We start from the raw sequence: 115343 nt of genomic DNA, 5'->3' as shown, positions 1-115343 counted from the left end.
CCAAGTATGTACCGGGTGCGTCCCTTTGTTTCATCGCCGATGCGGGCTAATATCAGATAACGGTAATTGTAGTATCCGTGCAGCAGAAAGCTGTTATTGCCATAATTCCAGTTCTCCCTTGGAAGCAGTCCGATATCCTGGGGTTTAATTGTCAGAATCTCACACCCATTTGCACTGTCAAAGGCCTGTATCTTGGGATACCGCTTACGGAAGCCCTCCCACAGCCTGCCCGGGAAGTCAGATTGCTGTTCTTCCTGCTCCAGCCGTTCTAAATCCTGAGGATTTCCCAGTATCAGAGTTTCTTCGCCTGCATCAACCACAGGCACTCTTTCCTCCGCCTGCCCAGCTGCTTCGCTGTTATCACCTGCCTCAGGTCCGGCCGGCCGCATCTGTCTGCCCTGGTTTTGTATCTGGCTTCCGGGACGCTGGTTGGGTAACGGCTGACGGTTTGACATCGGCTGCTGGTTTGGCATCGGCTGCTGGTTTGGTATCGGCTGCTGGTTTGGCATTGGCCGCTGGTTTGGCATTGGCCGATGGTTTGGCATTGGCTGCTGGTTTGGCATTGGCTGCTGGTTTGATGTCGGCCGATGGTTTGGCATTGGCTGCTGGTTTGGCATTGGCTGCTGGTTTGGCATTGGCTGCTGGTTTGATGTCGGCCGCTGACCCGGCATCGGCTGCTGGTTTGGCATCGGCCGCTGGTTTGATATCGGCTGCTGATTTGGCATTGGCTGTTGGTTTGATATCGGCTGCTGGTTTTGTATCGCCTGCTGACCCGGCACTGGCTGCCGATTTGTAACTGGATGTTGGCCCAGCGAACTCTGCCCCGGCGTTTGTTGACGTGACGGCATAGTCTGGTTGCTTGGCATCAGCTGGCGGAGCATCCTTGACTGTTGATTCGACATTGGCTGCTGACACGGTACTTGCTGCTGACCTGGAATTGGCTGCTGTCCTGGCATTGGCTGCTGTCCTGGCATTGGCTGCTGATTCAACGGACACTGGTCCATCATCTGTTCCTGGTCCGATTGACCCCCGGAAGAACCCGTACGCACTGTCCCTGCAGGCATATGCCTGCGGGGCATTCCAGGCCTGGTCATAATGTTTGGTCTGGGAACCGTCCTGTTTTCCGGCATATTATCTGGCTGCAGGGGAATACGGGTATCAGGAACCATACCTTCCTGTCTGGGAAGTCCCATGTTCAACGGATCATGAGCGGTTTGAAGCTCACGGGGCACGCTTTCATTTTCCTCATAAAGCTGTTTTCTGATAGATGTAACATTCTTTTCATCCCAGCCGTGCTTAGAATTCGGCTGTTCACCAAAATCCCCATTGCCGCTCCAGGCTCTATGGTCTGTTTCCTGCTCTCTGCCCATGTTTGGCGTAATCATACCATCCATCTGTTCCATATCTCTTTTTGGTGTGATTCCTGCCAGGCCGCTATTTTGAAAACCTGCCTTATGTTCTTCAGCCGCTTTTCCCAATTCTGCCGTTATCTCTGACTCTGCCGTATTCTCTGACTGGCTCTCTAATTGGGAATCCGGGATACCTCCTGATTCCTGCGCTTCCTCTATTTCATTTGACATTTCATCCGGCATCCCATCTGTCAGGGATTCCGGCTCCAACTCCATACTGTCTTTATCATCCGGCAACAGCTCTGGTTCCAGCGCCAAATCGTCCCTGTCATCCTGATTCTCCTGCTTTTGGGACATTTCGACCGTATCTGCCTCTATTGACTCCGGTAAAATCTCTTCCGCTCCGACTACTTTTTCCGCAGCCTGATCCAATGCCTCTGTCATCTGATTGGCCTCATTCTCCGTCTGATATACTTCTTCTGACGTTTGGGCCAATACCTCTGTCTCCTGCACAACCTCCGCACCCTCCGGTGTCTCCGCGTTCTTCATAGCCCCACGACCAGCACTCATCTGACGCGCCTCTGCCGGAGAACTGCTGAGCACAGGGCCGTCTCCGCCTTCTGCTGCCTTTTCACCGGACCGCAGCTCCTGATTCAGTTCTTCCACTTTTCTATGTATCTGCGCTTCTGCATCTCCTACTTTACTGGAGGTCACATCCGCCAGCTCCACTTCCGCTGCATGGGCCACCGCATCCTCCCAGATGGTCGTATATGCCCGCCATGTATCCCCCTGTTCATGAATCGTCAGGCCATAGCACTGGTCCATGCTGCAGCCCGAATCAGCGGCATTTTCCACATTTACCACGGCGCGGAACTCACCGCCTCCGCTGCGGATAAATATACTGCCCAGAAAAATTTCTTTTCCCGGGGCCAGCAGATAAACCCCCAGGTCGCTGCTTCCAACGTAAACCTTTTTTACATTTACGCTGAGCTTGCATTGCCCATTCCGGGATTCCAGCTTGGCAAACCCAATATTCTTTCCTTTTACCTCGCCTTCATAGGCGTAGATATAAGATATCAATCTCCGATAATTGGTCATACTTTCACTCCTCGCACCCATAATCTGCAGCTGCCCTGAACACGGCCTATCTGCTTTTATAAATATTTTATGCATTTACCCCTTGAAAGTATGTTAGGAAAATGTTATCCTATATTTAAAGATTTATAAAAATTTTTTCCAAATTAGTGACCCTCTGGAAATCCGGGGCACCGCAACTACTAATAATGTATGGAAAGGTGGCAATTATTATGAAAATCTACAAAGCAAAAGATTACGATGAATTAAGCCGCAAGGCAGCCAGCATCATCGCCTCCCAGGTCCTGATGAAACCTGAATGTGTCCTTGGCCTGGCAACCGGATCCACCCCAATCGGCACTTACAAGCAGCTGATCGAATGGTACAACAAAGGTGATTTGGATTTCTCCGGTGTAAAGAGCGTGAACCTGGATGAGTACAGAGGACTTACCAGGGATAATGACCAGAGCTACTACTACTTCATGTATAACAATCTCTTTAAGCATATTAACATCAACATGGACTGCACCAATGTACCCGACGGCACCCAGCCTGACAGCGATAAGGAGTGCTCACGCTATGAGGACGTGATTAAGAGCCTGGGCGGCATTGACCTGCAGCTTCTGGGCCTGGGGCATAACGGCCATATCGGCTTTAATGAGCCGGACGAAGAATTTGCCAAGACCACTCACTGTGTGGACCTGACCCAGAGCACCATCGAGGCCAATAAGCGTTTCTTTGCTTCCATTGATGATGTTCCGAAGCAGGCTTATACCATGGGTATCGGAACCATTATGAAGGCTAAAAAAATCCTTCTGGTTGTCAGCGGTTCTGACAAGGCTCAGATTCTCCATGATGTGCTCTGCGGCCCTGTAACTCCTCATGTTCCCGCATCCGTACTTCAGCTGCATAACGATGTAATAGTTGTTGCAGACGAAGCAGCCATGGCTAAATTATAAAATCAGGCCTGCTTCACCTGCATACTTAATAATGATAATTTATCATTGGAAATCTTATACTATAAAAACCATGCCTCCTTCCAGACAAAGAAAGGGGCATGGTTTTTTAACCTGTGGCAAAACAGAGGCGGCTGCCCTTAAGTGGAGTTTCCACTTACAGGACAGCCGCCTCTTTCACTTCTTTATTCAACAGACTCATAGTCCGCATTATAGGTAAGATAGTCGCTATCTCCCTGCTTAATGTCGTCGCCTTCATAATTACCGCCGTTCACTTTAAGCTTAAGCTTGGACAGCTCAAAGTTTTCAGTGAATGTATTGCCAATCTCAGTGAGGAACATCTTGTCGGAACAGCCCTCTGCGCTCTCAGCCTGACTTAAGTCCAGGGTTCCAACCGCGTTCTCATCTTTTCCCTCAATATCAAAGCTGAGGACCTCTGTGCCGTCAGTCAGCACACCATATTCAATCAGCTTGTCCACCAGCAGCTGTGCGTCCAGGCCTTCCGTGTCCAGGGAATCCATATCCTGCACCAGGCTTCCGCCGCCTCCGTGATATATGGAAATCACAGCTACCGGCATAACGTTGGGATCCGGAACTTTATCGCTGGCCCCGCCTGTGCTTGGGGGAACCATATCCTCCTGGGATTTAGCTGCTGCCGCAGCAGTGGTTTCTTTTTTCTGTTTTTCAGTGGTAGGTGTACAGGCTGCCAGGGATACTGCCATCAGGACGGTCATAACACCAATCAACCATTTTTTCATAATTGTAAAGCCTCCTTAAATAATCCTCTTAAAAACTTCTGAACCAGGTGTTGAGCTTTGTCAGCGCCTTTACCAGGGCCTCCAGCTCTTCCTCTGTCAATTCTTTCACTACGCTGTCTATCATCTGTTCATGGAACTTCTTATGATGATAATAAGCCTTAACTCCTTTTTCTGAAAGGGATATGAATACGACCCTGCGGTCCTCACTGCTGCGGTTACGGACTACATAGCCCTTTTTTACCAGGCTGTTCACGGATATAGTTAATGTTCCCACCGTGACCGACAGTTCCCGGGCAATGGATGACATGTTCTTTGGCCTGTCTATGCCGATGGCGTCTATGACATGCATATCGTTATTGGTAATATCACTAAACTCCGAGGTGATAATTGCCTTCTGCTCTATATCATTGACATCGCGGAACAGGCTAACCAAAACTTCATTCAGCGTCTCGTAAGCTCCCACGTTTCTCCCTTTCACTTTCTGCTTCAAAAGCTTCTTACTGATTGTACAGTATTTTAAGTGTTCGCACAACCCCCTAAATCCTTATAAAATTCTTAAAAGGTTGTGATTTTTTTGTTTCATTTACATTTTTATCCAGATTTACTTATTAAATACAAGACGCGAAAATGTTTCTCCCCGTTCCTCAAAATTCCTGAAGATGCCATAGCTGGCAGCGGCCGGCGACAGCACGCAGCTTGTACCGGGTCTCGTTATCTGACGCGCCCGCTTGACACCGTCTTCCAGATGCTCCGCCAGTATAAGCCTGGCCCTGTTCTTAAATTCAGGATAATACTTATGTATCTCCTGGTATATCCTTTTGCCCGTGGCCTCCATCAGGATGATATGGGGCACCTGGCAATCCGACAGATATTCAATCAGTTCCCTGTAGTCGATTCCCCGGTCCATACCGCCTATGAGAACTGTATCCGTATCCTTCAGCGTCTTAAGGGCCTGAATGGTGGTATCGCAAATCGTAGAGATGGAGTCGTCATAATATTTCACTCCCTCCCGCTCCCCAATATACTGAAGCCGGTGGGGAAGGGGTTCGTATGTCTTAAGCCCCCGGGCAAAAACCTGGTCATCCATTCCCAGTATGCTGCACACTCCATACGCCACGCCGATATCAAAATAATTATGCTGTCCCAGAAGCTTGATTTCATCCGTAGGGATACAAAAAGACTTTCCCCGGAAGTGAACCCAGGTTCCGTCCTGCTCCTGAACCACGTCCAGCTCTTTGCCGCTGCCGTCCATACCTGCCCTTATCAATCCGGACGGACAGGTTCCCTCTTCCGGCAGGCACTGTACGTTGCAGATCAGAATGTCATCCGGCCCCTGGTTTTTAAAGATATGATGCTTGGCTTCCACATACTTTTCCATGGTACCGTAATGGTCCAGATGCTCCTCATGGATGTTCACCAGAATTCCTATATGGGGTGAAACCGTCATATATTCCAGCTGATGGCAGGAAAGCTCAAACACAATCCTGGTGTCCGGCTTCACTTCCTCCATGTGGTCCAGGGCCGGTATACCTATATTGCCCACCAGAAGGGCATCCATGCCCGCCTGCTTAAGCAGGTGATACAGAAGGGTCGTGACCGTACTCTTGCCCTTGGTTCCCGTGATTCCGATAATCTGATCCCGGAAACACTGGAAAAACACCTCTGTCTGCGACAATATACTGCACCTGTATTCATTTTCAGGCCGCTCCAGGACAATGCCCGGGCTTTTAAATACAACATCGTAATCATCCATACATTTCTGGTAATCCGGGCCGGTATGCCACACCGTACCGTCTTCAGGCACGGCAGCCGGAGCCTTCAAATCCGCTATGTCCAGAACTTTATATGTTCCCAGCCGCCTGAGGACATTCCAGGTGGACTGTCCTTCTCTGCCATAACCCAGAAGCAGTATGCGTTTCCCCTTAATCCAGGGCTCTATCTTCTCTATCACGTCTGTTCTCCTTGCAAGCCGTCTGTACAGCATTTCCTCACCAGCCCCGCTAATTCATCCGGGACCAGGTTATTCCCGTCATAATAGGATGAGTACTGGTCTCCCCTGGTTCTGTAGGTCTGATACAGGTCTGTGGTTTTATAATAGGATAGAAGACAGGGCAGCGCCTCACCTGCATCCTCCAGCCCTTTGATCGTAAGTACGATGGCTGTATTGATTTCATCACGGCTGCCCACACACTCAAAGGGTTTCTCTTCCTCTATCCCAATCAGCTGGTCCAGGGTTTCCTTCATATCCCAATCGTCCAGCATGTTCCGGCCAAAGATATCCCTGACTTCCTGAGGCTTAAGAAAGGGCGACAGAATCAGGTACACAAACAGACACTTGGGGCAGTGTCCGCACCAGGAATCAGTCTTGCTCCCGGCATTACAGCTTCGGAATATGCCGTGGTACTGCTTCTGCCCCGCAAAAAACCTGGCAATCTGGAATTCACTCAAAGGGCGCAGCATACTGAAGTAGTATGCGCTCCCCTTCAGGTATGTGGTCTGATAATAATGGAAATCTTCCTCAAACTTAAAGCTTTTGGAATACTGGTGGTTGACCGTGCTTCCCTGGACCGTGCTCTCGTTGGCACTGGATTCGTTGGACAGGGCCACCATGGTCAGGCCATGCATCCTGGCTGCTATAATGCCGGAAAAAGCCACCAGCGCAGAAAAAGGCGTATGCCCATTCAGATATCCCTGACGGTTGAGCTCCAGCATGTTGGAATCCAGGGTGCGCTTTGCGCTTATGACATGGGCCGCGTCCAGGCCCGCCACCTCGGTGGTGTGTATGGTGGCCCCTCTGGGATTGATAATATAGGCGCAGACGGGCCTTCCCGCCAGACGCAGAAGCTCCAGCGTCACCGCTGAATCCTTTCCTCCGCCTATGGGGACCAGGACGCCGTTACCCTTCCCATCTGTTTCCACACCACATTCCTCATGCCGCTCTTTATATTGGTCTGTGCAGGGATCTTTAAGCTGGCACGCGCACTGAGTCTCATGCTGGCCAACGCACCGGATATCCATAAAATGATTGGGATCCGCTTCCTTTATACCGTTCACATAGAAAAATTCACCCAATCCGTTAAAATACAGATCCTTCCACCAGTCAATCTGGTCCTGGTTCAGCCATCCGGCTTCCACTGTCACTATAGGCGGGCAGGCTATTTTCCAGTAGCTTACCAGCTCCACCATTCCCAGGGAAAATATCATGTCCTGCATAAGCCTGTCTTCTGACCATCTGCGGCAGTCCCCCTCTGTCTTGGGAAACACCCATACCGGCGCAAACTCAGACAGTCCCAGGGTCTCAAACCGGTATGTGATCTTCAGGCAGCTGTCATTTTCCTCTATCTCATATCCTCTGTAAGCAAACCGGGGATACTGTTCCCGCAGGCTCAGATACTGTTTCATTCCTCATTCCTCTTCTCTTCACAGCATAAACCCGCTGTATGCCAGTGTATGGCCGTAGCGTCCAGCCGTAATGCTCATTCCGGCTGGACGCAGGCATACCCTAAGGCCCTGATGTAATCCTATACAGGGCGCACATACAACGGATTCCCTTTTACTATGGCTATTATAGTCAATAACCCTTGATATTGCAATGTTTTTTTACACGCCAGCAAGCGCCGGACACAGCTTTATCTGACCGCACCCGCCAGCACCACGCTGGCCGCCACTCCCGCCGCCGTGGCAATAAGCCCCCCTGCCAATGTATACCTGGTCCTGGTAATGCCTACGCTGCCAAAATATACGCTCAGGCAGTACAGCACTGTCTCCGTACTGCTCATGAGTACAGACGCAATAAGTCCAAGCGAGGAGTCTGTGCCGTACTCCTTAAATATATCCAGCACCAGCCCTGTGGCGGCTGAGTTGGATACCAGACGCACCAGGACCACAGGCACGATTTGGGGCGGTATGTGCAGAAGAGCCGCGGGCATCTGCAGCAGCTCTCCCAGAAAATCCAGAAATCCGGATGCCCTGAGGACTCCCACCGACACCAGAAGTCCCACCAGGGTCGGCAGGATACCTGCCACTGTCTTCATGCCGTCCTTTGCCCCGTCGATGAAGTCGTCCAGCACCGGACGGCCCGATAAAAGGCCGAATCCCACAATATAAAAAATCATCAGAGGGACCATTGCCTCTGACAGGAAAATCAGGAATTTCATATATCAGTTCCAGGTCCGTTTGTTTATTACATCTTATTCCCCTGATCTTTGTTTCATGACGGGAAATGCCCCTGCGCCTTTTCTCCCCTGTTATCATAAAAACTGCCGTCCAAAGAGCGGAACGGCAGTTCTGATTTTACGGTAGTTCTGATTTTACGGTATATCCATTCTGCAATCCGTCATGAGTCCCTCTTTCTTCCATGAAGGGCAATATACAATCCGGATAACAAAGAGGAAATCACCGCTGCAAGATAATAACTGCGGGGCCCTTCCCCTGTCTTTGGCAGAGGCGCAAGAGGCACATCCTCATCCAAAATCGTTATTTGGGCCGGTTCCTCCGGCCATTGTGCCATGGGTACCTGCAAAGTATATACCATGGCGGTTACATCCAGATCACATTTTACACATTTGCTAAATTTTTACTAAAAGCCCTCTACACCTGTATCATCCTCACCATCCGCATCAGTTCCAGAGCGCTCCTGAAGCTGACAACCTCTCCCTTTGTGATTCTCCCGCGCACACTTCCCTGCAGACTGGAATTCTGTCTGTATTTTATATAGACCACCAGCACTTCCCTGGCCTTTAAGGCATGCTGGAAAGGAATACGGTCTATGCTGTACACCAGATTATCCCTGCTGACCTGGGGATGACGGGCACTGTCCTCCCGGTACTGCCTTTCCATCTCTCTGTTCAGGAACCTGTAATCCGTAGTGGACTGAGGAGCCCCCACCCAGTTGCACATCTCATCCAGCTTCAATACCATGTCTCCGGCCCCATTAAACAATACCGGCTCCCTCAGATAACAGTTGTAGATTTCCCCGCAAGGCTCCCCTTCCCTTGTGCCCTGGATACATACCAACATTGTACTTGCCCTGTCGGATACGATTAGTTCCTCAATTCGTTTTATGGCCTCTTCATCCTGTACTAATGTGCCGCCCATATTCTCAGCTCCTCTTCCCTCTTATGCTCTTTGATTTCCGGATTACAACAGAATCCCCCTTTTGTTGTAAATTTCCGCGCCATCTGTCTCCCCCCACCCATCCGGGCATAATTTTGCGGTTCATTCACACTCAATTGCACACACAAAAACCAGGCCGGTTAGACATGGCTTTAACCAGCCTGGTTTTTGTGGGATAACAGCCGTAAAACTCAGCAGCTTTTCACATTCATATGGCATACGTTCCAAATATGTAGTATAATAATTCTTAACAGAACTCCGGCGTTTACAACAAAAGGGGGATTCTGTTGTATCTGTCTATCAGCAGATTCATTTTCTCCAGTTGTCTCAGGTGATTCTCCCCGCTTTCCATTGTATAAATTCTGGTTGTGTTGACACTGCTGTGTCCAAGTATGTCTGCCAGCCTTACCAAATCCTTTTCCTGGCTGTAATACACCCTTGCAAACAAATGCCTGAGATTATGAGGGAATACCTTGTCCGGATTAACCCCTGCCTTATGGCTGATTTGTTTCATCTCCCTCCATATGTTACTCCGGTCCATGGGCTTTCCGCTGCGTGTGACGAATATCATACCGGATATAATGTTTCTCTTCCTTGCATATGCCTTAAGAAGCCTGCACAATCCGTTGGTCAGGAATACGGTTCTTATCTTTCCCTTGCAGTCCACCTCCGCAACCTGCTTATCCACCGCATTCACTGTAATGAAGCTCAGCTCGGATATACGGATTCCGGTGGAGCATACGGTCTGCAGCAGCAGGCTAAGTCTCTCATTCCCCTCACCGCGGGCAACGTTCACAAGCCGTATATATTCCTCCCGTGAAAGCTCCCTCTGCCCGGAACAGAACATCCTATGCTTTACTTTTATGAGCCGTACCGTGCAGTCCTCCCAGCCAAACCACTTAAAGAAGCCGTTCAGTGCCGCAAGGGCGCTGTTGGCTGTAACCGGTGAAAACTGTTCCCTTAACGTATCTTTCCACACAATCACCAATTCCTTACTCACCGGCTTTCCATCGGCATATTTCCTGAACAGGTTCAAATAATAAAAATATTTCTTAATGGTGCCGCTGCTCATTTCATTCTGATGCATCTCCCCGCAATAGTCCTTTATCATATTGTCTGTGATTATTCTCTTAGCCATGTCCGTTCCTCCTTGGGTTGTCCCGGGTCTGTCCCTTATGGGGTAGGCTTCCCATTCATTGGCGGATTATTCTGCTGTAATGCTTCGGTATAACAGGTAACGCCAAAAAGGCACCCGAAACCAAAACAGTTCCGGATGCCCCTTCATAACCATATCATTCTCATAATTACGCCCTGAAAAGCTGCGTATTCCAGCTTCTACAGGCCAAGGCCCTTGCTCACATTCACTACAAAGTCCTGCACATTGGTCACAATGCTCTTGGCAGACAGGCTTCCCCTGTCACCCAGTTTATTCACGGCGAATTCAGACACATCTACACTGTAAAAATACACCTGGCGTATGGTCCCGTCCGGCATAACACGGAAGGAAGGAGTCATATTGCCCGTTGCAATGGAGTGAAGGGTGGTGGCCATACAGATGACCGTGGTAGCTTTCCTCACACAGTCTCTCATGGCATCCTGGCCCTCATATACATTGGCGTACACCTCCGGCAGCGGGCCGTCGTCACGGATGGAACCCACCAGCACAAAGGGTACATCCTTCTTCACACAGCTGTATATGATGCCGTTATCAATTCCCTCCTTCTCAACAAAGGCCGGAATGGAGCCGTGGAATTTTACCCGGTTGATGGTGTCGATGTGGTTGTAATGACCGTTTGGCTGGCTGTACTGGGTATAGATGTTCTGACCCAAAGCAGTGTTTAAGTAAGCCCCCTCCAGGTCATGGGTGGCCAGCGCATTGCCTGCTAAAAGGGCATCCACATACCCGTTCATCACCAGTTTTGAAAAGGCTTCCCTGGAATCGGAATCAAAAGCACAGGCAGGTCCCATGACCCAAACCACATATCCGTGTTCCCGCTCATGGCGAAGCAGCTCATAAATGTTATCATAATCCTTGGAAAAGGCCGTCTCCCTGGAGCGTCTCTGGCGGAAGGCAAATGCTTCGTCATGGCCTCCCTCTCCCTCGTCAAAGCCGTGGGGATATACAAAAATACCGTCCTCACAGTTCTCGGTCCTCCCCGTAAAGACCAGGTCCCCCTGTTTTAAGTTCCTAAACTCCCTGACATAAATCTTCCCATTCTCGTACACTGCCACGCAGTCCATACGGCTCTCTTCTGCCAGCAGCCACTGGCCCTTAACCTTAAAATACTCCGGAAAAATGGTGGTTGCATGGTAATGCTCCGGCGCCACCTTATCCTTGGGCGCCGGGGCCGTCACAGCGTCCGGTGCATCCGTAAATTGGCTTTGGCTGAAATCCGGCTCCTTATATTTTACCAGTTTAAAAGACATTGCGTTATCCCCCTATACGGTTTGTTTATGGATTTAAGCATATCACGATTACCGCCGCCGCGCAATGACGCCAGACCATGTTTTCCACAGCCTGGCGTTATAATATTGTATATGGTTGTATGTTGCCTAAGGATTCACCACATTCTGCTCCCCTACTCCACAAACAAAGCCGTGGAATAATACCGGTCCCCGCTGTCAGGCAGCAGTGCGACAATGGTCTTTCCCTCATTCTCAGGCCGCCTGGCAACCTCAATCCCAGCATACAGTACAGCCCCCGATGAAATACCGGTAAGAAGTCCCTCTGTCCTGGCCAGCATCTTTGCTGTTGCAAAGGGCGCTTCATTATCCACTGTTATAATTTCATCGTATACGCGGGTATCCAGAACCTTGGGTATGAATCCGGCTCCAATTCCCTGAATCTTATGAGGGCCGGCACTTCCTCCGGAAAGAACCGCCGATGTGGACGGCTCCACGGCTATTACCTTGATGCGGGGATTCTTTTCCTTCAAGTATGTTCCGGTCCCTGTAAGGGTGCCTCCTGTTCCCACGGAAGCCACAAATATATCTACCTGTCCGTCCGTGTCCTGCCAAATTTCCGGACCCGTACTCTCCATATGAGCCCTGGGATTCACCGGATTATCAAACTGACCCGGTATGAAACTGTCCGGAATCTCTTTTGCCAGCTCCTCCGCTTTCTCAATGGCACCGCTCATCCCCTTCTCACCAGGTGTGAGCACAATCTCAGCCCCATATGCCTTCAGTATATTGCGGCGCTCCACGCTCATGGTATCCGGCATGGTCAGTATCATTCTGTAACCCTTGACTGCCGAGACAGCGGCCAGACCAATGCCTGTGTTGCCTGAGGTAGGCTCAATGATAACGGAACCCGGTTTCAGCCGGCCGGTACGTTCCGCGTCCTCAATCATGGCCTTCCCAACTCTGTCCTTTACACTCCCAGCCGGATTAAAGTACTCCAGCTTCACAAGAAGACGCGCTTTCAGCTGTTCCTTCTTCTCGATATTGGTCACCTCTACCAACGGGGTGTTGCCTACCAGTTCAATGGCTCCCTTATAAATCTTAGACATAGCTTCCACCGTTCCCTCACAGGCGTGCAGGGCCTTTCTTATTTATTCATAGTTTGTCACTAGGTTTTCTAGGATTATATGTCCGGGGAGGCATTTTGTCAAGTATTAATTCATCCAAAGATGCAGGGATTCGTAATGGATTCATAATTCTGCAGATTTATAAATTAACCCTTGATGCTTGCTTTTGTGTGTATATAATGTTATATTGTAACAACCAGACGATAGAGGAATATAAGTATCTGTCGCTCATTATCCTATATTTTATAATATCTATATGTATCTGGGTCTTAATGATCCATCTTAGTATTCTGCCCCGTATGTGTCGGGCAATGATTTCCATTCTATCATAAACTACACAATAAATCTGCTAATATATAAAAGGCAAAGGTGCTATTGTCTGGCTTAAGAGAAAACGTTATAATGGGGATAGGTTCTTATATGGCTTGCCGGAACAGGAGGCTGTATGGGTGAAAGAAACCTGCGTGAGCAGGGAGAAACAAATGGATTCGGTCAGTTGGAGAACAAGGTAATGAAAACAGCAGCTCAGTTTTTCGGGGAGGATCTGCTTCCCTATATAGGCGTAAAAGGAAAAATCCTTACAGTTGCGCCTACAGAGCATGTTCATCTGGAGATGCGCAGGCTGGAAGAGGATTTTAATTTCATCATGGAAAAGGGAGCAATACGGCATCTGGAGTTTGAGAGCGACAGCATCACGGAACAGGATTTAAGACGCTTCCGGGAATATGAAGCTTACATAGGAATGATATACAGTGCTCCTGTAATGACAACCGTAATCTGTACTTCCAATACAAAGGTCCAGAAAAAGGAACTGATTAATGGGGACAGTGTCTACAGGATAGAGGTGGTACGGCTAAGGGACAGGAATGCCGATAAGGTCTTTAAAAAACTGAGACAGAAAATCCATAAAGGTAAGAGACTGCGCCGCCGTGACATCTTTCCCCTGCTCCTGACCCCATTGATGTCAGGGGATATGGAAATGAGTGAGCGTATTTATCAGGGCATGGAGTTTCTCCAGTGTGAAGAACTGCAAGTAAGCGCTGATGAGAGAAAAAGGATGCAGTCCGTACTTTATGCACTGGCTGTAAAGTTTTTGAGCAGAAATGAATTAGAGCGAATAAAGGAGAGGATTGGAATGACTGTATTAGGAAAGATGCTTTTGGAGGAAGGGATAGAGAAAGGAATTGAAAAAGGAATTGAGAAGGGTATAGAACAAGGAATGGAGCAAGGTGTAAAACAGGGGCAGGGGCGTGTCAATGCTCTTATTGTAAAGCTGGCAGAAGCCGGAAGGATGGAGGACATCGTACGGGCTGCATCGGACCGTGAGTACCAGGACCGTCTGTTTAGTGAATTCGGATTATAACCTAGAAATACCGGCATATCAGAGAAGGGTGAAACTCTCTGGTATGCCGGTATTTTTATTGTTTAAGGAGATCTGTGCGAGTTTTTGCTGATATTCAAAAATTTCTGATATGTATCCCATTGGTGAGCCTCCATGACAGATGAAGAGAATATAGGATTTCGATCTTTTAAAGCTGCTATCAGACGCTCATGAAAGACAATACTCTCTTTATAATCAAATGTAGCGCAAATTTGAAAAAAGCACTGTTCCAGCCTCTGGTATATAATTTCCGTGGCCCGCACAAACATAAGGTTTCCAGACATCTCACAGATTGTCTTATGGCACTCCAAATCGTGAAAAATAGCCCGATTACGATTATCGTCAGAATAGTATTCATTCATCTTCCTGGAATGAAACATAAGCTGTTCCATCTGTTCGTCCGTGTATCGAAGGCAGGCAAGCTTTGCACATTCAATCTGAATTCCTTTATGGAATTCAAATATTTGAAGGTTGTCCTCAATTTCAAACATGATCGTGGGTATAATATCACTTAAAGTCGCAGATATTCCGCTTTTTTTAATTACAGTACCAGACCCCTGCCTGGATTCAAGCAGCCCAAGAGCCTTTAACCGGGAAATAGCCTGCCTCACAGAGCTCCTGCTGACCTGATAAGTCTTAGCCAGTTCATTTTCTGTGGGTATTTTACTGCCTGCAGCCCATTGGCCATTGGTGATACTTTCTACCATCTTGTTATAAATAGATTCCACAACATTTTCATTCATATGACCACCCCTTGGAAAGTTACTTGTAATTTTAATATATAATAGTTGAATCTAAAAAGCAACAAAAACAAAAAGGACAATTGTCCTACAAATCTTTTAGAATTTGTCTTACAAATTGATTGAAAAATCAAATAATATAGACAAATTATCAAAAAATACTTGACTTTTTATTATAATAAATCTATAATAAAGTTGCAATCAGGAAAAAACATATGTGTAATATGTACTACAAATTCGCGATTATGTAGAACAATTTAATGTCAACACAAACATAGGAGGTTAAAAAGAATATGAAAAAACTTGCAGTACTTTTTTTGGCGGCATTCATGGGACTTACTGCATGCAGTAGTGCCCAGAAAGATACACCGACAGAATCCCCCACAACAGAAGCATCAACAACTGCAACCGGGACAGAAACTGCCGATACACAGTCTGTTCCATCTGAAAAAGAACAGATTCCTCATACAGAGGTAGACATTAAATATCCTGCGATAATTGAGGTAAATGAAGATGTCTACGCTGATAAACCTTACAAGATTGCTTACGCAAACTGGAATGATGAAAACTCTATTTCAATTATCGTAAGAGATTCTGTATTGGATGCCTGCAGGTATTACGGAGTAGATTGTATGGTATTTGATAATAAACAGGATGCAAACCAGGCCATTACAAATTGTGATACAGCCATTCAGGCAGGGGTAGATTACTATCTAAATTTTAACCAGGATGAATCCATCAATGCCGCCATTGCCGATAAGCTTGAAAAGGCAGGAATCCCCATGATATCCATACAGACAAAAGCAAGGGACGGTATTGATCCAGAATACCACATTGATAATTATAAATTTGGCACACTATGTGGTGAACTGCTTATAAAAGAAGCCGGGGAGCGCTGGCCAGATGAAAAACCGGTTCTGTTTGTGGCCGGGCATCCGGAAAGTGGAGTGAACTTTATCCAAAGGGCAGAAGGCTGTAAAGACTCTGTGCTGGAAGCCCTGCCTAAGACAGAGGTGTTCGAAATCAGTACAGAAGGCGACCCAGAGATCACAAGACAGAGGACAGCAGACTTTCTGACTGCCCATCCGAATGGAAAAATCATGATGTGGTGCCATATCGACCAGAATACCATGGGCATGCTGGCCGCCGTAAAGGCAGCCGGACGGGTTGATGATGTAATCATTACCTCCTGTGGCGCTAATCCAGTGGCTTTTGAGGAGTTGAAAAAAGATGATTCTCCCATTCTTGGGACTGTAGCCCAGTTCTCCGAGCGGTTTGGATGGGACCTGCTTCCTATGGTAATTGAACATTTAAATGACGGAACAAAACCGCCCCTTGAAACGGTTCCGCCTCTTGACATTATTACGAAAGAAAATCTCTACACCTATTATCCGGATGCATAGTAAACATAGGGGGGCTGCTGCGATTATAGCGGCTGTCTCCCTTTTTAATACCTAGATTAAAACGTATATCTGACAATATTCATATGAAAACAAAACGCGGTAGGAGGAACAAAATTTGGACAAGAAATTTAATATAACCCCGGATGAAGAAGCCCTGTATGCCAGGAACCGAGAATTGACCCCTTATGTACGCACCTTTGAGGAAGATGGGATAAGCTATCCGATTCCGGATCTGATAGGTTCTTCTCGCTTGATTGCAATTGATGAAGATACGGTGGGGGCTAAGGAGATTACTTTTGGCTACAGTGAATTTGCACCAGGCTCATCAGTACATAAGCCTCACATCCATCCTGATTGTGAGGAGGTTATGTACATTTTAAAGGGCAGGGGAATCAGCGGATTAAACGGCATGGATTTCATTTGCAAGGAAAAGGATATTTTGTTTGTCCCCAAGGGAGCAGAACACTATTTTTATAATCCTTTTGATGAATCCTGCTGTTTCGTCTTTCTCTACACAAAAGGTTCTCTGAAAGAAGCAGGATACACGGTTGCATCAAATGGATACAACGAAATAGGAGGAGATGTTGAAGCCCTGCAAAAATCAGGGGTAAATAGATTTGACAGCGAATAATCACCAGACAATCAAAGGAGGTGAACCGTATGAATCAGGCAGTCTTGGAGGTAAAAAAAATTCATAAGACATTTGGTGAAGTGTCTGTCTTAAAAGGTGTTGATTTTGATATACAAAAAGGCGAGATTCATGCGCTGGTGGGGGAAAACGGGGCGGGAAAATCCACTCTTATTAAAATCATTTCCGGAGTATATACCAGGGACAGCGGCTTTTTGCATCTGGAAGGAAAAGAAATGTCATTTGCCAATCCCAAGGACGCGATGGATGCCGGAATCCGCGTTATCCACCAGGAAATTAATATGGCGCAGACCTTAACAGTTGCAGAAAATATTTTTCTTGGGAATTATCCCACCAGACATGGAATCATTGACTGGAAAGAGCTTTATAAAAACGCACGCAAGGTGATGGAAATACTGGGAGATTCCATTGATGTGGAGCAAAAGGTTTCCAAAGTATCTATTGCAGAGCAGCAGATGATTGAAATTGCAAAAGCAGTCAGTGTCGAGCCAAAGGTTTTGATTATGGACGAGCCTACAGCTGCTCTAAATGACCAGGAAACGGAAAGTCTTTTTGAACTTCTGGAATCGCTTAAGAAAAAAGGCGTTTCTATTATCTACATCACCCACCGCTTTTCAGAAATCTGTCGCCTTGCTGACCGTGTCACGGTCTTAAGGGATGGAGAAAGTGTAGCAACGCTTACAAAGGCCGAAATAAGTGACGACCTGCTTGTAAAGCTAATGGTGGGTGAAGGCAAAGCAGCCAGATATATAAAAAGGGAAACGAGGAAGGGCGGGGAAATATTCCGCATAGAGGGTTTAAGTGCGGAAGGCAGTCTTAACAATATCCGTCTCAGCATACGGCGCGGAGAAATTGCCGTGGTGTTTGGTCTGGTGGGTGCCGGTCAGACAGAACTTTGCAGGGTTATTTTCGGCGACCTGCCTCACACAAAGGGAACACTTCTTCTTGATGGAAAAGAAGTTCATATCAACAATGTTCAGGATGCATGCAGGGAAGGGATCGGATATGTCTCTGATGACAGGAAAAATGAAGGAATCATCCCTCTATTATCCGTTCAGGAGAACATCTGTATTCCGTCTTACCCCGGAAAGCTTTCCAATCAGCTGGGATTTATTAAGAAAAAAACAGCAAAGCAGACTGCTCAGCTGTATTACAATAAACTTCATGTCAAGAGTTCAGGACTGGGACAAAAAATTGGTTCTCTGAGCGGCGGAAACCAACAAAAAGGAATGATTTGCCGTTGGCTGGCTAACGATGTAAAACTGTTAATATTAAATATGCCTACAAGAGGTGTCGATGTAGGCGCCAGAGCAGAGATATATCGGGCTTTGGAGGACCTTGCGGACCAGGGTGTTGCAGTGCTGGCAGTCTCTCCAGAGATGCAAGAGGTCTTAGCATTGGCTGATGTGGTCTACGTTATGCATGAGGGGATGATAACAGGTAAAGTGGAGGGAAAAGACGCAACCCAGGAAAAGCTGATGAAGCTTGCTCTGGGTATTGACTAAGGAGGGAACTTTATGGCGGAAAACCATATGCTTAATAAGAAAGCAAACCTGCAGGCAGTCCGACAGAGACTATTGGACTCAATTCTTGTATTGTTTGCGGTTTGTATGATTATTTATTTTTCATTTGCATCCCAATATTTTCTTTCTGTCAGAAATTTCATGAATATATTTTCATCAGTTTCTGTTGTAGGAATTATTGCCACAGGAATGACACTGATCATTATAACCCGGGGAATTGATTTATCCGTAGGATCCATTATTGCGCTGACAGGCTGTGTTGCAGCCATTCTCATTGTGAATTTTAAAGTATCATGGCCCCTGGCCATTCTGGCAACGTTAATAATCGGATTCCTGGTGGGTGGATTTAACGGGTTGCTGATAACAAAGTTTAACGTGGTCCCGTTTATTGCCACCTTAGGTTCTATGAACATCATACGGGGAATTGCTTTTATTATTACAAATGGACAGGCTATCTATGTTCCAGACCCTGTAATCAGCTTCATGGGGACTGGCAAGCTGTTTTCGCTGATTCCTGTACCCGCAATTATTATGCTCTGCCTGTATATATTATTCTGGCTGATTACCAAATTCACGGTATTCGGAAGAAATGTATTTGCAGTTGGGGGGAACAGCGTAGCCAGCCGTCTGGCCGGAATCCGGGTGAAGCACCTCACAATGGTTCTGTATGTGCTGACAGGCATTTTATCAGCCGTAGCAGGACTTGTAATGACAGGTCTTACCTCCACGGCAATGCCATCCGCAGGCGACGGTTACAATCTGGATGTCATTACAGCCGTCTATCTGGGAGGTAACAGTGCCAGCGGGGGCGAAGGAAGTGTCTGGAGAACATTCATGGGGATTTTAATTATCGGAATTTTAAATAACGGAATGGCACTTTTAAGTGTTCAGTCTTATTGGCAGACTTTTGTAAAAGGGTGTTTGTTAATTATAGCTGTGATATTTGACATGTTAAGGAGAAGGGGTTAGGCAAAGGAGGAGATTCATATGAATATACCAGTTAAAATGAAAGCAATGGTTCTTACAAATCCCGGAAAATGGGAGATAACGGAGGCAGATGTTCCAACCCCGGGTCCAGAGGAGGTCCTTTGCAGGATTGATGCAGTAGCCATCTGTGGAAGTGATCCGGAAATCATTCACGGCGGGCTGGCCGGTATCTGGCCGCCCTCCTATCCTTTTATTGCAGGTCACGAATGGGCCGGTACAGTAGTTGCTTCCGGTAATAAGTCGGGGGATTTTAAGATTGGAGACCGAGTAGCGGGAGAAGCCCATAAGGGGTGCGGGTATTGTTCCAACTGTCTCAAAGGATCGTATAATCTGTGTCTGAATTATGGAAAAAATAATACAGGACACAGACACTATGGCTTTACTTCCCAAGGTGCATATGCACAGTATAATGTATACCATATTAAGAGTCTTTCCAAACTTCCTGATTCTGTGTCCTTTGAAGAAGCCGCCATGTGTGATACGGCCGGAGTTGCCCTTCATGGTCTGGAGCTGGCAGGGGTTGATCCGGGAAGTACCGTAGCAATCATCGGACCGGGACCTATCGGAATAATGGCTATGAAGCTGTCCAGGGCTATGGGAGCGTCCAGGATACTAGTGGTAGGAAGAATGCCACGTCTGGAAGCTGCTGGTAACCTGGGCGCAGATGAGCTGGTGGACTTCTCAAAATGTAATCCGGTTGATGAGGTCCGCAGGTTGACAGGCGGTCTTGGTGCCAATCTGGTCCTGGAGTGTTCCGGCGCCCCGGGAACAATCACTCAATCTCTTGGTATGTGCTGTAAAGGAGGCAAAGTTGTTATGCTTGGGGTTGCTAAAGACGGGGTAACAGAACCTATTCCCTTAAAATATACGACACATAATGAGCTGACTTTATATGGTTCCAGAGCAAATCCAAATACAGGAAGAAAGATTGTTGAGATGATTGCAGGAGGACAGTTAAAGGTAAAAGATATGGTGACCCATACATTTACCCTGAATGAGGTAAATCTGGCATTTGAAACCTTTGAGAAACGTATTGGCGGAGCCATGAAAGTGATTATCTATCCTAATAAATAAAAGGAGGCCGATTGTATGACGGGTAGTGTAGCGGTTATCGGGAGCGGTATGATGGGTAGTGCCATAGCGGCAATGAGCGCCCTGGCAGGCAACCGCACCCTCATGGTTGATCTTAATATGGAAAAAGCCTTAAATGGCAGAAAAAATGCACTGGAGTGTATTAAAATGCGGGCAGATAACGGCCTAAACACCCAAGAGGAAGCAGTTCTGGCAGCAGATAATCTTATATGCTGCGGCAGCCTAAAAAAGGAAGCAGAAAATATCGGACTTGTAATTGAGGCTATAGTCGAACAACTTCCTGCTAAACAAAACCTGTTTGAAGAACTGGATAAACTTCTCTTGCCGACTGTGCCAATATGCAGCAATACAAGCGGTCTTCGGATAACGGACATTAGTGCCAAGTGCATGTATCCGGAGCGAACCATTACAACTCATTTCTGGCTTCCCGGTCATCTAGTTCCCTTAGTTGAACTGGTAATGGGTGAAAAAACAAGGGAAGATATAGCTCTCTGTGTCAGAGATGAATTAACACATTGGAAAAAAGTTCCAGTCCTAGTAAAACGTGATGTACCAGGACAGCTGGCAAATCGTATCTTTCAGGCCATAATCCGAGAGTCAATAGATATTGTAGCCAGCGGGCTGGCCGGAGCAGAGGATGTGGATGCTGCTATAAGCTATGGTATGGCTATGCGTTTCCCCGAATGGGGACCACTCAAACATCTGGACGCAATCGGACTGGATCTTGGAATTTCAGTACAGGATACAGTTCTTCCTGACATATGTGCCGTGAGACATTCCAACACCTACCTCAAAAATTTAGTGGATGAGGGGAAGCTTGGCGTAAAAAGCAAGCAGGGATTCTACGACTGGAAGGTACGTGATATAGAAAAGGAAATAAGAAAAAGGGATCAGTTTATTATAGAAACCGTAAAGCTGGTAACAAGGCTGGACAAGGGGTAAATGATGAAACAGTACATATGTATAGGCACATACACAGAAGATATTCTCTTTGGAACCGGGGAGTGTTTTAAGGGAAAAGGCAAAGGATTATTGCTTGGTATCTTTGAAGATGGCGAAATTGAACTATGCCGAATAGCGCAGACGATCAATCCCTCCTATCTGTGTATTAACAAAGTAAATAAAAAAATATATGCTGTGAATGAAACGAAGATTTTCCAGGGAAAACGCGGAGGCGCAGTTACGCAGTTTTCTTACAATATAAATGGCGAGCTCTTGCAGGAGGCGTGTTTCTATACGGATGGAGAAGATCCCTGCCATATAGCCTCCTCATTGGATGGCAAATGTCTGGCGATTGCCAATTTTGCTTCCGGAAGTCTTAGCGTCTTTGAATTGAACGAACATGGCAACATAACAGGAAAAAAAAATCTGTTCCAGCATACCGGAAGCGGAAGTCATCCCATAAGGCAAAGTGGTCCTCATGCCCACAGCGCAATTTTTAGTCCAGATGGGAAATTCCTCTATGTACCAGATCTGGGGATTGATTGTATTAAGGCATATGCTTGTACCAGTGGAAAAATTGAACCCATCCCGGAGGCAGATGTGCATATGCCGTCCGGAAGCGGTCCTAGATATGGAGAATTCAGCAGGGATGGTAAACATTTCTATTTAATTAATGAATTGTCCTCGCAGGTAACTCACTTTTTCTACCATAATGGAAAAATGATTGAAAAGGACAGTGTCTGCACTCTGCCGGATGATTTTACCGGATATAATATCTGTTCAGATCTGCATCTGACACCTGATGGAGCATTTATATACGCATCTAACCGGGGACACGACAGCATTGTATGTTATCGTATCAATGCAAATGGAGAGCTTTCCTTTGTTCAGAGAATCTCCTCTGGCGGAAAGACGCCCAGAAACTTTTGTATCGACCCTACCGGAGCCTATCTGTTGACCGGCAATCAGGACAGCGATACTGTAGCCATTTTTCTCATTCAGCCAAATGGTTTGTTAAAAATGTGCGGAACAAAATATGTAGAATCGCCGGTTTGCATTCAAATTTTTACTCCAGGTCATTGCCATCAGGAATTATAAATAGACACGGTTTGGATTCAAACAGGAAAGTAATATGATTTAGGAACAACCTCCTTCCTAAATCATATTTTTTTATCTTGTCGGTTCCGCCATAACCCCATTAGAGTCAAAGGTATAGGACACACCATCAATATCCATGGTAGTATCATGGATCATGACGCCATTGGCGTCCAGATAATACCAGGCACTATCCACCTCAACCCATCCTGTCTGCTTCACATACCCCTTCATGTAGTACCATCTGCCGTCCACATGCTTCCATCCGTCAGCAGGAATCACGGCACTGTAATCCGTAAATGCCAGCTCGATGGTCACATTGCCGTTAATGCCATCCACTGAACCGGTATCAGTGCACTGCCAGATAGTGCGGTTTGGATAACTGTTCACAGTCCCGTATCTGGCATACCATATATCATAGGGAATCTGGCCGGTGTCCATATTTCTGGTCAGCCATTCATTGTTCCCATATACCACCGGATGATACCCGGCATCAGAAATGGTCTTACAGAATGCGTTTACATTGTCTGTTATCTGCTGCCTGGTCAGTCCGTTGTCCAGAAGATGCTGGGATTCCACATCATAGGCAATGGGATAGGATATGGGGAAATCCTTAATTACCTTCAGCACGAAATTGGCCTCGTCAATGGCGGTCTGTACGTCCAGAGCCTGGGTATAGAAAAACACCCCGGTGTGAATGCCGTTTGCAAATGCCTCTGTGACATTCCTGTCAAAATAAGGGTCTTTATCCTTATAATAGCCCACCCGTATCATGGCAAATGACACGCCGTCCGATGCCACCCTGGACCAGTCTATACCGTTTTCATTGGCCCGGTTCTGGTACTTGGTCACGGTGATGCCCTTTTCCAGCGCCCCTGCTATGGGCGCTCCTGACGCATCCACATACTGCCCGTTCTCCAGTGACCAGGGCTGGGCCCCGTAAGCTGCTGCCGGCGCAAACAGCGACATGGCGCCTATAATGGCCGCCGCCGCGCATGCTGCCGCCCTCTTTCCCTTCGTTACCGGCTTTGCAGACTTTCCCGACGCTCCGGTCCTTCCCGGCGCTCCGCTCCTTCCCGGCCCTCCCGTCTTTCCCGGCCCTTCTGTCTTTCCCGGCCCTCCCGTCTTTTCCGACTCTCCAATCTCTCCCATCTTTCCGGCCTTCCCCAATATCCTCATATCATCCACCTCATACTCTTAAATTCCATATTAATCCATATGTTTTTTATTTTAGCACAAAGGCCTCTCCATCGTGTTGAGGTTTTCTTAATGTTTCCTTTCAACTTAAGAGTATATGATGACCTCCGGCCTAGAAGTTAAATTCATTTTCCCAGTCAAAGTCCCCGGATTCCTCCAGGCTCCGGGGCCAATGGCCGCACCAGTCCGGCACTTGGGGATGCTCTACCCGGTCCAGACTGGGGGTGTACGGCTTTAAATCCAGCACAGGACTTCCCTGCCTGGCATCTGCATAAGCAATGTAGATAACACCGGCCTCATGGTCTATATAGAGAATCTGCACCACGCTAAGGGCAATGGGATTAGGCCTCTGGGGAGACCGGGTTGCAAATATGCCCATTGTATCCGGCCCCTGCTTATAGGGGCTTTCCGCCTCAAGTACGCTCCTGTTTTCCTCATCGTCGCAGCCGTCAAACCACCAGAGTATGTCTGCATGTCCAAAGCCCTCCAGGGACTTAAGGGCCGGGATGTATTCCGGCAGGAGCTTTACGTACATACCATCCTTGTCCATTTCCATTGTGCCAATCTGTCTTACTGTAAATTGTTTCATACTGAAACCTCCTTCACTTGATATAGGCTGAGTTTAAACCCTCTCACGGTGTCAGAGTCAATATGCGCCGGACTGGTGTTTGTACTTCTGTAAGGAACTTCTGGGAATCAGATTCATCCCAGGAGCCTATATGGCAAATCTGCCGGCTTGGCCCGGCTATTTCATACTGGCTGTGTTCTTCCATCCAGCAGGCAAAGGCATGATAGGATAATCCGATATTTTCATATGGACCATAGACCATAATACAAGCCATATCCTCCACAGCCTCTGTCTCCCTGTAACAGAAACCGCCCTTGTCCGCTCCTTCTCTTTCCACCATAACCCCCACCTCTATATCTACTCCGTCCTCCGTGGTCCCCCCATTGTGATAAATGGCAAGATTGTTAGTGCCTGGGCTCAGTTTTATCTGTTCTTCCCTCACAAAGGCATAGAGCTGTTCCCACAGCCTCCCTTCACAATAATAATCTGCCACAGTTTTCCTCAGGGACAAAATCTTACAGCCGGGAACAGACTTTATGGTCACGTTATAATGGGTTTCAATGGTGCTTTCTTTAAAATCTCTCATGGCAATTTCTATCTTCCGTATGCGCTGCTGTTCCAGCCGGATTGAATCTAAAAGCTGCCTTTTCTTGTCCTCCAGATATTCTGTCACACCGCTGCTCTCCCAGCATTCCATTACAGCACCGATCTCCGTCACATTAAAGCCCATATCCCTGAGCAGGCATATTTTCTGCAGGACAGGTATCTGGTCTGTGGTATACATCCGGTACCCGGTAAATTTGTCAATAACAGCAGGCGTTAAAAGCCCTGCATTATCATAGTAGCGAAGCATCCTTACCGATACCCTGGTTAGCTTTGAAAATGCTCCGATGCGGAACATAAAGCCACCTCCCTTCATCTGTTGTATCCAGTATACCGTCTCTTTCGGCATACTACAATGCACCGCCTGAACCTACCGGTCCATAATCCTGCAAAATATCACCGCAACCACTGTGCTGATAAAGGTAGCCGCCAGGGCAGGCCCTACAATGGCTGTGGGATTTACGCTTCCATACTGGCTCCTGTATGCAATCATGTTCATGGGTATAAGCTGTAAGGAGGATATGTTGATAATGAGAAATGTACACATCTCATTGCTGGCAGTCCCCTCCTGCCTGGCCGCACCGCCCATCCCGCGCTCCTCCTCCACCTTTTTCAGCTCTTCCATGGCTTTTAAGCCGGCCGGCGTTGCGGCCCATCCCAGGCCCAGTATGTTGGCAATCATATTGACGCTTATCTGTTTCCTTGCCTCCCCATCCGGGTCCAGCCTTGGAAAAAGGAAGGTGAGTACCGGTCCCATTCTTCTTGCCAGCTGATCCACCAGTCCGGAGCGGTGCCCGATCTCCAGCACCCCTGTCCACAGGGTCATGACACCCAGCATGGTGATGCACAGCGTCACAGCCTCCTTCGATGCCTGGATTGCCCCATCGGTCACCGCCGTCATCTGACCGTGAAGCGCCCCCCAGAGTATTCCTGTCAGTGTCATTCCTGCCCATAAATAATTCAGCATGTTTCTTCGCCTGTTTCATGGCATTCTTATTCCATTCTATTCCCGGTCCCGCTATATATTCCCATATCAGCACCCCATATGAACTATTTCACCCAATCTTTCCCAAATATTCATAATTGCGCTTTCTCCGTAAGAATTATTACATGGGCTTGCGTAAAATTTACAGTTCATTACGTTTACATAACTTCTATTGACCCTGGAGCAGCTCCATAGTATATTCTCACCATGTCAGTGATGACAACGTGCGGCGCCGGCCAGAACACCGGCGAAACGGCAGCCGCATCCCCCTAAAAGACAATTAAGGTGATAATCCTGAAATCAATGGACTGAATGACAGACTGAAAGGAGACATGATTATGAAAAGACAGGCAAAATGGTTTCTGATTCCATGTGCAGCCATGGCCCTGACCATGGGAAGCGCACTGGTATCATTTGCAGCCACCGGATGGGCTGAGGAAAACGGCGAATGGGTCTATTATAACAACGATGGCAGCAAAGCCACCGATGTATTCAAGAAATCCGGCAACAACTGGTTCTATCTGGATTCCGACGGAAACATGGCTAAAAACCAGCTGATTGAGGACGATGACAATTATTTCTATGTCAACTCAGCAGGGGCAATGGTCACTAACCAGTGGCGCTCTATTGAAAATGAAGACGCAGGCTCAGACGAACCGGATGAGTGGTGGTACTATTTCCAGTCCAACGGCAAGGCTGTAAAGAAATCCGGAAACAGTGACAATGTGAAGTTCGTTACCCTTCCCACCTCCACCGGACAGGCAAAGTTTACCTTTGACGACGAAGGACGCATGCTCTACGGATGGATTGACGAGAGCGGCGAAATGCTGACGGATGACGATGCCTGGAAGAGCGGCATGTATTATTGCAGCGATAACGGCGACGGCCGCATGGCCACGGGATGGAAATATATCACAGCTGTAAATGACGAGGACGACGACAGGGAAGGGGATGGATACTGGTTTTATTTTTCCACCAACGGCAAAAAGACCGCGGACAACGACTCCAAGAAAATCAATGGCCGGAAATACCGATTTGATGAAAACGGCGCAGCCCACTTTGAATGGTATAACAATCCCGGCACCGCCTCCTCCTCTACCGTAAACAAATACTATAACACAGAGGAAGAATGCTGGATGTCCACCGGCTGGTTTAAGACCGTTCCCAGCGAGGATGTGGATCCGGAGGCCCACGACGATGATGAGGCCCACTGGTTCTACGCAGAGTCAAACGGCAGCCTGGTAACGGCCCAGATTAAAAAAATAAACGGACAGTACTACGGATTTGATGTAAACGGAAAAATGCTTCAGGGTCTCTACCGCATTGAATTTGAGGAGAATGGAAAGACCATCCGATCTGCTGAGGAGATTGAGGACGTGGACGAACTCCCGGATGAGGACGAGGACGGCGTATTCGTATACTATTTCGGTGATTCTCCTAAGGAAGGCGCCATGAAAACAGGCACCATGACCATGGAAATCGACGGCGACAAGTACTACTACAGCTTTGAGAAATCCGGCAGCAAAAGAGGGGCCGGAACAGACGGCATTGACGGTGATTCCATCTACGTGAAGGGAAGAAGGCTGGAAGCCGAGGAGGGCACCAAGTATCAGCCGGTTACCTATAAGGATGAAACCTATCTCATCAGTACTTCCGGTAAGCTGGTAAAGAACAAGAAGAATGTAAAGGATTCCGACGATGTATACTACAAGACAGACAGCAAGGGTAGAATCCTGGATTCAGGCACGGAAAAACTGGACTAACGGGAGAGTCAGGCCGGAACCGCGCAGGTAAGTCACCTGCAGAATTACCGGATGAATTATCAGGTGGGATTACATGAAAACATCCGTATAATGAAAATCAAACATCCGAATGGAGAAAATCCCCACTTGACATCCCCCGGGGTACATGAGGTATACTGGTAGTACAACATAACAGGGCGGCCCGGAATCCCTTGGATTCCCGGACCGCCCCTAACCGGTTTTATAACCTATTTACAGAAAGGACGTTTTATTATGAAGCAGCTGAAGAAGCTGGCTTGCCGCGCTGTACAGGAATTATCCATAACCTTTCCCCCAAAGACTGTGTTATCCATCATCCTTGGTACAGCCATTACCACCTTTGGCATCTACAATATCCACCAGCAGGCGGATATAACGGAGGGAGGTATTCTGGGATTGATTCTGCTCTTTCATTTCTGGTTCGGCATGTCATCTTCCATACTGTCACCTGTGCTGGACGCCTTAAGCTATGCCCTGGGCTTTCGTTTCCTGGGCAAGGAATTCCTTAAGACCTCCATCTTCGCAACCATATGTATGGCCGGATTCTTCCGGCTCTGGGAACTGTTTCCCCCGGTACTTCCAAGTCTGGCTGACTACCCCCTTCTGGCGGCTCTGGCAGGCGGATGCTTCATCGGTACCGGATGCGGCCTGGTGGTCCGCCAGGGAGCTTCCTGCGCCGGGGACGACGCCCTGGCCCTGGTCATCTCCAAGGTTACGGGCTGCCGCATATCCAGGGCATACCTGCTGACGGACGTATCCGTACTGGTACTGTCCCTGTCGTATATTCCCGCAGGACGTATCGTATATTCGCTTATAACAGTGACCGTATCCTCCTTTATGATTGACTTCATCCAGAACTTCGGCATTCCCAGAAAGGATGAGGACAACGGCAAGGAAACTGCGGCTGATAACGGGTAAGGATACACCGGCTGATAACGGATACGGATACGGGTAAGAACTCTTACCCGTATCATACCGGCGATGCAATCCTTTTAAAAGGCATATAGATTTCCAGACAATATGTAGTCCTGTCCTTTGCGAAAAAGGACGTCATATCATTGGCGTATACGCACTCCATGGGCTCCAGGCCATGTTTATGGGCCCATTGGACCATCCTGTGAATCATATCAAAATCCGGAAGAGTATATTCTGATTCAATAATGGTATAGATACATTCCGGCTCCTCCGTCATAGAGTACAGACTACGGTCAAATTCCTGGCCCAGCCCCTTCTCCAGTCCCTCATAGAGCAGGAGCTGGGTTCCTTTTTCCTCCAGGTCCTGTCCCGTGTATGTGAGTACATTATAAAAATAAGCCATATCCAGTCCCGGAATGGTAGAGGACAGCTTAAACCACGTTCTTAACCCCTCCTGCAGGTCGGAACAGTTGGCCATGACAAATGCTTTGGGGAATTTTCTTATGGAATACCTGCCCATACACGCCTCTATGCGGCTTATATCCTTTTCCACCAGCTTAAGCCTCATGATTGCCTGGCTGTGCCGCCTGAGGGCTTCCTCCTCCTCCGCCATGCGCTGCCTGACATGCTGTCTCATAGCGGATGTGGAGTTCTGTCCGCTCATAAGACCTCCTATCTCTTCCAGGCTGGTATTCATTTTTCTGTGATAAAGTATGTACATCAATCTGTAGATATCATCCTCTGAATAATATCTGTACCCATTTTCCTTCTTATCTGCACGGATGATTCCTTTTTTCTCATAAAAACGCAGGGCATCCCTGCTCAGACCGACCATCTGGGCAACGTCACCTATGAGATACCCCCCTGTTTTCTCCGCCAACGCTTTTTCCATCTTCACACCCTCTGTTTCATTCAGTTTTTTCATAGCTACATTTTAAGACCTACCCTTTTGAGGGTCAATGGGCAGGCGGAAAATGAAAGAGAACCGTAATAAAAATGACAGATGGAAGGTCATGGGACAGCCCTGGATATCCGATGGTGGATAATGTGGATAACTTGTGGATATCTTTGTTAATTATCTGGGGATAAGGGTTGTCCCATTGTACCGGATAACATAAATTCCTTGTAAAATAAGGAAAAAAGAGCCGGCATTAAGCCAGCTCTCCTGTTAATTCCTTCATAACGTTATCCACAGTATCAATTTTTTCCGCACGGTAAGCATTGCTTCCGCAGAACAAAAGGCCATGGTCCGTGTCGCCCTCCGCCGCATATACCAGTGCCATGGTAATGCAGTAGGGAATGGTCCTGATGTCACAGTGCTCCAGGCACTGGAAGCAGGACTTGATGGCCGGCCTGGTGCCGCCCTTTATCTGACTTAAGAAAGGATTTAAGATTGCCCTTCCCGGCATGCCCACAGGACTCTGGGTGATGACAATATCTTCCTTTCCCGCATTTATATAAGCCTGCTTATAGGCGTCAGAGGCATCGCACTCCTGGGTCGTCACAAACCTGGTGGCAACCTGGACGCCGTCAGCCCCCAGCTCAAGCTGGTGCATCACATCTTCATGGGTGTATATGCCGCCGGCAGTGACCACAGGTATATGCCTGCCATACTTGGTTCCATATTCCTCCACTACCTTTATGACAGCCTTTACCTCCCGGTCATAGGCCTCCCGGTCATAGGTGGCCGGCACATCGGAAGTGTCGGCGCCATAGGCAGATAACTGGTCCAGTGAGAATCCCAGATGGCCTCCGGCCAGCGGTCCTTCCACCACAACCAGATCCGGGGCAATGTGGCATTTCCTGTCCCACATCTTGCAGATGACCATGGCTGATTTGGCAGATGATACAATGGGAGCCAGCTTGATCCTGCGGTCCGGCTTCTTCTCCATCTCGGCATAGGCAGCTTCCACGTATTCCGGCAGGGACACAGGAAGTCCGGCACCTGATATGATAATGTCAGCGCCTGCCTTCACAGCTTCCTTAACCCACATGTCATAGTGCTTGGTAGCCACCATGATATTGAAACCAATCGCGCCCTGGGGTGCGATTTCTCTGGCCAGTTTCATCTCCCTGCGGATGGACCTTAAGTTTGCTTCCACGAAATTGGTGGTGAAATCCGGCTCCCTGAAACCAATCTGGGCAGCTGAGATAATGCCCATGCCGCCGGCTTTTGCCACGGCACCGGCCAGCCTGTGCAGGCTGATGCCTACCCCCATTCCTCCCTGGATGATTGGTTTTTCAACTACTAAATCCCCGATTACCAATGGTTTTAACTCACTCATTACATTCTCCTAAATCTCTGGTACCTGTGCTCCCTAAGCTCCTCATCGCTCATGGCGAGATACGTTTTAAAGAACTCTGCCATGGCGCTGTCCATATATTCAGCGAGACGGTAGAGATTGTCCGTGCATGCTGGTTCTTCCTCAGGCACGATGCGTTCAATCAGCTCAAGCTGTAAAAGGTCCTTAGCCGTCACCTTCATGACTTTGGCGGCATCCGGCGCCTTCTTGCTGTCTTTATACAGAATGGAGGCAAATCCCTCCGGTGAAAGGATGGAGTAAATGGCATTTTCCAGCATCCACACCTCGTCGGCCACAGCCATGGCCAATGCTCCGCCGCTCCCTCCCTCTCCGATTACAATGGAGAGCACAGGCACCTTGAGGTCTGATATCTCGAACAGGTTTCTGGCAATGGCCTCGCCCTGTCCTCTTTCCTCTGCCTCCAGCCCGCAAAAGGCTCCCGGCGTATCCACAAAGCAGATAACCGGACGGTTGAAGGTCTCTGCCTGTTTCATCAGGCGCAGCGCCTTGCGGTAGCCGTCAGGGGACGGCATTCCAAAGTTGCGGATAATGTTGTCCTTGGTGTTCTTGCCCTTCTGCTGTCCGATGACCGTCACGGGCATACCGTGGAACATGGCAACGCCGCCCACAATGGCTCCATCATCCTTAAAATACCGGTCCCCGTGGAATTCAATGAATTCATCAAACAGGGCGTTGATATAATCCGTTGCAACGGGACGGTCGGACTTCCTGGAGAGAAGAACGGTATCCCAGGCAGTTTTTCCACTATCCGCCTGCAATTGGGATGGTTTATCCACAAATGTCCTGGCTGTCTCCACCGGACTCTTTAACTCTATGTTCATCTTGTGGCTGCGGTGCATATACAGAATCTGGCCAATGACCCTTTTCTGGTCCTTCCGCTCCACAATCTTATCCACAAATCCATGCTCCAGCAGAAATTCAGAACGCTGGAACCCTTCCGGCAGCTTCTGCCCAATGGTCTGCTCAATAACCCTGGGACCCGCAAAACCAATCAGCGCATGAGGCTCTGCCAGGATAATGTCGCCCAGCATGGCAAAGCTGGCCGTGACGCCTCCTGTGGTAGGGTCGGTAAGTACGCTGATAAACAGCTGGCCGGCCTCATGATGGCGCTTTAAGGCAGCCGAGGTCTTGGCCATCTGCATCAGGGATACAATGCCCTCCTGCATCCTGGCTCCGCCTGAGCAGGCAAAGAGGATAACCGGCAGTTTTTCCCTGGTGGCCCGCTCTACTGCGTCGGTGATTTTCTCACCCACCACATGGCCCATGCTGCTCATAATGAAACGGGCATCGCAGACGCCAACTACCGCAGGATTTCCGTCAACTTTGCATTTGCCGGTGACAATGGCCTCGTTGAGGCGGCTCTTTTCCCTGGCAGCTATGACCTTTTTCTCATATCCCGGAAAATTCAGAGGGTTGGAGAAAGGCATTTCCTTGTTCCACTCCTCAAAGGTTCCCTCATCCGCCAGCATCTCGATACGGCGGTATGCATGAACACGGAAATAGCCGTTGCACTTGGGACATACGTAGTAATTGTTCTTTACGTCTTCCACATAGATTGGCTGCCCGCACTTATTACATTTGCGCCATAATCCTTCCGGGATCACCGGCTCCTGGTCGGAACCGGCCTGGGGCTTATATTTCGTATCTATTTTCGTATACGTTTTTTTGAACATGTTCCGCAACATAGCAATTTCCTTTCTGCATCGCGCACTTGTACCGCGCATTTGCACTGCGCACGCCAGCTCCTGTCCTCCAGGCGCTAATGTGCGAAAGCACTTCGCCATACTTAGCGGGGTCTTTAACAATTTAGTATGGTCGATGTTTCCTTCCCGTCAGCGGCACAAAATCACCGCACATAGTCCGGGAAATGCTTCTCAATAAAGCTGGTGTCTGTATCTCCCTGCTGGAATGCGTCATTTTCCAGGATTTCATACTGGAAGTTGATATTTGTCTCTATTCCCTCTATGATTACCTCGCCCAGGGCGCTGCGCATCTTGGATATGGCCGCCTCCCGGTCCTTGTCATATACTATCAGCTTCATCAGCATGGAGTCATAGTTTGCAGGCACCTTATAATCATTGTAAATATGGGTGTCCACGCGGACTCCGTTGCCTCCGGGAATGTGAACATTGGTGATGCGTCCCGGACATGGCATGAAGTTCTTAGAGGGATTCTCGGCATTGATACGGCACTCAATGGCATGGCCTTCAATCCTCACATCCTCCTGGCTGACGCTTAAGGTTTCCCCTGCAGCCACCCGGATTTGCTCCTTAATCAGGTCCATTCCCGTAACCATCTCAGTAACAGGATGCTCCACCTGAATCCTGGTATTCATCTCCATGAAATAAAAGTTCTTATCCTTATCCAGAAGGAATTCTATGGTTCCCGCATTCTCATATCCCACTGCCTTGGTTGCCTTTACGGCGGTATCGCCCATGGCTTTTCGCAGGCCGGGTGAAATCACATCACAGGGTGCTTCCTCCAGCACCTTCTGGTGGCGTCTCTGGATGGAGCAGTCACGCTCTCCCAGATGGACCACATTGCCGTGCTTGTCGGCCATGATTTGGAACTCCACATGCCTTGGCTTTTCAATGTATTTCTCAATATACATGGTGTCGTCGGAAAATCCCTTCACCGACTCCATCTGGGCCGCGTTAAAGAGCTCGGTAAAGTCCTCCGGGCTTCTGGAAATCCTCATGCCCTTGCCGCCGCCGCCGGATGACGCCTTAATCATCACCGGGAAGCCGATTTCTTTTGCCATGGCCAGACCGTCCTCAGCCGCGTGGACCGGTTCCTTGCTGCCAGGCACCACAGGCACCCCTGCTTCCATCATGGTTTTTCGGGCTTCGGATTTATTGCCCATCTTATTGATAATTTCCGCGCTGGGCCCGATAAACGCAATATTGCACTCGGCGCACAGCTTGGCAAACCTGGCATTCTCAGACAGGAAGCCGAATCCCGGATGGATGGCGTCCGCCTTCATGGCCACTGTGGCTGCCAGAATCCTCTCAATATTCAGATAACTGTCCGTGGAGGCTGCGGGCCCGATACAGATAGCCTCGTCGGCCAGCATGGTGTGAAGACAGTCCCTGTCAGCCTCGGAATATACGGCCACGGTCTGAATTCCCATCTCACGGCAGGCCCGGATAACGCGGACCGCAATCTCACCTCTATTGGCAATCAAAATCTTGTTAAACATCGGCATTCTCCCTCGATTCCCTAACCTACCATGAATGTTAGCTCTGCGCTCACCGCCAGCTTTCCGTCAACCGTCGCAGTGGCCTTTCCCACGCCAACCGGTCCCTTCTGCTTGATGATTTCGCACTCCAGCTTTACTCTGTCGCCCGGCACTACCTTGCGTTTGAACTTAGCCTTTTCGATGCCTCCAAAGTAAGCCACCTTTCCCTTGAACCCTTCCTGGGACAGAATGGCCACTGCCCCTGTCTGGGCCAGGGCCTCAATCAGCAGCACGCCCGGCATAACCGGCTCCTGCGGAAAGTGTCCCTTAAAAAATGACTCATCATAGGTCACGCATTTATATCCCACGGCGCGCACGCCTGGTTGCAGCTCCTCAATACAATCCACCAGCAGGAAAGGATGCCTGTGCGGTATGATCTCCTGGATTTCTTTAACTCCCATCAACATATCCTTAAATCCCTCCGTCTTTTGGTATTATTTGATGCGGAACAATGGCTGGCCGTATTCCACCACTTCCTCGTTGTTCACAAGGACAGCTTCCACGATACCGTCGTATTCACTCTCAATCTCATTCATCAGCTTCATGGCCTCGATAATTCCCAGTACCTGGCCCTTTTTCACGGTATCTCCTGCCTGTACAAAAGGAGCAGCGTCCGGTGAGGAAGCATTGTAGAAGGTTCCCACCAAGGGGGAAGTAACTACCTTGTCTGAACCAATATCAGCGCGGCCAGCCGTGTCCTGGGCTGCCTGAGGCATCATCACACCCTGAGGCATCATGGCCGGGGACATCATGGATGGAGCTGCCAGGCCGTTCTGCATAGCTGCCATCTGCATGGACGGCGCGTCTGGGGACGGAGCGCTTACCGTTACAATCTGAGGCATCTCTTTTTCGCGCTTCAGTGAAAGCTTAAGCTCTCCTTCCTTTAACTCCAGGCTGGTCAGCCCGTTGTCTGAAACTGCCTGCATTAATTTTATGATTTCATCTACGTTCATAGCTCATGGCCTCCTATTATTCGCTGAACTTTTTCACAATCAGGCTGGCATTATGTCCGCCAAATCCAAGGGAATTGCTGATGGCCACATCCACGTTCATGGAAACGCCGTCGCCCATGGTATAATCCAGATCGCAGCCCTCTCCCGGCTTCTCAAGTCCTACTGTGGCATGGACAAATCCATCCTGGATGGACTTCACACAGGTGATAAACTCCACGCCGCCTGCTGCTCCCAGAAGATGGCCAATCATGGATTTGGTGGAGTTAATCTTCACTTTTTCCGCATGGTCTCCCAAAGCCAGTCTGATGGCCTTTGTCTCAAACAAATCATTGTGATGGGTGCTGGTGCCGTGGGCATTGACATAGTCAATATCCTCCGCAGCCATGCCTGCATCCTTCATGGCGTTCTCCATGGCACGGGCTGCGCCGCTTCCGTCCTCTGCAGGGGAAGTGATGTGGAAGGCGTCACAGGTGGCGCCGTATCCAACTACCTCTGCCAGGATATTGGCTCCTCTGGCCTTTGCATGTTCCAGGGACTCCAGCACTACCACGCCGGCTCCCTCGCCCATAACAAAACCATTTCTGTCCTCGTCAAAGGGGATGGATGCCCTGGAAGCGTCCTCTGTGGTGTTCAGGGCTGTAAGGGAGGTAAATCCCGCAATGCCGATAGGGGTAATGCTGGCCTCTGCTCCGCCGGCCACCATCACGTCCGCCTCGCCGTACTGAATGGAACGGAACGCCTCACCGATGGAATGGGTTCCGGTTGCGCATGCAGTTACCACGTTGAAGCATTTTCCCTTAAGCCCGAACTGGATGGCAACATTGCCTGCGGCCATGTTGCTTATCATGAGTGGCACCAGAAGGGGGTTCACACGGCTGGGTCCCTTCTCGTTAAGCTTCTTTACATCCTTTTCCATGGCCTGGAGAGAGCCGATGCCGGATCCCACGCACACGCCTACTCGGTAGGGATCCTCCTTCTCCATATCAATGCCGGACTGCTCCAGGGCTTCCTTGGATGCAGCCACCGCAAACTGAGAAAATGCCTCCATACGGCGGGCTGCCTTGGCATCCATGTACTGTTTTGGATCAAATCCCTTTACCTCTGCTGCCAGCTTGCACTTATAATCGGTTGTATCAAAATAAGTAATGGGGCCGATTCCAACTGTCTTATCCTTAAGTCCCTGCCAGAAGCTCTCCACATCATTTCCAATGGGAGTAATGGCACCCATACCGGTTACTACTACTCTTGTTTTCATACTATCTCACTCCTGTTCTTTTCAGCCCGGAAAATATTCCAGGTCATCCTACATGGCCATTCCGCCGTCTACGCTTAAGACCTGGCCTGTGATATATCCTGCCTTATCAGAAGCCAGGAAAGCAACTGTCTCTGCAATGTCCTGGGTACTTCCGAAATGTTTCATTGGAATCTGCTCCGTGGCAGCTGCCTTTACGCTGTCGCTGAGAACATCGGTCATCTCCGTTGCAATGAAACCAGGAGCCACTGCATTTACCGTGATTCCCCTGCTGGCCAGCTCCCTGGCAGCTGATTTGGTGATGCCGATGACGCCGGCCTTGGCCGCGCAGTAATTGGCCTGGCCCGCATTGCCCAGAACCCCTGATACGGAGGAGATGTTGATGATTCTTCCTGCCTTCTGCTTTAACATCTGGCGGGAAATATGCTTGATGCAGTTAAATACGCCCTTCAGGTTCGTGCTTATGACAGCGTCAAAATCTTCCTCTGACATCTTCATAAGCAGGTTGTCCCTGGTGATTCCCGCATTGTTCACCAGGATATCCAGACGGCCATACCTGGAAACCACGTCTGCCATCATCCTGCCGCAGCTCTCAAAATCGGAAACATTGCACTGAACTGCCTCTGCCTTGCCTCCTGCTGCTTCGATTTCCTTCACTACTTCCTCTGCCTTTGCCGCAGAGCCATTATAATTCACGATTACGGATGCGCCTTCCCGGCCCAGTGTAAGGGCAATCTGACGGCCGATTCCGCGGCTTGCGCCTGTTACCAGTGCAATCTTTCCTTCCAGCATATGGTCTCTCCTCCTGCTTATGACTTAAGTGCTTCCGCTACTTTACTGATATCTTCTAATTTTTCCACATTGAGGGTTTTCACGTCCCTGCTTATTTTCCTCATGAAGCCGGCCAGGGTCTTACCTGGTCCAATCTCGATGAAGGTGTCCACGCCGTCCGCAATCATGGCTTCCACGCTCTGCTGCCATCTGACCGAGGATGAAACCTGCCTTGTGAGCAGCTCCTTTACCTCTGCGGCGTTCTTAACATACTGTGCCGTCACATTGGCCACATAAGGAATCTGCGGCTCATGAAGCTCCACCTGGGAAAGGACCTCTCCCAGCTTCTCGCCTGCATCTGCCAGCATACCGGAATGGAAGGGTCCGCTGACATTTAACATCACTGCCCTCTTTGCTCCGGCTGCCTTTAACTTCTCACAGGCGTCTTCCACAGCAGCCTTCTCACCGGAAATTACAATCTGTCCCGGACAGTTATAATTGGCAATCCACACGCCTTCCATGGCTCCTGTCACTTCTTCAATGGCAGAAGCGTCCAGGGCCAGGATAGCTGCCATGGCGCCCTCGCCCACAGGTACGGCCTCCTGCATAAGTATTCCCCTCTGGCGGACGGTACGGATGGCATCCTCATCACTCATGACTCCGGCAGCTGCCAGGGCGCAGTACTCTCCAAGGCTGAGTCCCGCGGCCACATCCGGCTTAATTCCATTTTCTTCCAGAACACGCATCATGGCGATGCTGGCGGTTACCATGGCTGCCTGGGTGTATTCCGTGATATCCAGCCTGTCATTTTCCTCAAAGCACAGCTGGGGCATGGAAAATCCCATTAACTCTGTTGCCTTGTCAAAGATTCTTTTTCCGGTCTCAGTCTGCTCATAGAAATCCTGGCCCATTCCGCAGGCCTGGGCTCCCTGTCCAGGGAAAATAAATGCAATCTTGCTCATACCTGTTATCTCCTTATCCTAAATCCTGTCCCAATCAACTGGTTCCTGCCGGCAAAATACGCCGTGCGGTATTAGTTCCAGCCCATCAGCTTACCTGCCTGTGCCATGATTTCCTCAATCATCTCCTTACAGGTCTGCTCCTTGGATATCATGCCTGCAATCTGTCCGGCCATAACGGTTCCGCCGTTTACATCGCCTTCCATAACCGCTTTGCGCAGGGTTCCCAGAGTCAGGTACTCCAGCTCCTCAAAGGACTTGCCCTCCTGCTCCAGTTTGATGTATTCCCTGGTCATCTGGTTCCTGAGACCTCTTACAGGATGGCCGTGGCTGCGTCCTGTGACCGTGGAATCAATATCCTTGGCCTTGATAATGCGCTGCTTATAATTCTCATGTACAATGGATTCTTTGGCAACCACGAACCTGGTTCCCATCTGGACTGCCTCAGCACCCAGCATAAAGGCCGCGGCTATTCCTCTTCCGTCTCCGATACCGCCTGCCGCGATAACAGGAATGGAAACAGCGTCCGCTACCTGGGGAACCAGCGTCATGGTGGTCTGCTCTCCTATATGGCCGCCGGACTCCATGCCCTCAGCCACCACTGCGTCCGCCCCGTACTTCTCCATACGGCGGGCCAGGGCCACGCTTGCTACCACAGGAATCACCTTAATGCCTGCTGCCTTCCACATTTCCATATATTTTTCGGGGTTTCCGGCACCGGTGGTAACCACCTTGATGCCTTCCTCCACAACCACCTTTGCCACATCCTCCGCATGGGGGCTCAGCAGCATGACATTGACGCCAAAAGGCTTATCTGTCAGCTCCCTGGCCTTGCGGATCTCGTCGCGCACCACTTCCCCCGGTGCATTGGCACCGCCAATCAGTCCGAAACCACCTGCTTCGGATACGGCTGCTGCCAGGTTGTGTTCTGCTACCCAGGCCATGCCGCCCTGAATAATAGGATATTCAATTCCTAACATTTCTGTAATTCTTGTTTTCATTGTTCTACCTCCAGTTCTACATTTCCTGGGCTTTCCCCTATTAAAGTAACAGCGTGCTTCAATTCATCCACACGCCGTTGTCAAACCCTATCTGCTATTTATGCCTCTACGCCTTTGGCTTTTAAGTAGTTCATAACCTCTCCGACCGTGGTTAACTGCTCTAAATCCTCAGCAGGAATCTCTACAGAGTACTCATCCTCCAGAGCCATAACCAGCTCAAACAGGTCTAAGGAGTCAGCGCCTAAATCTTCCTTGAAGGAGGAAGCCTCTGTAACGGTATCTGCCTCTACGCTTAACTGCTCTGCAATAATTTCTTTCATCTTCTCTAACATGGTTGTTGTTCTCCTTTTACATTTTCTTGATTTATATTATAATTTTATTTTTACCACTCTAACAGGGCCGCACCCCAGGTAAGGCCTGCGCCGAATCCGGACAGCACCACTTTGTCTCCTGCTGACAACATTCCCTTACGGTTCATCTCATCTAAAAGGAGGGGAACTGATGCCCCTGATGTATTGCCGTAGTGTTCCATATTCACCGGGAAACGGTCCACATTTACCTTCAGGCGTTTTGCTATGGATTCAATGATCCGGTAATTGGCCTGATGGATTGCGAAATACCTGACATCCTCTGCCTTTACGCCTGTATCGTCCAGTACTTCCATTATGCACTGCGGTACTTTTTTTACTGCAAATTTAAATACTTCCTGGCCGTCCATGGTCATATATCCCAGCTCCGGCTTCTTGCCCATGAGGAAATTTCCATTGGTCCTGGAACCGCAGGTCAGCACTCCGCCTTTTGTACCGTCTGAGTGCATGTTCATTCCCAGAATACCGGTTTCATCGGCTTTTACCACCACTGCGCCTGCGCCGTCTCCAAATAACACACAGGTTCCCCGGTCCGTCCAGTCAATCAGCTTGCTGAGCACGTCTGCGCCAATCACAAGAGCTGTCTTATAGATGCCGCTGCTTATAAATGCATGGGCTGTATTCAGCGCATAGACAAATCCGGTGCAGGCCACGCTCAGGTCAAAACAGGCTGCGTTTACCGCGCCTATGCGGCCCTGTACCTCGCATGCGCCATTGGGAAAACAGTAATCCGGCGATGAGGTGGCCAGCAGTATAAGGTCTATTTCCTCAGGCTTTACGCCTGCATTCTCCAGCGCTTTGATTGAGGCTTCAGCCGCCATATAGGAGGTGCTTTCGCTGGTGGCAATCCTTCTCGCCCCTATCCCCGTCCGGCTGCGGATCCACTCGTCGTTGGTCTCCACAATCTTTGCAAGGTCGTCATTGGTCACAATCTGCTCCGGTACATATGAACCGGTTCCTACGATTCTTGTTGTCATTCTTCTTACCCATCCCGAATCCATCAGCAATCAGCGGACTCATGCCTTCCTTCTTTTGCTTGCTCAGAGGAAATACTTTGAACATCAAAGTAATACTACAGGAAACGTAAGTATTTGTCAAGAAATATTTTTTGTCGCTTTTTGTTAACTTTACTGTTCTCTTACATTTCTTACCAATTCTGACATTTACATATATTGACTTTGCTCCCTGAATTTGGTAAGTTAAACTTGTACAAATGGGGCGAATACATTTCACAAGGGGGTATTAACCATGAAAACTACAGGTGTTATCCGTAAATTGGATGAACTCGGCAGAATCACCCTTCCCATCGAATTAAGAAGAAGCCTTGATTTGGATGTGAAAGATGGTCTTGAAATCACGGTTCAGGATGACTGTATCATCCTGAAGAAGGCAGAATGTGCTGACATCTTCACCGGAAGCACTGACGATTTGCTGGAATATGAAGGCAAAAAAGTATCGCGTCAGTCCGTTGTCGCACTGGCTAAATTAGCCGGCCTTAATGTCACCGAGTAATCAAAGCACGTACATAGAGAGAACCTGCGGCTCCTTCTCAACATCAGAAGGCATATACGCCGCAGGTTCTCTCTATCTCTTTGCGTATCGTTCCAAATCATTCTCATCCCATATTGTCTGCGTCCCCATCACAGAAGCTGCTGGTACACATCCCGCTTTGTGATTCCCCGGTCCCTGGCCACTGCCTTCATGGCTTCCTTCCTATCCATGCCCTGGTCCGTATAGAAGGCCAGATGTTCCTGAATTTCCATCTCTTCCCAGCGGCTTATCTGCTCCTTCCGCAGCTCCTCCAGAGGCTTTCCTTCTATTACTATGACACACTCTCCTTTAGGCTCCTCCTCATGGTAGTGTTCCAGGGCATCCCGGAACGTGGTCCTGTAGGCTGTCTCATATTTTTTCGTAAGCTCCCTGCATATGGTTATGTTCCTGTCCCCAAGGACCTTATATAAATCTTCAAGTGTTCTCACCAGATGGTGGGGCGCCTCATATACGATAATGGTCCTGGTCTCCTGCCTCAGCTCCTCCAGGATTCTGGCCCGCTCCTTCTTATCCCCCTTCTCAGAGGGCAGAAACGCCTCAAAGCAGAATCTCCTGGTGGATAGCCCTGACATGGTAAGGGCCGTGATACATGCTGCCGGACCAGGAAGAGAGGTGACCTGGATTCCCGCCTCATAGCACTGCCTTACCAGTTCTTCTCCCGGATCCGATATACCGGGGGTGCCCGCGTCCGTAATCAGGGCTATGTCCACCCCTTCTTCCAGCTGGCCCACCAGGTATCTGGCCTTGTCCACCTTGTTATACTCATGGTAGCTGGTCATGGGAGTCTTTATATCAAAATGATTCAGAAGCTTGATGCTGTGGCGCGTATCCTCTGCCGCAATCAAATCCACTTCCTTTAATGTCCTGAGTACCCTGAAGGTAATATCCTCCAGATTGCCGATTGGCGTTGCGCAGAGATATAGTGTTCCTGCCATGGCCCTCTCCCTTCTGTTCTTTGGATGCTTAAGCGTCTGTTCCCGGAACATTTAAGCGTCTGTTCTTTGGACGCTGCCATCATCCGTCAATATCCGTAGGTGGTCCGTATCTCCGGGGAATACTCCCCATTCTGGTCAAAGACAATGACCGGAGCTTCCATCTTAAGGAGAGGACCGCCTCCCCTCACAGCCTCTATGAGCACCATATTGGCCTCCCGGTCCGCATAAGGATGGACCATCTTCATGCGCTTGGGCTCCAGGCCATGGCGCTTCATGACAGTGATAATTTCAATCAGCCGTCTGGGCCTGTGGACCATGAAAAAACGGCCTCCCGGCTTCAGGACCCGGGTTCCCTCCCTCACCACATCCTCCAGCGTGCATTTAACCTCATGGCGTGCAATGGCTTTGGCATCCCCCGGATTCTTAAGCCCATGGGATTCATTCATATAGGGGGGATTCGTGGTTACCACATCAAAAGAAGCCAGTGCAAACAACCTGCTGGCCTCCACTATATCGCCGGTGACAATGTCCACCTTGCCTTCCAGATGATTATATGCCACGCTCCGTCTGGCCATGTCCGCGGACTCTTCCTGTATCTCCAGGCCGGTAAAGTGGCTTCCCTCTGTCTTGGCGGTAAGAAGAATAGGAATGATGCCTGTGCCTGTTCCCAGGTCCAGCACCTTTTCCCCCTTTTTCACAACGGCAAAGCCGGACAGAAGGACGGCATCCATGCCGAAGCAGAATGCGCCCTTCCTCTGGATGATTCCATAATGGTTGCGCTGCAAATCATCGATCCGCTCGTCGTCCCGCAGCATAATGGTTCCTTCCTGACGCCAAGTGTGTTTCACCGTAACTGTATCAGTTGTCATCCAGCTTCGACTTTCCTTCCTTCTTTTCAAGGGCTTCCAGCTGCTTAAGCTCTGCGTCCGGCGTGTCGCCTCCATGCTTTTCTCCGCCGCCCTTGCCCTTCTTTTTCCTGGGCTTGAACTTAAGCTGGTCCACCTTGTATTCCCTGATTTCTTTTTCGTCCCGCTCCACGGTCACTATGACCTTAACCTGCTGGCGCAGCACGTTGACGCTGTGCACCTCGCCCTTTAACCCGTCGCTTGTGGTTACATAGTCTCCGGGATTGGGCAGCTTGCTGTTTAATACCTCATATGTCTCCTCTTCATTCTTAAGGCAGCACATAAGGCGTCCGCACACGCCTGATATCTTGGTGGGATTTAAGGACAGGTTCTGTTCCTTTGCCATCTTGATGGAAACAGGAATGAATTCAGACAGATAGGAATGGCAGCACAGCGCCCTTCCGCAGATGCCGATGCCTCCCATAATTTTAGTCTCGTCCCTGACGCCTACCTGGCGCAGCTCAATCCTGGTCTTAAACACGCTGGCCAGATCCTTCACCAGCTCCCTGAAATCAATTCTGCCGTCGGCGGTAAAGTAAAACAGGACCTTATTATTATCAAATGTGTATTCGGCGTCAATGAGCTTCATATCCAGATGATGCTTTTTGATTTTTTCCTGGCAGATTTTAAAGGCATCCCTCTCCTTCTGCTTGTTCCTGGCCTCTGCCGTCTCATCCTCATCCGTGGCCATACGGATCACTGATTTTAAGGGCGGAACCACCTTGGATTCATCCACTTCCCGGTTGCCCAGAACCACATACCCGTACTCAATCCCCCTGGCCGTCTCCACGATAACATGGTCGCCTGTCTTAATCTGGCGGCCTGCGGGGTCGAAATAATATATCTTTCCTGCGGTGCGGAAGCGCACCCCGATTACTGTAATCATTCTGTGTTCTCCTTCTCTTGCAGCCCTGACACGTCCTAATTCTCCTTCATGGTAAGAAGCATCAGCTCCATGACCAGTTCGGTGTTCACGTTGGCGTCCAGCCTGATTCTGGCCTTGTCAATGGCTTCCAGAATTTTCTCCAGACCGTCATAGCCGCTTGTGGTGCTGACACTCTTAACAGCGGAGAATTCATCCCTAAATATCAGCAGGTTAATATCCTTTGTGGTTTTATACATCAGGATATCCCTGTACCACATCTGCATAAAGTCCAGGCATTCCCTGATATCCAGGTTCTCCTCCTTAACCTTGCGGATGTAGTCTAAAAGCTCGGATATATCCGTATCCTTGATGTGCTTCAGCAGATGAAGCATCTCCCGGTACATCACCCCAAACTCCTCCGACTGGGCCAGGTGGATGGCCTTGCCCAGATTGCCTCTGGCAAAAGCCGCGTATATATCAGCCTCGCTCTCATTTTCTCCCAGAGACTGAATCAGATATTCCTTTACCACGCTGTCCTTTAAAGGCTTCAGCTTAAGCTGTACACACCTTGACAGGATGGTGGGCAGAAACGCGTCCTGATTCGTGGTCAAAAGCAGGATAACCGCATAGGCAGGGGGCTCTTCAATGGTCTTAAGAAGGGCGTTCTGGGCCTGTACGGTCATCTTCTCCGCCTCATCCATTATATATATCTTATAATAACTGCTGTAGGGACGTACCTGGATGGTATCGTTAATCTGCTCCCTTATATCGTCCACGCCGATGCTGGCGGGCTTTTCATGTGTCACGTAAATAAGATCCGGGTGATTTCCGGAAAGTACCTGTTTGCAGGCATGGCACTGCATACAGGGCTCCTCCATCCCCTTTTCGCAAAGCAGGCTGAGGGCAAATGCATTGGCCAGGGATTTCCTTCCCATTCCAGCCTCGCCGCTCAGTATATAAGCATGGGAAACCTTCCCTGTCTGCACTGCGTTGCGGAAATGTTCCTTTATCTGTTCATGTCCTAATATATCGTTAAATCCCAACATAGTGATTGGTTCCCCCTTGCGCTGCCGGCCTGGTTTCCAAAACCCCGGAAATGCCCTAAACCGGTATATCCGGACCTCCATCCCGGCAGGGACAGACATCCTCAATAAGTATAGCATAAGAATTTTTCAATGTATAGTACTACATTTTTCCCTGTTTTTCCTATTTATAACCTCTGTGAACCCCCGCCGCTATCTGCACCTGTCCTGATACTCGGACGGCGACACCCCCAGTATCTTCTTAAACTGCGCGCTGAAATACGCTGTGTCTGAATAGCCCACCTGGTCCGCCACCTCGTATACCTTTACCCGGCAGTCCTTTAGCAGGTTCATGGCCATCTGCATCCGGTAATAGGCCAGATAGTTGGTAAAGGTGTAGTCGGTTTCCTTCTTAAAGACCCGGCTCAGGTAGCCTTCGCTGATTTCCAGAAAAGAGGCCACGGTGCTGATGGTGATATCCTCCCGGTAATGCTCCCTGATATACCGGGTGGCTGCCTCCACATACTTATTCTTGGATTTTTTATCGGAATGAAAGCGCAGGACCGGAGCCGCGTCTGTCTCCTCCTCCTTTGCCGGACGTTCTTCCATCTGCTCTCTGATGTGCCTCACCGCCTGTTCCAAATCGCCGTCCCTCAAAGGCTTTAACAGATAGTCGCTGACTCCCAGCCTGAGAGCGCTCTGGGCGTATTTAAAATCGCTGTAGGCCGTCAAAATAATGAATTTGGCCCGGCAGCCCTGTTCCCGCAGTTTTGTTATCATCTCCACGCCGTCCATTCTGGGCATCTTCACATCCGTCACAATTATATCCGGGGACAGGCGGACCGCCAGCTCTGCCCCCTCCTCCCCGTTGGCAGCCTCCCCTGCAATCACACAGTCCAGTGCCGCCCAGTCAATGGTCAGGATAATCCCGCGCCTGACCATTGTCTCGTCTTCCACCACAATGACTTTATACATCCGGTACCTCCTTCTGAACCGGCAGCCTGAGGGTGATGGTGGTCCCATCCTCCGTGACAGCCGCCTTCACACCGTACTCCTGTCCGTAATATATTTTCAATATGTTGATAACATTGTACAATCCCAGATGGCCGTCCCTCTTTGCCGGAGCTTCGCTGTTAATCCAGTCCTCCATCTCCCGGCTCATGCCGCATCCGTTGTCTGTCACCGATATGTTAAGTATCCCCTCTTTCTGGAACGCGTAAATACAGATGTAGCCGTGTCCGCAGCCGTCCAGTCCATGGATGATGGCGTTTTCAACCAGGGGCTGCAGGATCATCTTGGGCACCATGCAGTCCTCCAGCTGGTCCGGTATCTCTGTCTCATACAGGAACCGCCCTGTAAAACGTATTTTCTGTATCTCCACATAGCTCTCGATGGTCTCAAGCTCCTCTCTGAGTGTGATAAAGGGCCGGCTGGATATGCTTTTTCTCAGAATGACAGCCAGGTTTTCCGCCAGCACTGCAATCTCCGGAACCTGGTTGATTCTGGCGTTCCACTTAATGGAATCCAGGGTATTATAGAGAAAATGAGGGTTCAGCTGGGTCTGGTACAGCTTAAGCGTGGTCTTATTTAAATCCTTCTGCTTCTGCACCGTATCATCCAGGTACTTCTGCAGGTCCCCGGTCATCTGGTTAAAGCTCTCTGTCAGCCTGCCCAGTTCATCCTGCCGGTTGGTGCGGATGCGGATGGACAAATCCCCTTTTTTCACCTTTGCCATGGCCTTATCCAACAAGCTCACCGGCTGGCCGATGCTCCGGGACAACGCGCCTGATATGAAAAGGCAGAGCACCAGTCCCAGGCCGGACAGCGCAAGGCTCACCGTACCCATGGTGCGCACGGCCGGGGCGCTGATGGGAGCGGAGCAGCGCAGCAGGATGTAAAAGCCCTGGGAAGGTTCCCTGGTCCACAGATATCTGGTATATACCCCCTCTTTTTCCGTCCCGCCCTGGCCCGATATGGTATGCCCGATTATATCACTGATTTCACGTTCCCCGTATTCCGGCCTGGAACAGTAGAGGGGCTTCTGGTGGGAATCCAGTACCAGCAGTGTATCACCGGACGAATAAAAACCGTTCAGCAGGTTGTCAAAATTTTCCCTGGTAAAGTCCAGCACCACATACCCGGTCCTGGCCCCGTGGATGCTCTCCAGTGAAAATGCACCCTGCATCAGCACGTCGCTGCCGGAGGACGGCAGGTAAGGATCTGTCCTGTAATAGGTGATTCCCTGCTCCCCCGACGCCTTGTTGAGCAGTCCCCAGTTCACAGGCAGACGGCTGCTCTTGGGCGCCGTATCCGTGGTAAAACGCAGTTTCCCGCCCGCATCATAGATACTGAACTGCGCATGGCTGTATATCTCCTGAACCGCCTGGTACATGGACAAATACAAATCCTTCTGGAACTCTATGGTCTTATTGTCAATCATGACCCATGCCGCAGAACCGTCCTCTGTCAGCGTTTCACAAGCTTTCTGGCAATTTTCCAACAGCTGGGTAAACCGTTCCCTGACTTCTTCCAGCTGCTGGTTTCCGTCCACGGTTATCTGGCGGTTGATTGAGGCAGTAAACAGACGCATCATCACAACACTTGAAAATGTAAGGGGCACCAAAGCCACCAGAAGGCAGCCCAGAAATACCCTGGTTTTAAAAGAGAGTCTCCGGTACCATATCATTTCATGCCCCCCCCCCCGCATTTTGCCGGGACAGAATGCTGTTCCACCTGGCCAGTACATCCTTCTTTTCCCTGGAAAGCTCCTCCAGGTCCATCTCAATCAGCGGCAGCCTGCCAATGGGCGACAATCCCGGCAGCGGCGGCACATCTCCTCTCACGGAGCGGCGGTTTAAATCCGACACCAGAATCCTCTGGGTATCCCTGCTCACCGTAAAATCCAGGAACTGCCTGGCAGCGTCAGGATTCGCGCATCCCTTTACAATGGCTGTGCCGTCCGGAAGGGCCGTGGTTCCCTCCTGGGGATAAATATAATCCACGTCAGCTCCCTCTGACAGCAGGGCCTGGGCGGACTCCTCCATGGTGACCCCAAGGGAATACCTTCCATCCAGGATACCGGCATTCACCTCCTGCATACTGTCCAGGGTGCCATATTCCAGATTTTCCATAAACCGTTCCAGGTAATCCCCCTTTTTCTCCCATGTATGGACAGCCGTCACAAGGGCAGCCGAATACACATCAGACCGGCGCGGGTCCACAAATGCAATCCTTCCCTTCCACCTGGGCTCCAGAAGGCTGTTCCACCCCACCGGCAGTTCGCGGTAGGTCACCACATTTGTATTGTACATGATGACCAGAGGCAGGGCGGAGAAGCTGGTCCACCGGTTATCCTCACATTGGAAGCTATCTGTTATAAATGCTGCCTCCGGGCTTTTATATTCCTGCCAATGTTCCTTGGTCTGTTCCAGGGTCTCTATCCCCACTCCAAACACCACATCCCAATCCGGTTTTTCCTCCTCATTCTCCAGTCTGCCTGTCATTTCCTCGGAGGACCCCCGTTCCACCTTCACCATCAGGTTGGTGCGCTCCTCAAACTCCTTGATGATGGGCTCATATATCTCTTCCTCCTGGGCCGTATAGAGAACCAGGTCCGGCACAGCGGGCATGGGAGCTGTCTGCGGACCTGACTGGCATGAGGAAAGAGCTGCCGTACACAAAAAGCATAGGGCACAGAACGCTATATCCCGTTTTCCCCAGGCAGTCCTATTTATCCCCTTCACACTCCCTCTTTTACCCTTCACAGCTGCCTTCATACCCATGACAGTCTTTTTCATACGCTTGTTTCCTTCCCGGCATTGGCGCCCCAATGTCAATCAGTCCCATTTGCTACATTATACCAAAGAAAAACCCATTTTTCCATTGACGAAGCCATTGAAATCATTCCTGCCCCGTGTTACCCTTAAGACAGAACGCGGAAATTACCGTTAAACGGAGGCAAACAATATGGGTGTCCAAATCATTGAACAATTTATCTGTTCCAAATACCTGGACCAGAAGAAATGCGAGGACGGTCTTTTTATCAGCAATGACTTTATCGCGGTCATAGACGGTGTCACCAGCAAGGGAGAGCTTACTTGGCCGGACGGGTCAGAAGGCGGATCCGTTTTTCTTTCTCCCATGACCAGCGGGCGCTATGCCAGGGAGATACTGGCCCAGGCTCTTAAAACCATGGAGCCCGGCATAGACGCTGCTTCTGCGATGGAATATTTAAACCAGGCCTTAGCAAAAGCCGGAAGCGGACGGCGTGAATTCCTGAGGGACCACCCGGAGGAGCGGCTTCAGGCAGTGGTCATCCTGTATAGCTGTCAGAAAAGGGAAGTGTGGGCCTTTGGGGACTGTCAGTGCCTTATCGGGGATACCCTTCACTCCCACGGCAAGGAAATCGACGGCCTCATGGCAGAAATCCGCTGTCTCTATAACCAGGCTGAACTGATTTTAGGCGGAGCCGAAGATGATTTTGCCCGGCATGACCCGGGCCGGGCCTGCATCCTTCCTCTGCTGCGCCGCCAATTCCTTCTGGCCAACCAGGACCGGCCCTATGGCTATGATGTACTTGACGGTTTTGCCATTCACTCTCACCATGTGTCCGTCTATCCGGTCCCGCCCCAAACCCAGGTCGTACTGGCCAGCGACGGTTACCCCGTATTAAAAGACACCCTGGCTGAAAGCGAGAAGTCCCTGGATGAGTTGTTGCAGAAAGACCCTCAGTGCCTCTGGGAAAACAGAGGAACAAAAGGTCTTGTAAAAGGAAACCAGAGTTTTGATGACCGGACCTATGTGAGGTTTGCGGTGTTTTAACCATTTTCCAACCAGAGCCCCATACATGCCTGAGGGCGCCCCCTGCCTGAACAGGGAACGCCCTTATGGTTTCTATACTTATTCACCTACATAGTAATCCTTAATCTCATATTCCCTCAGCGCTTCCTCATCCGGCTCAAATCCAAGTCCTGGTTTCTGGGGAACATGCATGTAACCGTCCTTGTCAACCAGGACTCTATCCTCCTCCTTAAGGATGTAATCCCTGCGGTCAACCGTCCATACAGGCGGATCAAATGGGTATTCCAGGTATTCCGCGTCGCTGACAGCACAGGCCATATGAAGGTTAGCCAGAAGGCCCACGCCATTGGACCATGTGTGGGGACAGAAAACAGCTCCCTTGGACTGCACATAGTCGGCAATCTTCTTGGTGCGGGTAAAGCCGCCGCACAGCACCGTATCCGGCTGGTACACGTCATAGCTTCCCTTATCTGCCAAATCCCTGAAATCATGCCATCTGCGGTTCATCTCACCGCCTGCAATCCGGATATCCGTCATCTCCCTTAAGCGGGCCAGATTGTCGTAATCCGCATGGTGAAGCGGCTCCTCCAGCCAGTATACTCCCAGCTTCTCCAATTCCCTGGCCACCTTCACTGCCTTCTTCAAATCCCAGATACGCTCCACATCCCATGGCATTTTCCATGCCTGGTTGCCGTCCACCATAATTTCCATCTTATCGCCAATGGCCCCACGGACAGCCTCTACCACCTTGATATCCTCTCTCACATCCTCATGGTGGAAACGGATTTTCATTGCCTTAAATCCCATCTCCACATATTCCCTGGCCTTCTCAGCTCTTTCCTCTGCCGGAATCCTGGCCCCGCAGGAGCAGTATGCCTTTATCTTATCCTGTTTCCCGCCCAGAAGTTTATATATGGGCTGTCCGCATTTCTTTCCAATGATATCCCATAGAGCAATGTCTAAAGGCCAGCACCTTCCATAATGGAAATCAATGTTATCAATAATCTTGTTATGGTTTTCCATCTCAAACGGATCCTTGCCGATAAAGAATTTCTCATGGCCCGCAAAGCCTGTCATCAGATCGCCGGATCCGATTCCTGTAATTCCCTCATCTGTGTATACATAAACAATGGTAGACGCGAATTTTACCCGTGGGTTGGGATCCCATGATGCCAGGAATGGCGGGTCCAATGGCTTTGCATACTGTTTGATTTCAATACCTGTGATTTTCATAAAATACCTCCATACATATATATAATTTTTTATTCATTTCCATTGCCAATTTAATGCTGTCCCTCTTCATTCACTTAACCCTTTGCAGGGATTTTCCTGATACTCTTAATCAGGATGACCGCCACTGCCGCGCCCACAATACAGGTTCCGATGCCATACAGGAACATGGAGCGGTAACCCTGTACGCCCTGGTCAATCCAGCGTCCAATCATGGTATACAGAAATACGTCAGGGAGATAACCGATACAGGATGCCATACCGGAAACCGCGCCTGTGACAGAACGGTCAATCTGCGCCTCGTCAATGACTGCAAAGTATATGCCTCTCACCGCGTACACGGTTACATTTAACAGGATGAAATCAAAGACACAGAGCATGGCCAGTGAAGGCTGCTGCGGTGTAAGCAGGAACACAATCAGAAATGCAATAATGGCCGTATACCCCAACAGAACTGTCTTTATCCTGGAACCAATCTTGTCAGCCAGGAAACCGCCTGTGATTCCCCCTGCAAACTGTATGATGTAACGGATGCCTCCAATCTGGACACTGAAATTCTTGGACATGCCATATACAGATACCATATAAGGCGGCAGGAAGCTGAGGATTGCATAGATGGAATAGGCTGTGAAAATAATGAGACATATCATCCACATCTTGGGCATCAGGAGCACGCTCTTAATCTGCTGCACCAGGCTTGTACCGCTTACCACATCCTCCTTCTTATCCTTAATCAGGAACCAAAGGGCAATGCCGACTATGATGGCCAGCAGGGCATAGGAGCGAATCACCCAGCTCAATCCGAACTTTCCGCCTCCCAGGCTGTTAAAAAGCCCCAGAAGCACAAACACGGCCGTTGCCGACACAACTCCTCTTCCGCCCTCCAGTATACCGAACAGGCGGCCCTGTTCATTGCTGTCCCCCAGACACCGCACTGCCTTGATAAGCGCTGACCAGTATGTAAGTACGGTGGTCACACCGAAGGCCGCAAATATCAGCCTCATGGTGCCATAGCTGGGGAAGGTGGAGAATAGAAGTCCCACCAGGCCCGTGGATATGAAGGAAATAGTCAGCAGCTTCCTTGGGGATACGCGATCCGCAATCCACCCGCCGAAGAAATAACATATCATGGAAATGGTTGCATAGGACGTGGACAGTGCTCCAAATTCCTCATTGCTTAGATTAAGGGCCTCCACCAGAGGAATATAAAATGTATTCCGGATATAGGGAAGCTGGAAAATAACACCTGTACCGCAGCAGAGCACCAACAGGGATGTCCACTTTTTCATATCAAATTTTTTATTACTGTTCACTATAAAACCCCCTTTTGTACCGTCTTCTCTTGGTTTTTGTTGATACGCGTCTCAACTTGTCTCTCATTATACCGTATAAAAATCAAACTGCCGTCTTCTTGTTCAAAAGACAACAGTTTGGTTACAGCTTTGATACAATCCGTCCCAATTTCCTGTCAGCGTATGATGTTGGACGCCTCATACACCCACAAAGAATCCTTTTTCACCTGGTCTGTCTGTTCCGGCGATTCCAGTCGCAGGTAATCAGCAGCGGGAAACCTCATCGTGACCGTGGTATACGCTCCCACTACACTCTCATATTTCAGCGAGCCGTGATGGTGCAGCATCACCGACTTGCAAATGGCCAGTCCCATGCCAAAACCGTCTCCTCCCTGGCTGTGGGCCTTATCCCCCTTAAAAAACGGCTGGTCTATCTTATCCAGAATATCAGCCGGGATTCCGATTCCATGATCTGTTACCTGGATGTAAGCCAGTGCCCCCCCTTCGCCGGCTGCCCTGACTTCAATGACTCCGCCTTCATGGGAAGCCTTGATTGCATTGTCCAGGACATTTTCCATCATGGTAATGAGAAACTCTCTGTCACCATAGCAGAATATACCCTCCGGAATATCCGAAGTAAAATGAATCTGTTTCTGCCCGGCCTTCATCCTCACAGCCATCAGCGATGTCTCCAGCATCTTTTTTACGTCCTGCCGCTCTATGTTCAGCAGCCCCGGCTGTATACGCGACAGCTTAATCATTTTCCGGGTAATGGAATTCAGCCGTTTTCCCTCTTCCAGGATATAATCCAATGCCTGTTCCTGAAGCTCCCTGTCACACTCATGATTCTTAAGCAGCTCTGCGTAACCAATGATGGATGTGAGAGGGGTTTTTATTTCGTGGGTCAGATTGCCTACAATCTGTTTGTAATCATCAATGTTCCTGTTGATGGCCTCAGACATCAGATTAAAGTTATGGGACAGCTCACTGATTTCATCCTCCCCCTCAACGGCCAGCTTAAGGGGAATGGATTCCTGAGCCATAAGCTTTGCCGCTTCATTCAGCCGTTCAATGGGCGAGGTAATTCTCTTGGTAATCAGAAACATAATCATGGCTGTGATAAAAGCCTGTATCAGGCACAGAGCAAAGAAAATATTCAGCTGCATGTCGCAGGATTTATATATATCAGATAAATCCTTAATCATCACAACCTTATACATGGCATTGTCACAGGGAAATTCGGACTCCACGTACAGATACCTGGAATCCCCTATATCCTTCATATACGTAGGCGTATATGCTGCCTGTCCCTCCACGAAAGTATAGCGCGGTGCCGGAGGAAACTTCTCAAAACTGTCATATCGAAGCTCCTCCCCCTCCCAGACCTGAAGATACCTTCCCTCACCCGCCAGTTCTTCCCTGAAACCATCCATGAACCCTGACAGCCCGCTCTGCACATCTGGTTCCCGGAAAAAAGATTTTATTTTCCGGGCGTAGACAGACTGGTAATATTCCGTCCTTTTCATCTCACCTTCCAGCGTAAAATGCAGCCCGGTCACCACAATATAGAATCCGCAGAAAAAGAATATGGCCACGCTGGCTATAAATGCGCCCAGAAATATTTTCTGCCAAAGCTTCATCTGTCATCACTCCCTTTAAGCAGATACCCCACCTTGGTTATGGTCTGTATGGCGCCCTCCCAATCCAGCTTTTTTCTCAGCCTCTGGATATGGATATCCACAGTCCTGGTCTCCCCCACATAATTATATCCCCATACATCGGAGAGGATTTCCTTTCTGGTCAGTACCTTATCGCAGTTGGAACACAAGTAGTACAGCAGGTCAAATTCCTTGGGTGTCAGCTCTATCTCCTTTCCGTCCTTAAGCACACGGTGCTGGTCCGGGTCCACGCTGATATTCCTGACATTGAGGGACATGGGGCGGCGCCTGCACCGGCGCAGTACCGCTCCCACCCTGGCTAAAAGGTCCATGCTGTCAAATGGTTTTGTAATATAATCGTCTGCCCCCACCTGAAGACACTGGACCTTACTGCTCAAATCGTCCAGGGCCGTCACCACGATAATGGGCATCTGGCAATCCTTTACCCTGGCGAGAATATCCACTCCGCTTACCTTTGGCAGCATTAAGTCCAGAATCAGCAAATCAAAGGGTTCCGCCTCCAAAATTTCCAGTGCAAATTCCCCGTCATAAACCTGACTGGTATCATATCCGGCAAAAGACAAATGGGTTTTAATCAAATTGGAAATAGCCTTATTATCTTCCGCAATCAGTATCCTGTACATGTTTCCCCTCCCCTGTATCTTCCTTTCCGTTTCCTGTATCCTGCCGGCATTTATCATACTTTTCAGGATGGCGCATAATTTTAATCAACGCGGCGCAGGATGCAATCTGCAGAAACATGGATGGAAAACCGCCTATGCTGGCAAGAGTCTTGGCTCCCCCCACTCCTGTAAAAACAGCCATGACAGCTGCCATGACACCAATTATCATACCCCATAGTATCTTAAGGCCGGCCGGTGCCTCCATTTCCTCCTCGGACATTCCCGAGGTGCACACAGAAGCAATTGCGTTGGTATTGGAATCCGCAGCCGTAACAAAAGATATGAAGGTTGCCAGCACGAATATGGGAATACACAATTGTCTCAGGGGAAGCACCTCGAAAAGTTTATATACAATGGATTCTGCCCCTGAAGTCTCCAGCAGCGGAATCAGACTTTCCTGCATATGCATGTGGATAGCCGTACCTCCGAATATGGAAACCCAAATCATGGAAAAAACAGTGGGCACAAACAGATTTATGATAATACAGTCCCTGATTTTGTATCCCCTTGCCAGCTTTCCTAAAAACAGGGCTGTAACCGGAGCCCAGGCCAGATAACTGGCCCAGTATCCTACCTTCATGTTCCCAAGGCTGGACCAGGAGCTGTTGCCCAGGTTCATGGAATCCGTAAACAGGTTGCGCATAAAGAAGGAATCCATCAGCTCTCCCACTGATTCAACGCCAAAGTTCAATATGAATTTTGTGGGTCCAAACAGGAAAATGAACAGAATCAGGAATGAAAATATATATACATTAAAGCTGGAAAGCCACTTAATTCCCTTCATAATGCCCGAAGACGCCGATATGGTATATACCAGGATAATGGCCGCCATGACGATTATCAGCATAATGCCGTTGGTAGGTATTCCTGTTATGTTGGATATGCCTCCCGCCACAGAAAATGCCCCTGTGGACAGGGAACCCGACATACCGGCGCAGAGTATGAAAATACAGAGGGCGTCGATGATGTCTGCCAGCCTTCCCTTTGTTGCCCGTTCCCCCAGCAACGGCGAAATGCAGGCCCCCAATGAAAATGGTTTCTTCATATTGTAATAGGTAAACGCGAATACAGTTGCGGCCAGGGCATAAATTGCATAGGGTGTAATACCCCAGTGCAGATACATCTGGGCCATGGCAAAAACAGCAGCCTGAGGTGAGTTGGGCTCTATATCAAAAAACGGCGATGGATCACTCATAAGATACAGCGGCTCTGCTGCTGCCCAGAACATAAGACCGGCGGCTATGGTCGTACACAAACTGATTGCAAACCAGTTGAATTTGCCCAGTATCGGTTTGGCATCCTTTCCGCCAATCACTGTATTTCCAAATTTAGAAAAGCAGGCATAGAAGCATACCCCCACCGCTGCCAGTCCATAACCTGAGAACAGCCATTTAAAATTCCCCCAAATCCAATCCTTTACCCCATTGACCACCTTCAAAAAAGCATCCTGGGACACAAATCCCAAAATCAATACCATCAGCAGCACTAAAAACGGAGGCCAGAATACCCAGCCTCTTAATCTGCTTTTTCTCTTTTGCCCCGACACCTTCTCCATTACCAGTACCTCCTCATCTTTAGTCTGAGCCCCTTTTCTGCCCGAAGACTTATAACCGGTGATTGTATATATTGACCTGTAAAATAAAGTAATTAGGCTCATTATACCATTTGAACCTAGAGTCCAGAAACAATTTTACAACTTTGATACAAAAACCAGGCAAATAATCCGCCAATTTCACCCCCTTCCCTCTCTTTTTTATGGAAGCATCTGACTTACAGTCTGCCGGCGTTCCTTTTTCCACATCCGATACAAAACAGTTACATCTTCATCCACAAAAAAAGGCTGCAATTCCACCGGCACATGCCAACGAAACCGCAGCCTTCCTCACACATTACTGCTTAAATCACAATTCATATAACTTCATTACCCTGATCCAAATATTTTCTCACCCCTGCCTCAAACAGCTGCTGCCGTTTCCTTGCCGTTTCCCGGCAGGCTTCGGCTTCCTCCTTCCACACATCCGCCACCAGCCCCGGACAGTCTCCCATTATCCGGCACAATTCCTCAGCTGTATACACAGCGTCCTCACCCAGGCCAAGAATATCCATGATGCGGCAATCCAGCATCTTATTGTAGCTATTCTTGGAACGGATTCCCTTTATATGTGAAATACAATCCGTACATGTTTTGTCACTGCCCAGGAACCTGCATGGCCCGCATATATCATCAGCCCCGGATGTGACTTTTATCTGTATCCGGTGATTCCCTATAATCTCATTTGCTGCCCGGTAAAAATCATGGCCGTAATCCGTATCCGGTACAAAAACCTGGATTCCGCCTCCATACAGCTTGATAATGTCCATAAAATGATGGGGTTTGATTACCATTTTTATATCTCCTGTCTATCCGGCCTGTTCCTACAGTCCCAGATATTCTTCAAACAGATTGCACACCCTGACTGTATCCGGTTCATATTCCATCTCACAGAATATGCGAAGCAGCGGTTCCGTACCAGAGAATCTGGCAATAACCCAGCCGCCGTTCTTAAAATATACCTTGCATCCGTCCATATAAGAAACATGGTCTGTCTCAAAGGGCATTTCCGGCAGTTTCCGTTCCTCCATAAGGATGTTATGGATTCGTTCCTTTTCCTCTGGCGTAAACCTGTAATCCCGCTCCGCCATATGGATGGCTCCATATTCCTTCCTGATATCCGCCGCTATCTCCGACAGCCTCTTCCCGCTGACAGCTATCATCTCCACCAGAAGGGCCGCCGCATAGATGCCGTCCTTTCCGTGTATATGGCCCTTTACCGTCAGTCCGCCTGAGGACTCGCCTCCTATAATGGCATCCGTTTCCTGCATTTTCGCGGATATATGCTTGAACCCCACCGGCACCTCGTAGCATTTCTGCCCAAAGCTCTCTGCCACCTTGTCCAGCACATGGGTGGTTGCCAGGTTGCGCACAGCAGGTCCCCGCCACCCCTTGTATTTCAGCAGATAGTAATAGAGCATGACCAGTATGTTGTTTGCGTGGAGATAATGTCCCTGGTCATCAATGACTCCCAGTCTGTCCGCATCTCCGTCCGTGGCAATGCCGATATCGCAATACCGGTCCAGCACATAATTCTGGAGATTCCGCAGAGTCCGCTCTGTGGGCGCCGGCATCTTTCCGCCGAACAGGGTGTCGTGCCTGGAATTAATGGTTTCTATGGTACACCTTGCAATGGAAAGAATGGTGCTCAGAGCCGTCAGGCTCACACCGTACATGGGATCAATGGCAATGCGCAAATCTCGCTCTTTGATGGCGTCCATGTTGATCACGGATATGATGTTATCCAGATACTCATTCATGGGATTGATTTCCCTGACCATGCCCTTCCTTACAAGCTCCAGGTAGGATGGCGGCGGCATCTGTCCGTTTTCCTCCTCATTGGGAAGATAAAGTTCCTCTGCCTGTTCCAGGTAATACTCAATCTCTGCTGTCTGCTTCTCATCCGCGTCCCTTCCCCCGTATGTAAACACCTTGATACCGTTATAGATGGCCGGATTATGGCTGGCTGTCACCATCATGCCGTAGCTCAGCTCATGCTTCATCACATAGAACATTACCAGCGGAGTGGGCGAGCTGCGGTTTACAAACCACACCCGGATTCCCTGGTTTCCAAATATTTCGCAGGACCATATGATGGCCTCTTTTGAAAGGAACCGCCTGTCATACCCCATGACAACGCCCTGACCCTCCACACCCTCTGCCTTCATCTTAAGGCATATGGCCAGCGCCAGCTTTTGTATGTTTTCCTTTGTAAATTCTTCCCCAATGATGGCTCTCCAGCCGCCTGTCCCGAACTTTACCATATGTTTTCTCCTCATTTTCCTCATAAAAGCCTGAAGGTTTCCACAAAACGCTTCAGGCTTTTGCACATACTACACGATTGACACCTTTCCTTTGCTCACCTTCAGGAATATCAGCAGCATGACAACCGTACTCACAGTCAGAATGGAGGCCAGCGCTGCCGCCGTACCATAGCTGTTGCGGACCACCTCAGTATAAATTGCTACAGAGATGGTACTTGTCTTGCCCCCATAGAGCATGACGCTGGATGACAGCTCATTGATACAGGTAATCCAGCTGAGGATGGCTCCGGACAGCACACCGGGCGCCATGAGCCTTGCCGTTACCTTGCCGAAGGTTTTCATAGGTGACACGCCCAGACTGATGGACGCCTCCTCCACACTTGGGTCCATCTGCTGCAGGAAGGCGCTACCCGATCGCACCGTATAGGGCAATTTTCTGACCACAAAGGCGATAATGATGATCAGGGCCGTACCTGTAAGAACCACCGGTGGCTTATTAAACGCAACGATTAAGCTGATACCCAGAACAGCTCCCGGAATAACAAAGGGGAACATAATAATTAAATCCATCAGCTGCCCGGCCACGCCCTTCTGGCGGACCACTATATAGGAAATCAGCATACCCAGCGCTATAATGAACACAATGGCAACCGTGGAAAATACAAATGTATTCCTGATGTTGGTCCACAGACGGTTGAATATGGTGATATAGCTGCCCAGGCTGAATCCTTTCTGGAAGCCCGTGAAATCACATTTGATAAAGCTGGTGATAAGCACCACAATCTGCGGCAGGATTCCCACAAAGGTGACCAGCATCACAGGGAATGTGGCCAGGAAACGCTTGAATCCGTGAAGCACTTCTTCCTTGGGGGGACGCATGGCTGTCATGACGTAATTCTTTCTGGATACATAATACTTCTGCACCAGCAGCACTGTGGTGGAGCAGATCACGATAATAACAGACAATGCGCTGGCCAGATGGGCGTTGCCGCCAATCTCACTCATATATTCATTGTATACCAGAACCGGAAGCACCATATAGCCTTCGCCGATGAGCATGGGGGTTCCGAAATCAGCCAGGCTGGTCATGAATACCATAATGGCTCCTGCTGCAATGGATGGAAGCACCACGGGCAGGGTAATGGTCCACAGCCTGCGCAGCTTATTGCTTCCCAGATTCTCCGCAGCCTCCTCCAGGCTGGAATCTATGCTTCCCATGGCCCCTGACGTGTACAGGTACACATAGGGGAAGAGCTTAAAGGTAAATACGATAATAATACCCAATTTGCCGTAAATACTGGGCAGATGGATACCGATATTGGCAAACAGGCTGGTGATAAAACCGGAACGTCCAAACAGGGTAATCCAGCTGTAAGCCCCGATAAACGGCGGGCTCATCAGGCTCATGATGATAAAAATGTGGATAAACCTTTTTCCCACCACATTATACCTGGACATAACATAGGCAATGGGCACACCCACCACTAAGGTTGTGAGTGTGGTGACCACGGATACGAACAGGCTTCGCCCCAGGGCATTGTAATAGTATTTTTTTGTAAAGAACCGGATATAGTTCTCCAGGGTAAAACCAGCCGCATTTTTTGAAAAAAAGCTTCGTGTTATCAGGGTACAGAAGGGATAAAACAGGAAAATCAGCATAAACCCCACTACCAGTACCTTGACCCAGAACCAAAAGTCCAGCTTTTTGCGCGACTTTACCATGAAATCACCTCCTGGGTTCCGGCGTCGTAAACGCCTACCGCGTTGATATCAAAGTTGACCTTGACCCGCTGTCCGTCCGGGCGCAGCTCGCGGACATCCTTGGTGTACTCGTTAAGCTGTACGGTCTGTCCGTTATCCAGTTCAATCTCATATTCAATGAAATCACCCAGGAAGGTGGATATAACAATTTTTCCCGGCAGACCTTCCTTTTCATCAAAGAACAGCTGCTCCGGCCTGGCAGAAATGATTCCTTTTCCCTTAAAAGGTGCCTTGAGACTGCATGTAATCGTGCACTCTCCCTTAATATCAAGAACTGCCGCTGCCGGATTTTCGCCGTTCACATCACATTCCACGAAATTGGAAACCCCTATGAATCCTGCCACAAATGTATTCTGCGGTTTTTTGTATATATTCTCCGGGGAACCCACCTGCATCACCTCGCCCTCTTTGATAACCGCGATACGGTCAGAGATGGCCAGTGCCTCCTCCTGGTCATGGGTCACATAGATGGTGGTAATTCCCAGGCGGCGCTGCAGCTTTTTAATGACTGTCCTCATCTGTACCCTGAGCTTTGCGTCCAGGTTGGACAGGGGTTCATCCATTAACAGCACGCCCGGCTCTATGACAAATGCCCTTGCAAGGGCCACCCTCTGCTGCTGCCCGCCGGACAGCTCGTTGGGCTTTCTGTCTTTCAGATTCTTAATCTGAACCAGGTCAAGAGCCTCCTCCACCTTGCCGGGAATCTGGTCCTTGGGATACTTTTTTGCCTTTAAACCATAGGCCACATTCTCTGCCACAGTCAGATGGGGGAAAATGGCATAATTCTGGAACACCATGCCGATATCCCTTTTGTGGGCCTCCAGGTTATTGATAACCTTGTCGTCAAAGCAGATTTCTCCGCCGTCCACGCTGTTAAAACCCGCTATCATTCTAAGCAGCGTGGTCTTGCCGCATCCGGAGGGCCCTAACAGTGTAAAAAATTCGCCCTGTTTTATCTCCAGATTCACTCCCTTTAACGCTGTAAAATCACCGTACCTCTTAACGGCGTCCTTTATGATAACTCCATGGCTCATACCAGTTTCCTCCTTATATGCTGACGCTGCCTTCTCCCGGCCCATCTTCCAATCCTGATTCAATCCTATCCTTTACGTGAAAGACTGTCCCGCCCTTCCGGGCCCGGACAGCCTTTTCACCGTGTTGCTCTGATTCTATATCTCTACTGCTTATCTATAAGCAATACTCCCACAGGTTTAATCTACCATGATATCATTGAAATGCTCAATGATGGCTTCCTTCTCATTGGCTGCCCAGTCAAAGTCATAATCAACCAGCGGAATATCTTCCAGTTTAGCCATGCCTTCGCCAACTTCCATGTCGCTTCTTACAGGACGGCGTCCCCAGTTTCCGCTCTGCTCGGTCTGGCACTCTTTGGATGTAACGAAATCAATAAACAGCTTGGCGTTCTCCTCATTCGGGCATCCCTTAACCAGGGCCACTCCATCCGGCACAGCGCTGGTTCCATCCTTAGGATATACAAAACCTACCGACGGGTCATCCTTGTACTGCACAGCAGCCTTCTCCAGGGTCAGTCCCACATAGAACTCACCGTCAGCCACCATCTTATGGCACTTGCCTGAAGAGTCAACAATCTTTCCATCCAGGTTGTCATATAATTTCTTGATGAAATCCCATCCGTCTTCCTTGCCGCCATGGCCCAGAATCATGGTACACAGCTGTGTGTAAGCGGAACCGGATTTGGATGGCAGACAGTACGCAATCTTTCCCTTCCACTCAGGCTTTGTCAGGTCTTCCCATGTCTCAGGAATGGTCAGGCCATCCTTCTCAATCAGGTCCTTGTTATAGAAGATAACCATTGGCAGCGGGCTCTCGCCAATCCACAGTCCGTCCGGATCCTTGTAAGCAGCGCCTATGAATTCGTCGTTAGCACATACATATGGCTCAAAATATTCCTTGAAAGCTGCCAGGGAGTCAGCGCCTCCGCCCCACAGTACATCTGCAATGGGATTGGCTGTCTCAGCTGCAATACGGTTGCACAGCTCGCCGGTACCTGCCGCCACTACCTCTACCTTAACATTAGGATACTTCTCCATAAACAGGTTAACACCTGCATTCAGAGGATCCGCGTCATGGGGCGAATATACAACCACGGTTCCCTTATAATCCTCAGGAGCCTTCTCACCTGCTGCTTCCGCTTCTGCCTTTGTCTCCTCTGCCTTAGTTTCCTCTGCTTTGTCCTCAGCCTTGGTATCTGCCGGTGCCTCTGTTGCTGCCGGAGCTGTTGTTGTGTCGGCCGCCTTCCCGCCGCCGCATGCTGCCAGGCTTAAAACCATCATTGTTGCCAGTGAAGCTGTTAAAAACCGTTTCTTCATAATACACCTCTCCTTTTATATCATATTTTCAGTTCACGTATTCATTGGGAGTTTTTACCTCCGATAGTCATATTATATGACTTTACTGTGCGTTTTTCCATTTGTTATTCTTACATTTCTTTTGTTATTCTGAACTATTGCATATATTTTATGCTATTTTTAATATTTATATATGCATATTATCCAACCAAACGTATTTTCTGCGGATATAAAAAATAGCCGCGGCAGTATACCTGCCGCAGCAATCTCTTAATTCCAACTATCAGCTTAAATCATTCCTGCTTCCCGTTTTCCGTACCAGTTCTATTTCCTGTAACCGCATTTCGGGCAGACACCATTTTCATCTAAAGCAATGCCGCATAACGGGCAGCGCTCCATTGTCCTCTGGGGCTTAAATTCCTCAGACGCAGCGTTTACACCGCTTGTGAAGGTTATTTTAACGATGTTTAATTTGTCTTTTAACAGATCATAGACAATTTTAATCATGCCCTCCACTGTCATGGTTTCTTTTGTTACAACCAGACGGCATTCCGGATACGCTGTTGCAAGATCTGTTTTGAAAGCAGGACCTTTCATAATATTGTTGGGAGCACCGTCCTTGATACCCTGAGCTTCATATACCCCAAGGAGGGCGGGAAGCAACGGATCATCCTCCCGTAAAATCGTGGCATGGTCAAAGTTCTTTAAAACCTCCCACGCTGTTTTCTGGATCTCGTTGCAGGGGAATACCATATTGACGCCTGCATTCACCGTGTCCTCCACCTCTAATGTTAATATGCCTGTGTGTCCGTGCAGATACTGTGCTTCACCTTTAAAACCATAAAACCTGTGTGCGTACTGTAAATCCAACGTTGTGATACTTCTCATGTAAAACCTCCTTCTCTTTTGTGTTTATAGGGGCATTCTATGCTCCCCTAATTGGATACATCCGGTAAATTGCTGCATCGAATCAGGCTGATCATATACCTCTTATAAATAATAATAGTTCCTATTATCATTATAGTCACAGCATCATTAAAAGTCAAGGAAAATAAATATATTTTTTAATTGCCGCAGTTTGCCCGGCCTTTAGAGGACCAAAACCGAGATCCAAAAAATGGTGCAGAATCAGATGTTAAGCTGGCTTATAACACCGATTCTGCACCATTTTTATATCATATGTCCGGACTACTCCTCTGCCGCCAATTCCCTCACTGCCTGAATCCCGGCATCGATCTCTTCCTCCGTGTTAAAGTAAGAAAAGCTGAACCGCACCATGCCCTGTTCCACGGTCTTAAAGGATTCATGCATCAGAGGCGCGCAGTGGGCGCCGGGGCGGGTGGAGATTCCATAAGTGACAGCCAGTTCATCGCTGACCTCTGAGGAATCGTAATCCCCGATATTCAGGGCCACAATGGCAGCCCTTTCATCAGAGGTGAAATCACCGTACACCCGGACTCCCGGTATCTGTACCACACCGTCATAAAACCGGCGCATCAGTTCTGCCTCTCTGCGGTGAATGGTTTCCACCCCAGTCTCCTTTATAAAGCCAAGGGCGGCATGGAGGCCTGCTATTCCATGGCCGTTCAGCGTCCCCGCCTCCAGGGCCGTGGGCATGTCCCCGGGATGTTCCTTCAGATAGGTATGAACACCGCTTCCCCCTGCCTTAAGGGGTCTTATGCGTATACCGTCTCCCACGCAGATTCCGCCTGTTCCCTGGGGGCCCAGAAGCCCCTTATGGCCGGTAAAACACAGCACGTCTATATGCATCCTCTTCATGTCAATGGGAAGGACTCCCGCTGTCTGGGAGGCGTCTGCCACCAGCCGGATTCCGTGTCTGTGGCAGAGTTCGCCAACACGCTCCAAATCCATCCGGTTGCCGGTCAGGTTGGAGGCATGGGTACACACAACTGCCTTTGTCTCAGGCCGTATGCTTTCCTCCAGCTGGTCATAACACAGAACACCCTTTTCATCGCAGGGCAGAATCGTCAGGCTGACGCCCCGGTTTTCCATCAGATAAAGAGGCCGAAGCACGGAATTGTGCTCCAGTACCGTGGTAATCACATGGTCCCCTTTTGAAAACAGGCCCTGGATGGCCGTGTTCAGGCTTTCAGTGGAATTACTGGTAAATGCAACCTGCAGCGGATTTCCCAGGTTAAACAACTCCGAAATTCTCTCCCTGGTTTCATAAATCATCCTGGACGCATCCAGGGAAGCCTCATGGGCCCCTCTGCCGGAATTGCCGAAATTCCTCATGGCGTCCGCCACTGCATCAATGACACAGTCCGGCTTCCTCATGGTAGTAGCTGCATTGTCAAAATAAATCATAATAGCGCCTCCCTTTCCCATCTAATCAATCGGGAAATTTCAATCACAATCCGGTGTCCGTCCAACATTCATACATAAGACAGGGCACCTGTTGGCATACACCTAAAAATCAGTACATGAGCCGGACCATTTCTTCATGTTCCATGCCCTTTTCCTTCATGAACTCAGACATCTCCTGTTCCATGTCAGGTTCGCAGCACCAGGCAAGGCCGCAGCCCGCGGATATTTCCCTGGGAACCGGTATCATCCTTCCTGTCTTTTGGTTTTCCTTACAAAGCTTCTCCATGGCAATGGCTTCTGCCGTGGTATGAAATGTAATGATTAATTTTGGTTCTTTTTTTCTCATCCCATAAATCCTTTCGTATCTAAAATATGCTGCAGCAGACTGTCACCAGGCGGTCAAACAGCCTGATTTCCTTCCACTGCAGCATCCGGTTTCAGAAGCCCTGGTTCAGACACGCTGTGAATCCGGGACATCTGTATTATTCAATCACAATCTCAAATTCAGACCCCTTTTTGGTTACTGTGGCCGTCTTACCCTGGCTCTTTGCATATTTCTCAACATTCATCCTGGTATGAGGTTCACTGACCAGCACCTTCACCGGCTCTCCCTTGTGCTTCTTAAGGGCTGCTGCCGTCAGCATCACAGGCTCAGGACAGGATAAACCTCTTGCATCTACTTCATACATATCTCTTACCTCCTATTTCCCTTCCTGCGGCTTTGGCATAAATCCGATAATAAACAGAATAACAATGCATCCAATGACCGCGGCTTTACCGGCCATGGCCAGACCGCCCGGAGCTGCGGGCGCATCTGCGGTAGCTGCAGCTGCTGCCGATGCTGCCAGCCCGAAGTTGTGGCAGAAAGCAGCTCCCACCAAAAGTCCAAGAAATGTCACAGCGGAATCAGAGGAACCCTGACCGGCTAAAACCAGCTGGCGAAGCGGGCATCCGCCTGCCAGGACAGCCGCGAAACCAACGGCGTAAAGTCCCAGAATATTCCAGATATGTTGTGAATGTGCAACCGGCTGTCCTGCAAAGGAAAGCTTGAATCCGCCTGTAGCCAGATTAAACACCAGCATGACTGCAAACAGTCCGCCGATCACAGTAATCAAATCAAAATTCCTCATTAAAATGACGTCACGGATACTGCCTGCGAAACAGGTCCTGCATTTCTGCGCTATGGCGCCAAACAGCAGGGCCACAGCCAGGGCAAGAAGCGCAGGGGCATGCATGCTGCCCGGACCCTTTTCACTGAATGCAAACAATGTGGTGGTCAGGCTCAGTACAAACAGCACCACCAGGACAACCGGAAGCACTGCCCCGTTTATCTTTCCGGTTTCGTGAGCCCGTCCCAGTGAAAATCCATGCTTTAAAGCGATAGTTCCGGTAAATACACCGGCTGCAAATCCGAGAAATCCCACATATGCGTTTAAATCACCGGCTGCCATACGGATTACCATGCGCAGCGGACATCCCAGAAATGCCAGGGAGCCAATCATCATGATAACACCCAGGATAAAGCGCAGCATGGGAGACGACCCTGCCGTGGAACGGTATTCCCTGGTAGCCAGGGCAATCAGGAAGGAACCGCAGACAAAACCCACGATTTCCGGCCTGAAATACTGCACCACCGCCGCGGTGTGAAGCTTCATGGCACCGGCGGAATCCCTGATAAAGCAGGCCACGCAGATTGCCATGTTCTTTGGATTGCCAAAGTAAGCGAGAATACATGCCAGTATTCCCAGTACCACTCCGGATAAGAGCAGCGTCTTTTTAGAGCTTGTCAGATTCATAATCATATCCCCTTTTCTTTTGGTAAAACTACCTTCATCTTACCAAAGTGAAAGGGGCAAATCCAATTCAAAAAAACATAGCATGTTTTTTTACTATAGACATTTTCTATACAAAATTCCATGCAGGATAAGCCTGCATAAATCCTTACAGAAAACCTTGCATGTACCCTTACATAAACCCTTACATAAACCGCCCGATATCCTGCTGCCAGTTTCTGTCCCTGTAATCAATCACAAGATCCCGGAAGGCTTCCGCTATCGGGGAGAGGCGTATATTCTTGCTGTATACCATGTAAAAGGTCCGTTTCTTGTCCAGGCCGTCTATCTTCAGATACTTTATCCGGTGGGTTTCTTCCTTTTCCCCGGCAGCCATCCTGGACAGGATGGAAATTCCCAGGCCTCCGGCCACAGCCTGTTTGATGGTCTCGGTGCTGTTCATGCGGGCAATCACGTCCACATTTTTAAAGACTGGGACACCGTGGATTTCCGCCTTTTCCATCTCCTGTTTTGTACCTGAGCCTTCCTCCCGGAGGATAAAGGTCTCATGTTCAAAATCACGGAAGCTCACCGTGCTCCCCATCTTCCACCTGGCATACCTCTCCGTATCAGGCACAATGAGCACCAGCTCATCCATAAACACAGGCTCATACACCAGACTGTTATGCATCTTATAGCCTGTGAGTCCAATCTCGCCCTTCTGGCTCATGACATTTTCAATCACAGTCTTACTGTCCGACTGATCCACATAAAAACGGATTTTGGGGCATTTGGCATGAAACTCCCCTATGAGCCGGGGCAGATAGTACTGCCCCGGAATGCTGGATGCATATAAATCCAAAACACCGTCCATCGCCTCGCACTGGGCCTGTACCGTAGCCAGAGCCTGGGACCGGGTATGAAGCATATCAATGGCATAGGGGTAAAACAGCTCCCCCTGCTTTGTCAGGGTTATCTCCCTTCCTGTGCGGTTCACAAGGGTTGTCCCCATCTCATTCTCCAGATTATTGATGTGGGCACTGATTGTGGGCTGGGTCAGAAAGGTGGCATCTGCTGCCTTTGAAAAACTTTTGTACTTTACCGCATTTACAAATGCTTCTAATTGTCTGAATTCCATAGCCGCCTACCTTGACTTCTGGACAAGGATACGTACATCGTCCTGTTTCTTTGTTATCTTCTGCTGGTCGCAGTACTCCAGGAATAAAACAGCATACTTCCTGGACGTTCCCAGCAGATCCCTGTAATCTCCCAGGGAAATGTTCGGGTGGGAATCAAAGTATCCCTTAAGAAGTCCCATGGCCTTGTCCCAGTTGTCCTTGTGAATCAAGGCGCCTGGATTTATCTTTATCAATGTACCCTTTTTCACAAGATCATTTACAATCTGTTTGGCCATCTTCTTGTCCTTGAACTTACCGATCACATCGTCCGTGGCCGGTATCTCATATCCTGCCTTCAGATATGTGTCCTCTATGTCTTTTAACATCCCCTTAAGCTCATGGGAATATTCAGCATTAAATCCGGCTGCCGCTATGGCGCTTGCCATGGTGACCGTAATGCTGCGCTTAATCATCTCATTCAGGAGGACATCTGCTTTCTTGGACTCCCGGATTTTGAAATTATCCAATATACGGCTCTTAAATTCTTCCTTCTCCATGCCGTCGGAAATAGGATTCTCCTTGTGGAACTGATTCAGGAGTTCGGTGCCGTACTGCGTGATTTCATTCCAGTAATCCTTGTGGATAAAGCTTCCGTCGCTGAGGCGGACAGCCTTCTTCCCCTTGACCAGGACCTCCAGCTGTTCCTCTGTTTCCTGATTGGTCCAGTTGAGCTTGGCGGCCAGTATCTTAGGAACCGGGAAGTACCGGCTCTCCTCCTTAAGCTCCAGCTCCAGGACCTCTAAATCAGTGCCCAGCTCCTTTATATGAAGGCTGTCAATGACTTCCTCATGATTCCTCTTATGCTTTAACGCCTCAGCCTCCAGCACGATGCCTCCGCCAAAGGTAATGGTGGGAGAATAAAAACGGATAATAAACCGGTCATTCCTCCTCACAGCCACAGGCTCGTCAAACCGGAACTGCACGTAAGCCTCCTCACCGGCAGACAGCACATCCTTATCAAGGAGAACTGCCTTGCATATGGCCTGGGCTGAACCATAATTGATGTGGACCCTGTCTCCGTTTCTCAGTTCCCTGTCCGTGGAGGAAAATAACTGCACCTTGGCGTCTATGAACTGGCTTTTCAAAAGGGAATCCTGAGCAGCCAGAACATCTCCCCTGTTAATCTCGTCCTTCTTGATATTAACCAGGTTGAGGGCTGTTCTCTGGCCGGCATAGGCCATGTCCACCTTGTGGCCGTGGGTCTGTATCTCCCTTATTTTCACGGTTTTCTCAGTGGGATAAAGCTCCACCTCCTGACCTACCTGGCAGCAGCCCTCCAAAAGGGTTCCTGTGACAACCGTGCCGAATCCTTCCATTGTAAATACACGGTCTATAGGCAGACGGAACAGCTCCTTCTCCTGGCGTCTGGTGCCTGCCGCCCTTACCTTATCCACTATCATCTGTTTCAGCACATCAATATTTTTTCCGGTATAGGCAGATACCTGGATGCGGTCAGCCTTTTCCATGAAGGTACCTTTAACCAGATTGTCCACATCATCATTAACAAGCTCAGCCCAGTCCTCATCCACCAGATCGGCCTTGGTAAACACCACAATGCCCTGCTTGATATGAAGCATCTTAAGAATCTCAAAATGCTCAACCGTCTGAGGCATAACACCCTCATCCAGGGCAACCACCAGAAGCACCAGGTCGATGCCGCCAATACCTGCCAGCATGTTCTTCACAAACTTCTCATGGCCCGGTACATCTATGATTCCAATATGGATTCCGGCGTCATTGGGCAGGTTGGCAAATCCCAGCTCAATGGTTATTCCCCTTTTCTGCTCTTCCTTCAGCCTGTCCGTATCCGTCCCTGTAAGAGCCTTTATGAGACATGTCTTGCCGTGGTCCACATGACCGGCTGTTCCCACTATTACATTTTGCATATCATCACCCCTCAACCTGTCTGCTGTCCATTGCGGTAAACGCTGCTACAATATATTCAAACTCATCTTCCCTGATGGTCCTCACATCCAGATAAACCTGGTTGTGGGTAATCCTTATAATAATTGGAATTTCCTCTTTGCGGAGAAGGCGCTCAATCTTCTCCGGCGCCAATGTCCTGCCCTGAACGGCCACCGCATATCCGTCCAACAGCACCGTGGGGGCGGAACCGCCGCCTACCTGATCCTTGCACGCCTCCACCTCCACGGTGAAGTGATGGGTTGTTCTGCGGATCTCCCCGGCCAGCCTCTCCGCCTTGTCCTTAAGCTCTGCGGCCGGTGTGGTTATCATGTTCAGCACCGGTATGGTCTTTCGGGCCTGGCGGATATCCGAATACTCAAAGAAGGTAGCCTCCATGGCCGCCAGCGTCATCTTGTCCACCCGGAACGCCCTTGCCAGGGGATGGGCCTTCATTTTATCAATGTACTCTTTCTTTCCTGCGATGATACCGCCCTGAGGCCCGCCTAACAGCTTGTCCCCGCTGAACAGAATCACGTCTATGCCGGTCTTTAAGGCGTCCAGAACCGTGGGCTCGTCCACCCCGCAGTCTGTCAGGTCAGCCATGAGACCGCTTCCCATATCGTAGATAACCGGAAGATTTAATTTCTTACCCAGCTCCACCATCTCAGGAAGTTCCACCTCCTGGGTGAAGCCCAGTATCCTGTAGTTGCTGGTATGGACCTTCATCAGTGCGCCGGTCTCACCTTCATGGTAGGCATTCAGATAATCCGAGGGCTTTGTCTTGTTTGTTGTTCCCACATCCATCAGCCTGGCGCCGCTCTGTTCCATGATTTCCGGCACCCGGAAGGAACCTCCGATTTCCACCAGCTCCCCCCTGGAGACAATGACCTCCTTGTCCTTTGCCAGGGCGGAGAGACAGAGCATGGTGGCCGCCGCGTTGTTATTGACCACCATGGCGGCTTCCGCTCCCGTAATCTTGGTGAGGATTTTTTCCACATGGTCATGGCGTGACCCTCTGGATCCGCGCTTCACATCGTATTCCAGATTGGTATAATTTCTGGCCACGTCCATGATGCTCTCGCAGGCCTTGTCCGACAGATTTGCCCTTCCAAGGTTGGTGTGCAGCACCACCCCGGTTGCATTGATAACCCGCCGCAGGCTCTTTTTCTTCTTGCCTGTAATGCGGGCCACAATTTCCGTCATCAGCGTTTCCTTGGTCCCCACCTGACTCCGCCTGCCTTCCAGAATGTCCTTTCTCAGCTCATCAATGACTTCCCTGACCGAGTCCACAATCACTGCTCTGGGCGTACTTTCCGTAAAAAAAAAGAGCCGCTCATCCTGCAGCACCTCGTCAATTTTCGGAATCTTTCGGAGTAACTCTCTTCTATCTTCCATCATATATTACCTCCACTACAGATATGGTTTAAACGGAGGAGGTGGGAATCGAACCCACCCAGAGGGCTCTTAACCCCCCACAACGGTTTTGAAGACCGCGAGGCACACCAGCAACCTATCTACCTCCATATCTTTTGGATAGCATTTAACTTTAATATACTATCATGTATTCAGTTGTATGTCAATCCGAAACTTTCAAAAAAGTTATCGCGAAAACTTAAATCTATTCTGATTTTCCGCCCCGCGAAAGCGATGTTTCGCGGGCACGGAAAATGTATAACTTATGAATGAATGGCTTTATCTTAGCTAACGTATCCGGCTGCCTTCAGAATCTCGTGTGCCTTATCCTTGTTGGCATCAGACATCAGTACGATGGGGCCTGTGCATCCCATGCCGCTCTCAGCATAGATACCGGCTTTCCACAGCGCCTTAACAGCGTCCTCCAGGTCCATTACCTCGATACCCGGAATCTGTGAAGTAACTACTTCCTTAGGAGGCATCTTCACTTCCTCGGCTGCTGCGCCTGCGTCCTTCTTGCCTGCGGACTTTAACTCGTTGATGATATCCTTAAGTCCGGCCTTATTTGCCTTCTCAAATTCTTCATCAGCAATCTTCTTCCAGTCATGGCGAATCAGGTTTGTGGCATACTCCATGGCTCCTGCAATTACAGGCGCGCCGGAAGCACGTGACACAATCATGATAAGACGGTCATATCCCTCGCCCACGCCGGGACCGTAACCGAATCCTAAGGACTCATAATTACCGCCTGTGGTATAGGAAGAGAATACCTTCATCATCAGGTTGCCTGTCAGGGAATCCATAACCATGATGTCGGGTGTTCCTCCCAGCAGGTCATTTCCTCTCATGACAATACCGCCATCAGCCCTTACGGACTCTGCGAAGTTAATATCATAGCCGTTCTCAGCCAGCTTGAGAAGTGCCTTCTCTGTCTGGCGTGCGCCGTCAATGTTGGCAATGCCTACGGTTGGGTTCTCCACACCGTCTGCCTTTGCTGCAATGATTCCATAGATTGCGTTCTTAACCATGCCGCTGATACGGTCTGTGTCGGACGTACCTGTGGTGGTGGCAATATACATAGGCTTTCCCTTGCCTGGGGTGACAACCTTTCCTACTGTGGACACACCGATGGGGAATGGATAGTGCATGGTTACAGCGCCGTCAATCTCGCCGGAATCCAGCATTTCTTCCATCTTCTTATGAAGGTCTTCCCCCTCGATCAGGACAGCCTTAAGTCCCTTCATCTCGGCAATCTTCATGGCTTCTTCTATATTATCCTGGCCATGTTCGCTGCCTTCTGAGGCGAAGCCGATAACCGGCTTTTTGCCATATTGTCCTGTTTCAAGAGCATCGGCCACCTCAAGAAAAGTATTAGCAATCATAGCTTTTATTTTCTTATCAGACATAACATATTTCCTTTCTCTCGGTGAAAATTATTCCTCTTCGCCCATCAGACCCTCGGCAAACGCTCTCATGGCCTGGCCAATCATAGCCTTTACCTTGCTCTCATCTACGCCGCCGTTCTCCTCTGAAGCAGAACCATCGTTGGCCTGAACCACGAATGATACGCCGTCGAACAGATTGGTCATTCTTCCAAGGAATAAGCTTCCCTTACCGATAATCATGGCGCGCTTTGTCTCGCCAGCCAGGATTTCGTCTCTCAGAAGTCCAAGGTAAGGAACGCCTGAAGGAATATGTCCCTGGGTTGGAGCCCAGCCGGTCATACCATGCTCCTTAACGAAATCTGCAATCTCATTACGCTGTAATTCGCCCCTCTTAACACCAAGAGCAGCAATCATCTTGTAGTTAGCCTCAGGAACATCGCCTGCGCCTGCGGGTTTGGTGATATCCGGATTCTGCATCTCAGGAGAGTACTTGTCGATATCAACAATCTTTAAACCAGCCTCATCCAGAGGATTGGTTACCAGGGAAGAGATAACGTTCTGAGGAGCGGATCCTGTTCCAACGGTGTGGCGTCCCACGATATCAGTTCTGATCTGTGGGCTTACGCCGTCATCAGCGCTTACTAATACGGAGAATCCTGCGATAGCGTCCTCCAGAATCGGAAGTCCCTTCTTTACATGGTCCTTGCCGTTCATACCTAATTTAGCGGTACAGCCGCCTGCTGTAACCACAACGTTCTTAAATGTTCCTGCCTTTACCAGGGCAGCTGCATGAAGCATTGCATGAGCTGGTCCTGCACAGAAGCCTCTTACGTCTGAACCGGTTGCGTTGACAAATCCAGCAACCTCAGCAGCTGCCTTTGCAAAGTTGCCGCCGCCTCTCTGGTTCATATCGCCGCAGGCCTCCTCGCAGCAGTCAACAACATAATCTATGTCAGCGGGATTAACTCCTGCTTTTTTTACTAAGTTAAGTAAGGATAATACGTTAGAAGCCTTTGTTACCAGGTTCTCTAACATAACGTGTGCGGATAAGTTGACATCCACGTCATGAGCTCTCTTAACAGCGCCAACCAGTACATTGTTGAAGTACAGAGGCTCTGCATGCTCGTCATTTACCAGAGCAGCGATTTCTTCCTGTGTTGTCTCGCTGTTCTTATCAAGAATAGCTACATGCTCGTCTGTGAACATGTGATGGGCGTCCAGCTTAGCTTTAACATCAGCTGCAAATCCCTTTTCCAGTTTAACCAGATCAAATACGTCGCAGATCTGAATCAGGCCGTAGAACTCATCCTCTGGCATGATCTCGCCGTACTTGCCGTCCTTGCTGGCTCCATCCATTAATTTATCATACCATGGGAATCCAACCTCAGCCATTTTCTGTGGCTTTTCATTGCCAATATATACCTGGTTCGGCATATAGTTAACGGCATCCTCAAAACTTCTCAAATGGCTTGGAAGTTCCTTCAAATATTCTGACTCAGGATTAACAATCATCTCTGTTGTCTGTGTTGTACCATTGTGAATAACCATATCAGGTGTAACCGCCAATGTATAGCTGGCACCCTTTAAAACTGCATAACCGTTCATTCCTTCACCTCACCATAATTTATGACATCTAGTACTGCGTTGCGCAAGTCTCAGTCCGCGGCCGCCTTCGCTCCGCCGCAAAGTACAGCTATGTATCATACTGGAACTTGCGCAATGCAGTACTAGCATAGTTGTGCAATAAAAACCCATTGATTGCACAAAACCCCCGGAGACCCCATGAAGAGCCTCCCGGGGAATTACATCTAATGTAACTGTTCTGGACTGTTACATTTTAATTATAAATATTTGCAATACTGCTCTCTGATGGAAGACATCTCCTTAGCGATGTCATCAACGTCCATAACCATCTCCATCATGCTGATCTGATCGTCATAAACGCTGCTGTCAACCTCATCTTTGATCTCGTTCTCACAAACATGGAATACACTTAGTCCCAACTGGACTCCTGCTAGAGGACCTGCAAAAGTAGGATCGCCTGCTGTAACGGTTTCTGCAGCTAAACCAGCTGCCTCACCCTCTGCTGCTCCAAGAACAACTACAATGTTCTCAGCGCCGTACTGCTCAGCGAAATCTTTAACTCTCTTCTGATTTTCCAGATCCATAGCACCAGCGGCCGTTCAGACGAAGCACTCAGTTGAAGAATATACAACTTCAGCGCCTGCGGTCTTTACGCATTCTTCTATGGCTGGTCCCGGAATACCGTCACGGTCTCCGATGATGATGACTTTTTTGTCTTTCAAAATTGCCATATCCGTTTTCCTCCTTATTTTATTTTTGGTATTTGATTTGGCTGCCGGGTATTGCCCCGGCGCCATAATATAGACAAACGTCAGTATTGACGGTTGCTAGTAAAATAATGCGGTTGTCTGAGGACAAATTATAAGTTAGCCTCAATCATAGCCTTGATGTTCTCAACAGTTGCGTCGTCCTTAACGCACTCAGCAACCTTCTCGCCGCCCTTGTAGATAGCGATAACAGGAAGACCAAGAATCTTCTGTCCGATTGCCAGACGGCGTGCCTTGGTGGTGTTTAAAGAGGTGAATTTGATCTTATCGCCGTAATCACCCTCCATAGCATGGATATGTGGCATAAGAGCCTGGCATGGTACACATCCGTCACCGTAGAAGTCAACCAGTACTGTGCCTTCAGCTTTCAATACTTCTTCTTCAAAATTGTCCTTGGTTAAATCTACCATTGGTATTACCTCCCTTTCTCAACTATGAATCACTTATTTCTGCTCTGCAAGCCATCTCTCAACCTGCATGGAAGCGATTGCTCCGTCTGCAGCAGCAGTAACAACCTGTCTTAAGCTCTTTACACGGATATCGCCAACTGCGTACACGCCTTCCACATTGGTGTGCATGTCTTCGTCGGTCTTGATGTATCCGCGGTCCATCTCCAACTTGCCTTCGAACAGTTCGCTTCTTGGGTTGTATCCGATGAAGCCGAATACGCCGAACAGGCCGTCGTCTTCGTCTGCATCAATTCTTGTAAGCTCGCCTGTCTTAACATTCTTAACAGTCATGCCGGAAAGGATGCCGTCTCCGTGAAGCTCTTCCACAACTGTATCCCACATAAAGAACAGCTTAGGATTCTTGAACGCGCGCTCCTGGATGGATTTTGCCGCACGCAGCTCATCACGGCGATGGATAACAGTAACTTTTCTTGCAAACTTTGTCAGGTACATGGCTTCCTCAACAGCAGAGTCGCCGCCGCCAACTACGAATACTTCCAGATCCTCGAAGAAGGAAGCATCGCAGGTTGCACAGTAGGAAACACCCTTGCCCATAAACTCGCCCTCGCCCTTGCAGCCGATTGGCCTTGGGAAAGCGCCGGTAGCAATGATCAGGGTACGTGCCTTATAAGTTCCGTTGCTTCCAACCAGTGTCTTTACAGGACCTTCGATATCAACGCTGACAATGGTATCGCTGACACGCTCAGCTCCAAACTTCTCTACCTGCTTGGTCATTCTTTCAATCAGGGAAGGACCGCTCTCGCCGTCTACCATCTGTCCGGGATAATTCTCAATCTCGTCTGTAATGGCAATCTGGCCGCCGTCTTTTCCTTTTTCAATGAGCAGCGTATCAAGACGCGCTCTTCCTGCATAGATTCCAGCTGCAAGTCCGCCAGGACCTGCACCCAGAATGATGACATCATAAATCTTGTCCATCAGAATATCTCCTTACACATCAATTGAATTTCAGGGTTCACAAAATGCCGCTTCAAATAACATTTTATCACTAAACAGGCAGTTTGCAAACTCTTTTTTGTGCAATTACACCATTTTCAGAACGTTGTTGAATCATACCATGGTAACTTTAGGCACCATTGGAAGGACCGGGCAATGTTCTTTTTACGGATTTCTAAATTACGGTTTACTCAAACACAGTCTGCTCTGTAACCGGAGTCTCCAGTGCTGTCAGAGCCTTGGTCAGTATATGTCTCCTGATTTCCTTCTCTTCTTCCATGGTCAATGCAGGATTGCCAAGAGGATGAGGAATAGCGATAGCAGGAACAATACGGTTAGCTCCTACTGTCAGTGAAATCGGAACTACAGTTGCAATATGAACTACAGGGATTCCTGCTCTTTCAATTTCTTTTACCATCGTTGCACCGCAACGTGTACAGGTACCTCAGGTAGAGGTCAGAATGACCGCATCTACCCCGTCATTCCTCAGCTCCTGTGCGAACTCTGCAGCGAATCTCTTGGAGTTAGCTACGGATGTACCGTTTCCAACTGTGGTATAGAAATATCTGTGCAGGCTGCCGATTTTTCCTTCTTTTTCAAATTCTCTTAAAACGTCAACAGGAAGGACTCTGTCTGCGTCTTCGTTTGCGTATACTGGATCATATCCGCCATGAGCAGTCTCATAGGTAGCTTCTGTCAGGTCCATGACACCGTCGATGTCATACTTGCCGTACTTGGAAGCACTGGAGGACTCGATGTGGTCCGGGTTGCCCTTTGGTACGATACCGCCGGAGGTAACCAGAGCGATTTTTGCATGAGCCATATCTTTAACAGCCGGATTCGGATCTACTCTGTCGAAGTCAGGCATTGGGAACTCGGTTGTGAATTCCTTGCCGGACAGCTTCTTAATCAGCATCTCTACTGCTCTCTGAGAGCCTCTCTTGTCCTCAAAGAAGTTGACACGGATGCCGTTTGGCATATAGCCCTCTTCCTTGGAAGAACCAAGCTTCTCACCCTTGGCAAGCTTAAGTGCCAGAGGAGCCATGGTGGCAACTGCACTTCTCATGCCGGCTGCGCTGTTCTTGGTCTCAACCACATATACTTTGGTCTTGTACATGTCAGCGCCTGGGTTCTCTTTGTACATACCAGTCAGAACCGGAAGGTTTAACTCTTCCTTAACTGCCAGTGCAACAGTACCGCAGGCAACGCCGTAACGTCCTGCATTGAATGCCGGTCCGCAGATAACTGCGTCTGGCTTCTGGCTGCTGATCATATCCAGAATGGTCTTTTTAGCAGCTTCAACGTTCTCGTTGAAATAGGAGTCACCGCAGATAACGGTAGCTACGATTTCTGCTTCTTCTCCAAATGCCTGGTTGAACGCCATACCAGGGCCTACAATGCCTTCTCTTAATTCTGGCTGGTAATCAGCCTTTTCCTCGCCGCCGATGTTAGCGAAGAACTGGTTAATATAATGAACAATTCTTAACTTTGACATCTTATCCTCCTATCTGGCACTTAATTTATTGAAGCCCATCTCATTTGTTGCTCCTGTGATTACCTGAAGCTCAGCAACAATGGAACCGTCTTTCTGTAAGCTTCCGTCGAATCCGCCTGCAATGATATCAGCAACCTCAGGATATCCGATTACTTTATCCATTGCCGGTAAGTTGATGACCATGTTTGCGTTTCCGCCTGTAACAACAGCATTAGCGCTTGCATCTGCATCTGCTAAGGACTGGGAAGCACCGTCGCGGCCTGCGTACTCATCTGTGATGATAACAGTCTTAACGCCTTTTGCTTCAATTTTCTTGCAGTTCATGATAAGGTCAGTATCTGGGTTACCGAAGCCCTCCTGGGAAACGATAGCGCCGTCAACGCCTAAGAACTCGCAAAGTTTGGATGTCCAGTCAGAAGAACGCATCTTGTCAGCAAGGTATACGTTCTCGTTGGTGATGATTACACCTACAAAGTTCAGGGTCTTTCCGTGCTGTTCAAATAAGTCTGCGATAACAGGATTGTTAAGGTGATGATAGGTTGTGTTCTTATCGCATGCAGATACGCAGTTACCGCTTAAGATAGCACCATCCATTAATTCGGTTGGGTTTAAGATGGTTGGCAGGGACTGCTTCATATCTACTCCGTATACATATGTATCATGCATCAGGCCCTGGCTCTGAAGCATAAGTACGTAAGCTACTCTTGGAAGCTCAGGATACTTTTCAATTCCTTCTTTAACGGAACAGGTCTCATATACCTTAACTTCATCAGGCTCTACGTCCTTAGCCAGCTTGCCGATATAATCAGCAGCCTTCAGGCCTGCGAATCTGACAGCCTTCTCATGAGCATGCTTTGCAAGTCCGTCAATTGGCTCGCATACAACAACCAGGTTGTTTAACTGGGAGAATGGTGTGTACTTAGCTCCCTCGCCGCACATGTCGATGATACCTTCCTGGAAGCCAACAATCTTACCTGTGGTAACAACTGCGGAACCCTTTAATACGTTGGTCCTTCCGCTTCCCACTGTCTCCACCTTGGAAATAACGCCTGGGAATAAGTTTCCACCTCCGTTGACTTTTACACGTGGCTCGATCACGTCCTTTACTGGCATGATACGGACACTCTCTCCTGGTTTTGCAATCTCCAGCTCAACGGACTTCAGGTTTTCATCTTCCAACAAAAGTGCCTTCAACTCTTCTGCATTAACATAAATAGTTCCGTTTTCCACTTTTGATTCCGATGCAAACTGAATGTCGTTAATCTGAACGCACCCCAACTCAAGTTTCATCTAATCACTCCTCCTTGTATATTATTTTTTTTACAGCTCCTTCAATCAAGGATAAATCCACGTCCCTGAAGTCTTCCAGTATATTTTCCGGCCAATCAGGAGTCCGTCTGTCCTTCATGAATTTCTCACAGGACTGAATACTGTTCTCCATCACCATCTCAAACTGGTAAAATTCTTCTTTTTCAACCTCAGAGTCGGAAATTATGATTGTTTTGTAAGGAATCTGGTTAGGCTTCAGGCTCCCTGCCATAGGATGGGTTTCCAGGCGATAACCTTTATGTATATAGTTTCTCACCTTGATTAACACATCAATGTAGGAACCGTTTTCCAGGAAGTCCACTTTTAATTTGTCCTGATATCTGTCCCTGCACTTCACGTTGTTTGTCACTACGATGTACATGATGTTTCACCCTTTAGATCTTTCTTATTTATTAGGCATAGGATTCCATTCCACATAATATTAGAGCAATTATCGTGCCAACTTTTTCTAAAGCGGGATTTTTTTTATTTTTTTACCTTTTAACCAACGGAAATACATTTTTTCTATCGGGTTTCCGTCCTTTATAGGTTTTCTATATTGTCTATTTTGTCATTCTTTTAACTTCTGGCCTTTTTAAATTTCCTTTTTTTCATGAACTATTTTTCTTGATAGTGAAATAAATTTCAGTTATAATAGGGGGTAGGGAGGGATTCTTTTTATTTTTTGCTTCCACATTTCCCTTCTTTTACAATTTTCATGTTAATTTTTTCTCAATTTTATGCATAATTAATAATTTTTTAAAAATCAAGTACAGGAGACACGCTTATGGACGAAAACGATATGAAAAAAAAGTTTTTTTTCAACACAAAATCCCCTGCCTACCGGAGGGCATTGGAAGACTGTGAACGTGTGGCAGCTTCCAATGTAAACGTCCTCCTTATCGGTGAATCCGGTTCCGGCAAGGATGTGGCTGCACAGTATATCCATGCCTGCAGCCGCCGTTCCGATATGCCGCTCATAGCGGTCAACTGTAATGCCTATACGGAATCCCTTCTGGAAGCAGAACTGTTCGGCCATGAACAGGGCGCGTTTACAGGCGCCATCAAGGGAAGGGCCGGAAAATTCGAGCTGGCTGATAAGAGCACCCTGTTCTTAGATGAAGTGGGCGACATCAACCTGACCACCCAGGTAAAGCTTCTGCGGGCCATTGAGACAAAGAGAATCGAGCGAATCGGCGGCAACAACAGCAAGCAGCTCGATTTCCGGCTGATAACCGCCACCAACCGTGATCTGGTAGCCAAGGTCCGCAACAGTACGTTCCGCGAAGATTTCTTTTACCGTATCAGTACCATTGTCATCCGCATCCCCGCCCTCAAGGAGAGGAAGGAGGACCTAGTGGACATGATTCACTTCTTCCTGGAGGAATCCCAGCGGGTAAACCAAATCAGAATCGACAGCATCGACGAGAAGGCCTGGGATTTTCTTATTAATTATGATTATCCGGGCAACATCAGGGAGCTGAGGAACCATGTGGACCGGATGGTGGTCCTCTCCAAGAACCATGTCATCACCACGGAAGGAATACCGATTCTCTATAATCTGAAGACAACAGATGACGACAGTCCTTCCACCGCCTTTACCCAGGCAGGAATCGTCCCCTGGCGGGAATTCAAGCGCCGCAGCGAGAAGGAGTACCTTCAGTGGGTACTTAACCAGATGGGGTGGAACATATCAGCCACCGCCTATAAGCTGGGCATCAGCGCCAGGCAGCTGTTTAATAAGATTAATGAATATAATCTGGAGAATCCGCAGACCGGAAGACCCCAGAAGCCGGTGCACAGTATCTGAGGCCAGGTGGCGCACTGATTCTTTACATAATAATTTTTCATACAAAAATAACGTGCTGCGAAAGCCGAATCCAGTTGGCTTTCACAGCACGTATTTTATAATATCCGGCTTCAGATGTCCTGAACTTCCGGCTGTCCTGCATTTGATTGCGTATGGCAAACTCTCCCAATCTCCTGCACAATTTCCCTGAGACAATCCTCCAGCACTACATTTTCATACTGCCTTGTTATATTGCTCTGTTCCAGATGGCTGGGGCTGAAATCCTCCTCATCTGCCAGAAAACGCCTGCACATTTCCTTATACTTAGGCACGGTCTGCTGCTGCTCCCGTTCCAAAGCCCGGCGCAGCCTCAATCCATCCTCTACATGAATATAGATAGGGACAAGGGCTTCCTCTCCATAATAAGCACGCATCTTCCCGTAGGATTCCAGAGTGCCCATAATCAGATAATTGCCTGTTTTCAGATCGATCTGCCCATCGTCCGCTGTAAAATAACTCCACGGGCCGTATACCGTGTCATACGTCCGGCATTCAATTAAAATACCATCTTTCCTGCACTGGTCCAGATAGGAGGGGTCCACAAAAAAATACTCCACCCCATTGTGTTCCCCGTCCCGTATGGGTCTGGTGGTATACATGGTAACTGTCTTAAGTTCCGGCATTCTGCTGTGGAGCTTCTTATATATGGTATCTTTTCCCGAGGCACTCTTGCCCATGACATAAAATATCTTTCCCATGATTCTCTCTGCACTTTCTAATCTCAGTCAGTTCTCATTCCGTCTTAATATAAAATCAATCCTTCTGCACAACCCGGATGGTCCTTAGGGATTGGTCCGCAGGCCCCTGTACCGGAAGCCCCTTATCCCTGTATTCCAGGATCACTTCCAGAATGGGTCTGCTGATCCATTCCCCGGGAGCCACAATGGGGATACCCGGCGGATAAATATAGACAAACTCCCCGGAAATACACCCTGCGCTGTCCTCCAGACCGACAGACGCCATGTTCTCCTCCATGGCCTCTCCCATGGACATGGCCGTGTCGCACCGCATACTGTATACACTTTTCTGGTTCCCGCTGCGCCCGTCTGGTTTATAACCGGCATCCGTCAGTTGGCTGTCAATCCTGGTCAATGCATCCCCCAGCCGCTCCAGGCCTTCCCCGCTGTCCATAACCGTGGTAATGGCTGTCACGTAATCTGCCCCGCACATCTCCATCTCCAGGTGATATTCTCTGCGCAGAATGTCATCCAGCTGCGCGCCTGTAAATCCGGTCAATCCATCTTCTGCCGGATACAGGCAGGTTCCCCTGGTAGACACCACGATTTTGGAGATATCCAGGTCCCTGATTCCGGCCTGTCCTATAAGCCCTGTATCCGCAAGACGAAGATGCCTCATCTGACCCAGTCTCCGGCGCAGCTTGTGAAGCTGTTTCCCATAGGGCGCCATATCCGTCTGTTCCATCTGGTATATACTGTTCTCTATACTGGCCATTAGCACATAAGAAGGGCTGCTGCTCTGCACCATATGGATATACCGGTCAATCCGCTCCCTGTCTGCATAGCATCCTCCGTCCGGCCGGTTGCATTTAATATGGAGCAGGGCTGTCTGGGTCAGGCTGGGAAGGGTCTTGTGGACGCTCTGAATCACCACATCTGCTCCCAGGTCCAGGGCAGACACAGGAAACATGGCGTCATAGCGGAAATGGGCGCCGTGGGCCTCATCCACAATCAACGGAAGCCCGGCCCTGTGTACAATCCGGGCAATGGCCTCTATATCGGATACAATTCCGTCATAGGTCGGACATACGATAAGTACGGCCTGTGTATCCATATACCGGTTAAGCATCCTGTCCACATCTTCAGCCGTAATTCCTCCCTGTATCCCCAATCCTTCTATCTCCTGTGGATAAACATAAGAGGTTTTCAGCTGATTCAGACAGATTCCATGGTACACGGATTTATGGCAGTTCCTGCTCACCAGGATTCTCCCGCCTCTGGGAACGGATCCGCATACTGCTGCCAGTATCCCGCCGGTACTTCCATTAATCATATAATAAGTCTGGTCCGCCCCATAGACATCTGCCGCCCATTTCATGGAGTCCCTTAAAATGCCCTCTGGATGGTGAAGATTATCAAACCCCTCAATCTCCGTTATATCCACTGCAAAGGGATTTGTAAAGGAGTCCACGCAGGAGTTCATAAAGAAATCCTCCGGCCCCGTCCTGCGCTTATGCCCTGGCATATGGAAGGGATACATGTCCGACCTGGCATATGCGGCCAGGCGGTTAATCAGAAGTTCTTCCTGTCTCATCCCAATGTCCTCTCACGGCTTCTCAATATCAGCCTTGTCATGCTGTCCTTCAGCTGTTTCCGGTTGCGGACCACCAGCGTCTTATGGGGATATCTGGCTTTAATGGACCGATAGCTGTGGTTCTCATCCCTCCCGTCACGGAGAATCCATTTCACAAAGTCCCAGTCAATCTTCTCCCGGCAGCCCTCTGCCATGCTCTCCCTGGTTTTATCCCTGTATTCCAGATACCGTTTCACCGCCTGCCACAGGCAGATTCTTCTGGTATAGTCCATAAATACAATGAGATCCGCTTCCTCCAGACGCCGTTCCTGGCAGAATTTAGCGTAGTTTCCGTCAATAATCCAGCCCGTGTCCTGATTCTCATTCAAAAATTCCTCTGCCATACGTTTTGCTTCTTCCCGGTTTCTCTCTTTCCATCCGGGCTCAAATTGTATCCTGTCCAAATACAGAACCGGGCAGTCGTAGAGCCTGCCCAGTTTCTTAGCCAGTGTGGATTTCCCCGCACCGCTGTATCCCATCACTGCTATTTTCATATTGTCAGCTCCATATCATCCGCGTTTTTCTTTTCATAGTATACATGAAAAACCATGGGATTCATAGAGAAATTCTCAGAGTTTATTTCTGGCTTTCAGTACTGAAAAATTAAAGGTCCTGAGTCCCATGGGGTTCCCATCATCCCAAACCTCGTATCTTTTGGCATACCAGGACAGAAGGCGCTCCTTTATTTCGGAATCCTCCATTCCCTTCAGGGCCGGTGCGGCATCTGTGGAAAGGCGCATAAAGTCGCTCTGCTCCACCCCGGCAATGCTGTCCCTGTGCGCCACATTATAGCGGGCTGTTATATAGTCCGGCCTCATCCAGGCAAATACCAGATAAAAGGAGGATACCACAGCCAGGCAGAACCGGAACAGAGGAAACTCATGATTGAAAATAAGAATTACCACCCCTGCCATGAGCACAAACAGCATGGCCAAAAACCATAGAACCAGGATTCTGAGAAATGTCAGCTGGTACTGCTGTACATATAGCACCATTCTGTACACAGCGGATGCCAGCATCACATAGGTACAGAGGCTGACCAGAAGCAGAAACCCATTTAACAGCACATGTTCCCGAAAATACTTAAGACACATTAGCACCATCACAAGGTTCAGGACAGCCACAAAGAGAAGCTGGAAAAATCCCTGTCTGGCGTACTGGGAATAGGTCATCCCCTCCGGCAGGCTGCCCTTTCCCATAAAAAGATACACAATCTGGATGACACAGAATACCAGATAAACCAAACCCACCATGGCCATGAAGCTGACCGCTGCCACCGGCGAATGCCTGCGTACATTGACCATCCCGTCGCTGATGCTTCCTCCATAGGCGCTGCAGACCAGGCAGTACATGGCCAGTGACCAGAATACGGTCTGGATCACCACCATAAACAGGGTAACCGGATTGAGGAACTTTGAAATGACAACTGACAGCATGTTCCTGAATACCATATCAGCTCCAGACAAGAGCACACACAGGAATATGACAGCCGGTACAGCCGCACAGGCGCCTGCCAGCAGCCGGAACACATTCCGGCTCCGTTTATCCTTAAGGGACAGTATATATTCCCCTAAATGGCGGAAGGGGTAGAGAACCATCCCCACGGCCTGAGCCAGATACAGAACAATGGAAGCCATGTATTTTCCTATATTCCACTTATTATCCTGATGGCACTGGTGAAGGATGAAAATACAGAACAGCAAAATCAGAGCCAGACGGTTCATATAATAACCAACTGCCATATTACCCGTAAAACAGGCGGAAAGCCCAATCAAAAGGGATACGGCTGCCAGCAAATAAGAATCCTTCTTGATGGGCACCCCCATTTTTCTGAATATCAGAAATGCAGCCCCATAGGTCACCGCCACAAACAAAGGGACTGTAATCCCCAGAGGATTCCGAAACAGGCAGAAGCTGGCGCTTACACCATAAAAAATGCTGAGAACGCCGAAAAAACCAAACTCCTTTCCAATCCGCTGCAGACGTGCGCCTAATTTCTCCTCTGCCCGTCCCCCTGTGACCTTTACTTCCCCCTGGGCTGTTGCGGCCAAATACATCTTATCGTCCATTCTCATCCTCTCCTTCCTCTTGTTCATAACTTAATATATCTCCCGGCTGGCAGTCCAGAGCTTTACAGATCGCCTCCAGAGTGGAAAACCGGATTGCCTTTGCTTTATTATTTTTCAGGATGGACAGATTTGCCATGGTAATATCCACTTCCGCAGACAATTCCTTCAGGCCCTTTTTTCTCCTGGCCATCATCACATCCAGATTGATTACAATTCCCATGTCATTCCTCCCTGTCTATATGGTCAGGTCATTTTCCTGCTTGTAGCGGATCGCCTGTTCAAATACCAGACAAAGCACAAAACAGAAAAGGCCTGCGATTGAAAACACAATAATAATCACTGCTGTGGCCGGAGTAAACGCCACAAAAAGGCGGAGAACAGACAGAACGGCTATGAGAAAGCTGCATTTCCCCATTCGTTTTAAGGATGCCGCATTTTCCATCACAAATGCGTCATCTGCCAGCACAGTTGCAAACATCCGCCGCAACTCCAGCACCAGCAAAAGAGCCAGCACCCCGGACGCCATGTAAAGCGCACACTGAACCACGTAGTAGGTCCTGAATTTCTCTATATACATACCTACATAATGGAAAATAAGCGGAATTGCCGCTGTTATAGCCATCCCCACATAAAACATGATGTCCAGAAGCCCTTTTGTAAACCTTACCAAACGCATATTCATACTAAATCCACCTTTCTGTATTGCTTATGTGCCCTGCAAAAGGGCTTGTGGGGCTTGCGGGTTACCCTGGTAAAAGCCTCACCTGGAATTTCTTACTTGAGATTCCTTAATTGGAATATAACACCATTTATACTATTTTTCAATACATTTTTATTGATATTCGATAAATTAATATTGATATATGATAAAATTTAAGAAGATTGTAAAGTACGGGGAAAGTAATAAATATCGGCAGCATAGGCAAAATCCAATTGACACGGTATATAGTTTGAATTATAATCATTAGCATTCTAAATATTTTGAAAGGCGGTCCGTATATTCATGACATTTCACTATCTTTTAATGGCAGGCCATGCCATATATCTGAAGCAGCTCATGGCGGAACTGTACCATACCGGGCTGACTCCCGGACAGCCCAAGGTCCTGGACTATCTCATGGAACACGATGGGGCAAACCAAAAAGAAATAGCAAATGCCTGCCATATAGAAGCCGCTACCCTCACCTCCGTACTCAACGGCATGGAGGCAAAATCCCTTATTGAGCGCAGAAGAACGGACGGCAACCGGCGATCTTTTTATATCTTTCTGACTGACCGCGGAAGGGAAATGGGCAGGGAGGTAACGGAGGCATTTGCCAGACTGGAGGAATATACCTTTCAGGATATCCCTACTGAAAAGGTTGGTAAATTTATGGAAATGTTCCAGGAATTATATCAAAGAATGGAAAATCACGCTGATACCGGGAAACCAACAAAGTAAACATTACATCTAAAATCAAACAAGGAGACAAATGCCCTATGCCATATGGAATCATAACCAACTGCGCTGCCGTATTCCTGGGAGGTATCCTGGGGGCAGTTTTAAAAAATTATTTTCCACAGAAATTAAAAGAAGCCCTGCCCAATATCTTTGGTCTGTCGGCCATCACCATGGGAATCAGCCTTATTATCATGTTAAAAAGTCTGTCAGCCGTGGTACTGGCCCTTATCGTGGGAACGGTCATAGGAGAACTTCTGAACCTGGAGTATAATCTGTTAAAGGGGCTTCACAAGCTGGAGCAAAAACTTCCCGTGAACCTGGATGACGAACAGATGGATGTATTAATCAGCATGATTATCCTGTTCTGCTTCAGCGGCACCGGGGTATTCGGCGCCATGAATTCAGCCATGACCGGCGACCATTCCATCCTCTATGCCAAGGCTGTCATGGATTTCTTTACAGCCATTATCTTCGGAACCACCGCAGGCTATCTGGTAGGCTTTATCGCAGTTCCACAATTTGCCGTGGGCATCCTTCTGTTTGGAGGAGCTTCCTACATACTCCCCCTGGTCACTGATACCATGCTGGCTAATTTTAAGGCCTGCGGCGGGATCATCACCCTGGCAGTGGGATTAAAAATTGCAGGCATCAAACGGACCAAAGTCTTAAATATCCTTCCGGCCATCGCCATAATCTTCCCGCTGTCATGCCTGCTTTAAAAAATGGTAAAAATCCACATATGAAATGTTGTTGTAACAACATACAATCCGTCCTCTTCATTGTATACTTCTATCATAACATCCATTGGCTAAAGTACTCATAACGAGGAGGATAAAAGAATGATCAGAAGAATTATTAAGATAAATGAAGACCTGTGCAACGGATGCGGCGCATGTGCTGACGCATGTCATGAAGGCGCCATTGCAATGGTAGATGGCAAAGCCAGGCTTATAAAGGACGATTACTGCGATGGACTTGGCGACTGTCTGCCCACCTGCCCTACAGGGGCCATTACCTTTGAGGAAAGGGAGGCAGCTGCCTATGATGAGGCAGCCGTAAAAGCCCGTATGCACCAGAGCCGGAACTTGTCCCCTTCCGACGCCCCCCTTCACAGAGAATGTCCGGAAAGCCGTCTGACCCAGTGGCCTGTGCAGATTAAGCTGGCTCCTGTCCAGGCTCCCTATTTTAAGGATGCCCGCCTTTTGATAGCAGCTGACTGTACCGCCTTTGCCTATGGTAATTTCCACAATGACTTTATAGCCGGCCGCATCACACTCATCGGCTGTCCAAAGCTGGATATGGTGGATTACTCTGAAAAGCTGACGGAAATCATCCGTCTCAATGATATCAGGGATGTCACCATTGTCCGCATGGAAGTTCCATGCTGCGGCGGTATTGAAAATGCCGCGAAACGCGCCCTCCAGGCCAGCGGGAAATTCATTCCGTGGCAGGTTGTGACCGTGAGGACGGATGGAAGCCTGGTACGGAATTAAACTCATGATATAAAAAAAACGGTGTGAAACTTAAAATAACCTGGAAAGATGATGTGAAGCAAAAGGAGACCATTGCCAGAGCATTGCAAACCAAATCTACCATGAGATTCAGGCAGCCGGCAAAAACAAAGAATCCCAAAACTGTCTCGTCAATGCAATACAGGTCTGTATAAAAGCTGACAAATGTGTTGTCGATGATATTACAGCATTAACCATAGAAACACTTGCCGGGAATACATCCGGTGCTGTACTGCGCAGAATTGCGGATGGATATGGGCGGACTTGTTCCCATGGCATAGGTTCCCTTTCTCCAATAGTCATATTTGCTTAAAGGCGCTTAAGATACGGATATAACCTTATCTTAAGCGCCTTTTTGCGGTTGTTATTTCTCTTTTGTCTGAATCATCTTTTTAATATCTTCAATAAACGCATCCAGTCCCGCAGCACCCAGGTCGCCCTTATCCCGGCTTCTCACCGTGATTGCTCCCTCTGCCGCTTCCTTCTCACCCAGAACCAGCATATATGGAACCTTCTCCAGCTGTGCCTGGCGGATCTTGTAGCCTACCTTCTCGTCCTTGTGATCCAGCTCTGTGCGGATGCCGGCAGCCTTTAATTTTTCATATACACCGGTTGCATAATCCATAGACTTCTCAGAAACAGGAATTACTTTAACCTGTACCGGAGCCAGCCATACCGGGAACTTGCCTGCAAAGTGCTCAATCAGGATGCCGATGAAACGCTCAATGGATCCGAAGCATACGCGGTGAATCATAATTGGACGCTTCTTGGAACCGTCCTCAGCCGTGTACTCCAGGTCAAACCTCTGAGGCATCTGGAAATCCAGCTGGATGGTACCGCACTGCCATGTCCTGCCCAGGGAATCCCTCAGGTGGAAGTCAATCTTAGGACCATAGAACGCGCCGTCGCCCTCGTTTACAATATAATCAAGGCCCATGTCCTCCAGCGCCTTCCTCAGGCCGTTTGTAGCCATCTCCCAATCCTCGTCAGAACCCATGGAATCCTCGGGCCTGGTGGACAGCTCCACAAAATACTCAAAGCCAAACTGTGTATACACTTCATTAATCAGCTTTGTTACGCCCTTAATCTGATCCTCAATCTGGTCGTCCCTCATAAAGATATGGGCATCATCCTGGGTAAAGCAGCGCACGCGCATCAGACCGTGGAGCTGTCCGCTCTTCTCATGGCGGTGAACCAGTCCCAGCTCGCCTACCTTTAAAGGCAGGTCGCGGTAAGAGTGGGGCTGATTCTTATAAACCAGCATTCCTCCCGGACAGTTCATAGGCTTGACAGCATAGTCTTCCTCGTCAATGACCGTGGTGTACATATTGTCTTTGTAATGATCCCAGTGTCCTGAATTCTCCCACAGCTTACGGCTCAGAATAATAGGAGTGGAAACCTCCTGATAGCCGTCCCTGTAATGAATCTCACGCCAGTAATCAATCAGGGTATTCTTTAACGTCATTCCCTTTGGAAGGAAGAATGGGAACCCGGGTCCTTCCTCTGCAAACATGAACAGACCCAGCTCCTTGCCCAGTTTCCTGTGGTCACGCTTCTTTGCCTCCTCCATCATGGTCAGGTAGCTCTCCAGGTCTGTCTTATTGGCAAACGCGGTTCCGTAAATCCTGGTAAGCATCTTGTTCTTCTCGCTGCCTCGCCAGTACGCGCCCGCAATACTCGTAAGCTTAAATGCCTTTACACCCTTTGTATACATGATATGGGGTCCTGCGCACAGGTCCACAAATTCGCCCTGCTGGTAAAAGCTTATGGTCTCCTCCTCAGGCAGATCTTCGATAAGCTCTACCTTATACGGCTCGCCTTTTTCCTCCATGAACCTGACAGCCTCAGCCCTTGGAAGCACAAAAGGCTTAACCGGAAGATTTTCCTTTACAATCTTAGCCATCTCTGCCTCTAACTTCTCAAGGTCCTCAGGCGTGAAGCCTCCCTCCCTGTCAAAATCATAGTAAAAGCCGTCATCAATAGCCGGTCCAATGGCCAGCTTTGCATCCGGATACAATCTTTTCACTGCCTGTGCCAGCACATGGGATGCCGTATGGCGTATGGCCCTTAATTCATCCTCAGCTTCCTGTACACTTCCGTCTGGTAAAATGATCTTCATACGAATCTCCTTTCTTCTATGGGCCATTTCAGGCTCCATCTCTTTGGTGTTATTCTGATATGATGATTCCGGCTGTTCTGCTGAAAAACATTCCTTCTGAATATGTCCGCTGCCGGAATCCTGTGAAAAAACGGGAAAATAAAAACCCCTGGACATATTCTTATGTCCAAGGGTGCATTCACACGGTTCCACCTTGATTTTCACTCATTTATCCCTTAACGCGGGGTACGGCGCCATTTCCCATCCTTCTTTATGCTGTAACACATGTCCGGACATCCCTGACGCGGCTCAGGACTGGTATTCGTCAATCTTTGGTATGCGGCCATTCCACCAACCGGCCTGCTCTCTGGATACTTCCCACTGACTACTGCTTCCCTCAATGCCTTTGCTGCTTATTGCTATTCTTGATTATATCACCTGACTCTGATTTGTCAAGACCGGCTTGTAAGGCTTTTTATTCCCATATAAGATTGTTCCGCTCATCTTTATCCACAATTCCACCCTCATACTCCGCCCATCTGTGGATAACATTTACTTTCCCCTGCATTTCTGTTAAAATATACCCAGCACAAAAGAAAAGAAGGTGAATCCATGAAAATTGTCATCATAGACGGACAGGGCGGGAAGATGGGTAAATCAGTTATTGAACAGCTAAAAAAGCGTTTTCCAGGCCTGGAGACATATGCCATCGGAACAAACAGCATCGCCACATCTGCCATGCTGAAAGCAGGCGCCACCTATGGCGCTACTGGTGAAAATCCGGTTATTGTCAATGCACAGGACGCAGATATCATCATCGGCCCTATCGGAATTGTCATGGCTAATTCCCTTTTGGGGGAGATTACGCCTGCCATGGCCACAGCCATAGGCATCAGTAAAGCATATAAGATACTGATTCCGGTCAACCGATGCAATCATTACATTGTAGGCTGCCAGAACAGTACCTTATCTGATTATATCAATATGGTATGTGATGAAGTAGGAAAGGAAGCAGGTATCAATGAGAACCATTGAATTTAAAATGGAACGCCAGGGACTTGTAAATAAAGGAGATAAAGTAAAAATAATCGAGCGGGAAGGAACCAGCAGCTACAGCTATATCATTGATCCGGCTGTAGCCATGTCCGGCTGCTTCGCCGCCCGTTACCGCATTAAATCCGAATACGGAATTGTAAAAGACATCCGCGAAAATTCCCGGGGATTCTATGTGATAGTAGATTTTGATGAGGATGAACCCCGCTAATACCGGTTTCCCTCTTTATCCCAACGGCACTATCTTCACCTCAGCAGATGGTTCCGTCACCGGCGGAACCGTGGGAGCAGGCGCCGGAACCGTGGGCACAGCTGTATCTGTATGAGGTCCCTCCGTGCTGATGACAGGGTCGTTATTGATAGAAGGTTCCACCGGTGAGACAGTCTCTGTGGAAGCAGGCGGCATAGTCTCAATTGGCTGGATTATGTCACCTGTCTCCTGGGCTTCACTGCTCTCTGCGGATTCTGTTGAGGGGACCATATCAATCAGACGTCTGTCTCCTGCATTGAGCTCAATGGCTTTACTCCACAGGATACTGGTTATTCCGCTGTTTCTCTCCCATTGGCAATCATGCCACAGGCAGATGACCTTGCCGTCCCTGGCCATTATAATTTCCAGCATGTCATTTCCGTCCACATGCTTACCTGTACGTGCGGATGCATCCTCTATCTGATAAATTCCTCCATCTCTTGCTATCATGACAACGGTTCCATACGCCTGTTTCCATATAGCAGGATTGTATTCCCCGAATATCTGGCCCTCGTCTTCATAGTAATACATATTCTGCATGACACCAGGGAAACGCTCTGACACTGCCTGTTTATTCTGTCCGTCCAAACCAGCTTTAAAAATCTGGCTGTACCACTCTCCGCCGGTACCTTTATCCACATAACTGCTGTAGTAGATCTGGTTATCCACAATACAATAGCTCTGTACACCATAATTTTCCCTGATAACAGCAGTATCGCTCCCATCGCGTTTTACGCAGACAGAAGATTTAGTTCCGCTGCCGCCCAGATAATAGGTCTTTCCGTCAATGGTTACCTGGCCGTGTTTTACATATTTTATCTTTCCATCTTCCTCAATCCTGTAAACCCGGTCTCCTATGCTGACGCTGCTGCCGCTTTCAGCCACTGCGGGATTTCCCATGTCATCTACCAGATAACAATTTCCATCTTTTATAACCACCGAATACCTGGCCTCCCCGGTAGCAACCTCTGTGCCCAAGGTAGTCTGATAAATTTTACCGCCCTGAGAGTAATAGATAATATCACCCAGTACCATATAGCCATCCACATTCTCAGCTATCAATTCTTTGGTATCACTTCCCGGCCTCATCCTGAACAACTTATCACAAAGCCCCCTCTCAGCCTCAGAAAGGCCCTGTTTCTGGCTTTCCTTTACCTTAGGCAGGAAATATACGTAATCGCCGTAAGCACGCATAGAATTCCTTGTGGTCTTTTCTGGGGCAGTCTCCCCTCCCAGCACCACTACCTTGTTCTCCACTGTCTTGCGGTACAGAATGGTCTTAAAAAGTCCTGTGTCCTCAGCCCTCAGATAACACCAGAATGCATTGGTCCTCACAAGACTGTCCAGGTTTTCACCAGTGCTTTCAGGTACATAGTCCGGATCAATCTGGATATTTTTCAGATATCCCTTTGTATCATGGCAGGTATATGTCTGACCTTCCTGTTTCAACTCTCCGGTAGCCATAATACCATCACTGTCAAAATAATAGAGGAAACCCTCTATATCCTTCCACTGGTCTGTCACATATTCCTTTTCATCCAGATAATACATCCAACCTTTATCTGTCTCATTCCATCCGTCCTTTGGCTCATCCTTTGTATCTATGGTGATAGAAGGCATCTCCTTTTCCTCTGTAGTGAAATCCAGATTTTTATAATCCGACCGGATTTTCCCAACCACGGACATGATTACATATACGGCTGCTATCATAATAATGGCTGCCATAATAATCAAAAATACGGTCTTAATTGGTGAGTCCTTTTTTTTACGCCGTCTGCTCATTTATTTTCCCCTGGTATCATTTGTTGTATGATTTGTTAATAGCATATCAAATTCCTAAAACATTATTTATACTATCAGACTTCCGACATTTTTACAATGAAGGAAATCTTACAATAAAACAAAAAAGCGCCTATCAATAAGATAAGTGCTAAATGTCCAAAGTCGGAATCGAACCAACGACACGAAGATTTTCAGACCTCTGTTCTACCAACTGAGCTATCTGGGCATCAATGAGCGTGCCGGGATTCGAACCCGGAACAACTTAATTAAAAGGCAGTATATTTAAGCCATTTAAGGCTACTTGACATATTGGCAGGATTGGTATAATATAATAATACTAGGAAGTTTAGTACACATGTTGCACTAAACAAAGCCCCAAAGAGTACCAGTCTTTGGGGCTTCTTTTTGGTTAGCTGTCTTTACGGTTCCGGTCTAACCATTTGCATATGTAGTAACCAGCTACACTTGCCATAACCGCAACCAGGAAGTTTAATACATCGGACATGTTGCACACCCCCTTTCCGCTGTGCGGTATAGGGTAGACAGCAAACCTATCATACTATATTTGATTATATCTTTACAACATAATACTTCCTTTTCTTGGGTTTGGAATACGGCTTTTTTTCATCTGTTATACCTAATATATAATCAGAGCTTACACCATATAACTCGGTTAGTTTTATCAAATGCTCTAAAGGCAGTGAACGAGTGCCATTTTCGTAATGTCCATATGACCTTTGAGTTACACATAAATAGCTTGCAACATATTTTTGTGTCCAATTGCGTGATTCCCTTAAGTCTGCTAAACGTACCAATTATCATGGTATTGCTTCACCATTCACTTTCCAAGGCCACTATTTCTACATATGTCAGAAATGCCCGTATATTCCTTAGATGGGTGCATGCTGAATATGGTCTTAGCTTTGACCCGGTAAAGATAAAGGTTCCTAAACCTCCCAAAAAGAATGTCCATGTGCTTTCTTCTGCTGAGATACAATATTTATTGGATTCTGCAAAATGCTCTGTCCCTTGGCTGACTGCCAGAAATAAGGCTATAATCGCTTTAATGCTGGGTTCTGGGCTTAGGCAGAATGAAATATGCACATTAGTAAAAAAGGGGCTGGATTTTGACCGTGGTGCGTTACAAGTCACTGGCAAGGGTTGCAAAGACCGTTTAGTCCCCTTGGGGTATATTTCCAAAATATTGATAACTATCGCAGAACGGGAAATACTGGTGTCTACGATTTGAGCATTTTAATGGGGCATGAAAGTATAGAAACCACTAAAAGATATGAACACATTGCACATGAAATAATTGCTGTTGAAAACTGCAATTCCCACCTTGATAATATCTATTTAAAATAAATTCTTTGTGGATAAATTCCCTAAAATAACGTATTTACGTACTTTTTGACAATAAAAAAAGGGTTCTATACTGAATGTTGGGGTGTGCTGAAAAGCACACTTCCAACATTCTTTTCGTTGTAATAAAATACATCTATAAGAAGCCTCCTAAACACATTATCCCGACCAAAGTTTAATGTTACGGAGGTGACCCCTTATAGATGTACCCTAATTATACCAAGGCCTTCCTTAACTTGGAAGGTGTTTTTATTAAAAAAGTGGTTCAGGCAGACTCTTTCATTAAAATTTTCATCCAGTCCCAACCGGTAGAACAGACTTGTCCCTGCTGTGGGGCTAAAACTAAACGGATTCATGATTACCGTTTACAAGAAGTCCAGGACATTCCCTTACTGGGAAAACAAGTAATCCTGCTCCTTCGCAAACGCCGCTACCTCTGCCCATACTGCCGCAAACGGTTCACGGAATCCTATTCGTTCCTCCCCAGCTACCACCGCAGGACCCGCAGACTGGCATTTTACATTGTCTCCCTGCTCCGGCAGACCTTTTCCTTAAAACAGATCGCAGAGCTTACCGGTGTTTCCGTCCAGACGGTCTGCCGCCTTCTGGACACGATTTGCTATCCTCCGCCTGACCAGCTTCCACAAGCGCTTTCCATTGACGAATTCAAAGGCAATGCTTCTACCGGTAAATATCAGTGCATTCTGGTTGATCCGAAAAAGCGCCGGATCCTCGACATTCTCCCGGATCGGACCCAGAGCCATCTGGCTGATTATTGGCGGAACATTCCCAGGAAAGAACGCCTGAAGGTAAAGTTCTTCGTCTGCGATATGTGGCGCCCCTACACCGAACTTGCACAGACCTTCTTTCCAAACGCTACAATCATCGTGGATAAATATCATTTCATCCGGCAGGTGACATGGGCGATTGAAAATGTACGCAAACGGCTGCAGCGGTCCATGCCGGTTTCTCTGCGTAAGTATTATAAACGCAGCCGGAAACTCATTCTGACCCGCTATAAAAAGCTGAAGGATGAGAACAAACAGGCCTGTGATTTAATGCTTCACTATAGCGAGGATCTGCGTCTGGCACACCGCATGAAAGAGTGGTTTTATGATATCTGCCAGATGGAAGCGTATCGTCAGCAGCAGAGGGAATTTGATGACTGGATTGCGAATGCACAGAGCTGTGGGATCAAGGAATTTGAGGACTGTGCTAAGACCTACAGGGCCTGGCGAAAAGAAATCCTGAATGCCTTTAAATACGGATTGACAAATGGTCCCACAGAAGGATTTAACAACAAGATAAAGGTATTAAAACGGAGCAGCTACGGAATCCGGAATTTCAAACGGTTCCGAACCCGGATACTTCACTGTACATCATAGGATAAAAAGGTCGGTAATGCGGAGGCTTATTTGGCATGCCCAAAATCAGTAAAACCTGGAACTAAACATAAAAAGGGCCCTTTTCATAGAATTGGGGCGGGATTTTAACAAATCCCACCCCAACTATTGACAAAGAGCCAAAAAAAGCACCCATCCATTAAGGATAAGTGCTAAATGCCCAAAGTCGGAATCGAACCAACGACACGAGGATTTTCAGTCCTCTGCTCTACCAACTGAGCTATCTGGGCATCAATGAGCGTGCCGGGATTCGAACCCGGGACAACTTGATTAAAAGTCAAGTGCTCTACCGACTGAGCTACACGCCCATAGGGTTAAGTTTTTGCAAAAAAAATTGCGGGGGCAGGATTTGAACCTACGACCTTCGGGTTATGAGCCCGACGAGCTTCCAGACTGCTCCACCCCGCGCTAATATATAATTATAAATGGTTTAAAATGTTTTGTCAACTAACATTTTAAATGGGCGAAGGTGGATTCGAACCACCGAAGGCATTGCCAGCAGATTTACAGTCTGTCCCCTTTGGCCACTCGGGAATTCGCCCTTATTGAATTAGTATATACACTTTTCTGTAAAAAATACTCAAATGGGGCCTACAGGGCTCGAACCTGTGACCCTCTGCTTGTAAGGCAGATGCTCTCCCAGCTGAGCTAAGACCCCAATAGGTATCTCTTTCAGCGTGTATATGAAAGAAAAACGACCCGGAACGGGTTCGAACCGTCGACCTCCGCCGTGACAGGGCGGCGCTCTAACCAGCTGAGCCACCGGGCCATTAAAGGCATATACATACCTTCAAAACCACATATTGAATTCCGATTGTTTCACAAACCTTTTATTCCCTTAACCTTCTGGATAAGCCCTCGACCGATTAGTATTAGTCAGCTCCGTACATTACTGCACTTCCACCTCTAACCTATCTACCTCGTCGTCTTCAAGGGGTCTTACTCGCTTTCGCGATGGGATATCTCATCTTGAGGGGGGCTTCACGCTTAGATGCCTTCAGCGTTTATCCCGTCCAGACTTGGCTACCCTGCCATGGCCTTGGTAGGCCAACAGGTACACCAGCGGTCTGTCCATCCCGGTCCTCTCGTACTAAGGACAGCTCCTCTCAGATATCCTACGCCCGCGCCGGATAGGGACCGAACTGTCTCACGACGTTCTGAACCCAGCTCGCGTACCGCTTTAATGGGCGAACAGCCCAACCCTTGGGACCTGCTACAGCCCCAGGATGCGATGAGCCGACATCGAGGTGCCAAACCACTCCGTCGATGTGAACTCTTGGGAGTGATAAGCCTGTTATCCCCAGGGTAGCTTTTATCCGTTGAGCGATGGCAATCCCACTTTCATACCACCGGATCACTAAGTCCTACTTTCGTACCTGCTCCACCCGTCGGTGTCGCAGTCAAGCTCCCTTATGCCTTTGCACTCTTTGGATGGTTTCCAACCATCCTGAGGGAACCTTTGAGCGCCTCCGATACCCTTTCGGAGGCGACCGCCCCAGTCAAACTCCCCGCCTGACATTGTCCCCCGCCCGGGTCACGGGCGCAGGTTAGAAACCCAATATCGCAAGGGTGGTATCCCAACATTGGCTCCACACAGACTGGCGTCCATGTTTCAAAGCCTCCCACCTATCCTGTACATGCAATACCGAATCCCAGTATCAAACTGGAGTAAAGCTCCATGGGGTCTTTCCGTCCTGGCGCAGGTAACCAGCATCTTCACTGGTATTTCAATTTCACCGGGTGCATTGTTGAGACAGCGCTCAAATCATTACGCCTTTCGTGCGGGTCGGAACTTACCCGACAAGGAATTTCGCTACCTTAGGACCGTTATAGTTACGGCCGCCGTTTACTGGGGCTTAAATTCAAAGCTTCGCTTGCGCTAACCTCTCCTCTTAACCTTCCAGCACCGGGCAGGCGTCAGCCCATATACCTCACCTTACGGTTTTGCATAGACCTGTGTTTTTGCTAAACAGTTGCTTGAGCCTATTCTCTGCGGCCACATCTCTGTGGCACCCCTTCTCCCGAAGTTACGGGGTCATTTTGCCGAGTTCCTTAACAATGCTTCTCCCGCCGGCCTTAGGATTCTCTCCTCATCTACCTGTGTCGGTTTACGGTACGGGCATGTATCACACAATAGCGGCTTTTCTTGACAGCCGGAATCACACACTTCGCTACTTTAGTTCGCTGCGCGTCACGTCTTCGGATTGCACGGCGGATTTGCCAACCGTACTCCTACCTCGCTTGCCCCGGTATTCCCATTCCCGGGATGTGTTGTCCTTCTGTGTCCCCACAGTTCTGATGATACATGGTACAGGAATTTCAACCTGTTGTCCATCGACTACGCCTCTCAGCCTCGCCTTAGGCCCCGACTTACCCAGAGCAGATCAGCTTTACTCTGGAAACCTTGGATATTCGGCCTGGAGGATTCCCACCTCCATCTCGCTACTCATTCCGGCATTCTCTCTTCTTAACGCTCCACGGCTCCTTATCGGTACCGCTTCTCCGCACTAAGAATGCTCCTCTACCAATGTACTTACATACATTCCTAAGCTTCGGTGTTGTGTTTCAGCCCCGGACATTTTCGGCGCAGGACCTCTCGACTAGTGAGCTATTACGCACTCTTTGAATGTGTGGCTGCTTCTGAGCCAACATCCTAGTTGTCTTTGAAATCCCACATCCTTTTCCACTTAACACACACTTTGGGACCTTAGCTGTAGGTCTGGGCTCTTTCCCTTTTGACTACCCAACTTATCTCGTGCAGTCTGACTCCCATACATCATTTATGCGGCATTCGGAGTTTGATATCCCTTGGTAAGCTTTGACGCCCCCTTAGGAATTCAGTGCTCTACCTCCGCTAAACTAATATGAGGCTAGCCCTAAAGCTATTTCGAGGAGAACCAGCTATCTCCGGGTTCGATTGGAATTTCTCCCCTATCCACACCTCATTCCCACCCTTTTCAACGGATGTGGATCCGGTCCTCCACGGAATTTTACTTCCGCTTCAACCTGGACATGGATAGGTCACCCGGTTTCGGGTCTGCCTGTACTGACTTGACGCCCATTTGAGACTTGGTTTCCCTTCGGCTCCGAGCCTTAAGCTCTTAACCTTGCCAGTACCGGCAACTCGCCGGACCGTTCTACAAAAAGTACGCGGTCGCACCTTAACGTGCTTCCACAGCTTGTAAACACAGGGTTTCAGGTTCTTTTTCACTCCCCTCCCGGGGTCCTTTTCACCTTTCCTTCACAGTACTATGCGCTATCGGTCACTAAGGAGTATTTAGCCTTGGAGGGTGGTCCCTCCGACTTCCCACAAGGTTTCTCGTGTCTCGTGGTACTCTGGATCCTGCTGCTTCCTATTGTTTTCGTGTACGGGGCTTTCACCCTCTCTGGCCTGACTTCCCAGACAGTTCCACTAACAAATCGGTTCACGTTTGCAGTCCATAACCCCAGCATGCACGCACGCTGGTTTGGGCTCTTCCCATTTCGCTCGCCGCTACTTTGGGAATCGATGTTTCTTTCTCTTCCTCCGGCTACTTAGATGTTTCAGTTCACCGGGTTCCCTCTGCATGGCTATGGATTCACCATGCAGTGACTGAGGTTTGCTCAGCCGGGTTTCCCCATTCAGATATCTCCGGATCAAAGGATATTTGCTCCTCCCCGAAGCTTTTCGCAGCTTATCACGTCTTTCATCGGCTCTTAGTGCCAAGGCATCCACCCTGCGCTCTTTATAGCTTAACCAAATGATTTCCCACCGCGGGTTGCTGCGGGTCCTCTAAACGTCCATAGCGTTGGACGCTTTGGTTCTAGGTTTTCATAAACGCTTTCGCATTTACAAGTTTGTTTTTTCCATACAATCTCTTGTATGGCCTCGGATGTCTTGATATTCTGATTTAGAATATACAATTCATTTTTATTCAATATGCGGTTTTCAAGGTACGTATGTGACTGATGTTTTATCAGTCATTAGCGAATTCGATTTGCTCGAATTCACTAATCACTGGTAAAAACCAGTTATATGGAACAGCACTTCCCTGCTGACGTAGGTTAACACGTTCTTTAAAACACAGGTTTCGCTTTTACCTCCACCCATTGGAACATGTCTGTTCTATATAAAACACTCTTTCGAGTGAGTTTTTTTAATGAATCCGGCACCCACCTGCTCTCCCATGCCGTCTCCAGCATAGTACCATCGGCCGCTTAGGTCTTAACCATCGTGTTCGGGATGGGTACGGGTGTTTCCCCTAAGCGCATCGGCACCGGAAATTCTTTGTGTCCTCTTGATTGAACACTAGACAGTATATAAAACCCTTACTTCTTCTTCCCTAGAAAGGAGGTGATCCAGCCGCACCTTCCGATACGGCTACCTTGTTACGACTTCACCCCAGTTACCTGCCCCGCCTTCGGCAGCTCCCTCTCTTGCGAGTTGGGTCACTGACTTCGGGCGTTGCTGACTCCCATGGTGTGACGGGCGGTGTGTACAAGACCCGGGAACGTATTCACCGCGACATTCTGATTCGCGATTACTAGCGATTCCAGCTTCGTGTAGTCGGGTTGCAGACTACAGTCCGAACTGGGACGTTATTTTTGGGATTTGCTCCACATCACTGTCTTGCTTCCCTTTGTTTACGCCATTGTAGCACGTGTGTAGCCCAAATCATAAGGGGCATGATGATTTGACGTCATCCCCACCTTCCTCCAGGTTATCCCTGGCAGTCTCCCTAGAGTGCCCAGCTTTACCTGCTGGCTACTAAGGATAAGGGTTGCGCTCGTTGCGGGACTTAACCCAACATCTCACGACACGAGCTGACGACAACCATGCACCACCTGTCTCTCTTGCCCCGAAGGGAAGGCGCCGTTACACGCCGGTCAAGAGGATGTCAAGACTTGGTAAGGTTCTTCGCGTTGCTTCGAATTAAACCACATGCTCCACCGCTTGTGCGGGTCCCCGTCAATTCCTTTGAGTTTCATTCTTGCGAACGTACTCCCCAGGTGGAATGCTTACTGCGTTTGCGACGGCACCGAAGGGCTTTGCCCCCCAACACCTAGCATTCATCGTTTACGGCGTGGACTACCAGGGTATCTAATCCTGTTTGCTCCCCACGCTTTCGAGCCTCAACGTCAGTTATCGTCCAGTAAGCCGCCTTCGCCACTGGTGTTCCTCCTAATATCTACGCATTTCACCGCTACACTAGGAATTCCACTTACCTCTCCGACACTCTAGCAAAACAGTTTCCAAAGCAGTCCCAGGGTTGAGCCCTGGGTTTTCACTTCAGACTTGCTTCGCCGTCTACGCTCCCTTTACACCCAGTAAATCCGGATAACGCTTGCCCCCTACGTATTACCGCGGCTGCTGGCACGTAGTTAGCCGGGGCTTCTTAGTCAGGTACCGTCATTTTCTTCCCTGCTGATAGAGCTTTACATACCGAAATACTTCTTCACTCACGCGGCGTCGCTGCATCAGGCTTTCGCCCATTGTGCAATATTCCCCACTGCTGCCTCCCGTAGGAGTTTGGGCCGTGTCTCAGTCCCAATGTGGCCGGTCACCCTCTCAGGTCGGCTACTGATCGTCGCTTTGGTGGGCCGTTACCCCGCCAACTGGCTAATCAGACGCGGATCCATCTCACACCACCGGAGTTTTTCACACCGTACCATGCGGTACTGTGCGCTTATGCGGTATTAGCAGTCATTTCTAACTGTTATCCCCCAGTGTGAGGCAGGTTATCCACGCGTTACTCACCCGTCCGCCACTCAGTCAATTAAAAATCCATCCGAAAACTTCATTTTAATTGCTTCGTTCGACTTGCATGTGTTAGGCACGCCGCCAGCGTTCATCCTGAGCCAGGATCAAACTCTCATGTTTAAAAGTTGATTCCAGGTTTCAGACTACTTAGCTTGGCTAGTTATCTTTAACCTTCATTACTTGGTTTTGTTCTGAATTTTCTCAAATCCAAAGGCCTAAACCAGACCTTTTGTTTTTAGAATTTTCAGGGTTTTACATACTGTCTAATCTTCAATTTTCAAGGTTCTTTGTTGTCGGCTTGTTCAGCAGCAACTTTTATATCTTATCACAGTCGCTTGCGTTTGTCAACAACTTTTTTAACTTTTTTTGATTTTTGTTTTCAGCCAAATGGCTTTCCGCAATCATCAGTCGCTGTTGTTTTTTGTCCAGCGGGTATTAACTATACCATAACTGTCGTTTATTGTCAACAACTTTTCAAAACTTTTTTTCATCTTACAAACAAGAGTGAAAAAAATAATCATTTGGAAAATGGAGCGGAGAAAGAGGGATTTGAACCCTCGCGCCGGTTTCCCGACCTACACCCTTAGCAGGGGCGCCTCTTCGGCCTCTTGAGTATTTCTCCGAATTGATATTTTCCATATGATTGCTTCTTTTGACATGCTTGTCCTCAGACGCATTGACCATTATACTAAATAGATTTTAGCTTGTCAAGCCATTTTTGGTGAGATTTTTATTTATTTCTTCCTGTATCCTGTCATGCACAAGATGTGCTATTTCTGAGGTTTTCATTCCCATATATTGATCCGGAAGAATAGGTTCCATATAGTGAACCTGCACTTCTTCCCTTTTTAACGAGTTCATGTCAAAGGGACGGAAGGAATTAACCAGGGCCACAGGTACAATGGGGCAGCCTGCTTTTACAGCACTCTTAAATGTACCGCTCTTAAAATCCAGTATTTCATTTCCGTTGCGGCTCCGGTGTCCTTCTGCAAATATTACAAAGTTACGGCCTGACTTTACCCGTTTGGTAACTTCAGTTATAATGCGCACCTGGTCTTTTATATCATCCCTGTCCATAGCAAGGCTTTTGGTTGCCCCCAATACCTGCTTTACCAGAATCCAGTTGGAGGCCTCTTTCTTTATTACAACAGACAGCGGTCTTGGGCAGGTTGAAAACAGGGCAAGCATATCGAACAGGCCCTGATGGTTGGGAAACAGTATAAATCCGTCCTGAGACGGAATATGCTCTGTTCCCGTTGCAGTGACCGTAACCCTGCCCCTTCTGTTAATCCTCTTTACCATCTCCGATATATACCCATATTTTTCAGCAGCCGTCCTTGTATCTTCTTCTCTTGCCATACGCGAAATGGTGAAAAACCATATCGGTGCATGGAGTAAATTCATGAGTACCATATATATAATCCGCTTCATATCCCCTCGCTACAGAGTACAAAATTCCTTTACTGCTGTTTCATATAGATTATTACCAAGGGCATCCATCACCACAACCACCGGAAAATCCTGTATGGCCAGTCTGCGCACTGCCTCTGTGCCTAAATCTTCATATGCAACAATTTCGGATGAAAGAATGCATTTGGACAGAATGGCTCCTGCTCCTCCCACGGCGGCAAAATAAACAGCTCCGTTGCGCACAATGGCATCCATAACAGCCTTGCTTCTCTTTCCCTTTCCTATCATGGCCCCCATACCCAGGTCCAAAAGGCGCGGCGTATACTTATCCATACGGCTGGCTGTGGTAGGACCGGCTGAGCCAATGGCTCTCCCCTCCCTGGCTGGGGACGGCCCCATGTAATATATGATGCTGCCCTCTATATCAAACGGCAGTGATTCCCCTCTGTCAAGAGCCTCGTCCATCCGCTTATGGGCGGCATCCCTGGCCGTATAAATGGTTCCCGTAAGATATACATAATCTCCTGCTTTTAAGGAGGCAGCTTCCTCTTTTGTCATTGGTACATTCATATGTCGATTCATCTGAACAGGACTCCTTTCTCATTTACAGTTTTACAGTACTCTGCGGGCATGACGGTTTACATGGCAGCATATGTTTACGGCAAGGGGAAGGCCGGCTATATGGGTGGCGAATGTCTCTATGTTCACGGCAAGGGCTGTTACCCTCCCTCCCAGTCCCCCGGGGCCGATACCTGACTGATTGATCCGGTTTAACATATCCTCTTCCAGATCTCTGACCCACTGCTTCCCAGGCTTATCCTCTATATCCCTGGTCAGGGCGTGTTTTGCCATCTGGGTACATTTCTCAAAGGTCCCGCCAATTCCCACTCCCACCACCATGGGAGGACATGCATTGGGGCCTGCCTCTCTCACCGCCTGAAGGATGGATTCTTTTACCCCTTCCAGACCGTCTGCAGGCTTTAACATGAACACACGGCTCATATTCTCGCTTCCAAATCCCTTGGGAGCCACTGTTATGTCAATCTGTTCCCCATCAACAATTTCACAGTGAATGACAGCCGGAGTGTTGTCCTTTGTATTAATTCTCTCTATAGGATCCCCCACCACAGATTTACGGAGATATCCCTGTTCATATCCCTGACGTACGCCTTCATTGACAGCATCGGCCAGTCTTCCCCCTGTGATATGTACATCCTGTCCTATTTTCATAAATACCACAGCCATACCCGTATCCTGGCAGATAGGTATTTTATCCTCTCCTGCGATTTTCAGGTTCTCCTTAAGCTGGCCCAGAACCTGGCGGCCCAGAGGGGACTCCTCCTCCTCCACTGCTTTTTCAAAGACCTTTCTCATATCCGGGGCCAGTCCGTAATTGGCCTCAATACACATGTCCCTTATTGCTTCTGTAATGGTTGCTGCGGCTATCTCCCTCATCTTCGTTGTTCCTCCCATCCTTTTGCTACGGCAGCCCTGAATTCATCTTCAGGCATGGGCTTTCCGTAATAATATCCCTGGACACAATCCACGCCGAATTGTCTCAGTAATTCTATCTGTTCCTCTTCTTCCACGCCTTCTGCCACAATTTTCTGACCCATGGCATGGAATGTCTCCACCATACTCCTCACAAATACCTGGACCTTGCTGTCCCCGGGCAGACGTACCAAAAGGCTTCTGTCCAGCTTAATGTACTCAAAGGGAAGAGACAGGGCACAGGATATATTGGAGTATCCGGTACCGAAATCATCCAGATAAAACCCAAATCCTTCTCCTGTCATTTCCTCCATCATCCTTTTCATATAATCCATGTCCTGAAGCAGTACACGTTCCGTAACCTCAATCTTCAACTGATCCGGATTCAGCCCGCACCGGTTCAGGCATTCATGGATTCTCGCACAAAGGCTGCGGTCCTCGAACTGCTGCATGGAAAGGTTGATGGAGATAGAATCTATTTTGTCCCGCATCTGTCCAAGAAGCGTGCAGACCTCCTCCAGCACAATCCAGCTCAGGTCGTCTATAAGGCCGGTTTCTTCAGCCAACGGTATGAACTCCGACGGCGATACGGGTTCACCGTCATAATCCCTGAGACGAAGGAGGGCTTCTGCGGAAGAAAACCGGTTGGTTTTTAAGTTAAATACAGGCTGATACCATACCTTAAACCGCCTTTGGCGGATGGATGTCTCCATAATATCCAGAATCCGCTTTCTCCTGTTTAACTGTTCCAGCAGTTTTATATCAAACCGCCTCAGGCCTCCCGGTTCCTTTTTGGCATAGTGAATGCCCGATTCCAGATATTCTATAATCTGGGTGGCATTCCATTCCTGTCCCCTGTACATCACATCGGTGAAATAGGCCTGGATATAGCTTCCCACGGCTCCCAGTTCCCATCGTTCCTCAAAGCGTTCCTGTATCCTTTTAAGACTTCCGGTTGATTCTTCTTCTGTTGCGTAGGGCAGCAGCACTGCAAACTCTACATTTCCAAACCGGAATGCCTTGGCGCCGGGCAGTATGTGGTCCAGCTCCCTGGCAATATTATATAAAAACTCATCCCCTTTTTTGTAGCTGAATTTCTCATTTACAAGAGAAAACTGCTTCAGACACACAAGAACTACCTGAAAATACTGCCTGCTGGCTATTCTCAGGGACAGCTCCTCAAAAAAGCTGTTCCTGTTTCCGATAAAGGTAAGGCTGTCCACCTCACTTCGCCTGGTCTGGAAGCTGATGAATATAACCATATTGACAATGGCCATAAACATGCCATTTAACTGAAGGTCCTTATAAATATGCTGGAACACAATACAGATGGCTGCGATCACCGGCATGGTGCGGATTAACCTGACCACCGGCCTGCTGACGCTGCGCCGGTTGCGCATGTAGCACAGCACCAGCATAAGCATCTCAATTGCCATGACTAAATATCCAATCCTGTTTAAGGGACCTCTTATGTATATCTGGTTTTCATCAAAATAAAACAGCACGCCGCTTCTAAGATTCCAGATTACAATTCCCCAAAATATGATATTCAGTATAAGGACGATTCTGCCGGTTATTCTCAGGCAACGTTTATCATACACATGTTCCAGTGTCAGGGCAAACATGTAGACAGCCATAACAGAGCAGGTCAAAACACACAGAATGAAATACAGGCTGTTAAGCAGCATATTCACTCCATGGGAAACAACGGCGGGCTTCGTGACCATATGTACACAGACAATGTTCAAAAGGATGGTCAAGACGGAAATCCAAAGACACACCTGATAGATTTTCCGCCTGCTGTTGGATACCAGCCGCCGTTCGTGATAGTATAAAATGAGAATAATATGAATGATAAGTCCTAATAATTCTGCTGCCAATGACCACATTACCATATTGTTCGGTTCTCCTCTTTTGTCCGTAACCAGGTAAGGGAACAAAAACATCAATGACTATTTCATAATGACTATTTCATAAAAAGGCTGTCGCAACTGACAGCCTTTTCATGGAACTGAATCTTAAACCGTTTCATCTGAATCTACATCTGCTTCACTCTCTTCTTCAGAATCCCCGTTCTCTTCCTCGTAATACTCTTCATCATATACATTGCTGTCCTTGGTAACGCTTTCCCTTACCTTGGCTATACTTGCCACCTTGATGTCAGAATCCTGATCAATGCTCATGAGCTTGACGCCGGAGGTGTTTCGTCCAATCACGGAGATATCGTCAACCGTCATGCGTATAATAATGCCTTCTGTTGTTATTATCATAATTTCCCGGCCGTCATTTACCAGCTTGGCACCTACCAGATAACCGGTCTTATCCGTACACTTGTAGCAGATAACACCCTTTCCGCCCCTGTTCTGGGCGCTGAATTCAGTAATCATAGTACGCTTGCCCATGCCGTTCTCGGAAACCACCAGAAGGCTGTCTCCCTGGCTCTGCATCTGCATTCCGATGACTTCGTCGTCATCCTCAAACCGCATTCCAATGACACCCATGGATACCCGGCCGGTCACCCTTACATCGGTCTCATTGAAACGGATACACATTCCCTTGCGTGTGACAAGCAGGATATCCTGGCTATTATCTGTTGCCTTTACCTCAATCAGCTCATCGCCGTCCCGAAGCACAATTGCCTGCAGTCCGTTCTTGCGCACATGCTCATACTCCACCATAGGTGTTTTCTTGACCATGCCGTTTCTGGTAGCCATGAACAGATATTTGTCATCGTTAAATTCACGCATGGGGATAATGGCCGTAATCTTCTCCTCCGGCATCAGCTGAAGAAGGTTTATAATAGCCGTTCCCCTGGCTGTACGTCCTGCCTCCGGTATCTCATATGCCTTCAGACGGTACACGCGTCCGGTATTGGTAAAGAACATCATATAGTGATGGTTGGTGGTCATGAGAAGGTCCTCGATATAGTCCTCCTCAATGGTCTGCATGCCCTTGATTCCCTTGCCGCCTCTGTTCTGGCTCCTGAAATTATCTACATCCATACGCTTGATGTAGCCCAGATGGGTCATGGCAATGATGGTGTCCTCGTCCGGAATCAGGTCCTCCATGGACATATCATCGTCATATCCAATGGCTGTGCGGCGGTCATCCCCATATTTATCAGAGATAATCATAATTTCATCCCGGATAACGGTAAGGAGCTTCTTCTCATCCGCAAGAATTGCCTTCAATTCCTCGATCTTTGCCTGAAGTTCCCTGTACTCATTCTCCAGCTTCTCACGTTCCAAACCAGTGAGAGCACGGAGCCTCATATCCACGATAGCCTGTGATTGTGCATCGGAAAGCCCGAAGCGCTCCATCAACTGGTTCTTGGCATCCGCCACATTGGCGGCTCCGCGGATGATGCGGATTACCTCGTCAATGTTATCCAGGGCAATCAGCAATCCCTTTAATATATGGGCTCTTTCTTCTGCCTTGTTTAAATCATACTGGGTCCTTCTGGTAACTACCTCTTCCTGATGCTTTAAGTACTCCTCCAGCATCTGGTGCAGGTTCAGCACCTTTGGCTGGTTATTGATCAGGGCCAGCATAATAACACCGAAGGTGTCCTGCAGCTGGGTGTGCTTTAGCAGCTGGTTCAGGATTACATTGGCATTTACATCCCTGCGCAGCTCTATGTTGATTCGCATGCCTTCACGGTTGGACTCATCTCCAATGTAGGTAATGCCGTCAATTTTCTTTTCCTTGACAAGGTCGGCGATTTTCTCAATGAGACGTGCTTTATTAACCATGTAGGGAAGTTCCGTCACAATGATTCTGGATTTTCCGTTGGCCATGGTCTCTATGTTGGTCACGGCGCGGACCTTGATTTTGGCGCGTCCCGTGCGGTAAGCCTCCTCGATTCCCCTTCTGCCCAGAATGGTGGCGCCGGTGGGGAAATCAGGTCCCTTTACAATCTCCATGATTTCCTCCAGGGAGGTTTCACGGTCCTCCTCCACCCTGTTGTCAATCATCTTCACCACTGCTCCGATGATTTCCCTCAGATTGTGGGGAGGAATATTGGTGGCCATACCAACGGCAATACCGGATGTGCCGTTTACCAGCAGGTTAGGATATCTGGATGGAAGGACAAGGGGCTCCCTCTCAGTTTCATCGAAGTTAGGTACGAAGTCCACGGTATCTTTATTGATATCTGCCAGCATTTCCATGGAAATCTTGCTTAAGCGGGCCTCAGTGTAACGCATGGCCGCAGCGCCGTCGCCGTCCACAGAACCAAAGTTTCCGTGTCCGTCCACCAGAGGATAACGGGTGGACCACTCCTGCGCCATGTTAACCAGCGCTCCGTAAATGGAGCTGTCTCCATGGGGGTGGTACTTACCCATTGTATCACCGACGATACGGGCGCACTTACGATGGGGCTTATCCGGACCGTTGTTCAGCTCTATCATGGAATACAGCACACGCCGCTGTACAGGCTTAAGGCCGTCCCTGACATCAGGCAGGGCCCTGGCGCTGATAACACTCATGGCATAGTCGATATAGGACTGTTCCATGGTTTTCTTAAGGTCTACTTCATGAACCTTGTCAAATACATTTGGTTCCATATTCAATCTCCTTTATGTTTGCAGTCTAAAATCAGATATCTAAGTTCTTCACCTTTTTCGCATTGGCTTCAATGAATTCCCTTCTGGGCTCTACCTGGTCGCCCATAAGGGTGGTGAAGGTCAAATCTACTTCAGACGTGGTTTCCTCATCCATGGTGACACGCAGAAGTATCCTGCGTTCCGGATCCATGGTTGTCTCCCACAGCTGCTCCGCATCCATCTCTCCCAGACCTTTGTAACGCTGGATTTTATTGCTGTTGTCGCGTCCAATCTCCTTGAGGATGGAATTCAGCTCATCATCGCTGTACGCGTACCATACTTTTTTATTCTTCTCCACCTTATACAGAGGCGGCTGAGCCAGGTATACATATCCCTGTTTGATTAACTCCGGCATAAATCTGTAAATAAATGTAAGAAGAAGGGTGCTGATATGCGCTCCGTCCACATCGGCATCCGTCATGATGATGATTTTGTGGTAACGGAGTTTGGATATATCGAAATCGTCATGAATACCTGTTCCAAATGCAGTTATCATGGCCTTAATTTCCGCATTGCCGTAAATACGGTCCATTCTGGCCTTTTCCACATTGAGGATCTTGCCGCGCAGGGGCAGGATGGCCTGGGTGGCGCGTGAACGCGCTGTCTTTGCAGAACCGCCTGCGGAATCTCCCTCTACAATATAAATCTCGCAGTTTTCCGGATTTTTGTCGGAACAGTCAGCCAGTTTGCCCGGAAGGGCCATGCCGTCAAGGGCTGATTTACGGCGTGTTAAGTCCCTGGCCTTTCTGGCCGCTGCACGGGCCCTCTGTGCCAGTATGGATTTCTCACACATGGACTTGGCCACAGCCGGATTCTGCTCCAGGAAATAGGTCAGCTGCTCGCTGACAATATTGTCCACTGCCGCACGGGCCTCGCTGTTTCCCAGCTTCTGTTTTGTCTGGCCCTCAAACTGGGGATCCTCGATTTTAACACTGATGATGGCTGTCAGGCCCTCACGTATATCCTCGCCGGACAGGTTATCCTCGCTGTCCTTTAATAGCTTTTTCTCCCTGGCATAGTCGTTGAAGGTCTTGGTCAGGGCGTTCTTAAAGCCGGTGAGATGGGTGCCTCCCTCAGGCGTATTGATATTGTTTACAAATGTGTAGATATTCTCGGTATAGGAATCATTGTGCTGCATGGAAACTTCCACATACACGCCTTCCCTGGTTCCCTCGCAGTAAATAACCTGATCGTAGATAGGGGTCTTGCCCTTGTTCAGGTATGTGACGAATTCCTTGATTCCGCCCTCATAGTGGAATACCTTTTCTTTCTTTTCGTCTCTGTCATCCTTGAGGATAATCTTCAGGTTTTTCGTCAGGAACGCCGTCTCCCTGAGCCGGATTTTGAGGGTATCATAATCATAGACTGTCTCTTCAAATATTTCCTTGTCAGGCAGAAAGGTAACTCTTGTGCCGTGCTGTTCCGGACCGCATTTGCCCACAATCTTTAAGGGGTATGTTACTTTCCCCCTTTCATACCGCTGCTGGTAAATATTTCCATCCTTATAGACCTGGACCTCCAGCCATTCAGACAATGCATTGACAACCGAAGCACCAACGCCATGAAGGCCGCCGGATACCTTATATCCGCCGTTGCCGAATTTACCGCCGGCATGGAGGATGGTAAATACAACTTCCACGGCAGGAAGACCTGCCTTTTTCTGGATGTCTACCGGAATACCGCGGCCGTCATCCATGACTGTGATGGAATTGTCCTCGTTAATGGTCACATCGATGGAATCACAATATCCCGCCAATGCTTCATCTACCGCATTATCTACAATCTCATACACCAGATGATGGAGACCTCTGGCAGATGTGCTGCCTATATACATGCCAGGCCGCTTCCTAACCGCCTCAAGTCCTTCCAAAATCTGAATCTGATCTGCTCCGTATTGCTCTCCCATGTTATATAATCATCCTTTCTTTCTAGTACGGCATTAATTCTCGTTGATGACAGTCCCGTCAATTACCTTGAATACCTTATCTATCTGGAACCTGTTATTGACAAAATCATCCAGACCTGTGCAGGTAATCATAGTCTGTATATGTTTGATGGCTGACAGCAGATGGTTCTGCCTGCTGCTGTCCAGCTCTGATAACACATCATCCAAAAGCAGGATTGGATCGTCATGGCTCAATTGTTTCACCAGCTGAAGCTCTGACAGCTTAAGGGACAGGGCCGCTGTGCGCTGCTGCCCCTGGGATCCGAACCTGCGTATATCAATACCATTTACAATAAAACTTATGTCATCCCTGTGAGGTCCCGACAATGTGGTCTTCTGCTTCATGTCCTGGGCCCGGTTCTTCTTAAGGATATCCTCCATCTGGTCTTCCCGGGTGAAGGGTTCATAGGAAATAGATATGTCCTCCCTGCCGCCTGTGAGACTCAGATGAATGGCGTGTATGATTTCATTGAGCTGCTTAATGAATTCTCTTCGGAACTTAATCACCTCACGTCCGTAATTCACCAGCTGCATATCCCACACATCCAGGGTCTCCTCATATTCCGGCCTGAAAAACAGTTCCTTTAACAGCTTATTTCGCTGAAGAAGGACCTTATTATACTGTACAAGGGAATGGACATAGAGTTTATTCAGCTGGCACAGTTCCATATCAATGAACCGCCTCCTCTCGGATGGCCCGTTCTTTATGATATTCAGATCCTCCGGCGAGAAGAATACCACATTGGCTATGCCGAACAGCTCACTGGCCTTGCGTATGGGAACCCCATTGATGGCAATGCCCTTTGGCTTGTTCTTTTTCAGATGCATGTCAATGCGGTAAGGGACATTGTTTTTCCTTATCTGCAATTTAATATGGGATTCATCCTGGTTGAACCGGATGATATCCCTGTCCTTGGCGCTTTTATGTGATTTGGACGTGCAGCACACATAGACTGCCTCCAGGATATTGGTCTTTCCCTGGGCATTGTCCCCATAAAGTATATTGGTTCCCTGATTAAACTCCATATGTAGTTCTTTGTAGTTGCGGTAATTTTTCAGTTCTATGGATTCTATAATCATGGATTTTCCTGCCAGTCTGCTACTTAGTGATTTTAATGGTTTCACCCTTATAGGTGACCACATCACCGTCCACCAGTTTTTTTCCGCGCTGATAAACAGTCTCGCCGTTTACGGATACGAGGCCGTCCTGGGCGGCATATTTGGCTTCTACGCCTGATTCTGCCAGGCCAGCCGCTTTTAACGCCTGACCCAGCTTTATATAGTCTTCCCTAAGTTTTATTATTTCCATACTTTTCCTCTCTTAGACAGTAGCAGCATTAAAATTAACAGGAAGAATCAGATAAATATAATTTTCCTCCTCGTCCTTGATAAAGCATGGGGACTTTGGATTCATCATATAAATATTGATTTCTTCATCGTCAATGACGCGCAGCGCGTCGATGAGGAACTTGGGGTTGAATCCAATCATGATATCCTTACCGGTCTTGTGAATCATTAAATCTGCATTCATGGAGCCGAAACTGGAGTTCAGCTTCAGTTCCATGGAATTATCTCCGATATTGATAATCAGAGGCTTCTTGTCATTTTCACGGATCAGTATGGTGGCCCGCTCAATACAGTCCAGGAATTCCTTCTTGTTCACAGATACCTTTGTCTCATAATCGCTGGAAAGCATCTGGCTGATCCTGAAATATTCCCCCTCAATCAGACGGGATACTACGATGGTATTGTCAAATTCAAAGAGGATATGGTTTGTGCTGAAATAAATCAGCACCTCTTTTTCATTATCACCGCCTAATATTTTGCTGACCTCGCTTAAGGTCTTTCCAGGTACGATTACCTTTGTGTCCTCATAATGGTCTTTTAAACGTACTTTGCGGATGGAAATTCTGTGTCCGTCCAGAGATACCACTTTCAGCTGGTTTTCATTGACTTCAAACAGCTCCCCGGCCATCATCTTATTGCTGTCATTTGGTGAGATGGAGAAGATGGTCTGCTGGATAACCTCCTTTAAGGTGAACTGGGACAGACAGATATACTTATCTTTTTCTATATAGGGAAGGTATGCAAATTCTTCCCCGTCCCGTCCCTGTATATTGAACACGGAGTTCTCACAGCTGATGGTTGTGTTGAACTTGTCATCTGATTCAATGGTAACGGATGCATTTTCACTGGAAAGCCTTCTGGTGATTTCAGAGAAAAGCTTGGCATCCAGCGCGATCTTGCCGTGTTCCAGTATGTCTCCCTCAACCCTTGTCTCGATTCCTAATTCCATATCATTGCCTGTAAGCTTGATTTCGTTGGTGCTGGCGTCAATGAGTATGCATTCAAGAATGGACATGGTGGTTTTGGAAGGTACAGCTTTCATTACAATATTAATTCCATTAACAATGGCGTCTTTTTGAAATCTTAACTTCATAATGTTGATAACTTCCTTTCAGAGTAATTGTGTGCCCGGTGTGTCATCTGTGAGTGAAGATATAGATAATTTTCGTAGAAACCGTAGTAGGGGCTGTGGGTTTGTGCAAAACTGTCTGAAGTCCTTGATAATTAAGGACAAGCACCTGTGGAGCAGGATGTGGAAACCATCCACTTTCATGAGGGAAAACTTAAAGTTTATCCACAGGTGGTTAAAAGTCATTCACAAGCCCTTCAGAAAAGATCAGTTATCAACAGCCCGTCCACATGGATTCCACTTCCTATTGTGGATTGATCTTCTTTTTCAGTATCTCTATGGTATTTCTCAACGTGTCATCCTTTGCCATGTCGCCGGTTATCTTCTCAGCGCCATGTATGATGGTGGTATGGTCCCTTCCTCCCAGGTAGCGTCCGATGGTCTGGAGAGGAGTGGCCGTCATATCCCTGCACAGGTACATGACGATTTGTCTTGGGTATACGATTTCCTTATTACGTTTCTGGGATGAAATATCCAGGGGGGTAAGGCCGAAATGATCGGAAACCACCTGGATAATCAGGTCAGGGGTCACTTCCCTCTGGGCATTGGGGGAAATGATGTCCTTTAATGCTTCCTCGGCCAGTTCCAGGGTGATGTCGCACTTGTTAAGCCTTGATAACGCAACGATTTTTGTCAGGGCTCCCTCCAGCTCACGGATATTGGATTTGATATTGGTAGCGATGTATTTGATTACCTCGTTATCTATATTATATCCTTCCATCTCCTCCTTTTTGCGCAGAATCGCCATTCTTGTCTCATAATCAGGAGACTGGATGTCCACGGTCAGGCCCCATTCAAAGCGGGATCGGAGACGTTCCTCCAGGGTCTCAATTTCTTTCGGCGGTTTATCTGAGGATATGATAATCTGTTTCTTTGATTCATATAATGTGTTAAAGGTATGGAAAAATTCCTCCTGTGTGCTTTCCTTACCTATGATGAACTGGATATCGTCGATGAGAAGGACATCGTTGTTCCTGTATTTTTCCCTGAATTCCGTGGTGGTTATGTTGTTCTTATTACGGATAGCGTCAATCAGCTCGTTGGTAAAGGTTTCTGAGGTGACGTACAGTATCTTGGATTTTGCGTTGTTCTTTAATATGAAGTGGGCGATGGCGTGCATCAGATGGGTTTTGCCAAGTCCCACGCCTCCATATATAAAGAGAGGATTGTATATCTCACCTGGGGATTCAGCCACAGCAAGGGCGGCTGCATGGGCCAGGTTGTTATTTCCGCCTACAACAAAGGTATCAAAGGTATACTTGGGATTTAAGTTAGCACTCTGTATGACATCGGGGCTGACAGAGGCTTTGTTGTTTTTAATCAGCTGGGGCGCAGCCGGTTCTTCCGCCTCCACGATTTGCTCCTTAACTTTGAAATCCACCTCGCATTCCTTTTCAAGGAATTCCGAGATGGTTACCTTTAATAAAAATCCATATTTTTTATTTACATATTGTAAAAAGGTCTGTTCGGGAACAATGATGGTTACTGTGTTGTCTTTAAAAGAGTGCGGCTTTAAGGGTTCCAGCCAGGTACTGTAGGAGATATTGGATATTTCATGTTCTTCTTTTAAAGTAAGTAAGATTTTGTCCCAGTTTTCTTTGATTTTTTCGATCAT

101 protein-coding genes, 8 tRNA genes and 3 rRNA genes (1 of these 112 running past the window's edge) are annotated in these 115343 nt (G+C 48.5%); 21 read left to right on the top strand and 91 right to left on the bottom strand.

Annotation, left to right across the window (positions count from 1 at the left end):
- Positions 1 to 2447 carry the 5' portion of a DUF6128 domain-containing protein gene (locus tag CGC65_RS00565; RefSeq protein ID WP_039896993.1) on the bottom strand. 145 nt of this gene lie to the left of the window's left edge, so 2447 of the gene's 2592 nt are visible here — the first part of the coding sequence; the start codon lies at positions 2445 to 2447; the stop codon falls past the left edge of the window.
- Between the two features lie 209 nt (positions 2448 to 2656).
- On the opposite strand from CGC65_RS00565, the gene nagB reads away from it, so the two are divergent.
- Positions 2657 to 3382, top strand: a complete 726-nt coding sequence (nagB, locus tag CGC65_RS00560) for a glucosamine-6-phosphate deaminase (protein WP_002565831.1) — start codon at positions 2657 to 2659, stop codon at positions 3380 to 3382.
- Positions 3383 to 3564: 182 nt separating this feature from the next.
- On the opposite strand, the gene CGC65_RS00555 is transcribed toward nagB, so the two are convergent.
- The 10 genes from CGC65_RS00555 to cysK all read right to left on the bottom strand — a co-directional run bounded on the left by CGC65_RS00555 (position 3565) and on the right by cysK (position 12764).
- Complete coding sequence (locus CGC65_RS00555; RefSeq protein WP_002565830.1) at positions 3565 to 4137, bottom strand: hypothetical protein; 573 nt, start codon at positions 4135 to 4137, stop codon at positions 3565 to 3567.
- A 28-nt stretch (positions 4138 to 4165) separates the two neighbouring features.
- Entirely contained in the window at positions 4166 to 4615 is a 450-nt protein-coding gene (locus CGC65_RS00550) for a MarR family winged helix-turn-helix transcriptional regulator (protein WP_330666544.1), read from the bottom strand.
- 123 nt (positions 4616 to 4738) lie between these two features.
- Complete coding sequence (murD, locus tag CGC65_RS00545; protein WP_002565828.1) at positions 4739 to 6088, bottom strand: UDP-N-acetylmuramoyl-L-alanine--D-glutamate ligase; 1350 nt, start codon at positions 6086 to 6088, stop codon at positions 4739 to 4741.
- Complete coding sequence (locus CGC65_RS00540; RefSeq protein ID WP_002565827.1) at positions 6085 to 7539, bottom strand: MurL-like N-terminal domain-containing; 1455 nt, start codon at positions 7537 to 7539, stop codon at positions 6085 to 6087. Before CGC65_RS00540 ends, murD begins: the two co-directional genes overlap by 4 nt.
- Positions 7540 to 7766: 227 nt before the next feature.
- A complete protein-coding gene (locus CGC65_RS00535; protein WP_002565826.1) occupies positions 7767 to 8294 on the bottom strand; it encodes a spore maturation protein in 528 nt (175 codons plus the stop codon).
- A gap of 179 nt (positions 8295 to 8473) precedes the next feature.
- A complete protein-coding gene (locus tag CGC65_RS00530; protein ID WP_038282294.1) occupies positions 8474 to 8671 on the bottom strand; it encodes a doubled motif LPXTG anchor domain-containing protein in 198 nt (65 codons plus the stop codon).
- Positions 8672 to 8727: 56 nt separating this feature from the next.
- Entirely contained in the window at positions 8728 to 9234 is a 507-nt protein-coding gene (locus CGC65_RS00525; RefSeq protein ID WP_002565825.1) for a hypothetical protein, read from the bottom strand.
- Between the two features lie 283 nt (positions 9235 to 9517).
- Positions 9518 to 10390 (bottom strand): tyrosine-type recombinase/integrase, encoded by an 873-nt coding sequence (locus CGC65_RS00520; protein ID WP_002565824.1) that lies wholly within the window; start codon positions 10388 to 10390, stop codon positions 9518 to 9520.
- A gap of 197 nt (positions 10391 to 10587) precedes the next feature.
- The gene (locus CGC65_RS00515; protein WP_002565823.1) at positions 10588 to 11679 is read right to left on the bottom strand and encodes a putative NPN-dependent ornithine cyclodeaminase; all 1092 of its coding nucleotides are present in this window, start codon (positions 11677 to 11679) and stop codon (positions 10588 to 10590) included.
- A 152-nt stretch (positions 11680 to 11831) separates the two neighbouring features.
- Positions 11832 to 12764, bottom strand: a complete 933-nt coding sequence (gene cysK, locus CGC65_RS00510; RefSeq protein WP_002565822.1) for a cysteine synthase A — start codon at positions 12762 to 12764, stop codon at positions 11832 to 11834.
- 463 nt (positions 12765 to 13227) lie between these two features.
- Here cysK and CGC65_RS31515 point away from each other — a divergent pair, with 463 nt between their 5' ends.
- Positions 13228 to 14145 carry an RpnC/YadD family protein gene (locus CGC65_RS31515; RefSeq protein ID WP_002565821.1) on the top strand — a complete coding sequence of 306 codons (918 nt, stop codon included), beginning with the start codon at positions 13228 to 13230 and terminating at the stop codon, positions 14143 to 14145.
- A 62-nt stretch (positions 14146 to 14207) separates the two neighbouring features.
- On the opposite strand, the gene CGC65_RS00500 is transcribed toward CGC65_RS31515, so the two are convergent.
- Positions 14208 to 14906, bottom strand: coding sequence for a FadR/GntR family transcriptional regulator (locus CGC65_RS00500; RefSeq protein WP_002565820.1), 699 nt, complete (start codon positions 14904 to 14906; stop codon positions 14208 to 14210).
- A 290-nt stretch (positions 14907 to 15196) separates the two neighbouring features.
- Here CGC65_RS00500 and CGC65_RS00495 point away from each other — a divergent pair, with 290 nt between their 5' ends.
- From CGC65_RS00495 to CGC65_RS00465, 7 genes are all read left to right on the top strand, one after another.
- Positions 15197 to 16306: a sugar ABC transporter substrate-binding protein gene (locus tag CGC65_RS00495; protein WP_002565819.1), complete on the top strand. Its 1110-nt coding sequence runs from the start codon at positions 15197 to 15199 to the stop codon at positions 16304 to 16306.
- A gap of 115 nt (positions 16307 to 16421) precedes the next feature.
- Positions 16422 to 16937, top strand: coding sequence for a cupin domain-containing protein (locus CGC65_RS00490; RefSeq protein WP_002565818.1), 516 nt, complete (start codon positions 16422 to 16424; stop codon positions 16935 to 16937).
- Between the two features lie 29 nt (positions 16938 to 16966).
- Positions 16967 to 18460 (top strand): sugar ABC transporter ATP-binding protein, encoded by a 1494-nt coding sequence (locus CGC65_RS00485; protein ID WP_002565817.1) that lies wholly within the window; start codon positions 16967 to 16969, stop codon positions 18458 to 18460.
- 12 nt (positions 18461 to 18472) lie between these two features.
- On the top strand, positions 18473 to 19447 hold the full coding sequence (locus CGC65_RS00480; protein ID WP_002565816.1) for an ABC transporter permease: 975 nt from the start codon (positions 18473 to 18475) through the stop codon (positions 19445 to 19447).
- 18 nt (positions 19448 to 19465) lie between these two features.
- On the top strand, positions 19466 to 20539 hold the full coding sequence (locus CGC65_RS00475) for a zinc-dependent alcohol dehydrogenase (protein WP_002565815.1): 1074 nt from the start codon (positions 19466 to 19468) through the stop codon (positions 20537 to 20539).
- Between the two features lie 15 nt (positions 20540 to 20554).
- Positions 20555 to 21499, top strand: a complete 945-nt coding sequence (locus tag CGC65_RS00470) for a 3-hydroxyacyl-CoA dehydrogenase family protein (protein ID WP_002565814.1) — start codon at positions 20555 to 20557, stop codon at positions 21497 to 21499.
- The gene (locus tag CGC65_RS00465; protein WP_002565813.1) at positions 21500 to 22597 is read left to right on the top strand and encodes a lactonase family protein; all 1098 of its coding nucleotides are present in this window, start codon (positions 21500 to 21502) and stop codon (positions 22595 to 22597) included.
- A 72-nt stretch (positions 22598 to 22669) separates the two neighbouring features.
- Here the strand turns inward: CGC65_RS00465 and CGC65_RS00460 are convergent, their stop codons facing one another.
- From CGC65_RS00460 to CGC65_RS00445, 4 genes are all read right to left on the bottom strand, one after another.
- Positions 22670 to 23773, bottom strand: coding sequence for a GH25 family lysozyme (locus CGC65_RS00460; RefSeq protein ID WP_002565812.1), 1104 nt, complete (start codon positions 23771 to 23773; stop codon positions 22670 to 22672).
- Between the two features lie 130 nt (positions 23774 to 23903).
- Complete coding sequence (locus CGC65_RS00455) at positions 23904 to 24380, bottom strand: SAM-dependent methyltransferase (RefSeq protein ID WP_002565811.1); 477 nt, start codon at positions 24378 to 24380, stop codon at positions 23904 to 23906.
- 43 nt (positions 24381 to 24423) lie between these two features.
- Positions 24424 to 25311 (bottom strand): MerR family transcriptional regulator, encoded by an 888-nt coding sequence (locus CGC65_RS00450; RefSeq protein WP_007036353.1) that lies wholly within the window; start codon positions 25309 to 25311, stop codon positions 24424 to 24426.
- 21 nt (positions 25312 to 25332) lie between these two features.
- Entirely contained in the window at positions 25333 to 25929 is a 597-nt protein-coding gene (locus CGC65_RS00445) for a hypothetical protein (protein WP_002565809.1), read from the bottom strand.
- A 356-nt stretch (positions 25930 to 26285) separates the two neighbouring features.
- On the opposite strand from CGC65_RS00445, the gene CGC65_RS31510 reads away from it, so the two are divergent.
- Both CGC65_RS31510 and CGC65_RS00435 read left to right on the top strand, forming a co-directional pair.
- Positions 26286 to 27710 (top strand): PspC-like choline-binding domain-containing protein, encoded by a 1425-nt coding sequence (locus CGC65_RS31510; protein ID WP_002565808.1) that lies wholly within the window; start codon positions 26286 to 26288, stop codon positions 27708 to 27710.
- Between the two features lie 252 nt (positions 27711 to 27962).
- A complete protein-coding gene (locus CGC65_RS00435) occupies positions 27963 to 28646 on the top strand; it encodes a YitT family protein (RefSeq protein WP_002565807.1) in 684 nt (227 codons plus the stop codon).
- Between the two features lie 52 nt (positions 28647 to 28698).
- Here the strand turns inward: CGC65_RS00435 and CGC65_RS00430 are convergent, their stop codons facing one another.
- The 12 genes from CGC65_RS00430 to CGC65_RS00375 all read right to left on the bottom strand — a co-directional run bounded on the left by CGC65_RS00430 (position 28699) and on the right by CGC65_RS00375 (position 40486).
- Positions 28699 to 29535 (bottom strand): MerR family transcriptional regulator, encoded by an 837-nt coding sequence (locus tag CGC65_RS00430; protein ID WP_002565806.1) that lies wholly within the window; start codon positions 29533 to 29535, stop codon positions 28699 to 28701.
- A 259-nt stretch (positions 29536 to 29794) separates the two neighbouring features.
- The gene (locus CGC65_RS00425; protein WP_002565805.1) at positions 29795 to 30928 is read right to left on the bottom strand and encodes an NAD(P)H-dependent flavin oxidoreductase; all 1134 of its coding nucleotides are present in this window, start codon (positions 30926 to 30928) and stop codon (positions 29795 to 29797) included.
- Positions 30928 to 32652 carry an acetyl-CoA carboxylase carboxyl transferase subunit gene (locus CGC65_RS00420; protein ID WP_002565804.1) on the bottom strand — a complete coding sequence of 575 codons (1725 nt, stop codon included), beginning with the start codon at positions 32650 to 32652 and terminating at the stop codon, positions 30928 to 30930. The genes CGC65_RS00425 and CGC65_RS00420 overlap by 1 nt, the downstream gene beginning before the upstream one ends.
- A 161-nt stretch (positions 32653 to 32813) precedes the next feature.
- A complete protein-coding gene (locus CGC65_RS00415) occupies positions 32814 to 34166 on the bottom strand; it encodes an acetyl-CoA carboxylase biotin carboxylase subunit (protein ID WP_002565803.1) in 1353 nt (450 codons plus the stop codon).
- Between the two features lie 20 nt (positions 34167 to 34186).
- Positions 34187 to 34612, bottom strand: coding sequence for a 3-hydroxyacyl-ACP dehydratase FabZ (gene fabZ / locus CGC65_RS00410; RefSeq protein WP_002565802.1), 426 nt, complete (start codon positions 34610 to 34612; stop codon positions 34187 to 34189).
- A gap of 27 nt (positions 34613 to 34639) precedes the next feature.
- Positions 34640 to 35158 carry an acetyl-CoA carboxylase biotin carboxyl carrier protein gene (gene accB / locus CGC65_RS00405; protein WP_002565801.1) on the bottom strand — a complete coding sequence of 173 codons (519 nt, stop codon included), beginning with the start codon at positions 35156 to 35158 and terminating at the stop codon, positions 34640 to 34642.
- A gap of 16 nt (positions 35159 to 35174) precedes the next feature.
- Complete coding sequence (gene fabF / locus CGC65_RS00400; RefSeq protein ID WP_002565800.1) at positions 35175 to 36413, bottom strand: beta-ketoacyl-ACP synthase II; 1239 nt, start codon at positions 36411 to 36413, stop codon at positions 35175 to 35177.
- 48 nt (positions 36414 to 36461) lie between these two features.
- Complete coding sequence (gene fabG, locus CGC65_RS00395) at positions 36462 to 37202, bottom strand: 3-oxoacyl-[acyl-carrier-protein] reductase (protein ID WP_002565799.1); 741 nt, start codon at positions 37200 to 37202, stop codon at positions 36462 to 36464.
- Positions 37203 to 37219: 17 nt separating this feature from the next.
- Positions 37220 to 38143 (bottom strand): ACP S-malonyltransferase, encoded by a 924-nt coding sequence (fabD, locus tag CGC65_RS00390; protein WP_002565798.1) that lies wholly within the window; start codon positions 38141 to 38143, stop codon positions 37220 to 37222.
- Positions 38144 to 38214: 71 nt separating this feature from the next.
- Entirely contained in the window at positions 38215 to 39141 is a 927-nt protein-coding gene (gene fabK / locus CGC65_RS00385) for an enoyl-[acyl-carrier-protein] reductase FabK (protein ID WP_002565797.1), read from the bottom strand.
- A 98-nt stretch (positions 39142 to 39239) separates the two neighbouring features.
- Positions 39240 to 39473, bottom strand: coding sequence for an acyl carrier protein (gene acpP / locus CGC65_RS00380; RefSeq protein WP_002565796.1), 234 nt, complete (start codon positions 39471 to 39473; stop codon positions 39240 to 39242).
- Positions 39474 to 39523: 50 nt separating this feature from the next.
- Positions 39524 to 40486, bottom strand: coding sequence for a beta-ketoacyl-ACP synthase III (locus CGC65_RS00375; RefSeq protein WP_038282391.1), 963 nt, complete (start codon positions 40484 to 40486; stop codon positions 39524 to 39526).
- Between the two features lie 271 nt (positions 40487 to 40757).
- Between CGC65_RS00375 and CGC65_RS00370 the strand changes: the two genes are divergently transcribed.
- Entirely contained in the window at positions 40758 to 41021 is a 264-nt protein-coding gene (locus CGC65_RS00370; protein ID WP_002565794.1) for an AbrB/MazE/SpoVT family DNA-binding domain-containing protein, read from the top strand.
- A gap of 128 nt (positions 41022 to 41149) precedes the next feature.
- Here CGC65_RS00370 and rsmI read toward each other — a convergent pair whose 3' ends face one another.
- The 7 genes from rsmI to CGC65_RS00335 form a co-directional block, all read right to left on the bottom strand.
- Positions 41150 to 41995 (bottom strand): 16S rRNA (cytidine(1402)-2'-O)-methyltransferase, encoded by an 846-nt coding sequence (gene rsmI, locus CGC65_RS00365; RefSeq protein ID WP_002565793.1) that lies wholly within the window; start codon positions 41993 to 41995, stop codon positions 41150 to 41152.
- A gap of 86 nt (positions 41996 to 42081) precedes the next feature.
- A complete protein-coding gene (locus tag CGC65_RS00360) occupies positions 42082 to 42864 on the bottom strand; it encodes a tRNA1(Val) (adenine(37)-N6)-methyltransferase (RefSeq protein WP_002565792.1) in 783 nt (260 codons plus the stop codon).
- A complete protein-coding gene (locus CGC65_RS00355) occupies positions 42854 to 43786 on the bottom strand; it encodes a PSP1 domain-containing protein (RefSeq protein ID WP_002565791.1) in 933 nt (310 codons plus the stop codon). The genes CGC65_RS00360 and CGC65_RS00355 overlap by 11 nt, the downstream gene beginning before the upstream one ends.
- 35 nt (positions 43787 to 43821) lie before the next feature.
- Positions 43822 to 44811 (bottom strand): DNA polymerase III subunit delta', encoded by a 990-nt coding sequence (gene holB / locus CGC65_RS00350; protein ID WP_002565790.1) that lies wholly within the window; start codon positions 44809 to 44811, stop codon positions 43822 to 43824.
- A gap of 189 nt (positions 44812 to 45000) precedes the next feature.
- On the bottom strand, positions 45001 to 45762 hold the full coding sequence (locus CGC65_RS00345) for a response regulator transcription factor (RefSeq protein ID WP_002565789.1): 762 nt from the start codon (positions 45760 to 45762) through the stop codon (positions 45001 to 45003).
- Complete coding sequence (locus CGC65_RS00340; protein ID WP_002565788.1) at positions 45755 to 47473, bottom strand: histidine kinase; 1719 nt, start codon at positions 47471 to 47473, stop codon at positions 45755 to 45757. The genes CGC65_RS00345 and CGC65_RS00340 overlap by 8 nt, the downstream gene beginning before the upstream one ends.
- 1 nt (position 47474) lies before the next feature.
- Complete coding sequence (locus CGC65_RS00335) at positions 47475 to 48584, bottom strand: ABC transporter substrate-binding protein (RefSeq protein WP_002565787.1); 1110 nt, start codon at positions 48582 to 48584, stop codon at positions 47475 to 47477.
- 169 nt (positions 48585 to 48753) lie between these two features.
- On the opposite strand from CGC65_RS00335, the gene CGC65_RS00330 reads away from it, so the two are divergent.
- Complete coding sequence (locus CGC65_RS00330) at positions 48754 to 49608, top strand: hypothetical protein (protein WP_002565786.1); 855 nt, start codon at positions 48754 to 48756, stop codon at positions 49606 to 49608.
- Between the two features lie 78 nt (positions 49609 to 49686).
- Here CGC65_RS00330 and CGC65_RS00325 read toward each other — a convergent pair whose 3' ends face one another.
- The 27 genes from CGC65_RS00325 to CGC65_RS00200 form a co-directional block, all read right to left on the bottom strand.
- Positions 49687 to 50820 carry a mandelate racemase/muconate lactonizing enzyme family protein gene (locus tag CGC65_RS00325; protein ID WP_002565785.1) on the bottom strand — a complete coding sequence of 378 codons (1134 nt, stop codon included), beginning with the start codon at positions 50818 to 50820 and terminating at the stop codon, positions 49687 to 49689.
- A gap of 74 nt (positions 50821 to 50894) precedes the next feature.
- Complete coding sequence (locus CGC65_RS00320) at positions 50895 to 52130, bottom strand: MFS transporter (protein ID WP_002565784.1); 1236 nt, start codon at positions 52128 to 52130, stop codon at positions 50895 to 50897.
- A 155-nt stretch (positions 52131 to 52285) separates the two neighbouring features.
- Entirely contained in the window at positions 52286 to 53749 is a 1464-nt protein-coding gene (locus tag CGC65_RS00315; RefSeq protein ID WP_002565783.1) for a sensor histidine kinase, read from the bottom strand.
- Positions 53746 to 54411 (bottom strand): response regulator transcription factor, encoded by a 666-nt coding sequence (locus tag CGC65_RS00310; RefSeq protein ID WP_002565782.1) that lies wholly within the window; start codon positions 54409 to 54411, stop codon positions 53746 to 53748. Before CGC65_RS00310 ends, CGC65_RS00315 begins: the two co-directional genes overlap by 4 nt.
- The gene (locus CGC65_RS00305; protein ID WP_002565781.1) at positions 54383 to 56005 is read right to left on the bottom strand and encodes a BCCT family transporter; all 1623 of its coding nucleotides are present in this window, start codon (positions 56003 to 56005) and stop codon (positions 54383 to 54385) included. Before CGC65_RS00305 ends, CGC65_RS00310 begins: the two co-directional genes overlap by 29 nt.
- A 353-nt stretch (positions 56006 to 56358) precedes the next feature.
- Positions 56359 to 56835 (bottom strand): hypothetical protein, encoded by a 477-nt coding sequence (locus CGC65_RS00300; RefSeq protein WP_002565780.1) that lies wholly within the window; start codon positions 56833 to 56835, stop codon positions 56359 to 56361.
- 30 nt (positions 56836 to 56865) lie between these two features.
- Positions 56866 to 58305, bottom strand: a complete 1440-nt coding sequence (locus CGC65_RS00295) for a phosphoglucomutase/phosphomannomutase family protein (RefSeq protein WP_002565779.1) — start codon at positions 58303 to 58305, stop codon at positions 56866 to 56868.
- 69 nt (positions 58306 to 58374) lie between these two features.
- The gene (locus CGC65_RS00290) at positions 58375 to 60027 is read right to left on the bottom strand and encodes an ABC transporter permease (RefSeq protein WP_002565778.1); all 1653 of its coding nucleotides are present in this window, start codon (positions 60025 to 60027) and stop codon (positions 58375 to 58377) included.
- Positions 60021 to 61100 carry an ABC transporter ATP-binding protein gene (locus tag CGC65_RS00285; RefSeq protein ID WP_021893583.1) on the bottom strand — a complete coding sequence of 360 codons (1080 nt, stop codon included), beginning with the start codon at positions 61098 to 61100 and terminating at the stop codon, positions 60021 to 60023. The genes CGC65_RS00290 and CGC65_RS00285 overlap by 7 nt, the downstream gene beginning before the upstream one ends.
- Positions 61101 to 61277: 177 nt before the next feature.
- Entirely contained in the window at positions 61278 to 62417 is a 1140-nt protein-coding gene (locus CGC65_RS00280; RefSeq protein WP_002565776.1) for an ABC transporter substrate-binding protein, read from the bottom strand.
- A 303-nt stretch (positions 62418 to 62720) separates the two neighbouring features.
- A complete protein-coding gene (locus CGC65_RS00275; protein ID WP_002565775.1) occupies positions 62721 to 63284 on the bottom strand; it encodes a 6-pyruvoyl trahydropterin synthase family protein in 564 nt (187 codons plus the stop codon).
- Between the two features lie 300 nt (positions 63285 to 63584).
- Positions 63585 to 64724 (bottom strand): aminotransferase class V-fold PLP-dependent enzyme, encoded by a 1140-nt coding sequence (locus tag CGC65_RS00270; RefSeq protein ID WP_002565774.1) that lies wholly within the window; start codon positions 64722 to 64724, stop codon positions 63585 to 63587.
- Between the two features lie 109 nt (positions 64725 to 64833).
- Positions 64834 to 65070, bottom strand: coding sequence for a putative Se/S carrier protein (locus CGC65_RS00265; protein WP_002565773.1), 237 nt, complete (start codon positions 65068 to 65070; stop codon positions 64834 to 64836).
- Between the two features lie 136 nt (positions 65071 to 65206).
- Entirely contained in the window at positions 65207 to 65413 is a 207-nt protein-coding gene (locus CGC65_RS00260; protein ID WP_002565772.1) for a sulfurtransferase TusA family protein, read from the bottom strand.
- A 12-nt stretch (positions 65414 to 65425) separates the two neighbouring features.
- Positions 65426 to 66520 (bottom strand): YedE family putative selenium transporter, encoded by a 1095-nt coding sequence (gene yedE / locus CGC65_RS00255; RefSeq protein WP_002565771.1) that lies wholly within the window; start codon positions 66518 to 66520, stop codon positions 65426 to 65428.
- Between the two features lie 181 nt (positions 66521 to 66701).
- Complete coding sequence (locus CGC65_RS00250) at positions 66702 to 67634, bottom strand: selenium metabolism-associated LysR family transcriptional regulator (protein ID WP_002565770.1); 933 nt, start codon at positions 67632 to 67634, stop codon at positions 66702 to 66704.
- Between the two features lie 6 nt (positions 67635 to 67640).
- Complete coding sequence (selB, locus tag CGC65_RS00245) at positions 67641 to 69560, bottom strand: selenocysteine-specific translation elongation factor (protein WP_002565769.1); 1920 nt, start codon at positions 69558 to 69560, stop codon at positions 67641 to 67643.
- Positions 69561 to 69564: 4 nt separating this feature from the next.
- Positions 69565 to 70977, bottom strand: a complete 1413-nt coding sequence (selA, locus tag CGC65_RS00240) for an L-seryl-tRNA(Sec) selenium transferase (protein ID WP_002565768.1) — start codon at positions 70975 to 70977, stop codon at positions 69565 to 69567.
- A 30-nt stretch (positions 70978 to 71007) separates the two neighbouring features.
- Positions 71008 to 71101 (bottom strand) — tRNA-Sec (locus CGC65_RS30830).
- A gap of 175 nt (positions 71102 to 71276) precedes the next feature.
- Complete coding sequence (grdD, locus tag CGC65_RS00235) at positions 71277 to 72398, bottom strand: glycine/sarcosine/betaine reductase complex component C subunit alpha (RefSeq protein ID WP_002565767.1); 1122 nt, start codon at positions 72396 to 72398, stop codon at positions 71277 to 71279.
- Between the two features lie 27 nt (positions 72399 to 72425).
- Positions 72426 to 73982, bottom strand: a complete 1557-nt coding sequence (gene grdC, locus CGC65_RS00230) for a glycine/sarcosine/betaine reductase complex component C subunit beta (RefSeq protein WP_002565766.1) — start codon at positions 73980 to 73982, stop codon at positions 72426 to 72428.
- A gap of 236 nt (positions 73983 to 74218) precedes the next feature.
- Entirely contained in the window at positions 74219 to 74692 is a 474-nt protein-coding gene (gene grdA / locus CGC65_RS00225) for a glycine/sarcosine/betaine reductase complex selenoprotein A (protein WP_080548683.1), read from the bottom strand.
- A 128-nt stretch (positions 74693 to 74820) separates the two neighbouring features.
- Positions 74821 to 75138 (bottom strand): thioredoxin TrxA, encoded by a 318-nt coding sequence (gene trxA / locus CGC65_RS00220; RefSeq protein ID WP_002565763.1) that lies wholly within the window; start codon positions 75136 to 75138, stop codon positions 74821 to 74823.
- Positions 75139 to 75171: 33 nt separating this feature from the next.
- Positions 75172 to 76113 (bottom strand): thioredoxin-disulfide reductase, encoded by a 942-nt coding sequence (gene trxB, locus CGC65_RS00215; protein ID WP_002565762.1) that lies wholly within the window; start codon positions 76111 to 76113, stop codon positions 75172 to 75174.
- Between the two features lie 205 nt (positions 76114 to 76318).
- Complete coding sequence (gene grdB / locus CGC65_RS00210; RefSeq protein ID WP_080548684.1) at positions 76319 to 77626, bottom strand: glycine reductase complex selenoprotein B; 1308 nt, start codon at positions 77624 to 77626, stop codon at positions 76319 to 76321.
- 9 nt (positions 77627 to 77635) lie between these two features.
- Positions 77636 to 78916: a glycine/sarcosine/betaine reductase component B subunit gene (locus tag CGC65_RS00205; protein WP_002565760.1), complete on the bottom strand. Its 1281-nt coding sequence runs from the start codon at positions 78914 to 78916 to the stop codon at positions 77636 to 77638.
- Between the two features lie 4 nt (positions 78917 to 78920).
- The gene (locus tag CGC65_RS00200) at positions 78921 to 79316 is read right to left on the bottom strand and encodes a GrdX family protein (protein ID WP_002565759.1); all 396 of its coding nucleotides are present in this window, start codon (positions 79314 to 79316) and stop codon (positions 78921 to 78923) included.
- Positions 79317 to 79721: 405 nt separating this feature from the next.
- Between CGC65_RS00200 and CGC65_RS00195 the strand changes: the two genes are divergently transcribed.
- Positions 79722 to 80744 (top strand): sigma-54 interaction domain-containing protein, encoded by a 1023-nt coding sequence (locus CGC65_RS00195; RefSeq protein ID WP_002565758.1) that lies wholly within the window; start codon positions 79722 to 79724, stop codon positions 80742 to 80744.
- A 110-nt stretch (positions 80745 to 80854) separates the two neighbouring features.
- Here the strand turns inward: CGC65_RS00195 and CGC65_RS00190 are convergent, their stop codons facing one another.
- The 6 genes from CGC65_RS00190 to CGC65_RS00165 all read right to left on the bottom strand — a co-directional run bounded on the left by CGC65_RS00190 (position 80855) and on the right by CGC65_RS00165 (position 85844).
- Positions 80855 to 81481, bottom strand: coding sequence for a nucleoside/nucleotide kinase family protein (locus tag CGC65_RS00190; protein WP_002565757.1), 627 nt, complete (start codon positions 81479 to 81481; stop codon positions 80855 to 80857).
- A gap of 55 nt (positions 81482 to 81536) precedes the next feature.
- Positions 81537 to 83054: an aminotransferase class I/II-fold pyridoxal phosphate-dependent enzyme gene (locus tag CGC65_RS00185; RefSeq protein WP_002565756.1), complete on the bottom strand. Its 1518-nt coding sequence runs from the start codon at positions 83052 to 83054 to the stop codon at positions 81537 to 81539.
- Complete coding sequence (locus CGC65_RS00180; RefSeq protein ID WP_002565755.1) at positions 83051 to 83587, bottom strand: DNA topology modulation protein; 537 nt, start codon at positions 83585 to 83587, stop codon at positions 83051 to 83053. The genes CGC65_RS00185 and CGC65_RS00180 overlap by 4 nt, the downstream gene beginning before the upstream one ends.
- 75 nt (positions 83588 to 83662) lie before the next feature.
- Positions 83663 to 85162, bottom strand: coding sequence for a DUF4153 domain-containing protein (locus CGC65_RS00175; protein ID WP_002565754.1), 1500 nt, complete (start codon positions 85160 to 85162; stop codon positions 83663 to 83665).
- Complete coding sequence (locus CGC65_RS00170; protein ID WP_002565753.1) at positions 85152 to 85382, bottom strand: helix-turn-helix domain-containing protein; 231 nt, start codon at positions 85380 to 85382, stop codon at positions 85152 to 85154. The genes CGC65_RS00175 and CGC65_RS00170 overlap by 11 nt, the downstream gene beginning before the upstream one ends.
- 15 nt (positions 85383 to 85397) lie before the next feature.
- Positions 85398 to 85844 carry a DUF2975 domain-containing protein gene (locus CGC65_RS00165; protein ID WP_002565752.1) on the bottom strand — a complete coding sequence of 149 codons (447 nt, stop codon included), beginning with the start codon at positions 85842 to 85844 and terminating at the stop codon, positions 85398 to 85400.
- A gap of 321 nt (positions 85845 to 86165) precedes the next feature.
- Between CGC65_RS00165 and CGC65_RS00160 the strand changes: the two genes are divergently transcribed.
- The 3 genes from CGC65_RS00160 to CGC65_RS00150 all read left to right on the top strand — a co-directional run bounded on the left by CGC65_RS00160 (position 86166) and on the right by CGC65_RS00150 (position 88096).
- On the top strand, positions 86166 to 86603 hold the full coding sequence (locus CGC65_RS00160) for a MarR family winged helix-turn-helix transcriptional regulator (protein ID WP_002565751.1): 438 nt from the start codon (positions 86166 to 86168) through the stop codon (positions 86601 to 86603).
- A 38-nt stretch (positions 86604 to 86641) separates the two neighbouring features.
- On the top strand, positions 86642 to 87322 hold the full coding sequence (locus tag CGC65_RS00155; RefSeq protein WP_002565750.1) for a DUF554 domain-containing protein: 681 nt from the start codon (positions 86642 to 86644) through the stop codon (positions 87320 to 87322).
- A gap of 120 nt (positions 87323 to 87442) precedes the next feature.
- Complete coding sequence (locus CGC65_RS00150; RefSeq protein ID WP_002565749.1) at positions 87443 to 88096, top strand: ATP-binding protein; 654 nt, start codon at positions 87443 to 87445, stop codon at positions 88094 to 88096.
- Positions 88097 to 88478: 382 nt separating this feature from the next.
- On the opposite strand, the gene thrS is transcribed toward CGC65_RS00150, so the two are convergent.
- Positions 88479 to 90233, bottom strand: coding sequence for a threonine--tRNA ligase (thrS, locus tag CGC65_RS00140; protein ID WP_002565748.1), 1755 nt, complete (start codon positions 90231 to 90233; stop codon positions 88479 to 88481).
- A gap of 591 nt (positions 90234 to 90824) precedes the next feature.
- Between thrS and CGC65_RS00135 the strand changes: the two genes are divergently transcribed.
- A complete protein-coding gene (locus tag CGC65_RS00135) occupies positions 90825 to 91247 on the top strand; it encodes a DUF3842 family protein (protein ID WP_002565747.1) in 423 nt (140 codons plus the stop codon).
- Positions 91234 to 91476: a hypothetical protein gene (locus CGC65_RS00130; RefSeq protein ID WP_002565746.1), complete on the top strand. Its 243-nt coding sequence runs from the start codon at positions 91234 to 91236 to the stop codon at positions 91474 to 91476. The genes CGC65_RS00135 and CGC65_RS00130 overlap by 14 nt, the downstream gene beginning before the upstream one ends.
- A 15-nt stretch (positions 91477 to 91491) precedes the next feature.
- Here CGC65_RS00130 and CGC65_RS00125 read toward each other — a convergent pair whose 3' ends face one another.
- Together CGC65_RS00125 and CGC65_RS32355 are read right to left on the bottom strand one after the other, a co-directional pair.
- Positions 91492 to 93297: a hypothetical protein gene (locus CGC65_RS00125; RefSeq protein ID WP_002565745.1), complete on the bottom strand. Its 1806-nt coding sequence runs from the start codon at positions 93295 to 93297 to the stop codon at positions 91492 to 91494.
- Positions 93298 to 93866: 569 nt separating this feature from the next.
- A complete protein-coding gene (locus tag CGC65_RS32355) occupies positions 93867 to 94112 on the bottom strand; it encodes a helix-turn-helix domain-containing protein (protein WP_080548685.1) in 246 nt (81 codons plus the stop codon).
- On the opposite strand from CGC65_RS32355, the gene CGC65_RS32650 reads away from it, so the two are divergent.
- Positions 94028 to 94546 (top strand): tyrosine-type recombinase/integrase, encoded by a 519-nt coding sequence (locus CGC65_RS32650; RefSeq protein WP_007036385.1) that lies wholly within the window; start codon positions 94028 to 94030, stop codon positions 94544 to 94546. The genes CGC65_RS32355 and CGC65_RS32650 overlap by 85 nt on opposite strands.
- Before the next feature lie 316 nt (positions 94547 to 94862).
- The gene (locus tag CGC65_RS00110; protein ID WP_002578414.1) at positions 94863 to 96044 is read left to right on the top strand and encodes an ISL3 family transposase; all 1182 of its coding nucleotides are present in this window, start codon (positions 94863 to 94865) and stop codon (positions 96042 to 96044) included.
- A 175-nt stretch (positions 96045 to 96219) separates the two neighbouring features.
- On the opposite strand, the gene CGC65_RS00100 is transcribed toward CGC65_RS00110, so the two are convergent.
- The 20 genes from CGC65_RS00100 to dnaA all read right to left on the bottom strand — a co-directional run bounded on the left by CGC65_RS00100 (position 96220) and on the right by dnaA (position 115343).
- Positions 96220 to 96292 (bottom strand) — tRNA-Phe (locus CGC65_RS00100).
- 5 nt (positions 96293 to 96297) lie between these two features.
- Positions 96298 to 96370 (bottom strand) — tRNA-Lys (locus CGC65_RS00095).
- Positions 96371 to 96396: 26 nt separating this feature from the next.
- A tRNA-Met gene (locus CGC65_RS00090) sits at positions 96397 to 96470 on the bottom strand.
- A 52-nt stretch (positions 96471 to 96522) separates the two neighbouring features.
- Positions 96523 to 96604: transfer RNA gene (locus tag CGC65_RS00085), tRNA-Tyr, on the bottom strand.
- Between the two features lie 43 nt (positions 96605 to 96647).
- Positions 96648 to 96720 (bottom strand) — tRNA-Val (locus CGC65_RS00080).
- 37 nt (positions 96721 to 96757) lie between these two features.
- A tRNA-Asp gene (locus tag CGC65_RS00075) sits at positions 96758 to 96831 on the bottom strand.
- A 77-nt stretch (positions 96832 to 96908) separates the two neighbouring features.
- Positions 96909 to 99800, bottom strand: a 23S ribosomal RNA gene (locus tag CGC65_RS00070).
- A gap of 405 nt (positions 99801 to 100205) precedes the next feature.
- Positions 100206 to 100323 (bottom strand): 5S ribosomal RNA (gene rrf / locus CGC65_RS00065).
- Between the two features lie 65 nt (positions 100324 to 100388).
- Positions 100389 to 101922: ribosomal RNA gene (locus tag CGC65_RS00060) — 16S ribosomal RNA — on the bottom strand.
- The 16S, 23S and 5S rRNA genes sit together here with 7 tRNA genes alongside, the layout of an rRNA operon.
- A 414-nt stretch (positions 101923 to 102336) precedes the next feature.
- A tRNA-Ser gene (locus tag CGC65_RS00055) sits at positions 102337 to 102424 on the bottom strand.
- A 77-nt stretch (positions 102425 to 102501) separates the two neighbouring features.
- Positions 102502 to 103233: a lysophospholipid acyltransferase family protein gene (locus CGC65_RS00050; RefSeq protein WP_002569315.1), complete on the bottom strand. Its 732-nt coding sequence runs from the start codon at positions 103231 to 103233 to the stop codon at positions 102502 to 102504.
- Between the two features lie 9 nt (positions 103234 to 103242).
- Positions 103243 to 103794 carry a Fe-S-containing hydro-lyase gene (locus tag CGC65_RS00045; protein WP_002569314.1) on the bottom strand — a complete coding sequence of 184 codons (552 nt, stop codon included), beginning with the start codon at positions 103792 to 103794 and terminating at the stop codon, positions 103243 to 103245.
- Positions 103795 to 103824: 30 nt separating this feature from the next.
- A complete protein-coding gene (locus tag CGC65_RS00040; RefSeq protein WP_002569313.1) occupies positions 103825 to 104667 on the bottom strand; it encodes a fumarate hydratase in 843 nt (280 codons plus the stop codon).
- Positions 104664 to 106598, bottom strand: a complete 1935-nt coding sequence (locus CGC65_RS00035) for a GGDEF domain-containing phosphodiesterase (RefSeq protein WP_002569312.1) — start codon at positions 106596 to 106598, stop codon at positions 104664 to 104666. Before CGC65_RS00035 ends, CGC65_RS00040 begins: the two co-directional genes overlap by 4 nt.
- 123 nt (positions 106599 to 106721) lie before the next feature.
- The gene (gyrA, locus tag CGC65_RS00030; RefSeq protein WP_002569311.1) at positions 106722 to 109268 is read right to left on the bottom strand and encodes a DNA gyrase subunit A; all 2547 of its coding nucleotides are present in this window, start codon (positions 109266 to 109268) and stop codon (positions 106722 to 106724) included.
- Positions 109269 to 109299: 31 nt separating this feature from the next.
- A complete protein-coding gene (gene gyrB / locus CGC65_RS00025; protein WP_002569310.1) occupies positions 109300 to 111213 on the bottom strand; it encodes a DNA topoisomerase (ATP-hydrolyzing) subunit B in 1914 nt (637 codons plus the stop codon).
- 33 nt (positions 111214 to 111246) lie between these two features.
- Complete coding sequence (recF, locus tag CGC65_RS00020) at positions 111247 to 112332, bottom strand: DNA replication/repair protein RecF (RefSeq protein WP_002569309.1); 1086 nt, start codon at positions 112330 to 112332, stop codon at positions 111247 to 111249.
- 19 nt (positions 112333 to 112351) lie between these two features.
- On the bottom strand, positions 112352 to 112561 hold the full coding sequence (locus CGC65_RS00015) for an RNA-binding S4 domain-containing protein (RefSeq protein ID WP_002569308.1): 210 nt from the start codon (positions 112559 to 112561) through the stop codon (positions 112352 to 112354).
- A gap of 12 nt (positions 112562 to 112573) precedes the next feature.
- Positions 112574 to 113692 (bottom strand): DNA polymerase III subunit beta, encoded by a 1119-nt coding sequence (gene dnaN / locus CGC65_RS00010; protein WP_002569307.1) that lies wholly within the window; start codon positions 113690 to 113692, stop codon positions 112574 to 112576.
- Between the two features lie 280 nt (positions 113693 to 113972).
- Positions 113973 to 115343, bottom strand: coding sequence for a chromosomal replication initiator protein DnaA (gene dnaA / locus CGC65_RS00005; protein WP_002569306.1), 1371 nt, complete (start codon positions 115341 to 115343; stop codon positions 113973 to 113975).

It is taken from the genome of Enterocloster bolteae, from assembly GCF_002234575.2.
GTDB classification, from domain to species: Bacteria; Bacillota; Clostridia; order Lachnospirales; family Lachnospiraceae; genus Enterocloster; species Enterocloster bolteae.
Note: the sequence above shows the minus strand (reverse complement) of the source record. Positions and strands in the feature narration are given on the sequence as shown.

Excerpts from the sequence above, each read along its gene's own strand:
- nagB (WP_002565831.1), top strand. The coding sequence starts at position 2,657 with ATGAAAATCTACAAAGCAAAAGATTACGATGAATTAAGCCGCAAGGCA.
- CGC65_RS00555 (WP_002565830.1), bottom strand. The coding sequence starts at position 4,137 with ATGAAAAAATGGTTGATTGGTGTTATGACCGTCCTGATGGCAGTATCC.
- CGC65_RS00540 (WP_002565827.1), bottom strand. The coding sequence starts at position 7,539 with ATGAAACAGTATCTGAGCCTGCGGGAACAGTATCCCCGGTTTGCTTAC.
- CGC65_RS00535 (WP_002565826.1), bottom strand. The coding sequence starts at position 8,294 with ATGAAATTCCTGATTTTCCTGTCAGAGGCAATGGTCCCTCTGATGATT.
- CGC65_RS00530 (WP_038282294.1), bottom strand. The coding sequence starts at position 8,671 with ATGGTATATACTTTGCAGGTACCCATGGCACAATGGCCGGAGGAACCG.
- CGC65_RS00525 (WP_002565825.1), bottom strand. The coding sequence starts at position 9,234 with ATGGGCGGCACATTAGTACAGGATGAAGAGGCCATAAAACGAATTGAG.
- CGC65_RS00520 (WP_002565824.1), bottom strand. The coding sequence starts at position 10,390 with ATGGCTAAGAGAATAATCACAGACAATATGATAAAGGACTATTGCGGG.
- CGC65_RS00515 (WP_002565823.1), bottom strand. The coding sequence starts at position 11,679 with ATGTCTTTTAAACTGGTAAAATATAAGGAGCCGGATTTCAGCCAAAGC.
- cysK (WP_002565822.1), bottom strand. The coding sequence starts at position 12,764 with ATGTCTAAGATTTATAAGGGAGCCATTGAACTGGTAGGCAACACCCCG.
- CGC65_RS31515 (WP_002565821.1), top strand. The coding sequence starts at position 13,228 with ATGGGTGAAAGAAACCTGCGTGAGCAGGGAGAAACAAATGGATTCGGT.
- CGC65_RS00500 (WP_002565820.1), bottom strand. The coding sequence starts at position 14,906 with ATGAATGAAAATGTTGTGGAATCTATTTATAACAAGATGGTAGAAAGT.
- CGC65_RS00495 (WP_002565819.1), top strand. The coding sequence starts at position 15,197 with ATGAAAAAACTTGCAGTACTTTTTTTGGCGGCATTCATGGGACTTACT.
- CGC65_RS00485 (WP_002565817.1), top strand. The coding sequence starts at position 16,967 with ATGAATCAGGCAGTCTTGGAGGTAAAAAAAATTCATAAGACATTTGGT.
- CGC65_RS00480 (WP_002565816.1), top strand. The coding sequence starts at position 18,473 with ATGGCGGAAAACCATATGCTTAATAAGAAAGCAAACCTGCAGGCAGTC.
- CGC65_RS00475 (WP_002565815.1), top strand. The coding sequence starts at position 19,466 with ATGAATATACCAGTTAAAATGAAAGCAATGGTTCTTACAAATCCCGGA.
- CGC65_RS00470 (WP_002565814.1), top strand. The coding sequence starts at position 20,555 with ATGACGGGTAGTGTAGCGGTTATCGGGAGCGGTATGATGGGTAGTGCC.
- CGC65_RS00465 (WP_002565813.1), top strand. The coding sequence starts at position 21,500 with ATGATGAAACAGTACATATGTATAGGCACATACACAGAAGATATTCTC.
- CGC65_RS00460 (WP_002565812.1), bottom strand. The coding sequence starts at position 23,773 with ATGAGGATATTGGGGAAGGCCGGAAAGATGGGAGAGATTGGAGAGTCG.
- CGC65_RS00455 (WP_002565811.1), bottom strand. The coding sequence starts at position 24,380 with ATGAAACAATTTACAGTAAGACAGATTGGCACAATGGAAATGGACAAG.
- CGC65_RS00450 (WP_007036353.1), bottom strand. The coding sequence starts at position 25,311 with ATGCCGAAAGAGACGGTATACTGGATACAACAGATGAAGGGAGGTGGC.
- CGC65_RS00445 (WP_002565809.1), bottom strand. The coding sequence starts at position 25,929 with ATGCTGAATTATTTATGGGCAGGAATGACACTGACAGGAATACTCTGG.
- CGC65_RS31510 (WP_002565808.1), top strand. The coding sequence starts at position 26,286 with ATGAAAAGACAGGCAAAATGGTTTCTGATTCCATGTGCAGCCATGGCC.
- CGC65_RS00435 (WP_002565807.1), top strand. The coding sequence starts at position 27,963 with ATGAAGCAGCTGAAGAAGCTGGCTTGCCGCGCTGTACAGGAATTATCC.
- CGC65_RS00430 (WP_002565806.1), bottom strand. The coding sequence starts at position 29,535 with ATGGAAAAAGCGTTGGCGGAGAAAACAGGGGGGTATCTCATAGGTGAC.
- CGC65_RS00425 (WP_002565805.1), bottom strand. The coding sequence starts at position 30,928 with ATGAGTGAGTTAAAACCATTGGTAATCGGGGATTTAGTAGTTGAAAAA.
- CGC65_RS00420 (WP_002565804.1), bottom strand. The coding sequence starts at position 32,652 with ATGTTGCGGAACATGTTCAAAAAAACGTATACGAAAATAGATACGAAA.
- CGC65_RS00415 (WP_002565803.1), bottom strand. The coding sequence starts at position 34,166 with ATGTTTAACAAGATTTTGATTGCCAATAGAGGTGAGATTGCGGTCCGC.
- fabZ (WP_002565802.1), bottom strand. The coding sequence starts at position 34,612 with ATGTTGATGGGAGTTAAAGAAATCCAGGAGATCATACCGCACAGGCAT.
- accB (WP_002565801.1), bottom strand. The coding sequence starts at position 35,158 with ATGAACGTAGATGAAATCATAAAATTAATGCAGGCAGTTTCAGACAAC.
- fabF (WP_002565800.1), bottom strand. The coding sequence starts at position 36,413 with ATGAAAACAAGAGTAGTAGTAACCGGTATGGGTGCCATTACTCCCATT.
- fabG (WP_002565799.1), bottom strand. The coding sequence starts at position 37,202 with ATGCTGGAAGGAAAGATTGCACTGGTAACAGGCGCAAGCCGCGGAATC.
- fabD (WP_002565798.1), bottom strand. The coding sequence starts at position 38,143 with ATGAGCAAGATTGCATTTATTTTCCCTGGACAGGGAGCCCAGGCCTGC.
- fabK (WP_002565797.1), bottom strand. The coding sequence starts at position 39,141 with ATGAAAACAAGAATTACAGAAATGTTAGGAATTGAATATCCTATTATT.
- acpP (WP_002565796.1), bottom strand. The coding sequence starts at position 39,473 with ATGTTAGAGAAGATGAAAGAAATTATTGCAGAGCAGTTAAGCGTAGAG.
- CGC65_RS00375 (WP_038282391.1), bottom strand. The coding sequence starts at position 40,486 with ATGACAACAAGAATCGTAGGAACCGGTTCATATGTACCGGAGCAGATT.
- CGC65_RS00370 (WP_002565794.1), top strand. The coding sequence starts at position 40,758 with ATGAAAACTACAGGTGTTATCCGTAAATTGGATGAACTCGGCAGAATC.
- rsmI (WP_002565793.1), bottom strand. The coding sequence starts at position 41,995 with ATGGCAGGAACACTATATCTCTGCGCAACGCCAATCGGCAATCTGGAG.
- CGC65_RS00360 (WP_002565792.1), bottom strand. The coding sequence starts at position 42,864 with ATGACAACTGATACAGTTACGGTGAAACACACTTGGCGTCAGGAAGGA.
- CGC65_RS00355 (WP_002565791.1), bottom strand. The coding sequence starts at position 43,786 with ATGATTACAGTAATCGGGGTGCGCTTCCGCACCGCAGGAAAGATATAT.
- holB (WP_002565790.1), bottom strand. The coding sequence starts at position 44,811 with ATGTTGGGATTTAACGATATATTAGGACATGAACAGATAAAGGAACAT.
- CGC65_RS00345 (WP_002565789.1), bottom strand. The coding sequence starts at position 45,762 with ATGTATAAAGTCATTGTGGTGGAAGACGAGACAATGGTCAGGCGCGGG.
- CGC65_RS00340 (WP_002565788.1), bottom strand. The coding sequence starts at position 47,473 with ATGATATGGTACCGGAGACTCTCTTTTAAAACCAGGGTATTTCTGGGC.
- CGC65_RS00335 (WP_002565787.1), bottom strand. The coding sequence starts at position 48,584 with ATGAAAAAGACTGTCATGGGTATGAAGGCAGCTGTGAAGGGTAAAAGA.
- CGC65_RS00330 (WP_002565786.1), top strand. The coding sequence starts at position 48,754 with ATGGGTGTCCAAATCATTGAACAATTTATCTGTTCCAAATACCTGGAC.
- CGC65_RS00325 (WP_002565785.1), bottom strand. The coding sequence starts at position 50,820 with ATGAAAATCACAGGTATTGAAATCAAACAGTATGCAAAGCCATTGGAC.
- CGC65_RS00315 (WP_002565783.1), bottom strand. The coding sequence starts at position 53,749 with ATGAAGCTTTGGCAGAAAATATTTCTGGGCGCATTTATAGCCAGCGTG.
- CGC65_RS00310 (WP_002565782.1), bottom strand. The coding sequence starts at position 54,411 with ATGTACAGGATACTGATTGCGGAAGATAATAAGGCTATTTCCAATTTG.
- CGC65_RS00305 (WP_002565781.1), bottom strand. The coding sequence starts at position 56,005 with ATGGAGAAGGTGTCGGGGCAAAAGAGAAAAAGCAGATTAAGAGGCTGG.
- CGC65_RS00300 (WP_002565780.1), bottom strand. The coding sequence starts at position 56,835 with ATGGTAATCAAACCCCATCATTTTATGGACATTATCAAGCTGTATGGA.
- CGC65_RS00295 (WP_002565779.1), bottom strand. The coding sequence starts at position 58,305 with ATGGTAAAGTTCGGGACAGGCGGCTGGAGAGCCATCATTGGGGAAGAA.
- CGC65_RS00290 (WP_002565778.1), bottom strand. The coding sequence starts at position 60,027 with ATGGTAAAGTCGCGCAAAAAGCTGGACTTTTGGTTCTGGGTCAAGGTA.
- CGC65_RS00285 (WP_021893583.1), bottom strand. The coding sequence starts at position 61,100 with ATGAGCCATGGAGTTATCATAAAGGACGCCGTTAAGAGGTACGGTGAT.
- CGC65_RS00280 (WP_002565776.1), bottom strand. The coding sequence starts at position 62,417 with ATGAAGAAACGGTTTTTAACAGCTTCACTGGCAACAATGATGGTTTTA.
- CGC65_RS00275 (WP_002565775.1), bottom strand. The coding sequence starts at position 63,284 with ATGAGAAGTATCACAACGTTGGATTTACAGTACGCACACAGGTTTTAT.
- CGC65_RS00270 (WP_002565774.1), bottom strand. The coding sequence starts at position 64,724 with ATGATTTATTTTGACAATGCAGCTACTACCATGAGGAAGCCGGACTGT.
- CGC65_RS00265 (WP_002565773.1), bottom strand. The coding sequence starts at position 65,070 with ATGAGAAAAAAAGAACCAAAATTAATCATTACATTTCATACCACGGCA.
- CGC65_RS00260 (WP_002565772.1), bottom strand. The coding sequence starts at position 65,413 with ATGTATGAAGTAGATGCAAGAGGTTTATCCTGTCCTGAGCCTGTGATG.
- yedE (WP_002565771.1), bottom strand. The coding sequence starts at position 66,520 with ATGAATCTGACAAGCTCTAAAAAGACGCTGCTCTTATCCGGAGTGGTA.
- CGC65_RS00250 (WP_002565770.1), bottom strand. The coding sequence starts at position 67,634 with ATGGAATTCAGACAATTAGAAGCATTTGTAAATGCGGTAAAGTACAAA.
- selB (WP_002565769.1), bottom strand. The coding sequence starts at position 69,560 with ATGCAAAATGTAATAGTGGGAACAGCCGGTCATGTGGACCACGGCAAG.
- selA (WP_002565768.1), bottom strand. The coding sequence starts at position 70,977 with ATGATGGAAGATAGAAGAGAGTTACTCCGAAAGATTCCGAAAATTGAC.
- grdD (WP_002565767.1), bottom strand. The coding sequence starts at position 72,398 with ATGTCTGATAAGAAAATAAAAGCTATGATTGCTAATACTTTTCTTGAG.
- grdC (WP_002565766.1), bottom strand. The coding sequence starts at position 73,982 with ATGAACGGTTATGCAGTTTTAAAGGGTGCCAGCTATACATTGGCGGTT.
- trxA (WP_002565763.1), bottom strand. The coding sequence starts at position 75,138 with ATGGTAGATTTAACCAAGGACAATTTTGAAGAAGAAGTATTGAAAGCT.
- trxB (WP_002565762.1), bottom strand. The coding sequence starts at position 76,113 with ATGGACAAGATTTATGATGTCATCATTCTGGGTGCAGGTCCTGGCGGA.
- CGC65_RS00205 (WP_002565760.1), bottom strand. The coding sequence starts at position 78,916 with ATGAAACTTGAGTTGGGGTGCGTTCAGATTAACGACATTCAGTTTGCA.
- CGC65_RS00200 (WP_002565759.1), bottom strand. The coding sequence starts at position 79,316 with ATGTACATCGTAGTGACAAACAACGTGAAGTGCAGGGACAGATATCAG.
- CGC65_RS00195 (WP_002565758.1), top strand. The coding sequence starts at position 79,722 with ATGGACGAAAACGATATGAAAAAAAAGTTTTTTTTCAACACAAAATCC.
- CGC65_RS00190 (WP_002565757.1), bottom strand. The coding sequence starts at position 81,481 with ATGGGAAAGATATTTTATGTCATGGGCAAGAGTGCCTCGGGAAAAGAT.
- CGC65_RS00185 (WP_002565756.1), bottom strand. The coding sequence starts at position 83,054 with ATGAGACAGGAAGAACTTCTGATTAACCGCCTGGCCGCATATGCCAGG.
- CGC65_RS00180 (WP_002565755.1), bottom strand. The coding sequence starts at position 83,587 with ATGAAAATAGCAGTGATGGGATACAGCGGTGCGGGGAAATCCACACTG.
- CGC65_RS00175 (WP_002565754.1), bottom strand. The coding sequence starts at position 85,162 with ATGGACGATAAGATGTATTTGGCCGCAACAGCCCAGGGGGAAGTAAAG.
- CGC65_RS00170 (WP_002565753.1), bottom strand. The coding sequence starts at position 85,382 with ATGGGAATTGTAATCAATCTGGATGTGATGATGGCCAGGAGAAAAAAG.
- CGC65_RS00165 (WP_002565752.1), bottom strand. The coding sequence starts at position 85,844 with ATGAATATGCGTTTGGTAAGGTTTACAAAAGGGCTTCTGGACATCATG.
- CGC65_RS00160 (WP_002565751.1), top strand. The coding sequence starts at position 86,166 with ATGACATTTCACTATCTTTTAATGGCAGGCCATGCCATATATCTGAAG.
- CGC65_RS00155 (WP_002565750.1), top strand. The coding sequence starts at position 86,642 with ATGCCATATGGAATCATAACCAACTGCGCTGCCGTATTCCTGGGAGGT.
- CGC65_RS00150 (WP_002565749.1), top strand. The coding sequence starts at position 87,443 with ATGATCAGAAGAATTATTAAGATAAATGAAGACCTGTGCAACGGATGC.
- thrS (WP_002565748.1), bottom strand. The coding sequence starts at position 90,233 with ATGAAGATCATTTTACCAGACGGAAGTGTACAGGAAGCTGAGGATGAA.
- CGC65_RS00135 (WP_002565747.1), top strand. The coding sequence starts at position 90,825 with ATGAAAATTGTCATCATAGACGGACAGGGCGGGAAGATGGGTAAATCA.
- CGC65_RS00130 (WP_002565746.1), top strand. The coding sequence starts at position 91,234 with ATGAGAACCATTGAATTTAAAATGGAACGCCAGGGACTTGTAAATAAA.
- CGC65_RS00125 (WP_002565745.1), bottom strand. The coding sequence starts at position 93,297 with ATGAGCAGACGGCGTAAAAAAAAGGACTCACCAATTAAGACCGTATTT.
- CGC65_RS32650 (WP_007036385.1), top strand. The coding sequence starts at position 94,028 with ATGACCTTTGAGTTACACATAAATAGCTTGCAACATATTTTTGTGTCC.
- CGC65_RS00110 (WP_002578414.1), top strand. The coding sequence starts at position 94,863 with ATGTACCCTAATTATACCAAGGCCTTCCTTAACTTGGAAGGTGTTTTT.
- CGC65_RS00050 (WP_002569315.1), bottom strand. The coding sequence starts at position 103,233 with ATGAAGCGGATTATATATATGGTACTCATGAATTTACTCCATGCACCG.
- CGC65_RS00045 (WP_002569314.1), bottom strand. The coding sequence starts at position 103,794 with ATGAATCGACATATGAATGTACCAATGACAAAAGAGGAAGCTGCCTCC.
- CGC65_RS00040 (WP_002569313.1), bottom strand. The coding sequence starts at position 104,667 with ATGAGGGAGATAGCCGCAGCAACCATTACAGAAGCAATAAGGGACATG.
- CGC65_RS00035 (WP_002569312.1), bottom strand. The coding sequence starts at position 106,598 with ATGGTAATGTGGTCATTGGCAGCAGAATTATTAGGACTTATCATTCAT.
- gyrA (WP_002569311.1), bottom strand. The coding sequence starts at position 109,268 with ATGGAACCAAATGTATTTGACAAGGTTCATGAAGTAGACCTTAAGAAA.
- gyrB (WP_002569310.1), bottom strand. The coding sequence starts at position 111,213 with ATGGGAGAGCAATACGGAGCAGATCAGATTCAGATTTTGGAAGGACTT.
- recF (WP_002569309.1), bottom strand. The coding sequence starts at position 112,332 with ATGATTATAGAATCCATAGAACTGAAAAATTACCGCAACTACAAAGAA.
- CGC65_RS00015 (WP_002569308.1), bottom strand. The coding sequence starts at position 112,561 with ATGGAAATAATAAAACTTAGGGAAGACTATATAAAGCTGGGTCAGGCG.
- dnaN (WP_002569307.1), bottom strand. The coding sequence starts at position 113,692 with ATGAAGTTAAGATTTCAAAAAGACGCCATTGTTAATGGAATTAATATT.
- dnaA (WP_002569306.1), bottom strand. The coding sequence starts at position 115,343 with ATGATCGAAAAAATCAAAGAAAACTGGGACAAAATCTTACTTACTTTA.